The organism is Corallincola platygyrae, from assembly GCF_039544265.1.
GTDB lineage: Bacteria > Pseudomonadota > Gammaproteobacteria > Enterobacterales > Neiellaceae > Corallincola > Corallincola platygyrae.
Genome location: NZ_BAABLI010000008.1, coordinates 171697 through 286011, shown reverse-complemented (window position 1 = coordinate 286011; position 114315 = coordinate 171697). Strand labels below are relative to the sequence as shown.

General features: G+C 50.7%; 116 protein-coding genes, 3 tRNA genes, 1 pseudogene and 1 riboswitch (2 of these 121 cut by a window edge). Of the genes and pseudogenes, 43 read left to right on the top strand and 77 right to left on the bottom strand.

What is annotated here, in order from left to right; genetic code table 11:
• Positions 1-752: the 3' portion of a LysR family transcriptional regulator gene (locus ABEA14_RS06935; RefSeq protein ID WP_345339169.1), read on the top strand. It extends 130 nt beyond the left edge of the window; the window shows 752 of its 882 coding nt (coding positions 131-882); its start codon lies beyond the left edge, outside the window; it ends in the stop codon at positions 750-752.
• 251 nt (positions 753-1003) lie between these two features.
• Complete coding sequence (locus tag ABEA14_RS06930; RefSeq protein WP_345339168.1) at positions 1004-1585, top strand: PEP-CTERM sorting domain-containing protein; 582 nt, start codon at positions 1004-1006, stop codon at positions 1583-1585.
• 58 nt (positions 1586-1643) lie between these two features.
• Here the strand turns inward: ABEA14_RS06930 and ABEA14_RS06925 are convergent, their stop codons facing one another.
• Positions 1644-2705 carry a hypothetical protein gene (locus ABEA14_RS06925; RefSeq protein WP_345339167.1) on the bottom strand — a complete coding sequence of 354 codons (1062 nt, stop codon included), beginning with the start codon at positions 2703-2705 and terminating at the stop codon, positions 1644-1646.
• Positions 2706-2902: 197 nt separating this feature from the next.
• On the opposite strand from ABEA14_RS06925, the gene ABEA14_RS06920 reads away from it, so the two are divergent.
• Positions 2903-4000 (top strand): alkene reductase, encoded by a 1098-nt coding sequence (locus ABEA14_RS06920; RefSeq protein WP_345339166.1) that lies wholly within the window; start codon positions 2903-2905, stop codon positions 3998-4000.
• Positions 4001-4029: 29 nt separating this feature from the next.
• On the opposite strand, the gene ABEA14_RS06915 is transcribed toward ABEA14_RS06920, so the two are convergent.
• From ABEA14_RS06915 to ABEA14_RS06900, 4 genes are all read right to left on the bottom strand, one after another.
• Entirely contained in the window at positions 4030-4707 is a 678-nt protein-coding gene (locus tag ABEA14_RS06915; RefSeq protein WP_345339164.1) for a TIGR02117 family protein, read from the bottom strand.
• Positions 4708-4806: 99 nt separating this feature from the next.
• A complete protein-coding gene (alr, locus tag ABEA14_RS06910; protein WP_345339163.1) occupies positions 4807-5904 on the bottom strand; it encodes an alanine racemase in 1098 nt (365 codons plus the stop codon).
• 6 nt (positions 5905-5910) lie between these two features.
• Positions 5911-7338, bottom strand: coding sequence for a replicative DNA helicase (dnaB, locus tag ABEA14_RS06905; RefSeq protein ID WP_345339162.1), 1428 nt, complete (start codon positions 7336-7338; stop codon positions 5911-5913).
• 472 nt (positions 7339-7810) lie between these two features.
• A complete protein-coding gene (locus ABEA14_RS06900; RefSeq protein ID WP_345339161.1) occupies positions 7811-8539 on the bottom strand; it encodes a PEP-CTERM sorting domain-containing protein in 729 nt (242 codons plus the stop codon).
• Positions 8540-8805: 266 nt separating this feature from the next.
• On the opposite strand from ABEA14_RS06900, the gene ABEA14_RS06895 reads away from it, so the two are divergent.
• On the top strand, positions 8806-11289 hold the full coding sequence (locus ABEA14_RS06895; protein WP_345339160.1) for a S9 family peptidase: 2484 nt from the start codon (positions 8806-8808) through the stop codon (positions 11287-11289).
• 59 nt (positions 11290-11348) lie between these two features.
• On the opposite strand, the gene ABEA14_RS06890 is transcribed toward ABEA14_RS06895, so the two are convergent.
• The 6 genes from ABEA14_RS06890 to ABEA14_RS06865 form a co-directional block, all read right to left on the bottom strand.
• Entirely contained in the window at positions 11349-11531 is a 183-nt protein-coding gene (locus ABEA14_RS06890; protein ID WP_345339159.1) for a DUF6435 family protein, read from the bottom strand.
• Between the two features lie 380 nt (positions 11532-11911).
• The gene (locus ABEA14_RS06885; protein WP_345339158.1) at positions 11912-12334 is read right to left on the bottom strand and encodes a DUF3010 family protein; all 423 of its coding nucleotides are present in this window, start codon (positions 12332-12334) and stop codon (positions 11912-11914) included.
• 94 nt (positions 12335-12428) lie between these two features.
• A complete protein-coding gene (locus ABEA14_RS06880; protein ID WP_345339157.1) occupies positions 12429-12644 on the bottom strand; it encodes a TIGR02450 family Trp-rich protein in 216 nt (71 codons plus the stop codon).
• A gap of 86 nt (positions 12645-12730) precedes the next feature.
• Positions 12731-13558: a transglutaminase domain-containing protein gene (locus ABEA14_RS06875; RefSeq protein ID WP_345339156.1), complete on the bottom strand. Its 828-nt coding sequence runs from the start codon at positions 13556-13558 to the stop codon at positions 12731-12733.
• A 43-nt stretch (positions 13559-13601) separates the two neighbouring features.
• Positions 13602-13829 (bottom strand): DUF350 domain-containing protein, encoded by a 228-nt coding sequence (locus ABEA14_RS06870; RefSeq protein ID WP_345339155.1) that lies wholly within the window; start codon positions 13827-13829, stop codon positions 13602-13604.
• A 60-nt stretch (positions 13830-13889) separates the two neighbouring features.
• A complete protein-coding gene (locus ABEA14_RS06865; protein WP_345339154.1) occupies positions 13890-15161 on the bottom strand; it encodes a DUF945 family protein in 1272 nt (423 codons plus the stop codon).
• A 327-nt stretch (positions 15162-15488) separates the two neighbouring features.
• On the opposite strand from ABEA14_RS06865, the gene ABEA14_RS06860 reads away from it, so the two are divergent.
• From ABEA14_RS06860 to ABEA14_RS06825, 8 genes are all read left to right on the top strand, one after another.
• A complete protein-coding gene (locus ABEA14_RS06860; RefSeq protein ID WP_345339153.1) occupies positions 15489-16631 on the top strand; it encodes an efflux RND transporter periplasmic adaptor subunit in 1143 nt (380 codons plus the stop codon).
• Positions 16632-16643: 12 nt separating this feature from the next.
• On the top strand, positions 16644-19790 hold the full coding sequence (locus tag ABEA14_RS06855; RefSeq protein ID WP_345339152.1) for an efflux RND transporter permease subunit: 3147 nt from the start codon (positions 16644-16646) through the stop codon (positions 19788-19790).
• A 230-nt stretch (positions 19791-20020) separates the two neighbouring features.
• On the top strand, positions 20021-21676 hold the full coding sequence (malF, locus tag ABEA14_RS06850) for a maltose ABC transporter permease MalF (protein ID WP_345339151.1): 1656 nt from the start codon (positions 20021-20023) through the stop codon (positions 21674-21676).
• A 2-nt stretch (positions 21677-21678) separates the two neighbouring features.
• Entirely contained in the window at positions 21679-22569 is an 891-nt protein-coding gene (malG, locus tag ABEA14_RS06845; RefSeq protein ID WP_345339150.1) for a maltose ABC transporter permease MalG, read from the top strand.
• An 18-nt stretch (positions 22570-22587) separates the two neighbouring features.
• The gene (locus ABEA14_RS06840; RefSeq protein ID WP_345339149.1) at positions 22588-22914 is read left to right on the top strand and encodes an antibiotic biosynthesis monooxygenase family protein; all 327 of its coding nucleotides are present in this window, start codon (positions 22588-22590) and stop codon (positions 22912-22914) included.
• Between the two features lie 19 nt (positions 22915-22933).
• Positions 22934-23446, top strand: a complete 513-nt coding sequence (locus tag ABEA14_RS06835; RefSeq protein ID WP_345339148.1) for a hypothetical protein — start codon at positions 22934-22936, stop codon at positions 23444-23446.
• A gap of 14 nt (positions 23447-23460) precedes the next feature.
• Positions 23461-24438: a hypothetical protein gene (locus ABEA14_RS06830; RefSeq protein WP_345339147.1), complete on the top strand. Its 978-nt coding sequence runs from the start codon at positions 23461-23463 to the stop codon at positions 24436-24438.
• 111 nt (positions 24439-24549) lie between these two features.
• Positions 24550-25119 (top strand): hypothetical protein, encoded by a 570-nt coding sequence (locus ABEA14_RS06825; RefSeq protein WP_345339146.1) that lies wholly within the window; start codon positions 24550-24552, stop codon positions 25117-25119.
• A 5-nt stretch (positions 25120-25124) separates the two neighbouring features.
• On the opposite strand, the gene yfaE is transcribed toward ABEA14_RS06825, so the two are convergent.
• The 4 genes from yfaE to ABEA14_RS06805 form a co-directional block, all read right to left on the bottom strand.
• On the bottom strand, positions 25125-25406 hold the full coding sequence (gene yfaE, locus ABEA14_RS06820; protein WP_345339145.1) for a class I ribonucleotide reductase maintenance protein YfaE: 282 nt from the start codon (positions 25404-25406) through the stop codon (positions 25125-25127).
• Positions 25403-26554 carry a class Ia ribonucleoside-diphosphate reductase subunit beta gene (gene nrdB / locus ABEA14_RS06815; RefSeq protein ID WP_345339144.1) on the bottom strand — a complete coding sequence of 384 codons (1152 nt, stop codon included), beginning with the start codon at positions 26552-26554 and terminating at the stop codon, positions 25403-25405. The genes yfaE and nrdB overlap by 4 nt, the downstream gene beginning before the upstream one ends.
• A 113-nt stretch (positions 26555-26667) precedes the next feature.
• Entirely contained in the window at positions 26668-28986 is a 2319-nt protein-coding gene (gene nrdA / locus ABEA14_RS06810; protein ID WP_345339143.1) for a class 1a ribonucleoside-diphosphate reductase subunit alpha, read from the bottom strand.
• Positions 28987-29156: 170 nt separating this feature from the next.
• A riboswitch (cobalamin riboswitch) is annotated at positions 29157-29383 on the bottom strand.
• A 146-nt stretch (positions 29384-29529) separates the two neighbouring features.
• Positions 29530-29889 carry a group I truncated hemoglobin gene (locus ABEA14_RS06805; protein WP_345339142.1) on the bottom strand — a complete coding sequence of 120 codons (360 nt, stop codon included), beginning with the start codon at positions 29887-29889 and terminating at the stop codon, positions 29530-29532.
• Positions 29890-30244: 355 nt separating this feature from the next.
• Here ABEA14_RS06805 and ABEA14_RS06800 point away from each other — a divergent pair, with 355 nt between their 5' ends.
• Complete coding sequence (locus ABEA14_RS06800; RefSeq protein ID WP_345339141.1) at positions 30245-31144, top strand: hypothetical protein; 900 nt, start codon at positions 30245-30247, stop codon at positions 31142-31144.
• Between the two features lie 63 nt (positions 31145-31207).
• Here ABEA14_RS06800 and ABEA14_RS06795 read toward each other — a convergent pair whose 3' ends face one another.
• The 9 genes from ABEA14_RS06795 to ABEA14_RS06755 form a co-directional block, all read right to left on the bottom strand.
• Positions 31208-32092 carry a DUF2167 domain-containing protein gene (locus ABEA14_RS06795; protein ID WP_345339140.1) on the bottom strand — a complete coding sequence of 295 codons (885 nt, stop codon included), beginning with the start codon at positions 32090-32092 and terminating at the stop codon, positions 31208-31210.
• A gap of 155 nt (positions 32093-32247) precedes the next feature.
• Positions 32248-32502, bottom strand: a complete 255-nt coding sequence (locus ABEA14_RS06790; protein ID WP_345339139.1) for a GrxA family glutaredoxin — start codon at positions 32500-32502, stop codon at positions 32248-32250.
• Between the two features lie 39 nt (positions 32503-32541).
• Positions 32542-33624, bottom strand: coding sequence for an AI-2E family transporter (locus ABEA14_RS06785; RefSeq protein WP_345339138.1), 1083 nt, complete (start codon positions 33622-33624; stop codon positions 32542-32544).
• A gap of 189 nt (positions 33625-33813) precedes the next feature.
• Positions 33814-34011 (bottom strand): (2Fe-2S)-binding protein, encoded by a 198-nt coding sequence (locus ABEA14_RS06780; RefSeq protein WP_345339137.1) that lies wholly within the window; start codon positions 34009-34011, stop codon positions 33814-33816.
• A gap of 602 nt (positions 34012-34613) precedes the next feature.
• Positions 34614-35399, bottom strand: coding sequence for a hypothetical protein (locus tag ABEA14_RS06775; protein WP_345339136.1), 786 nt, complete (start codon positions 35397-35399; stop codon positions 34614-34616).
• Positions 35400-35519: 120 nt separating this feature from the next.
• Positions 35520-35954, bottom strand: a complete 435-nt coding sequence (locus tag ABEA14_RS06770) for a hypothetical protein (protein WP_345339135.1) — start codon at positions 35952-35954, stop codon at positions 35520-35522.
• Position 35955: 1 nt separating this feature from the next.
• A complete protein-coding gene (locus ABEA14_RS06765) occupies positions 35956-36453 on the bottom strand; it encodes a YcxB family protein (protein ID WP_345339134.1) in 498 nt (165 codons plus the stop codon).
• Positions 36454-36539: 86 nt separating this feature from the next.
• The gene (locus ABEA14_RS06760; protein WP_345339133.1) at positions 36540-37226 is read right to left on the bottom strand and encodes a DUF4336 domain-containing protein; all 687 of its coding nucleotides are present in this window, start codon (positions 37224-37226) and stop codon (positions 36540-36542) included.
• A 7-nt stretch (positions 37227-37233) separates the two neighbouring features.
• Positions 37234-37524, bottom strand: coding sequence for a nitrogen fixation protein NifW (locus ABEA14_RS06755; protein ID WP_345339132.1), 291 nt, complete (start codon positions 37522-37524; stop codon positions 37234-37236).
• A 264-nt stretch (positions 37525-37788) separates the two neighbouring features.
• Between ABEA14_RS06755 and ABEA14_RS06750 the strand changes: the two genes are divergently transcribed.
• Positions 37789-38349, top strand: a complete 561-nt coding sequence (locus ABEA14_RS06750; protein ID WP_345339131.1) for a hypothetical protein — start codon at positions 37789-37791, stop codon at positions 38347-38349.
• A gap of 86 nt (positions 38350-38435) precedes the next feature.
• Here the strand turns inward: ABEA14_RS06750 and ABEA14_RS06745 are convergent, their stop codons facing one another.
• The 11 genes from ABEA14_RS06745 to ABEA14_RS06695 form a co-directional block, all read right to left on the bottom strand.
• Positions 38436-38645, bottom strand: coding sequence for a hypothetical protein (locus ABEA14_RS06745; protein ID WP_345339130.1), 210 nt, complete (start codon positions 38643-38645; stop codon positions 38436-38438).
• Between the two features lie 664 nt (positions 38646-39309).
• Positions 39310-39651, bottom strand: a complete 342-nt coding sequence (locus ABEA14_RS06740) for a hypothetical protein (RefSeq protein WP_345339129.1) — start codon at positions 39649-39651, stop codon at positions 39310-39312.
• Between the two features lie 55 nt (positions 39652-39706).
• Positions 39707-40108 (bottom strand): hypothetical protein, encoded by a 402-nt coding sequence (locus tag ABEA14_RS06735; RefSeq protein WP_345339128.1) that lies wholly within the window; start codon positions 40106-40108, stop codon positions 39707-39709.
• 139 nt (positions 40109-40247) lie between these two features.
• Complete coding sequence (locus tag ABEA14_RS06730; RefSeq protein ID WP_345339127.1) at positions 40248-40379, bottom strand: hypothetical protein; 132 nt, start codon at positions 40377-40379, stop codon at positions 40248-40250.
• Positions 40376-40561: a hypothetical protein gene (locus ABEA14_RS06725; protein ID WP_345339126.1), complete on the bottom strand. Its 186-nt coding sequence runs from the start codon at positions 40559-40561 to the stop codon at positions 40376-40378. The genes ABEA14_RS06730 and ABEA14_RS06725 overlap by 4 nt, the downstream gene beginning before the upstream one ends.
• The gene (locus ABEA14_RS06720; RefSeq protein WP_345339125.1) at positions 40558-40866 is read right to left on the bottom strand and encodes a BrnT family toxin; all 309 of its coding nucleotides are present in this window, start codon (positions 40864-40866) and stop codon (positions 40558-40560) included. The genes ABEA14_RS06725 and ABEA14_RS06720 overlap by 4 nt, the downstream gene beginning before the upstream one ends.
• A 464-nt stretch (positions 40867-41330) precedes the next feature.
• Entirely contained in the window at positions 41331-42089 is a 759-nt protein-coding gene (locus tag ABEA14_RS06715) for a metallophosphoesterase (protein WP_345339123.1), read from the bottom strand.
• A gap of 148 nt (positions 42090-42237) precedes the next feature.
• Complete coding sequence (locus tag ABEA14_RS06710) at positions 42238-42696, bottom strand: DUF6691 family protein (RefSeq protein ID WP_345339122.1); 459 nt, start codon at positions 42694-42696, stop codon at positions 42238-42240.
• On the bottom strand, positions 42693-43151 hold the full coding sequence (locus tag ABEA14_RS06705) for a YeeE/YedE family protein (protein WP_377776223.1): 459 nt from the start codon (positions 43149-43151) through the stop codon (positions 42693-42695). Before ABEA14_RS06705 ends, ABEA14_RS06710 begins: the two co-directional genes overlap by 4 nt.
• An 8-nt stretch (positions 43152-43159) precedes the next feature.
• Positions 43160-44842: an FAD-dependent oxidoreductase gene (locus ABEA14_RS06700; RefSeq protein WP_345339121.1), complete on the bottom strand. Its 1683-nt coding sequence runs from the start codon at positions 44840-44842 to the stop codon at positions 43160-43162.
• Between the two features lie 75 nt (positions 44843-44917).
• Entirely contained in the window at positions 44918-45205 is a 288-nt protein-coding gene (locus ABEA14_RS06695; protein ID WP_345339120.1) for an ArsR/SmtB family transcription factor, read from the bottom strand.
• A gap of 361 nt (positions 45206-45566) precedes the next feature.
• On the opposite strand from ABEA14_RS06695, the gene ABEA14_RS06690 reads away from it, so the two are divergent.
• Positions 45567-46694, top strand: coding sequence for an AI-2E family transporter (locus tag ABEA14_RS06690; RefSeq protein WP_345339119.1), 1128 nt, complete (start codon positions 45567-45569; stop codon positions 46692-46694).
• 71 nt (positions 46695-46765) lie between these two features.
• Positions 46766-47194: a hypothetical protein gene (locus ABEA14_RS06685; protein WP_345339118.1), complete on the top strand. Its 429-nt coding sequence runs from the start codon at positions 46766-46768 to the stop codon at positions 47192-47194.
• A 24-nt stretch (positions 47195-47218) separates the two neighbouring features.
• On the opposite strand, the gene ABEA14_RS06680 is transcribed toward ABEA14_RS06685, so the two are convergent.
• The 3 genes from ABEA14_RS06680 to ABEA14_RS06670 all read right to left on the bottom strand — a co-directional run bounded on the left by ABEA14_RS06680 (position 47219) and on the right by ABEA14_RS06670 (position 48960).
• Positions 47219-47860: a YitT family protein gene (locus tag ABEA14_RS06680; protein ID WP_345339117.1), complete on the bottom strand. Its 642-nt coding sequence runs from the start codon at positions 47858-47860 to the stop codon at positions 47219-47221.
• Between the two features lie 17 nt (positions 47861-47877).
• Positions 47878-48498 (bottom strand): DUF6198 family protein, encoded by a 621-nt coding sequence (locus ABEA14_RS06675; protein ID WP_345339116.1) that lies wholly within the window; start codon positions 48496-48498, stop codon positions 47878-47880.
• Positions 48499-48762: 264 nt separating this feature from the next.
• On the bottom strand, positions 48763-48960 hold the full coding sequence (locus ABEA14_RS06670) for a hypothetical protein (RefSeq protein WP_345339115.1): 198 nt from the start codon (positions 48958-48960) through the stop codon (positions 48763-48765).
• 716 nt (positions 48961-49676) lie between these two features.
• Here ABEA14_RS06670 and ABEA14_RS06665 point away from each other — a divergent pair.
• From ABEA14_RS06665 to ABEA14_RS06635, 7 genes are all read left to right on the top strand, one after another.
• A complete protein-coding gene (locus tag ABEA14_RS06665; protein WP_345339114.1) occupies positions 49677-51662 on the top strand; it encodes an FAD-dependent oxidoreductase in 1986 nt (661 codons plus the stop codon).
• Positions 51663-51672: 10 nt separating this feature from the next.
• Positions 51673-53079 carry a cytochrome c3 family protein gene (locus ABEA14_RS06660; protein WP_345339113.1) on the top strand — a complete coding sequence of 469 codons (1407 nt, stop codon included), beginning with the start codon at positions 51673-51675 and terminating at the stop codon, positions 53077-53079.
• 26 nt (positions 53080-53105) lie between these two features.
• The gene (locus tag ABEA14_RS06655) at positions 53106-53669 is read left to right on the top strand and encodes a Tll0287-like domain-containing protein (RefSeq protein WP_345339112.1); all 564 of its coding nucleotides are present in this window, start codon (positions 53106-53108) and stop codon (positions 53667-53669) included.
• 18 nt (positions 53670-53687) lie between these two features.
• The gene (locus ABEA14_RS06650; RefSeq protein WP_345339111.1) at positions 53688-54008 is read left to right on the top strand and encodes a c-type cytochrome; all 321 of its coding nucleotides are present in this window, start codon (positions 53688-53690) and stop codon (positions 54006-54008) included.
• A gap of 12 nt (positions 54009-54020) precedes the next feature.
• Complete coding sequence (locus tag ABEA14_RS06645; protein ID WP_345339110.1) at positions 54021-54443, top strand: group I truncated hemoglobin; 423 nt, start codon at positions 54021-54023, stop codon at positions 54441-54443.
• A 107-nt stretch (positions 54444-54550) separates the two neighbouring features.
• Positions 54551-55507 (top strand): 2Fe-2S iron-sulfur cluster-binding protein, encoded by a 957-nt coding sequence (locus ABEA14_RS06640; RefSeq protein ID WP_345339109.1) that lies wholly within the window; start codon positions 54551-54553, stop codon positions 55505-55507.
• Between the two features lie 134 nt (positions 55508-55641).
• Complete coding sequence (locus tag ABEA14_RS06635) at positions 55642-56841, top strand: substrate-binding periplasmic protein (protein ID WP_345339108.1); 1200 nt, start codon at positions 55642-55644, stop codon at positions 56839-56841.
• A gap of 25 nt (positions 56842-56866) precedes the next feature.
• On the opposite strand, the gene ABEA14_RS06630 is transcribed toward ABEA14_RS06635, so the two are convergent.
• From ABEA14_RS06630 to rpsF, 8 genes are all read right to left on the bottom strand, one after another.
• Complete coding sequence (locus ABEA14_RS06630) at positions 56867-57442, bottom strand: hypothetical protein (protein ID WP_345339107.1); 576 nt, start codon at positions 57440-57442, stop codon at positions 56867-56869.
• Between the two features lie 84 nt (positions 57443-57526).
• Positions 57527-58636 carry a phosphotransferase enzyme family protein gene (locus tag ABEA14_RS06625; protein ID WP_345339106.1) on the bottom strand — a complete coding sequence of 370 codons (1110 nt, stop codon included), beginning with the start codon at positions 58634-58636 and terminating at the stop codon, positions 57527-57529.
• Positions 58637-58689: 53 nt separating this feature from the next.
• The gene (locus ABEA14_RS06620) at positions 58690-59070 is read right to left on the bottom strand and encodes a rhodanese-like domain-containing protein (protein WP_345339105.1); all 381 of its coding nucleotides are present in this window, start codon (positions 59068-59070) and stop codon (positions 58690-58692) included.
• Between the two features lie 57 nt (positions 59071-59127).
• Entirely contained in the window at positions 59128-59757 is a 630-nt protein-coding gene (locus tag ABEA14_RS06615) for a glycine-rich domain-containing protein (protein WP_345339104.1), read from the bottom strand.
• A gap of 684 nt (positions 59758-60441) precedes the next feature.
• On the bottom strand, positions 60442-60894 hold the full coding sequence (rplI, locus tag ABEA14_RS06610; protein ID WP_345339103.1) for a 50S ribosomal protein L9: 453 nt from the start codon (positions 60892-60894) through the stop codon (positions 60442-60444).
• 38 nt (positions 60895-60932) lie between these two features.
• Positions 60933-61160, bottom strand: coding sequence for a 30S ribosomal protein S18 (gene rpsR, locus ABEA14_RS06605; protein ID WP_345339102.1), 228 nt, complete (start codon positions 61158-61160; stop codon positions 60933-60935).
• 11 nt (positions 61161-61171) lie between these two features.
• On the bottom strand, positions 61172-61483 hold the full coding sequence (gene priB / locus ABEA14_RS06600; protein WP_345339101.1) for a primosomal replication protein N: 312 nt from the start codon (positions 61481-61483) through the stop codon (positions 61172-61174).
• Positions 61483-61911, bottom strand: coding sequence for a 30S ribosomal protein S6 (gene rpsF / locus ABEA14_RS06595; protein ID WP_345339100.1), 429 nt, complete (start codon positions 61909-61911; stop codon positions 61483-61485). The genes priB and rpsF overlap by 1 nt, the downstream gene beginning before the upstream one ends.
• A 230-nt stretch (positions 61912-62141) precedes the next feature.
• Between rpsF and ABEA14_RS06590 the strand changes: the two genes are divergently transcribed.
• The 3 genes from ABEA14_RS06590 (at position 62142) to ABEA14_RS06580 (ending at position 64242) form a co-directional block, all read left to right on the top strand.
• Positions 62142-63392, top strand: coding sequence for a cation:proton antiporter (locus ABEA14_RS06590; protein ID WP_345339099.1), 1251 nt, complete (start codon positions 62142-62144; stop codon positions 63390-63392).
• An 82-nt stretch (positions 63393-63474) separates the two neighbouring features.
• On the top strand, positions 63475-63813 hold the full coding sequence (locus ABEA14_RS06585) for a DUF4405 domain-containing protein (RefSeq protein WP_345339098.1): 339 nt from the start codon (positions 63475-63477) through the stop codon (positions 63811-63813).
• A gap of 18 nt (positions 63814-63831) precedes the next feature.
• Entirely contained in the window at positions 63832-64242 is a 411-nt protein-coding gene (locus tag ABEA14_RS06580; RefSeq protein WP_345339097.1) for an HIT domain-containing protein, read from the top strand.
• Here ABEA14_RS06580 and rlmB read toward each other — a convergent pair.
• From rlmB to ABEA14_RS06565, 3 genes are all read right to left on the bottom strand, one after another.
• Positions 64239-64979, bottom strand: a complete 741-nt coding sequence (rlmB, locus tag ABEA14_RS06575) for a 23S rRNA (guanosine(2251)-2'-O)-methyltransferase RlmB (RefSeq protein WP_345339096.1) — start codon at positions 64977-64979, stop codon at positions 64239-64241. The two genes, ABEA14_RS06580 and rlmB, sit on opposite strands and share 4 nt — an antisense overlap.
• Before the next feature lie 5 nt (positions 64980-64984).
• The gene (gene rnr, locus ABEA14_RS06570) at positions 64985-67537 is read right to left on the bottom strand and encodes a ribonuclease R (RefSeq protein ID WP_345339095.1); all 2553 of its coding nucleotides are present in this window, start codon (positions 67535-67537) and stop codon (positions 64985-64987) included.
• 95 nt (positions 67538-67632) lie between these two features.
• The gene (locus tag ABEA14_RS06565; RefSeq protein ID WP_345339094.1) at positions 67633-68319 is read right to left on the bottom strand and encodes a tetratricopeptide repeat protein; all 687 of its coding nucleotides are present in this window, start codon (positions 68317-68319) and stop codon (positions 67633-67635) included.
• A gap of 184 nt (positions 68320-68503) precedes the next feature.
• Between ABEA14_RS06565 and ABEA14_RS06560 the strand changes: the two genes are divergently transcribed.
• Positions 68504-68995: a hypothetical protein gene (locus tag ABEA14_RS06560; RefSeq protein ID WP_345339093.1), complete on the top strand. Its 492-nt coding sequence runs from the start codon at positions 68504-68506 to the stop codon at positions 68993-68995.
• 79 nt (positions 68996-69074) lie between these two features.
• Here the strand turns inward: ABEA14_RS06560 and ABEA14_RS06555 are convergent, their stop codons facing one another.
• The 11 genes from ABEA14_RS06555 to ABEA14_RS06505 form a co-directional block, all read right to left on the bottom strand.
• Positions 69075-70370: an adenylosuccinate synthase gene (locus ABEA14_RS06555; RefSeq protein WP_345339092.1), complete on the bottom strand. Its 1296-nt coding sequence runs from the start codon at positions 70368-70370 to the stop codon at positions 69075-69077.
• 66 nt (positions 70371-70436) lie between these two features.
• Positions 70437-70637, bottom strand: a complete 201-nt coding sequence (locus ABEA14_RS06550) for a DUF2065 domain-containing protein (protein ID WP_345339091.1) — start codon at positions 70635-70637, stop codon at positions 70437-70439.
• A gap of 80 nt (positions 70638-70717) precedes the next feature.
• Positions 70718-71596, bottom strand: a complete 879-nt coding sequence (gene hflC, locus ABEA14_RS06545) for a protease modulator HflC (RefSeq protein ID WP_345339090.1) — start codon at positions 71594-71596, stop codon at positions 70718-70720.
• A gap of 2 nt (positions 71597-71598) precedes the next feature.
• Complete coding sequence (gene hflK / locus ABEA14_RS06540) at positions 71599-72762, bottom strand: FtsH protease activity modulator HflK (RefSeq protein WP_345339089.1); 1164 nt, start codon at positions 72760-72762, stop codon at positions 71599-71601.
• A 73-nt stretch (positions 72763-72835) separates the two neighbouring features.
• Entirely contained in the window at positions 72836-74122 is a 1287-nt protein-coding gene (gene hflX, locus ABEA14_RS06535; protein ID WP_345339088.1) for a ribosome rescue GTPase HflX, read from the bottom strand.
• A 30-nt stretch (positions 74123-74152) separates the two neighbouring features.
• Entirely contained in the window at positions 74153-74401 is a 249-nt protein-coding gene (gene hfq / locus ABEA14_RS06530; RefSeq protein WP_345339087.1) for an RNA chaperone Hfq, read from the bottom strand.
• An 87-nt stretch (positions 74402-74488) separates the two neighbouring features.
• The gene (miaA, locus tag ABEA14_RS06525) at positions 74489-75430 is read right to left on the bottom strand and encodes a tRNA (adenosine(37)-N6)-dimethylallyltransferase MiaA (RefSeq protein WP_345339085.1); all 942 of its coding nucleotides are present in this window, start codon (positions 75428-75430) and stop codon (positions 74489-74491) included.
• A gap of 38 nt (positions 75431-75468) precedes the next feature.
• Positions 75469-77358, bottom strand: coding sequence for a DNA mismatch repair endonuclease MutL (gene mutL / locus ABEA14_RS06520; protein ID WP_345339084.1), 1890 nt, complete (start codon positions 77356-77358; stop codon positions 75469-75471).
• A gap of 17 nt (positions 77359-77375) precedes the next feature.
• Entirely contained in the window at positions 77376-78689 is a 1314-nt protein-coding gene (locus tag ABEA14_RS06515; RefSeq protein WP_345339083.1) for an N-acetylmuramoyl-L-alanine amidase, read from the bottom strand.
• Between the two features lie 22 nt (positions 78690-78711).
• Complete coding sequence (gene tsaE, locus ABEA14_RS06510; protein WP_345339082.1) at positions 78712-79185, bottom strand: tRNA (adenosine(37)-N6)-threonylcarbamoyltransferase complex ATPase subunit type 1 TsaE; 474 nt, start codon at positions 79183-79185, stop codon at positions 78712-78714.
• Positions 79186-79187: 2 nt separating this feature from the next.
• Positions 79188-80699: an NAD(P)H-hydrate dehydratase gene (locus tag ABEA14_RS06505; protein WP_345339081.1), complete on the bottom strand. Its 1512-nt coding sequence runs from the start codon at positions 80697-80699 to the stop codon at positions 79188-79190.
• On the opposite strand from ABEA14_RS06505, the gene queG reads away from it, so the two are divergent.
• The 5 genes from queG to ABEA14_RS06480 all read left to right on the top strand — a co-directional run bounded on the left by queG (position 80698) and on the right by ABEA14_RS06480 (position 86145).
• Positions 80698-81849 (top strand): tRNA epoxyqueuosine(34) reductase QueG, encoded by a 1152-nt coding sequence (gene queG / locus ABEA14_RS06500; protein WP_345339080.1) that lies wholly within the window; start codon positions 80698-80700, stop codon positions 81847-81849. The two genes, ABEA14_RS06505 and queG, sit on opposite strands and share 2 nt — an antisense overlap.
• A gap of 161 nt (positions 81850-82010) precedes the next feature.
• Entirely contained in the window at positions 82011-84050 is a 2040-nt protein-coding gene (locus ABEA14_RS06495; RefSeq protein WP_345339079.1) for a PhoX family protein, read from the top strand.
• Positions 84051-84130: 80 nt separating this feature from the next.
• Entirely contained in the window at positions 84131-84319 is a 189-nt protein-coding gene (gene tatA, locus ABEA14_RS06490) for a twin-arginine translocase TatA/TatE family subunit (RefSeq protein ID WP_345339078.1), read from the top strand.
• Positions 84320-84757: 438 nt separating this feature from the next.
• On the top strand, positions 84758-85669 hold the full coding sequence (locus tag ABEA14_RS06485) for an SPFH domain-containing protein (protein ID WP_345339076.1): 912 nt from the start codon (positions 84758-84760) through the stop codon (positions 85667-85669).
• 2 nt (positions 85670-85671) lie between these two features.
• A complete protein-coding gene (locus ABEA14_RS06480; protein ID WP_345339074.1) occupies positions 85672-86145 on the top strand; it encodes an NfeD family protein in 474 nt (157 codons plus the stop codon).
• On the opposite strand, the gene ABEA14_RS06475 is transcribed toward ABEA14_RS06480, so the two are convergent.
• Positions 86138-87277 (bottom strand): hypothetical protein, encoded by a 1140-nt coding sequence (locus tag ABEA14_RS06475; protein ID WP_345339073.1) that lies wholly within the window; start codon positions 87275-87277, stop codon positions 86138-86140. The genes ABEA14_RS06480 and ABEA14_RS06475 overlap by 8 nt on opposite strands.
• Positions 87278-87403: 126 nt before the next feature.
• On the opposite strand from ABEA14_RS06475, the gene ppgK reads away from it, so the two are divergent.
• Complete coding sequence (ppgK, locus tag ABEA14_RS06470) at positions 87404-88174, top strand: polyphosphate--glucose phosphotransferase (RefSeq protein WP_345339072.1); 771 nt, start codon at positions 87404-87406, stop codon at positions 88172-88174.
• Here ppgK and amrA read toward each other — a convergent pair whose 3' ends face one another.
• A complete protein-coding gene (gene amrA, locus ABEA14_RS06465; protein WP_345339071.1) occupies positions 88175-88828 on the bottom strand; it encodes an AmmeMemoRadiSam system protein A in 654 nt (217 codons plus the stop codon).
• Entirely contained in the window at positions 88800-89585 is a 786-nt protein-coding gene (amrB, locus tag ABEA14_RS06460; RefSeq protein ID WP_345339070.1) for an AmmeMemoRadiSam system protein B, read from the bottom strand. The genes amrA and amrB overlap by 29 nt, the downstream gene beginning before the upstream one ends.
• Positions 89586-89646: 61 nt before the next feature.
• Between amrB and amrS the strand changes: the two genes are divergently transcribed.
• Positions 89647-90729, top strand: coding sequence for an AmmeMemoRadiSam system radical SAM enzyme (amrS, locus tag ABEA14_RS06455; protein WP_345339069.1), 1083 nt, complete (start codon positions 89647-89649; stop codon positions 90727-90729).
• On the opposite strand, the gene ABEA14_RS06450 is transcribed toward amrS, so the two are convergent.
• The 9 genes from ABEA14_RS06450 to orn all read right to left on the bottom strand — a co-directional run bounded on the left by ABEA14_RS06450 (position 90722) and on the right by orn (position 95534).
• On the bottom strand, positions 90722-91417 hold the full coding sequence (locus ABEA14_RS06450) for an aspartate/glutamate racemase family protein (RefSeq protein ID WP_345339068.1): 696 nt from the start codon (positions 91415-91417) through the stop codon (positions 90722-90724). The two genes, amrS and ABEA14_RS06450, sit on opposite strands and share 8 nt — an antisense overlap.
• Positions 91418-91437: 20 nt before the next feature.
• Entirely contained in the window at positions 91438-91911 is a 474-nt protein-coding gene (locus tag ABEA14_RS06445; protein WP_345339067.1) for a GNAT family N-acetyltransferase, read from the bottom strand.
• Between the two features lie 34 nt (positions 91912-91945).
• Positions 91946-92401: a hypothetical protein gene (locus ABEA14_RS06440; RefSeq protein ID WP_345339066.1), complete on the bottom strand. Its 456-nt coding sequence runs from the start codon at positions 92399-92401 to the stop codon at positions 91946-91948.
• Positions 92402-92471: 70 nt separating this feature from the next.
• The gene (locus ABEA14_RS06435; RefSeq protein ID WP_345339064.1) at positions 92472-92948 is read right to left on the bottom strand and encodes an Hsp20/alpha crystallin family protein; all 477 of its coding nucleotides are present in this window, start codon (positions 92946-92948) and stop codon (positions 92472-92474) included.
• Positions 92949-93161: 213 nt separating this feature from the next.
• Positions 93162-94436, bottom strand: coding sequence for a glucose-1-phosphate adenylyltransferase (gene glgC, locus ABEA14_RS06430; protein ID WP_345339063.1), 1275 nt, complete (start codon positions 94434-94436; stop codon positions 93162-93164).
• Positions 94437-94615: 179 nt separating this feature from the next.
• Positions 94616-94691, bottom strand: a tRNA-Gly gene (locus ABEA14_RS06425).
• Positions 94692-94723: 32 nt separating this feature from the next.
• A tRNA-Gly gene (locus tag ABEA14_RS06420) sits at positions 94724-94799 on the bottom strand.
• A gap of 30 nt (positions 94800-94829) precedes the next feature.
• Positions 94830-94905 (bottom strand) — tRNA-Gly (locus ABEA14_RS06415).
• Between the two features lie 86 nt (positions 94906-94991).
• Complete coding sequence (gene orn / locus ABEA14_RS06410) at positions 94992-95534, bottom strand: oligoribonuclease (RefSeq protein WP_345339062.1); 543 nt, start codon at positions 95532-95534, stop codon at positions 94992-94994.
• A 109-nt stretch (positions 95535-95643) separates the two neighbouring features.
• Between orn and rsgA the strand changes: the two genes are divergently transcribed.
• The 6 genes and pseudogenes from rsgA (at position 95644) to ABEA14_RS06380 (ending at position 104872) form a co-directional block, all read left to right on the top strand.
• The gene (rsgA, locus tag ABEA14_RS06405; RefSeq protein ID WP_345339061.1) at positions 95644-96696 is read left to right on the top strand and encodes a small ribosomal subunit biogenesis GTPase RsgA; all 1053 of its coding nucleotides are present in this window, start codon (positions 95644-95646) and stop codon (positions 96694-96696) included.
• A gap of 95 nt (positions 96697-96791) precedes the next feature.
• Positions 96792-97652: an archaetidylserine decarboxylase gene (gene asd, locus ABEA14_RS06400; protein ID WP_345339060.1), complete on the top strand. Its 861-nt coding sequence runs from the start codon at positions 96792-96794 to the stop codon at positions 97650-97652.
• A complete protein-coding gene (locus ABEA14_RS06395; RefSeq protein WP_345339059.1) occupies positions 97649-98506 on the top strand; it encodes a DMT family transporter in 858 nt (285 codons plus the stop codon). The genes asd and ABEA14_RS06395 overlap by 4 nt, the downstream gene beginning before the upstream one ends.
• 89 nt (positions 98507-98595) lie before the next feature.
• Positions 98596-101874 carry a mechanosensitive ion channel domain-containing protein gene (locus ABEA14_RS06390; RefSeq protein WP_345339058.1) on the top strand — a complete coding sequence of 1093 codons (3279 nt, stop codon included), beginning with the start codon at positions 98596-98598 and terminating at the stop codon, positions 101872-101874.
• 138 nt (positions 101875-102012) lie between these two features.
• The gene (locus ABEA14_RS06385; RefSeq protein ID WP_345339057.1) at positions 102013-103413 is read left to right on the top strand and encodes an SLC13 family permease; all 1401 of its coding nucleotides are present in this window, start codon (positions 102013-102015) and stop codon (positions 103411-103413) included.
• Positions 103414-103549: 136 nt separating this feature from the next.
• A pseudogene (locus tag ABEA14_RS06380) lies at positions 103550-104872 on the top strand (IS4 family transposase).
• Between the two features lie 55 nt (positions 104873-104927).
• On the opposite strand, the gene ABEA14_RS06375 reads toward ABEA14_RS06380, so the two are convergent.
• From ABEA14_RS06375 to ABEA14_RS06355, 5 genes are all read right to left on the bottom strand, one after another.
• Positions 104928-107855 (bottom strand): hypothetical protein, encoded by a 2928-nt coding sequence (locus ABEA14_RS06375; protein ID WP_345339056.1) that lies wholly within the window; start codon positions 107853-107855, stop codon positions 104928-104930.
• 230 nt (positions 107856-108085) lie between these two features.
• Positions 108086-108706: a hypothetical protein gene (locus ABEA14_RS06370; RefSeq protein WP_345339055.1), complete on the bottom strand. Its 621-nt coding sequence runs from the start codon at positions 108704-108706 to the stop codon at positions 108086-108088.
• Between the two features lie 349 nt (positions 108707-109055).
• A complete protein-coding gene (locus ABEA14_RS06365) occupies positions 109056-109532 on the bottom strand; it encodes a response regulator (protein ID WP_345339054.1) in 477 nt (158 codons plus the stop codon).
• Positions 109519-110892: an ATP-binding protein gene (locus tag ABEA14_RS06360; protein ID WP_345339053.1), complete on the bottom strand. Its 1374-nt coding sequence runs from the start codon at positions 110890-110892 to the stop codon at positions 109519-109521. Before ABEA14_RS06360 ends, ABEA14_RS06365 begins: the two co-directional genes overlap by 14 nt.
• A 9-nt stretch (positions 110893-110901) precedes the next feature.
• Positions 110902-112317: an SLC13 family permease gene (locus tag ABEA14_RS06355; RefSeq protein ID WP_345339052.1), complete on the bottom strand. Its 1416-nt coding sequence runs from the start codon at positions 112315-112317 to the stop codon at positions 110902-110904.
• A gap of 231 nt (positions 112318-112548) precedes the next feature.
• Between ABEA14_RS06355 and ABEA14_RS06350 the strand changes: the two genes are divergently transcribed.
• The 3 genes from ABEA14_RS06350 to ABEA14_RS06340 form a co-directional block, all read left to right on the top strand.
• Positions 112549-113286 carry a glycerophosphodiester phosphodiesterase gene (locus ABEA14_RS06350; protein WP_345339051.1) on the top strand — a complete coding sequence of 246 codons (738 nt, stop codon included), beginning with the start codon at positions 112549-112551 and terminating at the stop codon, positions 113284-113286.
• 136 nt (positions 113287-113422) lie between these two features.
• Complete coding sequence (locus ABEA14_RS06345; RefSeq protein ID WP_345339050.1) at positions 113423-114013, top strand: hypothetical protein; 591 nt, start codon at positions 113423-113425, stop codon at positions 114011-114013.
• A 143-nt stretch (positions 114014-114156) separates the two neighbouring features.
• A protein-coding gene (locus tag ABEA14_RS06340; protein WP_345339049.1) for a hypothetical protein crosses the window boundary here: on the top strand, positions 114157-114315 show its start. 243 nt of this gene lie beyond the right edge of the window; only the first 159 of its 402 coding nucleotides appear in the window; its start codon is at positions 114157-114159; its stop codon lies off the right edge, out of view.

Sequence of the window (114315 nt, the reverse complement as noted above, 5' to 3'; positions counted from 1 at the left end):
AACTAAACACCTCACTGCTTAACCGCACCACCCGCCGCGTAGAGTTAACTGAAGAGGGAAGGCGCTATGTAGATGGCGTCAGAATAGGACTCCAGCAACTACAGCGAGCAGAAGAGGAACTGAATACCGGTGACAAGTTGCCACAGGGACGATTGCGAGTCGATGCAGCCAGTCCATTTGTTCTTCACCAGTTGGTTCCTCTGGTTCAAGCGTTTCATCAGGCTTACCCGGATATCCAGTTAGAACTGACCAGCAACGAAGGTTTTATCGACCTGTTAGAAAATCGGACTGATGTGGCTATTCGTGTGGGTAAACTTTCAGACTCAAGTCTGCACGCTCGACCAATGGGCTACAGCAAGCTTTACATCGTTGCATCGCCTGAGTACCTGGCAAGGAGAGGCTATCCAAGCACAAGTTCCCAATTGGCACAGCACGAGCTTATAGGTTTCATCAGCCCTAAAACCCTGAATCGATGGCCACTGGCTGGCGGCCTGGAAACAGAGCCAACACTAAGCGCCAGCAACGGTGAAACCGTGCGTCAGTTAACCTTGAGTGGCAACGGAATCAGTTGCTTATCGGGCTTTATGGTGAGTGAAGATATTGCACAAGGGCGCCTAGTGGCACTTCTGGAATCGGAACGCAGCAGCGATAAAGAACGAGAATCGATCAATGCCGTTTTCTATCGCTCTTCTGCCGTTTCAAGACGTATAACCGCTTTTTTGGATTTTATTCAGCCAAAACTGGCATTGTAATCCTTCAGCGCAAAAAATAACGGAACAGCCTAAAAACCACATTAAAGCTGAAACAAGTTATTTATTTCAGATAGATAGATGTCAGACTTTTTTACCAAACAAATGGCTTTGCCTTCTAGAGTATTCGTTAATTCATTTAAATACATAAAGTTAACATCAATGGAATGATTTTTGCCTTTAGCTCACCCAGTTCTTTTGAGTAACTTAATGCAAATTTGCCTATCAGGCTTTTTAAACAAGGATGAAACAAAATGAAGAAGTACATTGCTGCTGCGGCATTACTAGCAGTATCCGGTGTGAGCCACGCATCACTGATCGATTTTGAGTCAGGTCTTGATCCAATATTCAACTACACAGAAGTGACTACGGGCTCAGGCAGTCAGAGCGCGACTTCTGGTTACGACGCGATGCAGGTGTTCACTGGTAGCAATGGTTTTGCATTCAATCCTTTCGCAGCGTCACCATCTGATTTTGTTTTGGCCGATGTTAACGGCGTTTTTGACCTCGGCTCATTTGCCATTGCTGGCGCTTGGGGCACTCAAACGTTGATGGTTGAGGGCTTAAATGATGGCCAACTGCTTTACACTGACTATCTGGATGTCAGCACCTCTCCATTTGAGGCTATTTTCAACTGGGTAGGCATCGATCAACTGACAATCTCGGTTGATCCAAATGGTTATGTAGACACGACCCCCAATGCAGGTTCTGGCCAGCACTGGGTACTGGATAACATGATCATCAACGAATACGTGGGCCAAGATGTACCAGCCCCATCAGCTATCTTGCTGATGGTTCTCGCCGGTCTCGGACTGACAGCCGCTCGCCGTCGCTAGTCCGCGGTTGACGAACAAAAAAGGCATCCAAACGGATGCCTTTTTTGTGCGCGGGACGTCAGGTGTTCGACTGCACAGAAATAGTTACCGGGCCATTAATTGCGATACCCACTTTTTGGCCTTCCATAACTGCTTCGGTCTGCATTTTCATATTGCCATTGAAATCTACCTGGCGGTCGATAAAGCGATCGAGAGAACGATACACTCGTCCCTCACCTCCAAAATTCAAAGTTACCTCATTGCCGTCACCATCCAATGTTATTGCAGTCATCTCCAATCGCTGAAGGGTGATTAGTGCACAGGTTTCGCCCTCGTATTCCACCACCTCAAGAAATTTCATGGTGGCACTTCCATCGACACTCAGGTAACTGCCAAACCCCATCAGTTGAGCCAGTTCTGCGCCTTCAAATTGCCAGCTCTCACCAAGAGCTACCATACCATCAGGGTAACTCTCGAAGTCATCGGTATAACCCGTTTTCAGCTCCCGACGTTGCTGCTCGGTTGGCTCTGCACCTAACAATTGCTTTTGCCATTGCCCCTGCTTGTATTGTATCAGCAGGCTATGCCCTTCAAATATGCCGGATTCCGAAGTCACACTCTCTTCTTCACCCAGAATAACTTTAGTATCAACCTGCTCTTTAACAATGGTCAGCTTCAGAACCGTTGGCCGTCCAGCCTCTTCTGACAATATCTCTAATTGAGATGTATCAGTTCCCATAATCTCTGCGCTTCCCTGCAGGTGCTGCCCCTGCAAACTAAGCGTTAGCTGGCCATCATAAAGGTGGAAGTTTGACTGGGTATGAACAATCAACCCTTCTTGGAATTTCTCTGCTCTCAGACGGTGCCCTTCTTCCACTTGCTCACTTTCATCGGCAGGAAGCTCACTTTTTTTCGCAACTTCTTTTTCTGTTGTGTCCGGAGACTTGTCAACGAAGTAGAGACCCAAGCCAAAAACAAGCAGGAGACCACCAATAGCACCTGCCACCGATCGTTTGATTTTGGGGGTTGCCAACTGAGCACCGAGTTGGCCACCAATGCTCAAAAAAAGAAATACGAGTCCCGCCACCACCAGAATGGTAGGCAGCGGGGTCGATGACAAAGAGCTTAGAATCTCTGCCATAGGGCACTCCATTGCGTTAGTAAGTAAGGTTACTAACTGAAGTTAGTAGAGATTTTCCCTTATTCAAACACTCCTGTAGATACGATTATTACGAATTTCACAAAGCTTAATTGCTTTTCACCTTCTTAATCGCAATAGAAACCGCACTACACTATTGGTCATCGAATCGGGCTCACCTAATCCCTTGGAGCATTACCATGTCTAGTTCACTGTTCAGAACTATCCAACTGGGTCAACATACATTGCCAAATCGTATCGTTATGCCGCCCATGACTCGCTCTCGCGCTTCACAACCCGGTGATGTCGCTAATGCGCTAATGGCCGAGTACTACGCGCAACGAGCATCAGCAGGCCTGATCGTCACTGAAGGCACACAAATCTCGGAGCTGGGTAAGGGGTACGCATGGACTCCCGGTATCTATTCGACACAGCAGCTAGAAGGTTGGAAGCTAGTCACCGACGCCGTACACCAAAAAGGCGGCGTAATATTTGCGCAACTCTGGCATGTTGGCAGAGTGACGCATCCTGACAATACAAATGGCCAACAACCTATCTCGTCTTCAGCGATTAAAGCTGAGAATGTGAAAGTTTTTGTCGACAACGGCAGTGACGAACCAGGCTTCGTTGATGTCGTTGAACCGAGAGAAATGAGTGTCGAAGAGATCCGGCAGGTCGTGGAGCAATTTCGTCAGGCGGCTCTGAATGCCGTAGAAGCCGGTTTCGACGGCATCGAACTACATGCCGCCAATGGCTATCTCATTAATCAGTTTATTGATTCAGAATCAAACCAGCGCACCGATCAATACGGCGGCAGTCTGGAGAATCGCCTTCGATTTCTGGATGAAGTTGTTGCGGCCATGGTTGGTGCAATTGGCGCCGATCGTGTGGGTGTGCGATTAGCACCTTTGACCACACTAAATGGCACTGTCGATGCTAACCCTATTGAGACTTATACAGCTGCGGCTGCTTTATTGAACAAACACAAGATTGTCTATCTGCATATCGCGGAAGCAGACTGGGATGACGCGCCAGAGATGGCGAAAAGCTTTAAGCAGGGGCTGCGCGATGCATATCAAGGCGTACTGATTTACGCTGGCAAATACAGCACAGAAAGGGCGCAAGACGCAATAGCATCTGGCCTGGCAGATATGGTTGCCTTTGGCCGCCCGTTTGTCGCCAATCCCGACCTACCTGAACGTATTAAGCAGGGGTACCCCTGGACCGAGCATGACCCCGCGACTTTGTTTGGCGGTGGAGAAAAAGGCTTAACGGATTATCCAGAATACCAAGTGTAATAGTTGAATAGCTCAGCCGAAAGGCTGAGCTAGTTGACCTCTGCACACGGGTAGTTCGCCGCAGCTTCTTTTGCCTGCTCAATCACACTGCTGGAGGTCAGGGTCATAAAAGTACGGAAAGGTACACCGGCTTCATCCAACATCTTGGCGACCCAGGTGTTGCAGGTGTTAGTCATGTAGTAACTGCCCTCTCCCTGATAGAACCAACTTTGCCCATACAACCCTTTCTGGGTTCGCAAAATTTCGCCCTGCGAATCTCTGGCAAAACTACGACTAATCGCCACCATCAACTTATCCAGCGCCTGTTGGGACAGTTTGAGTTCAACCACATCAGATTGAGGAAAGAAGGTCTGTGGCTCTTTAGGCAAAGAAACAACATGCATAACGCTCTCTGTTGGCCAGAAGATGGCGCGCACGGTAATGCCAGAGGTGATCTCGTCGGCCTGATAAAAGCCCTTGTCTCCCCACCCAATTTCGTAGAAAGCGGAAAACGGCAGAGTTTGATGTATCTCCGCCAAGTCCTTGGGAATGGCTGACGCAGGCACCACCAGGCCAGTATGCCAACCGTGGCCTACCACATAGATTTTGGGTAGAGGCTGATTGAGTTCTTCGTCAGTCGGTAAATACTGCCAGCGTGTTGAGCAGCCTACGCAGAAAAAGCTGGCCAGCAACATCAAGCCGGCCACCAAGTTGAAGGTGTTACGCATCCTTTGCTTCGTTTTTATTCTCATGCTTTTGTCAAAAGAGTAAACGAAATCAAATCGAATCGGGGCAACAGAGCGCCAAGACAGAGCTGAAAACCTGAACTAACGAACCTCTGCGGGGTTTTCACTGTCGATATAGTGATACACCACTCGCGTAGTGATATTGCACAGCAGTTCATAACCTATGGTGCCACATAGCATGGCAATCTCATCTACGGTCGGGTTATCCCCCCACAGGATCACCTGGTCGCCCTCTTTGATATCAGCGTCACCAATATCGACCGTGATCATATCCATGGAAACACGTCCCACAATGGGATAGCGCTTGCCGTTTATCATGACGGGTGTACCGCTAGGGGCATGACGGGGGTAGCCGTCACCATAACCCATAGCAACGACCACAAGGCGGGTGTCTTCTGTCGCTTGCCAGGTGGCGCCATAACCGACACTGCCACCAGCTTTTAGGTCACGGACAGCAATAACCCTTGTTTTCAAGGTCATCGCCGGTTTTAAACCCAGCTCGTGAGCATCTTTGTCCGCAAACGGAGAGGCGCCATACAGCATCACTCCGGGGCGAACCCAATCTTTTTGAGCTTCTGGATTTTCGATAATCGCAGCTGAATTGGCCAGTGAGCGCAGGTCTTTCTGCCAGGTTTGGGTGCATTGGTTGAAGAGAGCCAGTTGGGCCTCTGTCTGACCGGTTTCAGGTTCATCGGCAGACGCAAAATGCGTCATCAACACCACGTTTTTTACCGAAGGTGTTTTCTGCAACCGCTGATAGAATTCAGCAGCCTGCTCAGGCGCCACGCCTAGGCGATGCATCCCTGAGTCAATTTTCAGCCATACGGTGACGGGACTATGCAGATGGGCACGCTCCAGAGCTTCCAACTGAGACATCGAATGCACGCCGATTTCGCAACCGTGTGCTGCAGCGACGCCCAGCTCGCCAGGATCAAACACTCCCTCAAGTAGTAGGATGGGGTGTTCAATACCGCCTTTACGCAGTTTCAATGCTTCCTCAAGACGGGCAACAGCAAATGCATCAGCCGTTGACAGTGCCTCGGCCACAGCCAGTGCGCCGTGGCCATAACCATTGGCTTTGATAACAGCAAGCACCTGGCTTTCAGGCGCGTAGTCGCGTACCCGCGCCAAGTTATGGCGCAGGGCAGCTAAATCAATAACAGCGTGAGCAGTGAGCAAAAGTGGTTAATCCTCGGGTTGTGGCCCGGCGAAGTTGTCGAAACGGGAGAACTGTCCCTGGAAAGTCAGTCGCACACGGCCAATTGGGCCGTTACGTTGTTTACCAATAATGATCTCAGCGGTGCCTTTATCCGGACTATCGTCGTGATACACCTCATCTCGGTAAATGAACATAATCAGGTCGGCATCCTGCTCAATCGCTCCCGATTCACGCAAATCCGAGTTTACCGGGCGTTTATCAGCACGTTGTTCCAATGAACGGTTAAGCTGAGACAGAGCAACGACGGGAATGTTCAGTTCTTTAGCCAGCGCTTTCAATGAGCGAGAGATCTCAGCGATCTCAAGCGTCCGGTTTTCACTCATGCCGGGCACCTGCATCAGCTGCAGGTAGTCCACCATGATCATGCTTAGACCACCATGTTCTCGCGCAACTCGTCGAGCGCGGGAGCGTACCTCTGTGGGAGAAAGGCCTGATGAATCATCAATATACATCTTGCCCTGTTCCATCATCATGCCCATGGTGGAGGAGATACGAGCCCAGTCTTCATCCTGCAACTGGCCAGTACGCACGCGGGTCTGGTCGACACGACTGAGTGAGGCCAACATACGCATCATGATCTGCTCAGCAGGCATCTCCAATGAGAAGATGAGCACAGGTTTATCCTGTCTCAACGCTGCATTTTCACACAGGTTCATGGCAAAGGTGGTTTTACCCATTGATGGACGGGCTGCAACAATAATCAGGTCACTGCCCTGCAAACCGCTGGTCATCTTATCCAGATCGGAAAAGCCGGAAGATACACCAGTGATACCGTCCGTTGGATTGCGGAACAGGTCTTCAATTTTGGAAACCGTTTTACCCAAGATGGAGTTCAGGTCCTGAGGCCCTTCATCCCCTTTACTGGCACGACGTTCGGCAATGGCGAAGACTTTTGATTCCGCCATATTGAGCAGCTCAGCACTGTCACGCCCTTCGGTATCAAAACCCGCTTCAGCGATCTCATTAGCCACGCTGATCATCTCGCGAACAACCGCACGCTCACGCACAATTTCAGCATAGGCATTGATATTGGCGGCACTGGGGGTGTTTTTCGCCATCTCACCGAGATAGGCAAAGCCGCCAGCATCATCGAGCTGGTTTTCGTTTTCCAGGGTTTCTGAAACGGTCAACAGGTCAATAGGCTGGCCGCTTTCAATCAGCCGCGCCATCGCTTCAAAAATCAAACGATGTGAGCGTTGATAGAAGTCGTTGTGACCCACACGTTCAGCAACACGGTCCCAGGCTTCGTTATCCAGCATCAAGCCACCCAGCACCGACTGCTCCGCTTCAATAGAGTGCGGTGGTACTTTCAGCGCTTCAACCAACTGGTCTCGGTCGCGCTTAAAGTCTTTCTTAAAGTTACCCTTAAAGGATGAGCTGGGTGTAGACGCCATCTGAACTTAAAACCTGATTAACGAGGGTCGGTTATTATCGCTAATACCGCCCATCGAATAAAGCAGCTAAACCTAAACTAGATCCAATAAATCGATTTTATTTGGAGAGGAGTGTATTCGATACCATGCGCCCGCGTCAGGCATACGACCGCCATGGATGGCGGAAATGGCGAAAATGCAGGAGTAATTTTCGGCCGTACTTCCTGTACACAGCGTGCCCCGCGAAGCGTAGTGGGTATCATCGCTCTAGTGCATTTGCATGCCCCACGAAGTGTATTGGGTACCGTGCACCCGCGTCAGGCATACGACCGCCATGGATGGCGGAAATGCCGAAAATGCAGGAGCAATTTTCGGCCGTACCTCCTGTACATCGTCGCTCCTGTGCATCCATGCACCCGCGACATACCGTACTTCCTGTACATAAAAACGCGCCCACAGGGGGCGCGTTAAATCTAGCCGCTCAGTTTCTCTTTTAGCTTTGGTGACGTCGCCACACCAGCCAACCAAAACCAGCAACCAATAATCCAAACAAGGCTAAAGGTCCTGGCTCAGGCACAATACGAGTCGTCGTAATTTCAAAACCACCAGCAATGCCTTTGAAGCTACGTTCCTCGTCATCACCGGTTCGTTGCATACGCAATCCAAACGCATTGATATCTGTAAGCTCAGCATCTAAGCCAGAAACATCAAACTTAACCAGCATATCGAACAGATCGTCATGTTTGTCCAAAGCGATCAGTGAATCGAATGTACCGTCAGTTAAGGTATCGGTTGGCAAACCATTAAGGTTCGCGTTGGCCTCAAATGCTGATGCATTGGTGTCGTCTTCCTGATCGAAGCTAACCATTACAGGTACCGAGTGATCATACACCATCCAGCGGCCGGCATCCTGCAATGCGCTCTTCCATGTAGCATCGATGTCGAGATCAAAACCAAGGGCTAAAAAGGCACCATCATCATCACCGCTGGTATTGAAATGAAACAGCCAAGTGTCATCCACATCACTGTTATCTGTTATCAACAGGTCCAGAGTTGAAGGCGGAACCGCATCGTCCGTGGTAGTAAATCCAAAATCATCATAATCAAGACAGACTTCGTTTGAAGCAGTCACATACGTATCGCAATCCACTAAAGCAGCAACAGAATGCCCAGACAACAGGATGGCGAATACGGCAGAAAGTGATACAGCTGCTCTCATCATTCTTCTCCGTTATAAATACAAACGCCCATACCTAATTTGAGTGATGCATATCACAAGCCAATTTCACAAAGCTCATATATTCAATGTGTTAACTTCACACTCAAGGAGCCATTGGAAGAAACCGTAAAATAAGCAAACACTAACTTTCAATATAAACCCATCCCCTGACTTCACCAGGTGAGCCAATGCCCGTGCTGAGGTATACTGCCGCAACGGTGATACGCCGACTCCTCCAGAGAAGATAATAAAAACCTTAGGATTCCAGCATGAAAAAGGGCCTTATTTTAGGGTTGAGCCTGGCAATTACTGCCTGCGCATCAACAACACCGGAGTCTGATGCTCAGCTCCAGTACACAGCCCCCAAGAAGATCACTCCTCCCGCTGTCGATACGCTTAAACCAAGTGAAACACTGACATTGGAAAAGATCATGGCTCACCCCGATTGGATGGGTAACGCGCCTTTAGCGCCGTTTTGGAGCGATGATGGCAGTCACCTTTTCTACCAACAAAAGGTTGTCGGCAAAGAACAGTACCAACTGGTTAAACGTGCTGTTGCTGGCAGCGGCAACGGCGATGTAGTCTCCCTTGCAGATGAATACCGATTCGGCAAAGCTGCAGGCGAGTTAAGTCCAGATAACCTTAATGTTGCCTATAGCTGGCAAGGAAACATCTTACTGCGCAGTGTTAAAGACGATACCGTTCGCGTCCTGACACAAACCAGCAACCAGGATGCTTCCCCACTGTGGCTAAGCAACGAGTTATTGGCATTCAAACGCGGTTTTAACTATTTCACCGTGTCTCTCTCCTCAGGTCAGATTCAGCAACTGACCGACTTGCAACTAAGCGAAGCCCCAGAGGCAGTGCCAGAGCCTGAAGACCATATTGCTCGCGAACAGCACAAGCTGATCGCTTATGTCGCACTGAAACAACAAAGAGCGGCAGAAAAAGATGCCGAGAAACAGGCTCGTTTGGCCGATGATCCCACTATGGCGGTAGCGCCCGTTTATTTGGGCGAAGGCAAAGAGGTGATAGAAACCAGCCTGTCTCCAGCCGGCGACCGACTTATCATCGTGTTGCGTGAAAAACAGGAGCGCCCAGATGGCGACATCATGCCGAATTACATCGGTCAGGATGGACGCATCGAAAGTGTCAGCGTTCGCCAACGCGTACATGACCAAAAAGCCCCTGAAGTCAGCTTCTGGAGCCTGGGTCTGGCTAACAACGAATTACAGCAGATCGATACCAGCTTCCTGCCGGGCTTGGGCGATGATGTCCTAGCCAGGGTCCGCGCTGAAAACGCCAAAATCTATGGTGACGAATACCAGCCACCGGAAGAGGACAAAGGTAGAAACCTGCTTCTAATCGATGATTGGTACTGGTCTCAGTCCGCCATTCAGTGGAACAAAGATGGCACACGTGTCGCCCTGATGGTAGCGACATGGGATAACAAAGACCGCTGGCTGGCTGAACTCGATTGGCAAAACCAGCGCTTAAACAGTCTGCACCACCTGCGTGACGAAGCCTGGATCAACTACAAGTTCAACAGCTACGGTTGGCTGAACCGATCAGACGATATCTACTTCCTGTCTGAGCAAAGTGGTTACTCCCACCTGTATCTGATGACGCCGGGCAAACGCGCCAAAGCACTGACAAAGGGTGAGTATGAAGTCGACCAGCTAACGCTGACTCAAGACGACCAGTTCATCTATTTCCAGGCCAATGCTAAACACCCGGGGATCTACGAGATCTACCGCGTAGATTTGGCCAGCGGCAAGATCGATGAACTGACGGACCTGAACGGTATGACGGAGTACGTACTGAGTCCGGCCGAAGACAAGCTGCTACTCAGTCACTCAAAGTTAGATCAGCATACAGAGCTGTACCTGCAAGAGGTCAAAGGCGGCGCTAAAGCCACGCGTCTGACCCACACCGTCAGCAAGGCCTTCAGCGACTACCCCTGGGTGTTACCAGAAGTGGTGGCGGTGCCTTCCAGCCACACCGAACATCCAATCTATGCCAGAGTCTACTACCCGGCAGACTTTGATAAGAGCCGAGCTGATAAGTACCCGGCCGTTATCTTTAACCACGGCGCAGGTTACCTGCAGAATAGTCACCTGGGCTGGTCAGGTTACTTCCGCGAGTTTATGTTCCACAGCCTGCTGACCCAGCAAGGGTACGTGGTCATGGATATGGACTATCGTGCGTCCAAGGGCTACGGCCGAGACTGGCGTACAGCCATTTACCGCGATATGGGTCGCCCTGAGACTGAAGATCTGGCGGATGGTGTTAGCTGGATGGGTGAAAATGCCAATGTCGATACTCAGCGTGTTGGTACCTATGGCGGTAGCTACGGTGGCTTCATGACCTTTATGGCGCTGTTTACGCAGCCAGACCTGTTCCAGTGCGGCTCGGCGCTTCGTCCCGTGACGGATTGGGCTCATTACAACTACGGCTATACCAGCAATATCCTCAATACCCCGCAGGTTGATCCTCTGGCTTACGAGCGTAGCAGTCCCATCTACCACGCAGAAGGTTTGAACAAGCCGCTGCTGATCAATGCGCCGATGCTGGATGACAACGTGTTCTTCCAGGACGTCGTGCGTTTAGTGCAGCGTTTGATTGAGCTTGAAAAGCAGGACTTTGAAACCGCGATCTTCCCGGTTGAGCCACACGGCTTCCGTCAGCCATCCAGCTGGCTTGATGAATATCGTCGCATTCACAAACTCTTTGGTGAGTGCCTGGCGAAATAACCGTGTAAAAAACTAAAAGCCACTCGTCTGAGTGGCTTTTTTTACTTCTGGGCACAGGACTATTTACTCTGCTGTGTTCGCTGTAACTCTCTAATTTCGCCCCACAACGCCTCAGCGTCGGCACTTATCATTGAATAGCTGCGAATATCGCCCCGCCGTTGCGCCAACATGGCTTGCTCCAACATCGCGTTATATCGCTTTTTCATTCTTTTCACGGGATCTGGACGCAGAAACTGAAACATAAGCAGACCTCTTCAGTTGGTGATTTAACTGACTGGTTTTACGTCAATCACCCACGAAAAGATCGTGAAGATAGTAAAAATGGCTGCGGTTACACAGAGGGGGTCCAGATTGGTTTTGTCCTGAACACAGCGTGCCCCGCGAAGCGCAGTGGGTACCATGTATCCGCGGCATACGACCGCCAAGGATGGCGGAAATGTCGGAAATGCAGGAGCAATTTTTCGACCGTTCGTCCTGAACATCGCCGCACCTATACATTTGCATGCCCCACGAAGTGTTTTGGGTACCATGTATCCGCGGCATACCGTTCGTCCTGAACATAAAAAACCAAGCCGGTTCGGCTTGGTTTCAGTTGAAACAAACAGAGGTAAAACTAATTCAGCTACTTGCTTAAGAATGCATACGCCGCAGTAAATGCCTGCTCCTGAAACTGTTTCAGGCCAGTTGCTTTAAACTCAACAGGCATCGGATTGCGTTTTACTGTCTCTTTAATTTCGGTCGCTGAAATAAGATCGACATTCAACTCTTTGATAAGCTGAATGGCTGATTCCAGTTTGAAACTAACAGCGCCACCGGCAAACTTGCCCTTGGTCATGCGCTCTTTGATAACAACCTGCTCAACCTTGTAGTCTTCCATCAGCTTGGCAAAGTCAAACTGGAACTTGCGCATCTCTTCTGTGGTTGTCGACTTGGAGATAGCAATACGTGATGTGCGGCAATCTGGGATCTCAAACAGCCCCTGTTCCAGTGACAACAAGCAAATAATCGCTTCACTGCCTTTTAGTTCAACACCACATACCTTCATCACTTTTCCTCACACATAACCACGGCCGACTGCCAATGGCGCATAGTGTAAGTGAAATCGAGAAACACCGCAGAAATCTTTTTGTTTCTACCGTTTACTCCCAGCCCGATTTCCAACGGCGATTATCGTATAGTTCCTGCCACTCCACCGTTCGCTCTTGATGAGAGCCGACCGCCTCCATAGTGCAGGACTCGATAGCCCCCTCTTCGTCCATCGATATGTCAGTGACCACATAGTGTTTGTGCGAGCCTGTGCCCCCGACATTGGTCCACTTGCTCATGCGAAGTTTGTTGGGATTGAAAGTGTTCATTATTTGGCCCTCGCTTCAATCACATTTTAGTCCGGACACGGACTGACGATTAGAGATTTAGAACGAGATAGATGAGCGGATGGATCTTAACTACTGGCAGGTTTAAACACAGAACGCTTCTGCCAATGTGAACCTTGGTAATCACGGGTTTGTTTGCTGCCCTGATTCAGCCAAAGTGAATGGCGATTGAACATGATTTCAGGGGCATAGTGCTTCGCCAGACTGGCTTTGGGGTAATGGCGCCACGCGGCATATCTTCGCTTATCTGTTGCTTCCAGGAGAAACGCCTCGCCATCTTTAAATGCCACCACCCAGGCATGCCCTTCATTTCTGTAGTTGCCCATAACAACACGGGCATCAATGCCGCTGGCAATCAGCCAGTCAGCCAACAGCAGCGCATGGTCCTCACAGTCTCCACGGGTGTAAAGATAAGCTTGAGCCGAGTTCTGCCATAGGTCACCTTTCTGATATTGCTCGCTGTCCAGTTGGTACTGTTTACGGGTCGCAACCGTGTAAAGGGGCACCCAAAGCTTGTCGGTTTGGAACGGTGAATACCCCACCAGGTAACTGTTTACGAAATGGTGCTGATTATCTAAGCCTTGAGCGGTCGCGGTGCTATAACCATCGGGCTCAAATCGCCATAGGTAGGTGGTGTCTGTCTGACTCTGTTGTGACCGAATGAAGGCCACAATATCCTGTTCAAACACATTTTTGCCATTGCTGAGCACATGCACTGAACCTCTCTGATTTGCAGAATCAAGCATTCGCACAGGGATACGATTGGCCGCGTCTTCCATTTGCGCAGACAGCGCATTTGCCATCACACGCTCCAAACTGGGAGGACGATCTTTCTGCATGCCTACGTAAACAAGACAAGCAAACAGGAGCAGGTAAATGATCCAACTGGCTTTCATTACGATCTATTTCTAGCTGCTGATTCTGGCCGCTGAAAAATGCCTATTTAAGGCCAAAAGAGATAATCAAGGCGACAAACAGCAGGATAGTTGACGCAAAGATGGCAACAGCGACATTACCCTCTTTCAACTCCTGTTCGATGTCGATGTTTTTCAAAAGCTTGTTATCGATAAACCGCAATGCCAATACACCGACCAACAGCGCCACCAAGGTATAAATCAGGTTAACTGCAAGGTTGAACAGCGTCGCAGTTAGAAATTCTCCGCCCATAACTCTCTCTTACTTGATCAACAATTTCGGGAGAGGGGCAATCCCTCTCCCATATATAACTTACATCCCCAAAGGCATACCGTTGGCGGTCAGACCTTCAGCTGCCAACGCTAATTTGGATTTAATAAGACCATCTTCCACTTTGACATAGCCAGCATCTGCCAGCGCCTGATAAGGAGGTGCGCCAGCATCGGCAGCCATATCAGCCAGTGACTGACTCAAAGACAGGTCCAATTCGCCAACCAGGCTTTGCATCAGCGCCATCGGATTGTGCTGCAATGCTTCAAAGTCTGAGGGCTGGATCACCAGACTCCCCTTAGCACTCACTTCACCGCTGCCGGCCCCCATCGGGCCCATCACAGAAAGATCATTGATACGCGTATCCAGGGCCACGTCAAATCCTTGATTAAACAAAGCAGAGAAGGCTTGAGTCGCTTCGTCATCCGTCATCATCTGGCCTTGGTTAATGGTCTGAAGCGCCTTCATCGCCTGCCATGAAAGATTGTCTAATGTCACTTCGAATTTGGCATCAAGCATGCTGATGTTCTGTTGGCCATCAGAGAAATCAAAGGAAGCGACAGCAAACTCATTCTCCAGCAAGGCGTTCTCTCCCTGCTTCTCGTTGCGACTGGTGAACTTCAGATCCACCAGATTGAATTTGGTTTGGCTGTCAGGATCGTGAAACGTTACCGACGCCACCTTGTAGAAGCCATCCGTCATCAAAAATACACCGTCGTTCTCTTCGCCAACTCCTCCAGCTGTCATCTCATCCATAACGAATGTGCCTTCGCCATCGCCAAACTCCATGCCCTGCCATGTAAACTCAAACATCTCTGCATACCCCGAAACGGTTGCGTCGACAGAAAGCGATAGCGGTTTGATGTGTGCGACGGAGCTGTCTTCAGGATCTTTGCTTTCAATAGAAAACGCTTCCATCAGCATTTCCAGAGACGCGTTGCCGAATAGCTGATTTGCATGCCAGCTGATTTCAAGAGGTAACTCGGTGAAGGTGGTCTCTTCACGCAATTGAGAGAACATATCCCCCTGCTGCACCAACTCAACTTCACCCGAGGCCCCCCAGGGTAACAAGGTCACCTGTTCTGTGAATTCAAGCGATACTTCGCCATTCAGGGTGACCATAAACTTATGGGAGCGTTCAAAGAAGGAGCTACTGGTTTGTTCCATTTCAACCTCCATAACAGGAGATTGATTTAGTTTGGCGATGCTCATGGGGTAGATATTGTCGAGCATCTGTCCTGACGCATAGGTACCAGCAGCACACAGACCAATAACGCCGACCAGGCCGACGCCGATAACAACTGACTTATTCATATATGTATCCCTACGTAACAACATAACTTACTTGCAACCAGAAAGGCGCTCTAACAATGAAGTTAAAAAGGCGCATTCAGTCGCACATCAAGCAAATAGGAAGGAAAGGGGCTTCAGAACCTTGAAGCCGGGTGATGTCGCAATGACTTCCTTATCGCCGCTTTATTAGACAACAGCAAATTACTTAATCCAAGTTATCTGATCACATTTCATCCACTATTAATCAACCTGTTAGCTTGTCACTCATAGTTATTTACAATTTGTTAACTTTGATTTGCAACTCAGCAGTTACTATAAGTTGAGCCTAATAGATAGCAGATTTCAGTTATGAGCAAAAAATGGATGAAATGGGCACTGCCCGTCGCAGTGCTGGCCGTCGGAGCTGGCGGCATGAAATTGATTAAAGCCACCGAAAAAGCACCTGAAGAAGTGAAGGTGGTAGATACACGCCCAACTGTACGGGTATCTACGCTGCAATCAGTTGACTACCAGGTCACTATCGCCAGCTATGGTGAAGTTAAGCCATTGCAAAGCACCATGCTGGCAGCCCAGGTATCGGGTGAGGTCACGCAGTGGAACCCTAGCTTCACCGCTGGGGGACTGGTAAAAGAGGGTGATATCCTGTTTACCATCGAAAAGGACAATTACGAAGCGGCATTGATTCAGGCTCAAGCTGAACTTCGTCGTGCCCACGCCCTCCTGATCGAAGAGGAAGCGAAGGCCAAAGTAGCCGAAGCAGAAGCGCGCAGAATGAAAGATCGTACAGTCTCAGATCTTTACCTGCGTAAACCTCAGGTGATGAGTGCCAAAGCAGATGTACAATCTGCCGAAGCTGGGCTCAAGCTGGCTCAACGGGATCTGAACAACTGCGAAGTCCGCGCGCCTTATGACGCGCTGGTGATCTCCCGGGATCTGGGTGTGGGCCAGTTTGTGAATGTTGGCGATACGGTTGCTGAACTAAGCAGTATCGAAGCGGCTGAGGTTATTTTCCCTGTGCCTGGTTTTGATAACGCATTTCTACCTGATGCCATCGAGGGCAGCACCGCAACCATTGCTACCAAAGGCCTACACGGCATTGAGCGTCAGGCGGAGATCGTTCGAGATCTCGGCGTGGTTGATAATGCCACCCGCATGACCCACCTGGTGGCTCGTATTGAAGACCCCTACAGCCTCAATGGCAACCAACCAAAGTTGAAATTTGGTAGCTACGTAGGTGTTACCTTTAAAGGCAAAACCCTCACCAACGTATATCAGGTACCACAGGACCTTGTCAGTAACCGCACGCTGTGGTTAATGGATGAAGACAATAAACTCTTCCCTCGCCGGGTCGAAGTACTGCGTGAAGAAGGTGAGTATTTCTTTATCAGTGATGGCCTGAGCGCTGGTGAGCAGCTGGTTCTGACACTGCCTGAGTATCCGCAAAAAGGGATGGAGGTTAAGCTTGAAGCTGCCGCCGTCGCTCAACGATAGCGGGAGGCTCTTATGTCAGAGATAGACTCGAAGAAAGGCCTGATCGCCTATTTCGCCAACAACTCAGTGGCTGCCAACCTGATGATGTTTTTCATCCTTATCATGGGTGTGATCAGCTACTTTACGATTCAGCGCCAGATGTTTCCCAACATCGAACGCAACTACATTCGCGCGGAAGCAACCTACCGAGGTGCCTCTCCTCAGGAAATTGAAGAGAGCATTCTGATCAAGATTGATGAAGCGCTGAAAGATGTTACCGAGATTAAGCGCAGCATCTCTCGCGCGCACAGAAACTCCGGCTCTGTCACGCTGGAGATCAATCCAGATGCTCACCTGCCCGAAGTGCTGGACAAAGTAAAACTGCGCATTGACGGTATCGCTTCATTTCCTGCCGAAATGGAACCCATTACGGTTTACCAGCAGGAGTTCCGCCAGGAAGTAATTGAGATGTCATTGGTCGGTGACTACCCGCTGACCGAGCTGAAACCCGTTGCCAGAGAGGTTAAGAACGAGCTGCTCCAGCTGGGTAACGTATCCTTGGTCTATTTTGGCGCGCCGGAAGATGAAATCGCGATAGAGATCCCGCCTGAGGCACTGCGCCGTTATGACCTGACCATGGAAGATGTCAGTGCTGCTATCAGCCGCTATTCAGCCAATATCTCTGCAGGCCAGCTACGCACAGATTCCGGCATTGTATCGGTGCGTATCGAAAACCAGTTTTACAGCGGCGAAGAGTTCCGCAATATCCCAATTAAGATCGGTGCCAATGGCGCCAAGGTGCTTCTAAAAGACATTGCTACCATCCAGGATGACTTTACCGAGGGTGAGCACTATTTCCGCTACTCAGGTGAAAATGCCATCTACATGTCGGTCAGCGCCACCAAAGATCAAAGCATTATTCCTGTCGCGGACTCAGTAAAACGTTATATCGAAGAGCGCAACAAGACGTTACCCACAGGTATGCAGATTAAGGTATTGGTGGACTTCACCTATTACCTCAACGGCCGCCTCGACATGATGCTGAAGAACCTGCTTCAGGGTTCTATTCTGGTCGCTCTGATGCTTACCATCTTCCTGCGTTTCCGACTGGCGTTTTGGGTGATGCTGGGACTGCCGCTCTGCTTCCTTGGTGCCATCATGATGATGCCGGTATTTGGGGTAAGCATTAATATTCTGTCGCTGTTTGCTTTCATCATGGTACTCGGGATCGTGGTCGATGACGCCATCGTCATTGGCGAAAGCGCATACACAGAAATTGAACGAAGTGGAGGGGGCGTTGACAGTGTCGTTAGAGGGGCTAAACGGGTGGCAACACCAGCAACCTTTGGCGTACTCACAACCATTGCCGTGTTTGCCCCATTTGTGATGTCATCCGGGCCAGAGGGCACCTTCTTCTACATTATCGCCGTGGTGGTGATCCTGTGTCTGGTGTTCAGTTTGATCGAATCTAAGCTGATCCTGCCTGCTCACCTGGCACACACTAACTTCTCCCCGGTGAAAAAAGGCAGCTGGCGTGATCGTTTCAACACGCGTTTCTTTGGCTTCGTAAATGGGCCATACAAACAGTTTGTTACCCTGTGTACCGAATGGCGCTGGACCGTCTTTTTCGGCTTTGTCGCCCTGCTGGTAATCAGCTTTGGCCTGGTGCAAGCCAACCACGTACGTTTTGTTCCCAGCCCTAAAGTCCCACACGATTTCCCCAGTGTCTCAATCGAGATGAACGAAACCGTGTCGGACCAGCAAACCATTGATGCGATCCAGACCATCGAAGCTGTGATTATGCAGATCGAGGCGGACACGATAGCAGAGCATGGCCAAGGCATGATCCGTGACGTCCTGGCATTCAACGAAGAGAGAGATGAAGGCCGCATTCTAGCGCCTCTGGTAGATGAAGAACTGCGTCCTTACGACACCTTCGAACTGGCCCGTCGCTGGCGCGAAGCAATCCCGCCTATTGCGGGTATGAAATCGTTCACGGTTCAAGATGATGTTAATGGTGGTCGTGACGATGGCGAATTCGGTTACCTGCTGTTTGGTGCTGATCTTGAAACGCTTAACGCCGCTGGTCGTCAGTTTATTTCCATGCTGCAACAGCAGGAAGGACTGTTTGATATCAGCTCGACCATCGACCCAGCCAGTAAGGAAGTGCAGCTTCGCCTGAGCCCGGTTGCCTATGACCTCGGATTAGACCTGATGTCTATCGCCCGTCAGGTGGGTGCAGGCTTCTATGGCGGCGAGGCTCAGCGTGTATTGCGTGATGGTGAAGAGGTGCGCGTGATGGTGCGTTACCCCAAACTAACCCGAGAGAAGTTTGCTGAGCTTAAATATGCTGTGATCACTACGCCAAGTGGCGAAGAGGTGATGCTGGGCGATGTGGTTTATCTGGATGAAAAACCGGGTATCAGCTACATCCGTCGTGAAGGTGGTTTCCGTAGCGTCTACGTATGGGGCAACATCGATGAAGAGAAGATCGAGCCAAATGCAGTCGTCGAAATCATCGAAGAAACCATGCTGCCTCAGATGAAAGAGCAGTTCCCAAGCATTAAAACCGAGCTTGGCGGCTCCGTCGAAGAGCAGCAAGCCCAACAGAACGAACAGATGATGTTCTTTATTGCGGGCATGCTGATCGTCTATGTGCTTCTGGCCGTGCCGCTGAAGAGCTACGCTCAGCCAATTATTATCATGTCGGTGATCCCATTCAGTCTGACTGGCGCCATCTGGGGCCACTTCTGGTTTGGTATCGATATGAGCCTTATGTCGACCTTTGGTTTGATTGCTGCCGCCGGTGTTGTGATTAACGACAGTCTTGTAATGACGGACTACGTCAACCAGGCAAGACGTGCAGGCATGAGTGTTAAACAAGCGGTAATTGAGGCGGGATGTGCGCGCTTCCGCGCCATTACACTAACTTCCATCACTACCTTTGCTGGCGTTGTGCCCATTATGTTCGAAACCAGCCTACAGGCACGTTTCGTGATTCCAATGGCTGTCGCGCTGGGCTTTGCGGTGATATTTGCCACTATCATCACCCTGCTGTTGGTACCCTGCATGTACCTGATGCTGCAGGATATCGGCAATCTCTTCCGCAAACTGTTTGGACTGTATCGCCGTTCTCCAAAACAAGATGACGCATCGAATACCGTGGTAACAGAGCCCTAGCTTGTAACACCACGCCCCTGATAAAACGGCGCCCTGAGTTAGCTCAGAGCGCCGTTTTGTTTTTTCCTCTCATCGACTCTACTCACATATTTTCCTTAACAAACATCACATTTTTGAGCTGAAACAAGCGGTTGCTCAAATATTTCTGGCAGCGTATGTTTTAGCAACAAATTAATAACAATAAGCCTGAGCAGGCTGAAATGGCCGCTCAAATGTCACTAAGGAAAGCTATGACAATATCAACCTCTATGACCCTGTCTTCCCCTCACTCATCCTCTAACTCATTATCTTTCAAACGATTTCTTGTACTTCTTCTCGCTGGCGGCATTCTGCTGTCTGTCGCCTACGCCCTGGTACATCTCTATGCAATGGGCGAATACGCCATCGCCATCGTCACACTGATACTTGGTCTATCCAGCGCCTATCTGCTCTATGACCAAGCCGCTACCGGTTGGCGTTTTATCTATCCCGCCATGGTGTTGGTATTCCTGCTGATGCTGTTCCCCATCGTCTATTCCGTCACTATCGCCTTTACCAACTACAGCAGTAAAAACCTGCTCACTTATGAACGCACGGTGAGCTACCTGCTGGAGCAAACATACGCTGAAAAAGCGGAACGGTTGCGGTTTAGCCTTCACGCCGTGGGTGAGCAGCACCAACTGTTTCTCAAAGACAAACATGGTAATCAGTTTGCTACGGCGCCATTTAACCTGCCCGATAAGCCAAAAGATGACGAATTGGCGCAGTTGATGGAGTTACCACTCCAGGCCACGAGCGAATCGCCACCAAACGAAGCGTTAAAAATGCGCGATGTAATCAAGGTGCGCAGTGCATTAAAACAACTGCGATTAACCCGCGAGGGCGAAGCGCCACTCTCCATGCTGGGCATGCGAGAATTCTTGCCGCTGTTACCCCAGTATGAAGTCGCTTCAGACACAAACTTACCTCTACCAGACAGATCCACTGACCTGTTACTGGACAAACAATCGAACCGTTATCTTCAGGCAAATTACGACACAGGGTTCTTTGCCTATCTGGATGAAAAGGGTGACTTTACCGATGACATAGTGACACCGGGCTTCGTTACCCAAGTCGGTTTTGCCAATTTTTTGGACGTGTTTGGTATGGCAGAAGAGCGCTGGGCACTGTTGAAAATTACCTTATGGACCATTAGCTTCGCATTCCTCACGGTATTGATGCAGTTCAGTTTGGGCATGCTGCTGGCATCGATACTGAACTGGCACCGGATTAAAGGGCAAAGAATTCTTCGGACTTTGCTGATTGTGCCTTTTGCCGTCCCCGGCTTTATTTCAATCATGATTTTTCGCGCCATGTTCAATACCGACTTTGGCGAGGTCAACGCGCTGCTAGAGTACCTGTTTGGCGTTAAATTAGATTGGTACTACAACCCCTGGCTGGCAAAACTGCAGGTACTGCTGGTTAACCTTTGGTTGGGCTTCCCCTACTTTATGCTGCTGTGTATGGGCATGTTGAAATCAATACCCGAAGATCTTTATGAAGCGGCCAATATGGATGGTGCGGGCACCTGGTACAAACTGCGCTATATCACCCTGCCCATGATCATTAAACCGATAGTGCCTTTGCTGATCCTCTCCTTCACTTTTAATTTCAATAACTTCAATGTGATCTTCTTGCTAACCGCTGGCGGACCAATGATGGAGAATGTCAGCGCGCAAATTGGCGATACTCAACTTCTGATCCATTACATCTACGGCTTGGTCAAAGGCCATACCCTCGGCTACGAAGCCTACGGACTGGGCAGTGCATTGTCGGCCTACCTATTCCTGTTTATCGCCAGTATCAGCCTATGGCAGTTCTGGCTGACTCGGGAAAAAACAAAATCACGTGAAGCAGTGGAGGTGTAGTTATGGCCATGGTTGAAGGTAAAAAAAGTAATATCAAAGTCTGGCTGGCCTACCTGTTTCTGGCAGTGTTTATTACCGGTCTGATCTATCCCTTGCTGGCGATGGTCTCGGTCTCTCTCCGTCCTGGCAACCTGCTGAATGGGCCACTGATCCCAGAGACCATCAGCTTTGAACATTGGCGACTGGTATTTGGCATCGCCCAGACCGAACAAGAGCAAGCTGTGTTCGATAAATTCCCGGTACTGCTTTGGACCTGGAACTCGGTAAAAATTGCCTTGGCTACATCTACCATTACCTTGCTGTTTGCCTCTATGGCCGCTTACGCCTTTGCCCGAATTAAGTTTTTTGGCAGTAAGTGGTTACTAATGGCATTGCTGATTATTGGCCTGTTTCCCGCGTTTTCCGGCATGGTGGCGATACGGATTATGGTAGAAAAGCTGGGCTACTATGTGCCCGCATTAGGCTTTGATACCCACGGCGCTCTGATCCTGCTTTATGTGGGCAGCGTGCTTGGTGAAGTCTGGCTGATTAAGGGTTACATCGAGTCGCTGGATCCAGCACTAGAGGAAGCTGCCACTATGGATGGTGCCAACCGTTGGCAAATCCTTCGCTATATCATTATTCCTCTAAGTGTCCCCATTTTGGTGGTGAATTTTGTACTGAGCTTTGCTGGTGCTTTCGGCGAGTTCATCTTAGCCAGTTTGATGTTAACTACAGAGAGCAAGTACACGCTGGCGCTGGGGATGCAGTCCTTCCTCTATCAACCCTACGGCCAAATGTGGGGCGACTTTGCCGCCACAGCAATATTTGCCGCGCTGCCGATCACAACCGTGTTCTTAATTGGCCAGAAATGGCTGATTTCAGGCCTGACTTCAGGCAGTGTAAAAGGCTAACTAAAGCAGGGAGCAGTTATGTTTGTTGTGATGTACGAGTTTGTGGTGAAGCCGGGTTGCGAGGAGCAGTTTCTCGATGCCTGGCCTCAGGTGACACAGGGGATTTACTTGCTGAAAGGGAGCTTGGGTTCTCGTTTGCACCGTAACAAAAACGGTGAGCTGATCGCCTATGCCCAATGGCCAGATCGCGCTACTTTTGAGGAAGCACAGGTGGTCGAGATGACACCTGAGTACGAAGCTCAACGCGAAAAAATGCGAGATGCGCTGAATATCGAAGCCACGCGAACGCTTTATGAGATGGAAGTCGAAACTGACTATCTGCAACGCAGACCATTTGCGGTTTAACAACCCAGCTCATAGATCTATGTTTGGACTCTTTAGCAAAGCGGAACAACGCGTATTTCTTGGTCAAATACGCGTATTTCCTCGCGATTCGATAAAACCTGCTATCGATGAATGGGGCTGCATGCACAGCATCGATCTGGCCGCAGATACCCGAGATAGATTTGCTGAAATCATCTCACTACCTGAGCTAACTGAATTCAGGGATATCACCAAGCATGATCTGGCAATCGATTTTGCCATCCCCCACTTGCAGGGGGGAACGCTATGCGCCCTAGACTTGGGCATAGGAGCCATGCCCCTCATGTGGCGTCCAAAAGTGACGGTTCATGCGCGCCTTTACCACCCGATCAGCAATAAAACTCGATACATCGCCAAGGCAAAAGAAAAAATGCCGTGGCCACATTACTGGTCAAAGGTGATACACCTGAATTCACTGTTTCATCTCACACCAAACTTCTCAATTGAAGACCTTGAACCACTGCTATGCCGCGCAATCCTGCGGCTTCTAGTCGACATACAAAGAAAAACCTGACACGGATTAAATACATGCTGGTTCCAAAATACTGGGCGGAGGCTAAGTCTGCCCATCGCATCAATGGTAAGTCATTCACACTGAAACGGTTCGGATGGTCCGACACGGGTGAAACCGATGCTCAGAGACATGCAGCACAGCGGCTCAAAGAGGCGGAAGCAGAGCTGTTTGAAGAAGGCACCGTTCGACGTGTTGACCATAAAGTCTCCTATAACGGTGCCGAAGGGCTACCTATTCGCGAGGAGCAACTGGCAATACATGGCGACGTGGTGGTTAGTCGAAATGCCTATGGCGCACGATGCTTAAACACGCCTAACGTCTTGTTCGCCGATATTGATGTAAAAACCGGTGTGAGTCTCAGTGAACAAAAAGCAGCGTTTTTCCTACTTGCAGCACTGGCAGCCACTGCCTTGGTGCTGCACTGGTCTTGGTGGCTTTTGCTGGCTGTTGTCATTGCGGTCATCAGCATGACCACCACCGTCGCCGAATGGATTCATCTCATCATGGCCAAATCCAAGCCTGATCCGTTTGACCTTGCTCGACAGAAAATAGAACAAGTCGCAGTGGCCAATCCCAACCTTCACCTGAGGCTCTATCAGACGCCAATGGGCTATCGGGTACTGGTGATGAACCAGCTGTTTGCTCCTGCCAGTGAGGAAGCCAAAACCTTAATGGCAGCACTTGGTACAGATGATATCTATATGTTGATGTGTAAAAACCAGCACTGCTTTCGCGCCAGATTGACCGCGAAGCCTTGGCGTATAGGTGTCGACCGATTAAGACCAGTACCTGGTGTTTGGCCAGTTAACCCATCACGTTTGGATGAACGCAAACAATGGGTAAGCGAGTATGAAGCGAAAGCGAAGCACTTTGCAGCCTGTCACTATATTGCGCAGTTTGGGCCCACTGAAATAATCGCGGAAGCCAAGAGAGTGATGGAGCTGCATGACAAAGAATGCCGAGCTGAAAACACTGCGCTCCCTCTAGCCTAAGAACAACTAGTACTCCGGTAGGGCATTTCACTTTTGGTTGATTCCAAGCAAAATAAAATAGACGTAACTATCTGATAATAGTCTCTTTAATTGATTATATTTGGATTCGCAATGAAGGCGACTTATCTCTGGGCAGCGAAGCTCATAAGCACAGTGTTAGGCCTTATGCCCTTGGCATCTTCCGCATTTCAATACTCTCCTGAGACCCAACAGATAGTTTCTAACTACGAAAGTGCACAGCGACAATATTGCGGCGGTGTCGAGCCAAATCAGTTTAATGAGATGGCTGCTGAAATGGGGCTGGAAACCGATAGCAAAGCCTTTTTTGGTCGCTACAACCAATGTGTTGAGCACATCTACCCGCTTCTTAAATCACTCGTTGAGCAGGCGGAGGTTGCACTGGCTTGCTCTGAAGCGCAGGGGGAATTCCAATTGGCTTACCGCAGTGAATTGCCAGAAATGCGCAGCCATTTGAGCCAGGTAATGCCAAACCACAGATTACTGGTAAGCCTCACCGACCACATGAAGGAACCACATCAGATCAACGTGGCTGACGAAGCAGAAGCAGCCCACTGGAGCAAAGTGAACGATGCATTCTTTGCATCCAATATTCCGTTGTTTCACGTAACAACTTGGATTGGCTACATCTACTTCGAACAAGATTGTGGCTACTCAGGTTAATCAAGCTAAGTCAGCTCAATCACCACATCTGTTTTTGCCACACAACAACAGGGCAGTACTTCGTCTGGATTGACCCAAGCGATGGGGGGCGACTGGTAAGTCACCTCCCCCGATAACTTCTTGCAACGGCAGCGACCGCAATACCCTTCCCGGCATTGGTAAGCCACCTCAACCCCTTCGGCTTCCATCTGCTGCAACAGCGTCGGTGCGTACTTGCTTGTGCTATCCGCTGCCGCTTCCGCCAGAAACAACGTATCGATTTTCAGTGCGGTGCTGGATTCGCTCATAGCTCAAATCCCGCCAGCGCATTGGTATCAACATCACTGTCGATAGCACCCACCAAATAAGAGCTGATCTCCGCTTCTTGCGGTGCCACCTGTACGTTATCACTCACTAACCAGCTATCCATCCATGGCAGCGGATTCTGTCTGTTAGGGAAGCAGGGCGAGAGACCAACGGCCTGCAAGCGTTCATTGGTAATAAACTCAACATACTGACCCAGAATATCGGCATTCAAACCAATCATGGAGCCGTCTTTAAACAGGTATTCGGCCCACTCTTTTTCCTGCTCCGCGGCCTGTTTAAATATCTCGATTACCTGCGGTTGCAGCTCTTTGGCGATCTCGGCCATCTCCGGATCATCCTGACCACTGGCCAGCAAGTTGAGCATGTGCTGAGTACCGGTCAGATGCAGCGCTTCATCGCGGGCGATCAGCTTGATGATCTTGGCGTTGCCCTCCATGGTGGCGCGTTCGGCAAAAGCAAAGCTGCAGGCAAAGCTGACATAGAAGCGGATTGCTTCCAGTACATTGACAGACACTAGGGTGAGATAAAGCTTACGTTTGAGATCGGACAGGGTCACTTCCGTCTCTGCGGATTGCTCGGATAGGTTCTGAGCTGGTAGCTGATAGCTCCCCTCGCCTCCAGCAGCATACAGCTGACCATAAAGGATCAGATCGTCGTAATGCTGCGATACAGCTTCGGCACGCGCGACGATTTGCGGGTTATTGATGATGTCGTCAAATACTACGCCCGGCTCCGGCAAAATATTGCGGATGATATGGGTGTAAGAACGGGAATGAATGGTTTCGCTGAATGCCCAGGTCTCGATCCAGGTTTCCACTTCAGGCAATGACACCAAAGGCAAAAACGCCATATTGGGGGAACGTCCCTGCACACTGTCCAGCAAGGTCTGGTACTTCAGGTTGCTCAGGAAGATATGCTGCTCATGAGCCGGCAGTTCAGCAAAGTCTTTACGGTCAGAGGAGAGGTCCACCTCTTCCGGACGCCAGAAGAAAGAGAGCTGCTTTTCTATCAGCTGTTCGAATACTGGATATTTCTGGCGATCATAGCGAGACACGTTGACGTTCTCACCGAAAAACATCGACTGCTTAAAGGTCTCAAATTTGTTTTGGTTAAAGCTTTTATAAGCCATGACAGGTTATCCAATACTGTTTTTATCGTTGTTCATTTAAAGCCCCCTCTCCCCTCTCTCTAAAAGCTAGGGGAGAGGGCTGGGATGAGGGGGTTTATTTCTTTTAATCACATCTAAATCTTGCAGGCGCCGCCTTCACAGCCGTCATCTTCCGCTTCCACGACCGTGGTCTCCGGTGTGCCCACCGGCAGCTCGTTATTCAGATGTTTGTCGGTCGCACCATCACGGGTGTTGTGGTAGTAGAGGGTTTTCAGACCGCACTTGTAGGCACTCAGCAGATCCTGCAGCAGTAGCTGCATTGGTACCTTACCTTCGCCAAATCTGGCCGGGTCATAGTTGGTATTGGCCGAGATCGCCTGATCAACAAACTTCTGCATCACGCCCACCAGTTGCAGGTAGCCGGTGTTATTGGGGATCTGCCACAGCAACTCATATTGCTCGCGGTACTTGGTCAGATCCGGTACCACCTGCTTCAAGATCCCGTCTTTTGATGCCTTTACGCTGACAAAGCCCCGGGGTGGCTCGATACCGTTGGTGGCATTACTGATCTGAGATGAGGTTTCCGACGGCATCAATGCGGTTAGTGTCGAGTTACGCAGGCCCCAACGGCCGATATCAGCACGCAGTCCTTCCCAATCACACTGCAAAGGTTCATTGCAGTAGCTATCAACATCCGACTTGTAATGGTCGATGGGCAACTCGCCTTTGGCATAGGTTGTGTCGGCAAAGGCGCTACATGCGCCCTGCTCCTGCGCTAGCTGATTGGACGCCTTGAGCAGGTGATACTGGATCGCTTCAAACGCTCGGTGCGTCAGGCCAAGAGCGCTGCCATCTGAATATTTGGCGCCATTTTTGGCGAGGTAATAGGCGTAGTTAATGACACCGACACCCAAAGTACGGCGGCTCAGCGAGCCGATTCGAGCCGCAGGAACCGGATAGTTCTGGTAAGTCAGCAAACTATCCAGTGCACGTACCAGCAGGTCGGCCAAGGGGCCTAGCTCATCCAGTGATTCAAGCGCGCCCAAGTTGAAGGCTGCAAGTGTACACAGCGCGATCTCACCGTTTTCGTCATTGATATCCTGCAGTGGCGTGGTTGGCAGAGCGATCTCAAGGCAAAGGTTTGATTGGCGGATAGGCGCCTTGGCCGGGTCAAATGGACTGTGGGTATTACAGTGGTCAACGTTCTGGATATAGATACGACCGGTAGATGCGCGTTCCTGCATCAGACGCGAGAACAGCTCAACCGCTTTTATCTTCTTACTGCGGATCGCAGGGTCCTGCTCATACTGGGTATATAAACGCTCAAACTCATCCTGATCGGCGAAGAAGGCGTCATATAGACCGGGCACATCTGATGGGCTAAACAGAGAAATGTCGCCATTCTGCAGCAGACGCTGGTACATCAAACGGTTTAGCTGCACCCCGTAATCCAGATGACGGACACGGTTCTCTTCTACGCCCCGGTTGTTCTTCAGCACCAGTAGCTCTTCCGCTTCCAGGTGCCATAGCGGATAGAACAGGGTCGCAGCACCGCCGCGCACACCGCCCTGAGAACAGCACTTCACTGCGGTTTGGAAGTGTTTGAAGAAAGGAATACAGCCGGTGTGGTTGGCTTCGCCGCCACGAATTGGCGAGCCCAATGCACGAATACGACCACCGTTAATACCGATGCCCGCACGTTGACTGACGTAACGCACAATCGCCGATGTCGTCGCGTTAATGGAATCCAGTGAGTCACCGCACTCAATCAATACACAGGAGCTGAATTGGCGAGTCGGGGTGCGTACACCCGCCATAATTGGCGTCGGCAAAGAGACCTTAAAGGTTGATGCCGCCTCATAGAAGCGACGCACATAATCCAGGCGAATCGCTTTGTCGTAATTGGCGAACAGGCAAGCACCGATCAACAGATAGAGGAACTGTGGGCTCTCGTAGAACTCGCCCTTCACCCGGTCCTGCACCAGATACTTGCCTTCCAGCTGTTTCACCGCAGCATAGGCAAAGGTCAGATCTCGCTGATGGTCGATAAAGCTGTCCATCAAGGTGAACTCTTCCATGCTGTAATCCTGCAGCAGCTGGGCGTCATAACGCTGCAGGTCAACCAAACGACCGACATGCTGGTACAGCGATGGCGGCGCATACTGACCATAGGCCTTTTTGCGTAGGTGGAAGATAGCCAGGCGAGCAGCCAAGTATTGATAGTCAGGGGTTTCTTCAGAGATAAGATCCGCTGCCGACTTAATCAGGGTTTCGTGGATCTCCGTGGTGGTAATGCCATCATGAAACTGCAGGTGGGCTTTCAGCTCGACCTGACTCACAGATACCGTATCCAGACCTTCGGCGGCCCAAGTCAGTACTTTGTGGATCTTATCGAGATCTAATGGCTCATGGCGGCCACTTCGTTTCGCTACAGAGATATTCTTGCTGTTCACCTTGTCGAGCTCCTTTAACGACAAGGCAGGGGGAAGGTATGACGCCAGCCATGCAAATGATCGGGCGCCAACGTTTGTGTCTGGGCCAGGTACCGAGCATGGTCGAGCCACACACCGGATCACCCCGCCCGATGTTTGGTTATTCAGAAGTTGAGTGCTGATAAAAAGACTGCGAAGCACTCTTCACGGCAGGTCTCCTGGCTCTTGCGTCGTTGCCTTTGTTCGCCTTCCCAGAGGGGACTCCAGTGGCTAAAGAACATGGCTCTGCAATTACAGTTGCGGGGGCAGCTGTGGCTTAGTTTGGGTGGCTGTTTTCCACCTTACGCACCACATTCCCTATTAATCCGCGGTCTCTTTGTAGAAAGAGTCCTAAGGAACCGTTCGGCACATATAGTGGTTTAAGAATTGATTTAGGTCAACATATTGTGTCTGACAAATGAGAGAACGGTGATTTGTTGCACAAAGGTCGGGCAAAAAATCGGCGGTGATGTGTGGATCTGCAGCCACACAACCACCGCCGAATATTGTCAGAACAAGCAGAAATCACTGGTGCACTATCATGCCCTTCATGCTGTAAAGCACAAACAGCACCTCTTCCTGAGCGCGCTGGCCTACCTCGTTTTTCTGCAGTGCCGCTAAAGCATCATCCAAAACCGCAACAAACTCTTCGACGTCAATGTTCATTCCGGTGTGGGCGGTTTCCATATCTTGGCCCTCATATACCTGAGGGCCACCGGTACCTGTGATAAAAAATGCGGCGGCGCTGGCTTTCAACGCGGGAATATCGACGTTGGCGAATCGTTTGGAGATTCGGGGGTTAGTACAGTGGTTATCTACTACATCGCTGGCGATCCGGGTGATGCCTTCGGTACCACCCAATCTTTCATAGAGTGAAGTCGTCATCAAAGACTCCTTACTTTTCGTGCGTGTATTGAACGGTACTAGAAAGTTATAGCACTCCTTGGCAATTCTGCCCCGCCCAAGACATGCCGCCGAGTAGACACAAAAAGCATTAGCCAATACGAGTTCATGACGATAGCAATCTAGCCCTAAAACCGAAACCTAAAACCGAAGCCAAAAACCGCAACCCAAACTTTTAAGTCTGGCGCACTTCCATGCTTCATCCAGCCCCACCCTGCTTAACCGTAACCAAGCTTGCGCCCAATCAAACAACGCGCCAGTAAGCATCAGTTCCGACCGAAATCCACTCTCCAGTGGCTAGGCTCAGGATTGGACCCCTTTCTCAAGGCAGATGGATATGGCCATTTTCAAACGATCCTTCCGACTGATACACGGTATTTCAAAACTGATGATGGTGTTTATGCCGCTGGTGATATTGGCATGTGTGGCCATGGCTATATTTCATATTCACCAAGGGGCCAAACACTACGGCGCCATCGTCAAAAAGGACTCGGCACTGGTCGGCAGTGCCTATCACCAGATCGAAGACAACATTAAGCAACTTTCAGGTATCCAAGAGCTTAAGAAAGTCGAAGAACAATGGGTTTTAATCTACGACCGAGTGAAGTTGGAAGTAGAGAAAGACAAACAGATAATTGACGACACGTTCAAAGCCGAATGGGCAAAGATTAAAGCAGATGCAGCCAAGATTAACTCTGCGCTGGATGAAGTAAAACGCGAAACAGATCAGCTGGTGCATACGGCTCACCAGGTCTCCCATGCCCTGTTTGGCTTATTCGGTTTTCTAAAACCTCTGCTGAATGCGATAGCCAACAATGCATTGAGCGTCTTGGTTAATTCAATAAATCAGTCAGTTGGCGAAGTCGCCCTACTCAGCGGTGAGGTTGCGAAAATGATTGAAGATGGGGTTCAGGCCATAGAAGTTGAGCAGTTAGAAGAGCTGACAGATCGCCTGTTAGCCCTAAATACCAGCATCAAAGCCGACCTGGAGCTGCTTAACCTGTCACTGGACGAGCTGCGGGACCTGAAAGAAAAGTTGGCAGAGCAGAACCAACATCTACTGGATGAAAACGGTCTCCCCATTGGCTACCAGTTTGTTATCTATGGCCTGATCGCGTTCTTCCTGTCTCTGTTCTACTTTGCCTATCTCTATCTGCGTCACTGGTTCCTGGACCCGCTGGTTGAAGCAGTACAAATCATCAAGCTGGCTTTTGAACCTATTCCCGAAACAGAGTAAACCAGAGACAAAAAAGCCGCATGCAGTATCACTGGATGCGGCTTTTGCTGAGGCTTTAGCGAACTAGTCTTTCTTGCCGGTAATCGCGCGGAACAAACCACCAATCGCAACAATAATCAGCCACCAGAACTTCTTCAGCAGCAGGAGTCCCGCCGCCAGCAGTCCGGTTTTAGAGGCCACCTTACCGGCCACCAACGCACCAAGGCCGTAGGCTGCGACGTTATCTACCGAAGAATCAAAGTCCTGATAGCGATGGCCTTCCACGAAATTCACCATGGTCAGTACACTTTCCAGATTACTGTTGATCTCGTCCAGTTGCTCCATACCCGCCACAAAGTTCATCTCCAGTACGCCTTTGCGCCCCAGACTGCGAATACTGTAATTCAGGGTATGGTCAGGATGATGGTCAAATTCCAGCTCTTTCGCCCAGTAGAGCTGATGGCGAGACTGGTCATAGTAAGGACGTGCCGCCCAACCAATCAGATCGATAGAGCCATAACCCGCCGCTTCACGCTCTTTACTCTCTTCACGGGTATCACTCTGCATATCTTCGAGCAGTTCGTCGTAATCGATATTGAATGCGTCTTCGTCAGATACGTAACCATCTTCCGCGTAGCTGATCACTACGCCCCAGGAGTCAGTATCAAACGGTGTCGTTTCTGCTGGGAACAACATCCCCAACGCCCCGGTGCCCGGCGGGTTACCCCAGATATCTACCAGTACTTTTTCTGAGTCCTGTGGATCCAGATAGTAGAAGTTCTCAGGTACAGACAATCGAGCCATACTGCCCGGCAGCAGGATCTCGCCGGTCTGGCGGTCCATCGATTGCCAAAGCTCGATGCTTTGGGCCAGATAAGCCATCTCCTGTTCTGAAAGATCAGGTTCTTCGGCCCAGGTCAGCAGCGGGATAAAACAGATAATGCAGGTAAGCGCACGCAATAATCTCATCACAATTCCTTTTAAACATCTGTGAGTATCGGTGCGACAGAGAAGTGAAAACGATGAGCATCGCGCACTTCCATGGCGCAGACGGGACAATCTACGCCAAGGATGTGCTAATAAACCTGATTTTGATTAATAAATCGGCAGGTTAGGGAGAGCGGCTACATAAGATGCTCTTTGGCATACGCATCAAACTCGGTGAAGCCACCGATATGTTCCTGGTCGAGGAAGATCTGAGGCACGGTTTCTACCGGCTTACCCACGGTTTTTTCCAGATCCGCTTTACTGATCCCCTCTTCGTGGATATCGATATAGCGGAATTTGAAATCGTCGCGCTCTTCAGTGAGCTTCTCTGCCAGCTCTTTAGCTCTGACACAGAAAGGGCAACCGGAACGACCAAAGATAACCACAAACATATTCACCTCTTTAACAAAAAGTTAGGACCAATGGACAGCTTAACGATTGTCCTGATCAGTCAAAAAGCGGGAGAACTCTTTTTCATACAGGTGGAACAGCACCAGTGTGATGGAGAATATTAACGGGCCGTACAGCAAACCGATCAACCCAAATACCTGCAAACCACCCAGCAGTGAGAAAAACACCACCACAGTGCTCATCGACGCGCCCTGCATAAACAGCGGACGCAGGAAGTTATCGATGGAGCCCACCACCACAACACCCCATATCAACATGAAGATAGCCCATCCAGTATCACCTGTAACGAACAGGTAGATGGCCGCAGGTAGCCAGATAAGGGCGGTACCGACAAACGGGATCAAGGAAGCAAAGGCCATCATGGTGCCCCAGAACAACCCCGGGAACCCAGCCAGCGCCAAACCAATGCCGCCCACAAAACCCTGAGTCACCGCAGTCAAAAACGACCCCAACAGCGCACTTTTACTGACATCGACCACCTCTTTCAGCAGCGCATCTTCCTGACTGCGAGACAGAGGCAGCGCGTGGCGGAAAAAGCTGATCAGCTTTTCATGGTCGCGCAGTACAAAAAACAGCACAAACAGCATCAGGGTAAAGTTGAGCAGGAAGTTGGTAATGCTGCCCAGCATAGAAGTGGAGATGCCTACAAACTGTTTACCCACACCGCTGGCGGCAGCCAGTACCTGGGCCTTAATCGATTCTGGCTCCAATACATCATGGGGTAATACCTGCCCCAGGAAGTTTTTGACCTTCTGCACCCAAGGCGAAGCCACCAACTGGTGAACATTTTCCCCGGTGGCCCACTCGCGCACCGTACCCGAGTAACTGATCCCCTGCTTTAAGATCGCCACCATCACCAATATCGCCGGGATCAATAACACCAGAGAAAGCAATAGACAGCTGATCACCGCAGCCAGGTTCTTTCTGCCTTTGAGTTTATCCACCAACCAATCATGCACAGGCACCGTCAGCAGGCCAATTAACAAGGCTAGAAGAATGGGCTGAATATAGGGGGCTATCAGGTAGTAACTGGCATAGATGGCAATGCCAAGAAAGATCAGCAGGACAATCCGGTTCGAGCGGCCTTCAAATACACTGTTCACAGCAACTTCCCTGTGGGATCAGGAGGATAGAGTCACTATAAACGGCGATTATGACAGTCACAACATCGATACGATGGGAGTGAGAGCTGACGCCTTAGGCCACGGCTATCAAGAATAGTGAAGTAGCGAGAAAGAAAGGGTGTAAGGAGTAAGGTGTAAGGGAGACCGAAAAACAAAAAGCGTTGGCGATTAAGCCGCACTCACGTAAAGAGCCTCCGCCTGATCATCCAGTGCCACCTGAATCACCTGTTTTGCTTTGCAGGCGCAGTTACCACATTGGGTCGCAACGCCAAGGGAACGTTTCACATCAGCCAGACGCTCAGCACCGTCAGCAACGGCTTGCTTAAGCTGGGTATCGGTAATGCCATGGCAGATGCAAACAAACATTTAGGTTCTCCTGTAAACGCAGGAGCAAATGTAATTTAAATGCGAATCGTTATCAATGCTATTTTCTTAATCTAGATCAATTATTGGTTATAAGCCATGCAATTGCCCTGATTAACGGCCCTGATTAATCCCCCTGATTCCGCCTCTCATTCAGAGTCACTTCATCACCCAAATTAACGTCGCATCTAACTCGCTGAATCTATTTACTGAAACAGAATTTTCCCTGAGTTACCCACAGATTCTGTGGATTAAATTTGCTGTTAATAAAAATCAATTTATAGCTATTTATCAATCAGTAAGGATTAATTTAAAAATAATCCATTGACAACTTTTGTGCTCAAAGCTAGCTGCCTGTCAGCAACTTTTCGCTAAAAATCTGGCACAAAAAATGCGCTCGAAACAGCCTCTAAAGCTTCATTGAATTCAAGAGAAATCTATGTGCAAAACTCTCTGCACACTTCTCCGCAAACCTCTCTGCACACTTCTCAACAAAACGACCCGCATAAACACCCATCACACATCTGTTTGATTTGCCTCGAAAGCCTGATTTTTGATGCCCAAGACAGCGCCGCTCGCCAACAAAACACCATCTATGATGCCAATTAATAGCCTCTTTCCGCTTTTCGTTGCTTAAGAAACTGCTCCAGTGAACGCTCCTGACAACGTATGGTGCCCCCCATGATGCCCGAAAGAATCGCAGCCCCCTTGTTCACCGAATCATCACAAGCGACTTCGACTACCGGCATCTCCTCTTCCTCTTCAGGCGCAAAGGTTTCCAGCGGTGTCGCTTCCGGGTGCAGTACCGAAAGCGAAGAGGACTCACGCTCTCGCTGTACAGGCCCTTCAATAGCCTCCAACTGCTTTCTCAGTCGACCTCGGCTCGAGTACCTGTCTACCAGCGACTCCCTCGCGGCTCTTGGCGGCCGAACAAATGGCGAGTCCGGATCTTCACGCTCAGGGGGTGGAGGCTCGGGCGGTAGCAAAGGATCTGCTGTTACTTCCTCGTCAAGCTGGGGTGTAATTTCCTCGTCAAGCTCGACCAATCCCTCTGCCGGAGGTTCATCAATAGCTGTCTCAAGTTCATTTTCATCAGGAATACCCAACTGAGCGGGCCGAACTACTGGCTTAGTTTGAGGCGCTGTTTCAGGTTGGGGTTCATGTTTAGGGTAACGTTTAGGTTCTGGGGCAGGTTCGGGAATCGGCTCAGACACAACGACTGGCTCTGGCTCTGACTTTTTCGGCGCATGATAAACAAACACATCAATCGATGGCGCTGGCGGTGCGGGTTTAAACTCAGGCACCGAGAGTCGACTGAACAGAAACAATAGCAGACCGTGGATCAATACCGACCAGAAGATAGCCTTACTACTTAACCTCCATGCCATCATTCTGAATGCGTTCCACGTTGCTATCTGATTATCAATTCAGAGTTTTTGGCCCTTTTATTAACAAAAAGTTCACTTCTTGGTTCTGCAGGCGTTTGGGAGGTAAGTGACTGAAGGAAGTAGCTAGGTACTCGGAGAGATAGGAAATCCCTTTGGCTGGGGTGGGAGCTTATCAACTGGGAGTCTGGCTTTCTTGCCTGCCCAATAAAGTTCGCCACTGACCTCAAACTGCAGAGGTATATCACACTGCTTTTGAATTAGGCCTTCGCAATATACGTCTGAAGCATGGGTGGGATAAGGCTCATCAAACACAAACTCATATATTCCGATGCGGCCTTTAGATTCAATGCTGAATCGGTGTTGCTCCGACGGCTTGTCCCCCATCAATACCACCTTACTCATTGTTTGGGCATCGATCTGCTGGCAGAGCCTTTCCTGCATATTTAAGTTACAAATCTCTATACGCTCGTCGCTGTTATTGAAGAGCGCTATTTCGACAAGGAAGGAGCATCCTTGCAGGAACAACAAACTAACGGAAAGAACGCACAGTCGAATCATCTTATTTGGCTTCCTGCGACAACTCTCCCGCTTTGGCTTTCACATAAGCCATCGCCTCATCTGACAGGCAACGGTCCGAGATATAGGTTTTGCCTCTGGCCAGATGCAGCAGCCAGCCCTGATCGGTTTTCTCAATCTGAGTGATATCGCTCCACAAGATCTGGCTTTCAACATACACAGATTTACTGCGCACCCCTTCCTCATCAATAGTCAGTGCCAGCTCGTTGTTTGCCGCTTTGCTAATCATCTGGCGGGCAAGCCACCAAGCTTTATGAAAACGTACACTCAGCGCTTCAACACCAGCCAAAGCAACCACAAACCAAGCCAGATAAGGCGAAACCTGGGTAAAGTAGAGCAGGCCTAGCCCAACCACTGCCATCACCACCGATTTACTGTACTTGCGGTAGGAATCATCTACCATCACCGACGCATCATACGTCTCACTGAAGTGGCTTTTATCCAGGGTGTACTTGGTTGAGTAACTAAATGCTGTGTTCATAAAAGAAAGAGGCCGGAAACAAAGTGATAGAGTAGCAATTGCCTGTTTGCGGGGAAAGAAAACATCAAAACGGCCGTTAGGTTGGCTTACTTGATCCAATCAAACGACTTTTCTAAGAACTCTGCGGCGCCGCTTTCGATAATTTCACCATGAGACATAACGATCATTTCAGGTTGCCATCCCTTAATATCTGACAAGTGCCGTCTCGCTTTGGCTTTGCCAAACATAAAACTTAACCGCCAATCCAGGGGCGTTTTTCCGTGGGGCGCCAACACCCCGGCCATCCTGGCAAAAAGTCGTTGCCAATAGCTAAAATTCTCACCGGAAAAGTTTTCAATCAGGTCGGTAACAATCAATACCCGCGAGGCATGATGAAAAAACACACTTTCTTCCATTAGGGGCGAGCCAGTAAACAGCACATGTGCGAGTTCATTCGACCAAGGCCAGTCGCGAGTTTCATTGAGTGCGTAATCAAAAGCCAAATCACGGCGCTTTTTAATAAGCTCCGGGGTAGCGTAAGAGATAGCATCTGAGTAGTGCGCCAGCCACTCAGCAAGAAAGAGGTGGTGCAAATGGTTAGGTGCCACCAGATACTTTACCGGGCCAAGTTGGTCGATCTGCTGACAGATTGAGTCACTAAACCTGATCGGGCTATGCACCCACAACTCACCCGTGGTCAGACGTACAACCGTCATACGGGTGGTAAAAGGTAATTTAAGAAACGGCACCGCCTCGCCATCAAAGATCCATAGATTTTCAGCTAGCTGCTTCATGGGCCCCTCACCTCCGTTCACACGAAGTGCAACCACGGCAGGCTTTGCGGGAATCACTGGGGAGGCGTTTGCGCTGCAAGTTACAGTAGGCGCGTTTCAGTGCGCGTCGATAAGAAAACCAGTCTTCTGGCTGTTGGGTGAAGATATTGCCGTTAAACCGCTTAAGCAGGGCCTGGCCATACTCATCAACAAAGCTCTGCTCAAACCCGATCTCAAAAAACGTTAACAGTGCTTCGATGCTGTCGATCTCTTTAAGCTGATCCTTTATCGAATTGGCAGTCAAATTCGGGTTTGGCATTGCGGTTTATCGTTGCGCCTTGAGAACAATAACCGCAGTGTAGCCGCACTGATGTTCAGCAGATTTGATGTGTGCCAGTTTTACCAGTTCTGACATAAATCACTCACAACATTCCCAGATTTGTCGCTTTGCCAACAAAACCTTTTGTTTTCTTAAAAACATAACCACATGTTTATTAATAACATTTATAGAAGTCGGAATGTTTTATTGATGGAGCGATTCTTGCCATCTAGTAGCAGCTAAGTTCAATTCTGGGAGTAGACAATGTTATTAGATAAATATGAAGAGCAGGCTTTACTGTTTAACACCAACTTTTTAGCCACCAGCAGCCAACCTGAACTACAGGCTTACCGGGGTGAGCTGGTGATTGTGGAAGGGGAAGTGGCAGATGCCTCTGGCCGTAAAAAGCCGCCTGTGACCGTGTTACGTGATGCGATCTTACTGGCCGATGATGGCAAACAGAAGCTGATGGTCGGTGGCCTGGATTCCGTAGACCAGATCTCAGCCCTGCTCGACCGCTATCAGGGTGATGTGGCAGAAGATGCCATTGTGATTCTGATGGCCCCCAATGCACATACCGAAGCCAGCTTTGAATACCAGGGTATCAGCGGCTATCTGCTGCCTTGGGACGCCATGGTATGGAGCCAGTTCACCGATGAGCTGGGCCTGGAAAAAAGTGACTTTAAGGGCAAATCAGCCGCTGACAAAGTGCTGACCGCCTACCGCGAAGCGGCTAGCTATTCACCCAAGTTCCCTGCGATACCGATGGACGAGATCCTGGCCAACGCCACCTCTGCCAAACGTGAAACTCACGGCGCTATTTAAAGCTTAACGAGACGTGAAGAAAGCGGTTAAGGAGAGGCTCTTGGAATAATAGAGCCCTCTCCTATCGCCTTATAAAACTGGATGAATTAATCCTTCCACTGTGCTTTTCGATATGACTTCCAATTTCGCAGCGACATATTGCTGCGGTAAAGGTCGTCCCAAGCGCAGGGTAAGTACTTCGGGCGCCTACGCCCCCTGACTTTTACTGGAATATCCAGTTCATTGACGGCTGAAGCAAAAAACTGCTTCATTTCATTTTGAGTATGAGGATGACGATAGTAGTTCGAATAACCCATACTGACCTCCATTAGCTATGAATTGCTAATGGAAACCAAATCCTCTTGTTTGAAGTACGCGTCTGAAATTCATACTTTTTCCTAAAGTGTTTTCAACAAACTACTGTAGCTAATTGTACCGTTCAAAACTCCGGCTCTTATCAATAAGAATTGCAAAGCACTGAATGCATTCATCAATAATCACACCACTGATGATTAATATAATGCCTATTACGACAGCGGTCATTCAGCCCTATGCTCAGGCAACCTAATGAGCGTTTCGGTAATAGGCTATACAAGCTCAGCCATCATGCATATCAAGGCTGCCAGAATCGCCAAGCCTGTGAATTCAACGAATATAGCCTTAAGCCAACCACAATCCTCCAGCTCACTCCACTTTTCTCTGGGAAACACACCAAATGTGATTGTTCGATAGAAGGCCCAACCGATAGACCAACCGACATACGAAACCAATAGTTCCCAAGCAAGGAAGTGAAGAAACCTTAAGAACCCGTATAAGAGCCTTAGTATTGGTCGAAAAATATCTCCTACCAATTCATCCATGATGCTTACCTCGATGTTGCTAACTGCCACAAAAAACCGGGGAAGTCCGCAGCTCTCTGTCTCGGATCTGTAATTCACGATGAGCATAAAAAACTAGCTTACGGGCAACAAGTTCAGGTCTCTAATCATTGCTGCTAACCAAGGGCAAATAATCACTTGGCATCCCAGTTTTCGAGTCTATTTTGTACAAAGCTGTGTCCAAATCTATGCGGGCACTGCTCTTGGTGGGGTAGATGTACCAATCATTTTCTTTTTTTACGGCTCTCACATCCCTCTCGCCACCCAACGCGTGCATGGTAGATACAAACTGGCCGTAGAATAACGCAATACATTTAGCTTCATGCACTGTTTGCACCTGCTTGCCTACACATGCAGGCGCCTCTTTGCCCATGATGGTTTCAGCGAGAGACGGCATTGAGCAGAGCATAGAAAGCAACGCCGCAATAAGTCGCGAACTAAGCATACCGGCACACCTTTCAGTTTTTACAGAAGTTAAAGTGAACAAGTTGGTGAGCCTGCTATCCGCCCTTAACAACCAACTTTCCGTAGGTTAGCTTTTCAAGCTTTTTGGCGACTCTGGCAGACACTATGATTTCCTTAAACAGGTGCTCCGTGTAAACATCATGGGAAACAATCCGTACCTGATAGCCGATAAAGCACTTCTTTTTGGATAACTCCAACTCATGAATATCCAGTGCCAATCCAATGTTTGGGAAGAAACTGAGAATCCAGAGCTTCTCGCTACCGACAACAAATGCGACCGTGTAATTTTCCCAATCGATCTGCGCCATCCCCAGAAACTTTGTGCCCGAAACATCACTCATCGCGTCCTTTCTTGGCAGAGTTCTTGCGCGAAGATAACCAGCTATCAGCATCATCAGGCCAGCTGCAATCCCCATCAAGGGTACTAAGTATTTCACTCACTCTCCCTGTTCAGATAGAAGGGTTCGACAGAACCCACCCCGCCAGAGGCCAACGCCCACAGCAGGGGCTGCTGAACGTCAGCGAAGAAACCACCGCGCAGATTCGGCGGTCCCGCTGACTGTATTTGTTAGTGCACTATTCCTTCGGTGAATCAGGTTTTGCCTTCTCTTTATTTTGCTCCGCTATGAGTTTCGAAAGCTGCGAGCGCCCCTTCATTTTTTTGATTTCTTCGAGTGATACTCTTGTTTTCCCTGCTTGTTTATTCATGGTCTCTTCCTTGTGAGTTCAAACTCTGCCAGCTCTTCATCTGTCAGTTCGTATAGATCGGGATCTGACGCAATCTGTCTAGCGATATCTTCATCCGAGGTTTCCTCGAACTTCTTGGCGTTTGATAGCCCTTTAAGTTTCCGTATCTGAGCCAAAGACATTCGTGTCGTTTTTTCAATCATTTAGCTAGTCCTCCGGCAAATGTTCGAGATTCATACTGCATCATTTCTTTTTTGTTGGCTCGACGCACTGAGATAATTCGATTTACCGGCTTACCTCTTTCGTACAGTCGAATCGTATACACAACGAAGAGGATACCGACAGGCCCCTTACCTATCGTTTGGTATCGGGGCTCGCCATAGTCCTTTCGTGAATCTTCTCTTTGCTGTCGCAGTGGGTCATCCCATATAAGAGCAGCATCGATGAAATCAATCCCTCGTTCAAAGAGCGTTTTTTGTCGCTTATTGTCGTCCCACTCAAATTCCATTTCGTTCTCCTTGTGGTGTTGGTTATATGATTACTCCATTATTTGCACTAACAATATTGGTCAGGAGTTCGCGCTAGTTGAGAAGCTCGTGGACCTGCGTGTTTTATGCGTTGCGGGAAATAAAATAGAAGGTCAAAACTTACTATTGCGCTTCCCTACGCATTTTGATTCCACGCCCTATCCCGGGACAGGCTATTCTGACTTGAGCTGCCCTTGAAGCTTTCACGCTTGCCCGACATCAATCTCGCATGCTGCGGCAATACTGATGCTTCAATCATTACCATAGTTCGACAAAGTCAGCTAATGCATTTAGCTATAGCTGTACCAGTGATGAGAATACGACGGTTTTCTAATTAATAATTAGGCCGCCTACCTACACAAAACAGATAATTATTTAGAGAAGATCTTTTCGCCTATTTCTGACAAAAAGAAAAACAGGCCTTCCATTGAGTAAATACCCAGCCCTAAATCTCAACAATCATCCCGGCATCAAACGCGGGATTTAGCTCACCATCGGGCTGCCATCTAGCATTGCTAAGGATCTGGGTTTTGGCGTGCTGGTAATTGGCGGTGATGCCGGTATGGCCATGCACCCAGAGTTTGGGCTTATGGGATCGGATCTCCTCTGAAAGGTCGGAGGCCATGGCAGGTGCCAACAGGTGTGACTGCATGGAAGGCGGCAGTGCGGAGGGCAGCGGACCGTGGTGGGAAAGAACGATGGGTTTTAGCTTCTCTTTGCGGGCGTCTTTAATCGATTTGCAGATGAATTTCAGGGATTTGATGTAGGTTTTAATCAGGTCGTCCGGGGTGATGGGCAGATGGCTTTTCGGCCTGTCTTTCTGGATCGTTCGAAATTCTTCGCAGTTGGCGGCAGCCAATGTCGCAGAACTTACCTGTGTGCCCAGCAGGCGATAGTCGGTCCATAACGTGGCGCCGATAAACCGGAACTGGTCGAAGGTTTTGGCTTTTTCATTCAGGATCTTAACGTTGGAGCCTTTGCACAGTTCTTTCAGCGAGGGAGGCACCCGCTCTAACTTAAGCCCAAAGTACTCGCTGACTCCCAGGATATAGAGCACGGGTTGGCTAAAGTGGCGCAGTGCCCAGCGCACACCGGCATCACCGCGGTCGATATTGCCTGCGAGGATCACCAGATCCGCATCCACCTCCGGTGGCTGCCACGTTTGTCGCCAAAGCTGAAGATCAGAATAGATAGCTAATCTCAAAAGCCGCCCGCCTTAACAGCACCCATTTTCAGCTACCTCCTTTGTCAGGAGGACGATTTGCTTCGCTAAAATGAGTAGGCGGCTTTTGCTGATTTCGCAACGTTTAAAGCAAAAAACTGTTTATGAAAATCTAAATGCAGCAATACCGCTAACGCTGAGACAACCTTACCATCGCCAATCCAGCCAGCATAGCGATCAGAAACAGCGCCAGACTGCCACTTGCCATGCCGATAGATGCCAGTGCAGGGCCGGGACAGAGGCCAACCATGCCCCACCCTATGCCAAACAGCAGCGCACCTATCACCAGCGGCGCATCGATACGGGTCTTAGTAGGCAGATGCCAGGTCATCGGTTTTTCCGCACTGATAACTGACGCCGTGGCGGATTTTTCACGTTCGGCCCGCCCGGCCAGTTGTGGTTTCACCCACATCAGGTAGCCAGGCAGATAGATCGCCAATGCACCCATCATTACCAGCATAAGCGACGGGTCCCAATTGCCCGCCAGATCGAGAAAACCAAGCACTTTGGCCGGGTCCATCATCTGGGAGATGGCCAGCCCCAGACCAAACAGCAACCCGGCAATCAACGAGCTTAACCAGGGTCTCATGGCGCACCTCCCAACAGGTGACGCACCACAAACAGGGTGATGATTGCGGAGGCCATAAACAGCAGCGTGGCGACCACTGACCGCACCGACAACCGGCCAATACCGCAGATACCGTGGCCGGAGGTGCAGCCCGAACCTATGCCTGTGCCCAGCCCCACCAATAAGCCAGCTGCCAGCAACCAGCCGACTGAATAGCTTTGCAGGGTTGGTGAAATCGCTGGCGCAAAATCAAACTGGAACCAGAGCAGTGGGCCGATGATCAGGCCCAGCAGAAACATCAGTCGCCAGCTGAGTTCACCCGCAGCTCGCTGCCAAAGCTGCGACAGCACACCACCGACAATGCCACTGATACCAGCAATGCGGCCCTGACATAGCAGCAGGGTAAGTGCGCCCGCACCGATCAGCATGCCACCGACGACAGACTCCACCGGCGTGAAGTTAGCCATATCTATCATTCGGACCCCTACTCGCCTTCAGTGACGATAGGCTGTGGCTGACGACAGCCTTTCCACATCTGCCAGCTTTTAAATCCGCCGGTCAGGTTTTTGGCTTTAAACCCTGAGTTCACCAACATGCGGTAGGCCACGTGACCACGAAGGCCCACCTGACAGGTCACCCAATACTCGGTCTCTTTATCCAATTCACCCAAACGGTCACGTAACTCATCAACCGAAATATTGATAGCACCGTCAAACTGACCGACTCGCTCTAACTCGGCGGGGGTACGCACATCCAGTAGTTGTTGATGGCTTTGAATAGAAGTTAATTGTTCCGGGTAGAGCAGGTCTGCCTCGCCGCGAATCTCATTGGCAGCGACAAAACCCGCCAGATTCACCGGATCTTTGGCTGAGCCATAGGGCGGTGCATAACACAGTTCCAGCTCTTCAAGGTCAAACACCGTCATACCGGCACGCTGGGCTACGGCCAGCACATCGATACGTTTGTCGACCCCTTTCGCGCCCACCGCCTGAGCGCCATAGATCTTGCCGCTATCAGGGCAGAACAGCAGCTTCAGGCTGATTTGGGCAGCACCCGGAAAGTAAGATGCGTGGTCCATTGGGTGTACATAGACTTTGCGGAACTTGATATCCGCCTGTGTCAGCTGTTTTTCGTTCATGCCGGTAGATGCCACCGTCAGACCAAATACACGGCAAACCGCTGTGCCCTGGGTTTTACCAAAATGGCGCTGTTTACCTACGGCGTTGTCGGCAGCAATACGGCCCTGGCGATTGGCAGGCCCCGCCAGCGGGATCAGCTTGGCCTTATCGGTGACCCATTCAACAATCTCCACCGCGTCACCCACAGCAAGAATATCCGGGTCATTGGTACGCATCTGGCTGTCGACCTGAATACCGCCGCGCTCTGCGACCGCCAGTCCGGCGGATTTCGCCAGCGCGGTTTCAGGACGAACACCGATCGCCAATACCACCAACCCCGTGTCGAGTTTGGCACCGTCAGACAGGGTCAGTGTCAACTTATCCTGCTGAGGTTCAATTTCGGTTAAACCGGCATTCAGACGCAGGTCTACGCCGTGGTCTTCCAACTCTTTGTGCAACGGTGTTGCCATTTCCGGATCGACCGGTGCCATCACCTGACTGGACAGCTCTACCAGCGACACGTCCAAACCGCGCTGGCGCATCGCTTCGGCGGCTTCCAAACCAATAAAGCCGCCGCCAACAACAGTGGCGTGGGTGGGCTGTTGCTGTTCCAGCTCGCGCAGAATGCGGTCCATATCTGGAATATTACGCAGGGTCTGAATACGGCTGTCATCGATATTGGCAATGGAAGGCACAAAAGGCGCGGCCCCCGGGCTGAGGATCAGGGTGTCATAACTCAGGGTATCGGTGGCATCGGTTTGAGTATCACGCACCTGCAGCTGTTTCGTCTCGCGATCGATAGCCACCGCCTCGGTATGCAGGCGGACATCAACATTAAAACGGCGCTTGAAGCTTTCAGGTGTCTGCAGCAGGAGGGCATCCCGGGATTGGATATCTCCGCCTATGTGGTAAGGCAGACCGCAGTTAGCAAATGAGATATAGGGGCCGCGGTCGATCATGATGATCTCGGCGTCTTCTGACATGCGGCGGGCTCTGGCGGCGGCTGATGCACCACCAGCAACGCCACCCACGATGACGATACGTGTCATAACTGTTCCTCTGCAAAGGGTTGCCGAGCGCTAAGCCTACGAAAGAAAGCCTATGAGAGAGCGTGAGTTATGGGCCTAGTCAGACTCGGGACAAAAAATCTCATGCAGTGCGCCAATCAGCTGAGCCACTGATGGGTTTGCAATGCGATAAACCACAGATTGACCGGAACGACGCGAGGCGACCAAGCCAGCATGGCGCAACTGGGCCAAATGCTGTGAAAACGCAGGGGCTGACATTTCGCTACCTTCCTGCAGTTCGGCTACGGTGTGCTCTTTCTCAACCAAGCGGCAAAGGATCAGTAAGCGCTGTGGATGCGCCAACTGCTTTAGAAAGTCCGCCGCTTGTTGGGCGTTCTCCGTCATCTGTTCGAGCTCTTTCATGTCGTTATTTAAACATCTTTTGAATTTAGATTAAACACTTTCGATATTACTTAATTGCTTACCTGTGAATTTATCTATCTGATATGGGCCAATCAGGCACAAACAATCAAGTTAACCGGAAAGCGATTAAACATACTTGATAAGCCCCAAATGATTAAGCATTTCTCGCTATGATTTCCTGGAAATGTCGTGAATTTTTCACGCCATGGTGGTTAATCGCGCGTTAGGCGGCACAATGACACTAAAAAACTACCTAAGTGACTGAAACTGATTACACTCTTTACAAGTCTCAGAGGTTGTAAAAACCGATACCTGTTTCATTTCAAAGCTAAGGGAACTCATTATGTCTCACCCAGATACGGCTGCAGACCGTCAGTTTATAAAACGCGCGCTAGAGGCAGCGATCCGTATTGCCGCCATCGCCTTTATCGTGACCTGGTGTTACGACATCCTGAAACCATTCGTTGCCCCGGTACTGTGGGCTGCCATTATCGCCGTTGCAGTCAAACCGATCAGTGACTGGCTGGAAACCAAGTTTGGTTTCAGTCGCAAGTGGGCGGCAACCACTGTGACATTGGCGTTGCTTGCCGCGCTCATAGTGCCCACCACCGTGGTCACCGAAAAGCTGTCAGCCAATGTACAAACAGTGACAGCCAAAATTGAATCAGGTGAATTTGACCTACCCAACCCGGAAGACAAGGTTAAAGATTGGCCGCTGGTGGGCGAAAAAGTCCACGCTGTCTGGGATGAAGCCGCTAACAATCTGGAAGGCTTTCTGAAAAAACATGAGACTCAGGTAAAAGAGTGGGGCCGTGTTGTATTCAGTAAGGTTGCAGGCATTGGTATTGCAACCCTTGTGATGATCTTCTCTATTATCATCGCTGGTGTGTTCCTGGCCGGGGCTGATGGCTCCGCGAATTTTGTCACCAAACTATCAACCCGGTTGGCTGGCGAAAACGGCGCTAAGTTCGCTGGGCTTGCCAGTGTCACTGTCCGCAACGTCACCCGCGGTATTCTCGGTGTCGCCATTCTCCAGGCTTTGCTGGCGGGCATCGGTTTCTACGTGATTGACCTTCCTGCTGCGCCACTGCTGGCAGGTTTGGTACTGGTTATGAGCATTATCCAGATCAATCCACTGCTGTTGATGGTACCGCTGGCTATCTACGTGTTCTCGTTTGCCTCGCCAGTGGTTGCGGTGATCTACATGATCTGGAGTATTGCGGTCGGCCTGATGGATAACGTACTCAAGCCACTGATTATGGGCCAGGGCTCACAAGTGCCGATGATGGTGATCTTCCTGGGTGCTGTCGGTGGCTTCGTAACCATGGGCTTTATCGGTTTGTTCGTTGGTGCCGTGGTGATGGTGGTCGGTTATGAACTGTTTACTGCCTGGTTAAACGATGACCCAACGGCCATTGCAGATAAAGCAGATGAAGGCTCAGCTGGCAAAGAGGTGCCCGCAGAGTCGTAAGCTAGATAGAAGGAGCAGTTGACTGCTGCTCCTTCAAATCAACACCCGCTTCACGAAAGGTACCCGGAAACATGAAGATACATGGCGATTGGAAGATGACTCTGATTTCGGAGAGAGTCATTCTGGTCGTGACATATGCCCCATGGAACAAAGAAGCTGCCGAGGCGTTTGCTGAGGATTTTCGCCGTCTAGCCATTACCATTTCGGACCCGCAGTGGGCCGTAATTGTAAAAATGGGAAACGAGCAGTTAATGATTCCAGATGCCGAGCCGGTGATCGCTGAGCTGAATGGCTGGGCAATCGCTCATGGCTGTGTCTGTGAAGCCGAAGTTATCCATCACTCCTTGCACGCGCAGGTCGTTGAAAACACCCGCACAGCAAAAACCACAGACAACTACCAGCAAGCGTCATTCGATAACGACGCCGATGCTGTCGCGTTTATCTCTGACAGCCCAGTGGAGTTTTCAGCAGAACAAGCATTGGAGTGGCTAGCGGAGTAACCGCCGGCCGCACAGAATTCAGTGTTACTTGGCTGCCTGCTGCGTCAGCGGGGCCTTCTTATGATAACGCCCCAATACTGAGCTCAGTACCACGAAACTCAGCGCTGAAAATGCCACCTGAACCAATGGGAACATCGCCAGACCTGCAGCCACCACAATCAGGTCCATCGCCAGAATTACTTTACCCGCATGAATACCGGTACGTTTTTCCAGATACAGGGCAAGAATATTCACACCACCTAGTGAGGTACCGTGACGAAACAGCACAATCAAGCCGATTCCAATCAGGCCACCGCCCACCAGCGCACCTAAGATAGGCGGGATTTGCTCGAACCGGATCAGGTAAATCATCAGGTCACTGGCCCCAGACACCAGGGTAATACAGATAAGACTGCGCCAGGCAAAGGCCCAGCCCAGCTGCTTAATCGCCAACGCAAAAAACGGCAGGTTGATGATAAAGAACCAGAAACCGAACGACACAGACAGCAGTTCGTTGGTCACGATAGACAGACCTGCGGTACCACTGACCAGCAGCCCGGCGGCAGAAAGAAAGCAGATCCCCAGAGAAACCAGAAAACACCCTTCCAGGCGGGCAAACCATTCATGGCTGAACTGCTTCAGCGTTGTCATGTTAGAAAATCGCTGCCAAAAGCCAACTTGTTGCATGGTACTCATTGCTTAACTTAACCCTCAGCCTGAACGGCAGACGAAATAGCGGTTGGCGCAGGTTTGCTTTGTTTGGGGTGGTAGCGGCCAATAACCGATGCCAGCACCACAAACGCCAACAGAGAATTCAAAACGGTGATCCAATCAAAGATAAGGAACGAAATCACACCAATGGAGATGTCCCAGGCCAAAATCACTTTGGCGGAATGCCAACCCAGCTTCTGCTCCAGATAGAGTGCTAAGATGTTTACGCCGCCAATGGAGCCACGCTGTTTAAACAGCACCACCAGGCCAAAACCAATTAACAGGCCAGCCAGCAAAGCAGCCAGCGCCTGCGGCATCAAAACCTCGGCCAGCAGCGGCGTGATCAGGTCAACCAATACTGACACCACAGCACTGCACGCCAGGCTGATCAGGGCGAACTCACGGCGTAAGCGCATAAATGCGAGTACAAAAAACGGCAGGTTAGCCAGCAGTAACCAGGTACCCATGGTCAGCGGCGCAAAATGATGGGCAATAAACGCCAGGCCGGGGCTACCGCCAACAATCAGTTGTGCTTTACCCAGCAGGATGACACCCATAGCAACCAAAAAACACCCTTCGAGCAGGGCATACCAACGCAGCGCGTGAAGCTTCATCGCGACTCCAATATCAGGTGATAACTCACAGGTAGTACAGAAACAGGGGCGCTTTTATGATGGTTTTTGGTAGTGCCCGAAATGCGGAGGGGATTATATCTGAGCCCTTAGTATATGGATGCCACTGACGCAAAGTTGAGTTTCGATGACAGGGTGGCAATCTGTTAAGACAAGCGTTACGTTAAGTTTACAGCTTGTTTCGTATCCTGCCGGAGTCTTTGAACCTAGTTGAGTTTTAAGTGTGCCGAAGGCCGCCTACCATTTTCAGTCTACATTTACAGCACACTTGTTAAGGCCTTGCTCGCCCAAGGCCCTAACAACCCAAGGCGCCCCCACCAAGCGCTGTTCACTTCCCTTAGCCAACTCTGCTGGCGGCACCAGGCCGCTAATGTGCATCCATGCACACGCGGCATACCGTACTTCCTGTACATAACAGCACTTCCCTGTACTGACTTTGTTCACTCGGCATCCTTGCCTCGTGACCTTGCATAGCTGTCACGCTCAGCGCGCTTGAAGGGGAGTTAATCCGTAGTTGGCTACGGGACAGTTCCCCCCTTCTATGTGCCCGTAGCGAACCCAAGAATCGGCGTGAAGATGGGCAAGGATGCCCATCTTAGGCTCGTTAAACAGGGACGTTTATCGAGCCGTTAGCTGAGGCGCTGGTGAGAGCGAAGGATAAGCACATAGCTGGGGCGCGCGAGGGTTGTCAGGGAGTGAAGGCGTATTCACTCCCTGACTTGGGCGCAAATGATCGAAACCAAAACATCATTCCTAACTTCAAGCGACCAATATTATGGAGTGCAAGGTAATACTTCTGTTCGAATCGGCCCCCTAACTACAAAGCAAATAATTCGAGCAAAGCAGCTGAATTCATACGCATAACCCACTAACAAAATAACCCGCTGAAACAACCAGATAAGAAACCCAAAATCGATACGTTCCTCACCTGAGCATACCCCCTTAGTAGTACCCATTTTTTGCACAACTTTGATCCTTTCAGAGAATTTTCGAGTCTCCTTTTGGTGAAAACCACACAAATTCAAAATATACACCACAGATACACCTTTCATCTTAAACCCCATGTTTAACAAGGTGTTAACAATTCGTTTTTGATCTGGCACAAAACTTGGAACGCGGGAAGGACGGATACCCAAACTGGATCAAGGCAGAGCGCAGCGATGACATCAGCGGTACGCTTGGATACCTCAGCCGACACGGCAACTTCGACCCAGCCCATCATTGTTGTGGGTACAGGTCCTGTGGGGATCCGTATGGCCCAGGAGCTGCGCCAACGTATGCCAACCCAACCGCTGTTGCTGTTTGGTGGTGAGCCCTGGCAGCCCTATGACCGCATCAAGTTATCATCGCTACTGGCCGGTGAGCTGGCGCTGGACCAGATAGCCCTTGAACGTTTCCGTCGCCAGGGCAATGACCAGCTGCTGACTCAACACCTGAACTGCCCAATTCTCGAGATCGACCGCGACAAAAAGCAAGTCAAAGATATCAACGGCGACTGGCACGGCTATGAAAAACTGGTGCTGGCGGTGGGCTCTCATCCTCATATCCCTAAGATCCCGGGCACCGACCTGAAAGGGGTATTCACCTTCCGTAACCTGAATGATGCTCAGGCGCTGATGGCTCGCACCACCCGTGCCCGCCACGTCGTGGTAATAGGTGGCGGTTTGCTGGGTCTGGAAGCCGCGCGTGCGATGCAGTGGGGTAACACCCGCGTTACCGTGGTACAGCAGGGTGAAACCCTGATGAACCGCCAATTGGACCCGGTTGGTGGAGAAACACTGCAACAGTCGATTGAAGCTTCCGGTATTGAGGTGCTGACGGGCAATGGTGTTCGAGAGATCACCGGCGAAGATGAGGTTAATGGGTTAACGCTTCGGGATGGCAGCCAATTGGATTGCGATACTGTCGTTATCGCTGCTGGCATCACACCAAACCGCGAACTGGCGCTCGCAGCCGAACTTGCCGTTGGCCATGGCATACGGGTTAACGATCAGCTGCAGACTAACGATGAAGATATCTATGCCGTGGGTGAATGCGCTGAACATGGCGGTGTCACCTATGGACTTGTAGCGCCGGGTTATGAACAGGCCGCCGTCGCAGCCGAACACATCAACAGCCAACGAGGCCAGTATAAAGGCTCGCTGACAATGACCGCACTTAAGGTGGTCGGCGAAGAGGTCTTCAGTATCGGCGAAGTCACGCAGCTGCCGAAACGTATCGCCCAGCAGGAGTTGGTTTATCAGGAAGAAGGTTGTTATCGCAAACTGGTGATCCACCGTGGTCGCCTGGTGGGTGCGATCAGTGTGGGCCCCTGGAGTGAAGTTCGCAGAGTACAGGAACATGTTCGCCAGAAGCGTCCTATCAGCCTGTGGCAACGTTGGCGTTTTGAGAAGCAAGGTCAGATATGGCCTGCCGATGATGACCTGAGTATCCAGGCCTGGCCTGCCGAGGCAGTGGTCTGTAACTGTATGAGCATTACCAAAGGCCGGCTGGTTGATTGTGCCGCTCAAGGCTGTGACAGCATGCAGAAGCTGTCAGATGCGACGGGTGCAGGTACCGTGTGTGGATCCTGTAAACCACTGTTGCAGGAAGTCGCAGGTGGAAATCAGCCAATGCCCGCGGTCACCTGGGCAAAATCACTAACCGCTTTAAGCCTGTTGGCGGTAGCACTGGTCGCCATGATGTTTGTGGTCGCACAGCCCGTCAGTGACTCTATCAATGACTTCTGGTGGCTTGAGCAGATCTGGCGAGATGCCACCTGGAAGCAGGTCTCAGGCTACACCATTCTCGGCTTATCGGTATTCGCCGCAATCCTCAGTCTGCGCAAGCGAATAAAGAAGTTCACCCTGCTCAAATTTGATCACTGGCGCCTGCTGCACACGGTACTGGGTACGCTGATCGTGATGACACTTCTTGCCCATACCGGCATGAGCCTGGGCACGCAACTGAATCAGTGGTTGATGGTGAGCTTTCTAACACTGCTGGCAGTCGGTGGTGGCGCCGCTATTCATAGCGCAATCAGCCATAAGTTATCCGTCAGCAGCAGTCGCCGCTGGCAGAAGATCTGGCTGTGGGGACATATCCTGGCATTTTGGCCTTTGCCCATCCTGCTGACTTTCCACGTGTTATCGGTTTACTACTTCTAGGGGCGCAGGGATGGCAGTTAAGAAGCTCGCCTGGAGCAGTTGGATAGCAATGACGATAGCGGCGGCAGCCTATCTGGGTTACGTCATGTTTGCCAGTGCCGATAAATCATTTCTATTGATTGGTGATGCCACCCATGGTCACTACCAAATTGAGTTAGCGTGCAGCACCTGCCACGGCGATGGCTTTGGTGGCCAGGAAGTGATCCAGAACGCCTGCACCAACTGCCATGCCGAAGAGTTGGAGATGGCAAACGACTCTCACCCGGCGGCCAAATTTACCGATCCGCGTAACGCGAATCGCTTGGAAAAGCTGGATGCGCGTTACTGCGTCACCTGCCATGTTGAACACCAACTGGAACGTACTGGCGAGATGGGCGTGACCCTGCCCGGCGACTTCTGTTACGAGTGCCATCAGGATATCGGCGAGAAGCGCGAAACTCACAAGGGGATGGGTTTTGAAACCTGTGCCAGTGCTGGCTGCCACAACTACCACGACAACAAAGCGCTGTATGAGGATTTCCTGGTCAAACACGCCGGTGGTGAATGGCTGAAGCCAGAAGGTAGATTGCCGCTGCTCAGTGGTCAGGCGAAGCTGGATGCATTGGCAGCTCTAGCCCCAGCCCAGGTTGACGGTGATGAAAACTTGTTGAGTGAAGCAGCGCAACTGGCGGCCAACCTATCAGGGGTAGCGCCGACAATCGCCCCCCCTGCTCCGGTGTTTCCTGAATCATTACAAGTTGAAGGTCAGCTGATTGCGGATTGGCACGGAAGCGCCCATGGCGAGGGACAGGTCAACTGCGAAGGTTGCCACCAGGGCACAGAGGCCCCCTGGATAGAAAAGCCCAGCATTGAGCAGTGTGCCAGTTGCCACAACGAACAAGCGACATCATTTACAGAAGGTCGCCACGGTATGCGTCTGTCGAAAAAGCTGGGGCAGGAACTGACACCGATGCAGCCGGCAATGGCACGCCAACCCATGCACCCAGAGGCTGGGCATTTGGAGCTGACCTGTAATAGCTGTCATGCCCCCCATAAGTTCGACATTAAGCAGGCCGCGGTTGAATCCTGCCTGGGCTGTCACGCCGACGAACACAGTCTGGCCTATCAAGGCTCGCCCCACCACGACGCATTTTTAAGTGAACAACAGGGCCTGACCGGCGCCGGTAGCGGTGTGACCTGTGCCAGCTGTCATATGCCACGTACCGAATTCGGCGATCAAGTGATCGTCAACCATAACCAAAATGACAATTTAAGACCGAATGAAAAGATGCTCCGTTCAGTCTGTCTGGACTGCCATAGTTTGAGTTTCTCAATCGATGCGTTGGCAGATCCACAGCTGATTAAAACCAATTTCAATGGTCAACCTTCTGCCCATATCGAGAGTATCGATATGGCGGTAGGGCGACTTGAAAAATAAAAGCCAAACCATCGGGAGAGAAGCAAATGACTACCAAACTGATAGCTACCACAGCCGTCGCCTCCACCCTGCTGCTTGCAGGGTGTGGTGGGGAAGAATCTGCAGGCATCAGCCCACAGAAGTTTACCGATGCGCTGCATCTGGTAATGGATTCAGACCGCGCGGTATACACCAAAAAAGTGGTGGGTCGCCTGACCAAACAAGAGAAAGTGATCAAAGCCTCTGAACACTTTATGGATGACAAAGCGCTGCCACTACCCGCGCAGATGTTCCGCTTTGGCTCTGAACGAGTGGCCACTAAAACCAACGAGTTCAGCTACTCATTGCAGTCTCTTTGGCCGATTAACAGCCAGAACGCGCCGGTAACCGAGATGGAAAAGAAAGGTCTGCAGTTCATCATGGATAACCCAGGCCAGAACTTTTACGGCGAAGAAGAATTGGGCGGCGTGACTTATTTCACCGCCGTTTACCCGGACGTTGCTGTCGCACCAGTCTGTGCTAGCTGCCACAACGAACACAAAGACTCGCCACGTACCGACTTTAAAGTGGGTGACGTCATGGGTGGTGTGGTTATCCGCGTACCAATCTAGCCAATTAAGGAACTGAAAATGCGAACAGCCAGATATCTTGTCTGGCTGCCAGCCCTGCTGGTTATGGGCTGTCAGCCATCGGGTCCGGAGCCGGGCCAGCAGGTATGGGAGCAAACCTGCGCAGTATGTCACCAGAACGGCATTGCAGGTGCGCCGCCCATAGGTAACCAAGCCGCTTGGGCACCGCGCATCGCCAAGGGCGTCGATACCCTGGTGGGTCATGCGTTAAACGGTTTTGAGGGTGAAGAAGGCACCATGCCTGCCCGTGGGGGTAACACCTCACTGACCGACGCCCAAGTGACCGACGCCGTGAAGTATATGATTAGTCAATCTCAATAGAGGGACAGAACAATGGGAATTTTTTCTAGCCTATTTGGCAAAAAGGAGCCGAAAGTGGAAGCTGAAACCGAAGTAAAACTAAGCCTGTATGAACGTCTTGGCGGTGAAGCCGCGGTAGATGCTGCTGTCGATATTTTCTATCGTAAGGTGCTGATGGATGACCGTATCAGCGAGTATTTTGATGGTATCGATATGGACGCCCAGGCCAAGAAGCAGAAAGCATTTCTGACCATGGTGTTTGGTGGTCCAAACAAATACACAGGGAAAGATATGCGCACTGCACACGCTGGTATGAAAGGTCTGAGTGACATTCACGTGGATGCCGTGGTTGAAAACCTGGGCGCCACACTGAAAGAGCTGGGGGTGCCAGATTCAGATATCGCAGAAGTCGCCGCAATCGCTGAAAGCGTGCGTGACGATGTACTGAATCGATAGTACGGCAGTATCCTGGGTTTTCCCTTCTCGCTGTTTGAGAAGGGTGCCCAACGCAAGCAACAACAGTGTAACCAGAACAAAAAACAACCGATACGGCTAGGTGAACGATGGCAAAAGTCAGTTTTAAGGATGCTACTCTGGAGGTTAATCCAGACCAAACGCTGCTTGAGGCGCTGCTGGAAGCAGATCATCAGATCCCCAATAGTTGCCGTAGTGGTTTATGCCAAAGCTGCCTTGTGCAGTGCACCCATGGCCATATCCCGCAACCGGCACAGAAAGGTTTATCTGCCGCAGAAGTGGAAACCGGCCATCTGCTGGCCTGCCAGTGTTATCCCAGTAGCGATATGACCGTGGCTCTGCCAAACAGTGACTCGGCGACTACAGCCGCTAAAGTCGTTGAGAAAACCGAACTACCCGGTGATGTGATACGCCTGCGCCTGGAAGCGCCGCTCTCTTACAAACCGGGACAATACGTCAATCTTTGGCGCGACGAATCAGTGATCCGTAGTTATTCATTGGCCAGTGTGCCCGCGCTTAAAGAGCCGCTGGAGTTTCATATTCGCGTGCAGCCCCAGGGTCGATTCAGCGGCTGGCTGAAACAGGATTTGGCGGTAGGCGATCAGCTCCGGCTGCAAGGTCCGATGGGCCTCTGTTTTTATACCCCTGGCGATCCAAACCAACCCATGTTGTTGGCTGGCATAGGTACTGGACTAGCCCCTCTATGGGGGATTGTTCGCGACGCCCTGCAGCAGGGGCATACCGGCCCTATTCATCTCTATACGGGGGCTCGCAATGCCGACAGCCTCTACCTGCACGACGAGATCGCGGAGCTGGCCACCCAATACGACAACCTGCACTACCATGTCAGCCTTTTAGAGGCCTCGATCCCGGCCGATGCCAAAGCGATTGATCAGTTGATTGAAAGCGAGCATCAGGCGTTAAATGGTTATCGGGTGTTTCTGTGTGGCTCACCAGAGCGCGTTAAGAAGTTGCGGAAGCTGTGTTTTCTGAAAGGTGCCAGTATGCAGGCGATCCAGTGTGACCTGTTCCAGCCTGCGGCCTGATTTGCATCTATTCGTTACCACAACACCGTTCTGAACCTAGTTTTGCAGGAATCTTTATACCTCTGTTCTACACTTGAGGTATGAAGATTTTTTCTCTATTTCAGCCTGTTAGCTATGGTTTTGGCATCTTATTGATGACACTAACCTGCGGACTCGCTCAGGCCAATACACAAATAGAGCTTCAAACCTATCACGCTTTCCCTGCCAGCAATGAACAACAACACTCTACCAACGGGACATCTACCTCGGCAGTAAGATGTATCTTCGAACACCTTCAAATGAAGCCAGTAATCCATGTGGTTACGTGGCGACACGCGCTGGCGGCACTTACTCGAGGACAAACCCCGGGTATATTTGCTTTGGAGCCCAACGAAAAACTGGCCCAAATAGGCACGCCTAGCTTCCCCATCCTGTTACAAAAGTGGATGTGGTTTCATACTGTTCCGCTTTCTGAACTGCCGAATAAGGCCAGGGTAGCTGTGCTCGCAGACAGCAACGAACAGCGTTGGTTAGAGCAACAGAGCTTTCCCCTAACCCTTGAGGTGCAAGCGGACTCTTTGTCCCAGATGATTAACCTGGTACAGGCTGGGCGTGTTGATGCCTTTCTCGCCGATTATGCGCAAACCGTGCAGCACCTGAAGCAGACGTTCACGCCCACAGGTAAGCTTTCTCATAGCTTCGCCCGCTATGCGCCCATGCATCTCTATTTTTCCAATCATTACCTGGAGAGATATCCGGAACTACTGGGTCAGTTCAACTCCAAGATTGAGCACTGTATTGGCGATGGATTCCAGCTATCTGAGTTTGAACAAACCATTCTTGCCGATAAGTTTTCTGATCTATTCACCACGCTGACTCAAGACCCCCACCTTCTATCAGCGGTGAAAAATAGCGAGCAGGAGCTGCATATTGGCCACCTGGATGTAGCGACACTGGACCAGATGTGGCTGCAGTCAGAAAATGAAGATCTTGCCCTGCGCATTATCAACAGCAAAAGCTCTCAGCGACTCAGGTCCTTAACCAGTTTGTCTGATGAGTTAATCACCGAAGCAATTGTCTCTAATCAACGTGGATTAGGGGTAGGAATCACTCGACTGACAACCGACTTTTGGCAGGGAGACGAAGCCAAGTTTATAAACCCATCGAATGCTCCAGAGCAGCTTCACTTAAGTGACATAGACTACGACAGCTCGACAAGAAGCTTCTTGGTTCATGCCAGCAAAGCGATGTTAGATCCTGAAAGTGGGGAGTTCATAGGCAGCATTACACTGGGCATCAATATCAGTGCACTGCTTGAAAAGCAGGCCGTATTTCTATTTCCTGCTTATCAGTGACTCAGAGTTTTCATCGAGCAAACACTTAGGCGTCGATTAAGCCACACTGGCCAACGATATGGTCCATCAGACGTTTTATATGAATCACTTTAGTGACTGTGTTTTTGTCATCTTCCAGACCAGCGTTCAGCATCACCACATACGCAGTTCCGTTGTTCAGACTCGACCATAAAGACACCAGGCTCACGTGTTCATCAAACGTTGCACGCCATATCGAGGTTTTTCCGCTTAACGTGGACACGTTTCGTTCGTAAGACTCAAGCAGTGTCACATCGTGGAACATCTCATCCTGCCAGATCAATCCGTAGGAATGATGTACGGTTTCCAGTTGCTTTGATGGCGTATCTGTCGACTGGAGATTGGATAGCAGCGGCGACCCATGATGCGAGCGAATGGTGCCAATGGTGATATTCAGGTGAAGGCCATCCTGGGCCACGGTAAAAGAATACTTGGGGTCACCTTCAAATAGCTGCAGATCAATATGTGCGGACTTCTGTTTGAGTCCATCCTGATCGCACGAAAAGATATGATGTGCCTGCGCCTGAAAAGCGGCAATAAAGATGAGTATCAAGAATATGAATTGCAATCTTCCCTGTGCCATCCTGCCCTCCCTGTACTAACCCCATAACTAATCTCACACTAAGTTACGGCGCTCAACTGTTATGTCATCTCAAAATATTCAAGATCAAGAAGTTGCCTGATCTTCTGTTTTAAGCACTCCAGACAACATCTGGTCTACCGCGGTCTTTAACCTTTCCGAATGCGCTTCAATCTTTCTGAGCTGCTGACTTATCACAGTTACGTGATCAGCTCGCTCCTCTTCAGAGCTGTTAGGGTCAAAAAACTGCATATTGTTAAGAATAAGCAGCTTAGGCATCAATGGCAGAAAGCTCAACTCCGTATCACTCAGCTCCGCACACTGTCGGTAGAATTCGATACACTCTCGAATTGCAGCATTGATTATCGGTTGTATCTCGTCGGGATCTGGCTGGAACTGCCTGTCACGAACGCGCTCAGCTCCCCATTTCAGAGGAAAATAAACGTCATCAAGCATACTGCGAGTACACCACCAAAGATCGAACAGCCGCAAGTCCCGACGAATAAAGTCGAAGTCACAGCACCCCACCATCTGTTCATCCTTGTAGAAGACGTTAAAACAGTGGAAGTCACCGTGGATCATCTGCACCTGGCAACCACGCGCCAGCCCTTCTGCGACGTGAGGCCTAACAGATTCGATTAAGTGGCGTAACTTGGGGATCAACTGCAGCATACCTGCATTCGGCTCGCTATCCGATTGCTCAGTAAGCTCAGCTTGCAAGTCATCCAGCCAAGCGGACTGACGCTCAAACTCGAAGCTTTTAATGCGGTCACTGTCGTGCTGTGTAGAGAAACTGGCTGCAGCTTGGTGAAAACGTCCCAAGCCACGCATTGTCTCCCGGACGATCCAAGGCTCAAGCGTGTCATTCCAATGGGGGGTGTAGCCGTCAAACGCTTTGCTTAACAGGAACTGAAAGCCATTGTAGTAAACGACTTTGTCGCCATTTTTAGCCGAAACCAGCTCAGGACAAGGCATCCCGTTCTCTTGCAGGTGCTCACTGAACGCGATCTCCAAAGCGATACGCGAGGGACTATCGTTCTTCAGGCAGTTTTTCAGGTACAGCTTTCCCTCTTCAGTATCGAAACTGAAGATCTCATTTGCCATCGAACAGAAGCTTATTGTGATATCTCCCAACGGAGAAATACCGTACTTCTCAAAGATGTAATGCAGGCGACCTTGAACGGGCTCGTACGGCATCAGACTTTCCAAACACAACGGCTGACAGGCAGCCAACTACTGGAGCCAGTATGTTACTTGGTTTGCAACGGTAGATCCGCTGCTTTCCAACCTATCAGGTCGCCTTCAAGGTGTTTCAGCTGTGTGAAACCTTTCTCCATCAACAGCGCTTCTGCGATCCCTGCGCGACGTCCGCTGCGGCAATACACCACAATCAGCTCATTCTGCGCACCATCCAACTCGCTCCAACGCTTATCCAATTCATCGTGGGAAATATTGATGGCACCAGGAATATGCTCGGCCAGATACTCTGGCTCACTGCGAACATCCAGAACGATAAGGTCAGGATTCGCTTTCTGCAGTTCCAGGAATGATTGCTGGCTAATCAGAGGCGTATCGACCGCCATAGCCAGGCTGGACCAAAGTAAGGTGATACATAAAAATAACTGCTTCATTTCTCTTTCCAATAGTTAACGAATTCGACGATACAACTGCATGCCACCTAGATTGACCTAGTCGCCACCACCACAGCTGCCGCAACTACTACCGCAGCTACTGCCTCCACAGCGACCGCTTCTGCCCCGCGAAAATGCCCAACGCAACACTTTGTAAACGATGAAGATTATCACGCCCCAGAAGATAAAATTATCTATCTTATCTTTGGTCTGTTCACTGCACGCAGCCAACAATCCTGCCGATACAACAAAAGGCACAATATAGTTACGTAGCTGTATTGCACGGGGATTGCTCTTTAGCCAGATATTAGCCGGGGGCGCCTGTTGAAAATGTTCCTGGTAGAGGTCGAGGGTGCGCTCAAAATTTTGCTGATCACGCTTGGCTGCATAAGCATTTTGAGAAGAAGGGTTGTGATGAATATCCCGGCCTAGCGTGTCTCGACAAAGGTCTTGCCAATAGGACTGGGTAAAGGTGAGATGCAGATGCCAGACAGCATCAATAACCTTGGAGGGCACTTGACGCTCACCACTGGCACAAATCAGGTACAGGAAGCGTTTGTATTCGGTAAACGCCTGTTCTGCAAACCTTCGTCGCCACCCATACTCCTGGCACAACTTGTCGAAAAAAAGCGTTTCATCACCGCCAATCGACACCACAAAGTTATCCAGCGCGTGTTTAAGTTCCATCCCAACACCCCATTCCTTTTTCAATCAAGGGTATTCAACCATGCGAGGTATATGGGATTCAACTTTGGTGAATGGGGTTGAGGTGTTGCTATTGAATTCCCCTTCTATGTGCCCGCAGTGAAGGCAAGTGTCAGCGTGAAGGTGGGCAAGGATGCCCACCTTAGGCTCGTTAAACAAGGATGTTTATCGAGCCGTTAGCTGACACGAAGCTGGGAACGAAGGAATAGCACATAGTCGGGGCGCACTCCCTGCCGGTAAAGAGTGGTTGTTAGGGAGCGAAGGCGCATTCGCTCCCTAACTTGGGCGCGAAATTAGGAGCAGATTTAGACAATATGAAGCTTAGCGCCCGAAACCGCTCAAAGAGCCTAAATACTTCTGTCATCCTGGCTCCTAGCCAGAAGCATATTGAAGAAGGCGTCCTGACATCGCCGCTCCTGCACATTAGCATGCCCCACGAAGTGTCTTGGGTACCATGTGCCCGCGGCATACGACCGCCATGGACGGCGGAAATGTCGAAAACGCATGGAGCAGTTTTCGACCGTACATCCTGACATCGCCGCTCCTGCACATTTGCATGCCCCACGAAGTGCTTTGGGTACCATGTGCCCGCGGCATACCGTACATCCTGTACATAAAAAAACACCGCCATAAGGCGGTGTTTTTCTTAGCAACTATCGACAGCGATTAAGCTTCAGCAACAACGCTCAGCTTAACAGTCGCAGTAACGTCGGTGTGAACCTGAACGTCGATGTCGTATTCGCCAGTGTTGCGGATAGTACCCAGTGGCAGGCGAACTTCGCTCTTAACCACTTCAACACCTGCAGCTGTGATCGCGTCAGCGATATCACGAGTACCGATAGAGCCGAACAGCTTACCTTCGTCACCAGCTTTAGAAGCGATAACCACTTCTTCCAGTGCACCCAGTTTTTCTGCACGAGCTTCAGCAGCCGCCAGAGCACCAGCCAATTTGGCTTCAAGCTCAGCACGACGCTCTTCGAATACAGCTACGTTAGCTTTAGTTGCAGGAACTGCCTTACCCTGTGGGATCAGGTAGTTACGTGCGTAGCCAGCCTTAACGGTTACTTGGTCGCCCAAGCCACCCAGGTTAGCAATCTTATCGAGAAGAATAATTTCCATTACCTTTCCTCTTCAAATGGTCCGAGTTAGGCCCGGCCTTACTTGTGCGTGTCGCTGTAAGGCAGCAGAGCCAGGTAACGTGCGCGTTTGATAGCGCGTGCCAGCTGACGCTGGTACTTTGCGCTAGTGCCGGTAATACGGCTAGGCACGATTTTACCACTCTCAGTGATGTAGCCCTTGAGAGTTTGGATGTCTTTGTAATCAATTTCAGTGACGCCATCTGCGCTGAAACGGCAGAATTTACGGCGACGGAAATAACGAGCCATGGCACGATCTCCTAAGCAATCATTTCAATCTGTTGGGCGTGTAAAACCAGTTTTCCTACTCCGTTTGGAGTGCGGTGATGACTTAAAAAGCCAATCACTCTGGCGGTACTGCCCTTAGTTAAATTCAAAGTCTGGGGCTGAATTTCTCGTCCACTGGCCACTACGCTTAAGTAGCACCAAGCTCGACGACCCATTCCGGCTTCCATTTGCTGCGACTGATGTTCCAAACCGAATTCACAGTGGGGAATGCCAGTCGGGCTGCTGGTTGTCGATGGTGCGGTTGCGACGGTTCCCGTCAGCACCAGTCGATTATCAGCATCCATTACTCAGCTTTTGGAGCCTCTTCCGCAGGTGCTTCAGCCGCAGGAGCAGGTGCAGCAGCTTCTTCACGACGATCGTCACGACGATCATCACGGCGCGCTGGACGCTCTTCTTTGGCTTTGGCCATTGGTGACTGCTCAGTAACAGCGCCTTTGACCTTCATGATCATGTTACGCAGCACAGCGTCGTTGAAGCGGAAAGCTGTTTCCAGCTCGTCAACACTTTCAGCAGTCGCTTCTACGTTCATCAGTACGTAGTGTGCTTTGTGCAGCTTCTCAATTGGGTAAGCCAGTTGACGACGGCCCCAATCTTCCAAGCGGTGGATTTGACCGCCTGCAGCAGTGATCACGCCAGTGTAACGCTCGATCATGCCAGGTACTTGCTCGCTCTGGTCCGGGTGAACCATGAAAACGATTTCGTAATGACGCATTAAAACGCTCCTTACGGGTTAACAGCCTCTTGAGCCTCGGCTCAGCCACACCGATATAGAGGCAAGGAACTTATAAAATGGCTGATTTCAGGGGGGCGCATAGTACAGAAATTCATCGCTACGCTCAAGGACTATCTTTAAAGAGGTTTGAATAGTTTTTTCTTTTGCTGCGGTCTGTCTATTCACTTACCCGCTGCCTTCACTGTTGGCCGGCGACAAAGGAGCAATCGATGGCGATAGAACAATTAGTAGTAGCATTCATCCTGTTGCTGTCAGCCTGCCTGTTGAGCGCTCCTGTTGCTCGCTGGACCCACCTACCCCATACCGCCCTGCTGGTACTGATTGGCTTTGCTGGTTCAGAACTGGTGTTGCTGGCTGGCTATGACACCGGGCTGAGAGCCGACAATTTTCAGGATCTGGTGCTGTTTGTCTTTCTGCCAATATTGATATTTGAAGCCGCCTTTGCCATCGACGCAAAGCAGTTAATCAAACACTTAGTGCCTATCCTGAGTCTGGCAATTATTGGTGTGCTACTCACGACCATAGTGATCGGCACGGCGCTTTATTATGCCATTGGCCACCCAACCGGATTCCCCTGGCATTCTGCATTGATTGCCGGCGTCCTGCTTGCGGCCACGGATCCCGTTGCTGTGGTCTCGCAACTCAAGTCACTGGGCGCACCTGCGCGCCTGGGGATCATGCTGGAAGGCGAGAGCCTATTTAACGATGCCACCGCCATTGTGCTGTTCTCAGTGTTTGTCATGCTTGCCACCAGCAGCAATGAATCACTGAGCTTTGGCAGCGCCCTTTATGAATTTGGGCGCGTATTTATTGGTGGGTGCATTGTCGGAGGGCTTTTGGGGTTGGTAGGCGCCTGGCTATTTCAACGCCTGAAGCAGTTTGCCACTCGTGCCCAACTCACTCTTCTACTTGCTTATGCCAGCTTTGCTTTAGCTGAGATGCTGTTTCACGTTTCCGGGGTTATGGCAGTGCTGCTCTGTGGTCTGCTGGTAGGCAACTTAAGTAATTTAGGCAACCAAACAAAAACGGTTAGCCAGGTTGAAGAGTATAAACAGCTACATCAGCTATGGGACCTTTGTGGACAACTGGCCAATGGCTTGCTGTTTCTATTAATGGGCGTGACCATCACCCTCAACATGTTCAGCGAGCGATACCTGGCCATACTCATTGGCATATGCGCCATTATCATTGCTCGAGCGATCAGTATTCCTACCAGCCTGGGGCTTGCCAGGGTTATGAGAGGTCCTGTCATCCCCTTTACTGAACAGAAGGTGATGCACTGGGGCGGGCTGCGTGGCGCTATCACACTGGTGCTTGCACTCTCGCTGCCCACAGATATCGAAGGCTGGTGGACGATTCAGTCGATAGGCTATGGCGTGGTGCTGTTTACCCTACTTATTCAGGCCCCCAGCATGCCTTGGATATTGCGGCGGCTTGGGCTCAGTCAAAACAAGCATTAGCTGCTTTACAACTCTTAACGAACGACCTCAGACAAACACCTCATTATAAACCATAGAAGATCGATGGTTTTGGAGGTATCAGATGAACCTGAATTGTTGGCGCCCCTATACCGCTGTCACCATGATGATGGCCCTGCTGATTGTGTCGGCAACCGGCCTGTTACTGTTTTTAGCCCCTCACGGTCCTGAGGGACGTGGCTGGATGTTATGGGGATTAAGCAAACACACCTATAAAGACATTCATCTTTATCTGGGCTTCCTGGCGTTTGCCCTGATGTTGTTTCACGGCTACCTCAACCTTAAACCTTTAAGTCATTACATGGGCAATAAAACAGGTGCCGGACGGTCATGGTACAAACATCCACTCTTGTGGGGGATAGCGATTGTCATCATACTGGCTGGGCTAGCAGTACTACTCTAACGTTTAAGAGGCTCTCCTGTGGCAGCATTTCGATTAGATCAATCTCTGGCAGAAGACTCAATATTTGTTGTCGACTTACCCCTTTGCCAGGTGCGGCTGGAGAATGATTTCCGTTTCCCCTGGCTGATCCTTATCCCACGTATGAACGAGCTGGTTGAAGTCACCGATCTGCCCGTAGAACGTCAGCATCAACTTATCGACGAGAGTCGTCAGGTGTCTGAAGCATTAAAGGCGGTCACAGACTGTAAGAAAATCAATGTGGCTAATCTGGGCAATGTTGTCAGCCAACTGCACTGGCATGTGGTGGCGAGGTTTGAAAGTGATGCAGCCTGGCCCGGCCCCGTTTGGGGAAGTGGAGAAGCCCGCCCCTGGCCGCAAGGGGAAAGAGACAGGCTGATATCAGAGCTGCTTAATCAATTAGTGAATTAAAGCTGTCGCTGTCTGACCACTTCATACAGACAGATCCCGGTCGCCACAGACACATTAAGACTACTGACACTGCCAGCCATTGGCAGTTTTACCAGCTCATCACAGTGCTCACGCGTTAAACGGCGCAGCCCCTTACCTTCGGCCCCCATGGCGATAGCAATTGGGCCATTGAGTTTGGTCTGATAAAGATTCTGGTCTGTTTCGCCAGCGGTACCAATAATCCAGACTCCCGCTTCCTGCAACTGACGCATAGCCCGAGCCAAATTTGTCACAGCAACCAGCGGCACTGACTCAGCAGCACCACAGGCAACTTTACGTACCGTCGCGTTAAGGGTGGCCGACTTATCCTTGGGCACAACGACCGCATCAACACCAGCGGCATCGGCGCAGCGCAAACAGGCACCCAGGTTATGTGGGTCGGTTACACCGTCCAGTATCAACAGGAAAGGCTGGTCAGAAGATTCCAGAATGCGGTCAAGATCGTGTTCATTCAGCATTGGTGCTGGTTTTATACGAGCCACGACCCCTTGGTGGGTCGCACCGCGAGTCTTATCGTCCAGGGCTTTACGGGACATCTGCTGAACAGACACGCCGTTTTTGCGCCCCAAATTCACTATCTCGGTAAGCTTCTCGTCCAGCCGCCCTTTCAGTAGATACAGTTCAATAAACTGCTCTGGAGACTTCTTCAATGCCGCAGTCACGGCGTGAATACCAAAAATTAGATCAGACTGACTCACCGGATTTACCCTTTTTTACTGGCCTTCTTGGCTCGGGACTTAGTGCTGGCTTTTTTCTTAGCAGGCTTTTTACCTGCCGCCTTGCCAGATCCCAGCGCCGCTGCCGCAGAACGCTGTGACGCACTCATGGCAGACTTCTTCTTGCCACGGCCACCGCCCTTACCTTTTTTCGCGCCGGGCACTATACCCATTTTCATCTTGTCGCGCTCGCTTACCTGTTTGCCGGAAGACTTCCCTTTGGCTCCGGCTTTCGCTTTACCTTTCCCTTTACCACGATCTTTGCCCCTGTCTTTACCACTGAAAGAACCACCTCGGCCCTTTCGGGCAGAACCACTACGACGCCCCTGGGCGTCATCACCGGCCAGCTCAAAATCGATCTTGCGATCTTCGATATTGACGCCGACAACTCGCACACATACCGAATCACCCAGGCGATAACGCTTGCGGCTGTTTTCGCCAATTAACTGGTGATGTACCTGGTCAAATTGATAGTAGTCGTTGTGCAGAGTCGATACGTGAACCAGGCCATCGATCATCAAATCGTCCAGACGGACAAAGAAACCGAAACTGTTGACTGACGAGATCACACCGAACAGCTCGTCGCCGACATGGTCCTGCATGTATTCACACTTGAGGAACGCATCAACATCACGGGTGGCATCGTCAGCACGGCGCTCGGTCATTGAGCATTGCGGGCCAAAGATATCCATCTCATCAAGTTGATAATGGTAACCGCCCGTCGGTGTCCAGCGCTGTTTCTGGTCGCCATGCTGTTCTTTGGCTACCAGATACTTGAGTGCGCGATGCAGCAATAGATCCGGGTAACGACGAATAGGCGAGGTAAAGTGACTATAGGCCGGTAGCGCTAGACCGAAGTGGCCTTCATTGTCCGCATCGTATATCGCCTGCTGCATAGAGCGCAGCAACATGGTCTGGATCAGCTCCTGATCCGGACGACCTTCGATCTGTTCAACCAGTTCACCAAAGTCAGCCGGTGTAGGGGAGTCATCCCCTCCCAGGCTCAGGCCCAACTCACCGATAAAGCGGCGAAAGTTCTGTAGCTTCTCCTGTCCGGGAGACTGGTGTACGCGAAACAGGGCGGGTTCTTTATGCTTAGTGACAAAACGTGCCGACGCGACGTTTGCCAGGATCATGCACTCTTCGATGATCTTATGGGCATCGTTGCGCTCCACCGGCACAACCTGATCAATCTTACGTTCAGCGTTGAAAATAAAGCGCGTTTCCAGGGTTTCGAACTCAATTGCACCGCGCTGATGACGCGCCTGCTTCAGAGCACTGTACAAACGATGCAGCTCTTCAAGGTGAGGTACCTGGGCCGCATATTTTTCCCGAAGCTTCTCATCGCCATCCAAAATTGCAGCAACCTTGGTGTAAGTGAATCGCGCATGAGAATTCATGACGGCTTCGTAGAACTTATAACCTGAGAGATTACCGCGGGCACTGACGGTCATCTCACACACCATGCACAAGCGGTCTACCTGCGGGTTCAATGAGCAGAGGCCATTGGACAGCTCCTCTGGCAGCATGGGGATCACCTGATTGGGGAAGTAGACCGAGTTACCTCGGTTCTGGGCTTCCTGATCCAAGGCCGAATCTGGTCGAACGTAATAGCTGACATCCGCGATCGCAACCCATAGGCGCCAGCCACCTGAGCGTTTCTTCTCGCAGTAAACGGCATCGTCAAAATCGCGTGCATCTTCGCCATCAATGGTGACCAGTGGCAATTCGCGCAGATCAATCCGATTCTCTTTGGCTTCTTCGGGAACTTCATCCCCCCATTTGCGCATCTGCTTTTTGACCGCTTTGGGCCATTGGTGGGGAATATCGTAGTTACGCAGCGCGACTTCAATCTCCATGCCAGGCGCCATATGCTCGCCCAGCACTTCGGTGACTTCCCCCATGGCGTTGAATCTAGGGGTTGGGCGAGATGTGATTTTACAAACCACAATCTGGCCGTGGCGCGCACCAAGCTTATGCTCTGGTGGGATCAGGATATCTTGGCTGAGGCGGGTATCATCTGGCACGACAAAGCCCATGCCAGACTCAACAAAATAACGGCCGACAATTTCCGGGTTACGCTCTTCCACGACGCGAACGACGCGGCCTTCCTTTCGCCCTTTGCGATCAACACCGATTTCCTGAACCAGAACGGTATCACCGTGCAGAACACCAAACATCTGTTTGTCATTCAGAAACAGGTCGCCACTTTTACCCGTAGCCGTTTCCGGGCGAACAAAGCCGAACCCATCCCGGTGAGCGATGACAGTACCCTTTATCAGGTTCAACCGCTCTGGCAGCGCATATTTTTTACTGCGGTTGAATACCAGTTGCCCATCTCGCTCCATGGCGCGCAGGCGACGTTTTAACGCCACCAGCTGCTCTTCATCGGTCAAGCCAAGTTGTGCGTTCACTTCGTCATAGGAGAGTGGTGCTGGGCTTGCTTCGAAGAGAGAGAGGAGATAGGTACGACTGGGGATAGGATTTTCATATTTGGCTTGTTCTGAAGCCAGTTCCGGATCCTGATGGGGTTTGTCCACTGAGATAGCCTGATTAAGTAAGCTTTTGTAGAAGTATACCGGATCTGCCGGGAAAGCAGAGTGGGAGATCCAAATTTAGTCAGCTAATCCCTTGATCAGCCGTTGATTTGCGCGCGTTTGATTTCAGCAATAACGTGAGGTGGCATCTGTTCGGCAAGCTGAGCAAGCAGTTCCTGCGCCCGCTGATGGGTCTTTTTATCGGCGATCACGGCTTCACTGAGCCAACGATACGCGTCGGCGTAGTCATAGGGGCTGCCTTCACCTTTGGCAAAGATCTCAGCTAGCTCCAATTGCGCTTTCAGGTTACCCAAAGAAGCCGCTTCACGAAGATAAACAACGGCACGCGCGAAGTTCTTTTGTACCAATATGCCGCGATAGTAGTAGCGACCTAACTGCTCCAATGCGGCCGGCAAGCCTTGATTAGCTGCTTGCTCAATAAAGTGCATGCCAAGCTCCGCATCGCGCTCGTAGCAAACACCCCAAGCCAGCATATCGCCGTACAGGAACTGGTATACCGGCGTTTCCATCTTCTTGGCGCGAGCTTCAATATCCGCTACCAGCTGACAATCATCGGCTTTGACACGGGCCAGGTGCTCATTGCGAATAATCAGTCGCCCCAGCTCCTCTTGGCTGTAGAGCTGAATAGCACGCAATGGCGGCGCCGTTTCTATTTCTGGTTCACCAGCAAATACCGGCGATTTATCTGCTTCCGGTTCTGGCTCAGTCGCCCAAGCATGACAGCAAAGCAATAGAGCAGATGAAAGTGTGAGGAATTTTTTCATTGATAAAATCATGGCTACGACCCTAAGCGCTTATACCATTATCGACCAATTTGGCACTGCCTTTAGCCTAAAGCATACCAACAACTAGAGGCAGCCATAGATTAACGATCAATTCTTGTGCAAAAACAGTTTCATGCATAAGATCTTTCTTATATCTTCTCACGCAAATTCATGGAGTGAATCGATGCGTTTTTTCATTTTTGCCTTAACTCTGCTTTTCTCCTCCGTTGCGTGGAGCCAGACTCAGCTGCATCAGCTTTCCCCAGCCATAGGCCATTGGATCACTCCAGATGGCAGCGCCCGCCAACATTTCTATTGGGGTGTAGGTGAACGCATCGTCCATGGCTACATGGAGATTAAAGTGGGCGATAGCTGGGAAAAGGTTGCTGAAGGCAGCTATCACTGGGATCCCGTTGCTAAAACCATTCGCGCCACTTTTGTTGGCATAAAAATGGGGATCGCGCTGTTCTACGGTAAGGGCGGTGAAGAAGGTGGAAATCTGGTGTTCTATAACCGCACTCAATCAGAAAAAGGCGAATGGATGGATAGCGTTGAGACCTGGACCTTTGGCAATCCGGATTCATTCGAATATGTCATCGAAAGAGTAGAAGCAGGCACCAGAAAGCCCTGGTATCGTGGTCAATGGCTACGGGACAAGAGCAAAACAAACGAATAGTTTGAAGCCCTGATATTTTCCCTCCCCAAAAACAGAAAAAGCCGCTAATCAGCGGCTTTTTTAATGCGGGATGCTCACATTACGCGAACGGATGACGCAGAATCATAGTCTCGTTACGATCTGGACCCGTTGAGATAATATCTACAGGAACTTCCAGAATCTCTTCGATACGTTTGATGTAAGCCACAGCCTCTGCAGGCAGCTTGTCGACGTCTGTCACACCAAAGGTATTGTCATCCCAACCAGGCATGGTTTCGTAGATAGGCTCCACGTTTTCATAACCATCAGCAGCCATAGGCGGTACATCTACGATGCTGCCGTCAGCCAGTTTGTAGCCGGTACAGATGTTCAGCTCTTTCAGGCCATCAAGTACATCCAGCTTGGTCATACACAAGCCAGTGATTGAGTTGATTTGTACTGCACGGCGCATTACAACCGCGTCAAACCAACCACAACGACGCTGACGACCGGTAGTCGCGCCAAACTCGTGACCCTTAGTGCCCAAGTGGTTACCCACTTCACATCCAAGTTCCGTTGGGAATGGACCAGCACCAACACGGGTGGTGTACGCTTTCACGATACCCAGCACATAATCCAGGTGACATGGGCCAAAACCCGCACCTGTTGCAACACCACCAACAGTGGTATTAGAAGAGGTTACATAGGGGTATGTGCCGTGATCGATGTCCAGCAGCGTGCCCTGGGCACCTTCGAACATGATTGACTCACCGTTTTTACGTGCTTTATCCAGCACGTCAGTGACATCAACTGTCATCGCTTTCAGCGTGTCAGCAATAGCCAGGCAATCCGCCAAGACCGTATCGTAATCAACCGCTTCTGACTCATAGTAATTCGTCAGCATGAAGTTGTGATATGCCATCACTTCCTTCAGTTTGACCGCAAAGTCATCTGCATTGAACAGGTCACCAACACGCAGGCCACGACGAGATACTTTGTCTTCGTAAGCAGGACCAATACCACGACCTGTAGTACCAATCGCTTTCTTACCACGCGCTTTTTCGCGCGCCTGATCCAGTGCCACGTGATACGGCAGGATCAAAGGACAAGCTTCAGAGATGAACAGACGCTCACGCGCTGGCACACCGCGCTCTTCAAGCATCTTCAATTCTTTGAACAGGGCATCTGGCGCAAGAACAACGCCATTACCAATTATGCATTTTACGTTGTCACGCAAAATACCCGATGGGATCAGGTGAAGGACGGTTTTTTCGCCGTCGATAACCAGTGTATGACCAGCATTGTGTCCGCCTTGATAGCGCACAACATAGCTCGCCTGATCTGTCAGTAGGTCTACGACCTTACCTTTACCTTCGTCACCCCATTGGGTGCCAAGCACTACAACGTTTTTACCCATTTCTCAGTTCGCCACAGATTAATGGTTGCGAGGAAAGGCGGGATTTTAGCAGATCTGGAAGAGAGATCACCCCTTTTGCCGAAGGATTAACCATAACAGCAGCAAACCTGCTGAAACCATTACTAATCCTATCTGACGCAGAAGCTCTGGGCGCTGAGCTGACATCATACGTAACATTCTGCTCCAGCGGTTTGGAAACATCAGAGGACCGACCCCTTCAACTACTAGTAAAAGAGCGAATCCAATCAATAAACCGGTCGTCAACATCTACTGCAACTCCCTGCCTACCATGACTTAAAGATGAGACTTTAACAAAAAGGGGCCAACCGGCCCCTTTAAACAATTACTTAATTCACTTCCGCCTGTTTCATATAGCGGAAGAACTCACTGTCAGGTTGAATGACAAGTACATCCCCCTGATTCGCGAAGCTCTCTCTATATGCACGCAACGAGCGCAAGAAGGCGAAGAACTCAGGGTCCTTGTTATAAGCGTCAGCGAACACCTTAGCGGCACTCGCATCCCCTTCACCGCGCAGGGTACGAGACTTACGTTCCGCATCAGCGAGCATCACGGTCACTCTGCGGTCCACTTCCGCCATAATAATTTCGGCGCGCTCACGACCTTTAGAGCGGTGCTCACGTGCAACCACTTCACGCTCAGTGCGCATACGGTTGAAGATCGCGTCTCGGATCTCCTCGGGCAGGTTGATGGTTTTCACCCTCACATCTACCACTTCGATACCCAGGTCTTTGGCACTTTCAGCACCTTCACGTAGTGCTTCAGCCATCAGGTCATCACGCTCACCTGATACAATTTCCTGAATGGTGCGGGTACCGAACTCGGTACGAAGGCCGTTGGTAATCTTCAGATCCAGTAGACCTTCTGCGCGGAAGCGGTCACCACCGGTTGCCAGGTAGTACTTGGCAAAATCATTGATGCGCCACTTGGCATAAGAGTCAACCAACAGGTCTTTCTTTTCTCTGGTGATGAAGCGATTCGCTTGACCACTGAGCGTCTGCAAACGCGCATCAAGGATGGTCACGGAATCAATCATCGGTACTTTAAATTGAATGCCCGGCTCATAGACAACGGCCATACCGTCTGGCCCACGCAATACCTTGTTAAATCGTGCGACGATACCTCGTTCGCCCTCTTTAACAATGAAGACCGAAGAGTAAAGCGCAACCGCCAGAGCTGCGATAACAAATAGTACTAATCTTTGCATGATTAATTTCTCCCCTGGCGATAACGGTCATCACGGCTTGTTCTGCCACCACTGCTTGCAGGGTAATCAGTGCCTCCAGAAGACGAGTTAATAGTCATGGGCGCCTGTCCTGAACCACTCGATGGATTAGCCTTGCGCTGTTTCATCATTTGATCCAGCGGCAGGTACATCATGTTGTTGCCACCCTCAACATCCACCAGCACTTTGCTGGTATTGCTAAGCACAGACTGCATCATCTCGATGTATAAACGACTACGAGTTACTTCAGGCGCAGCCTGGTACTGAGGTAGCAGCTTCTCGAACTGAGCGACTTCACCCTGAGCTTCAAGGATCACTTTCTCTTTATAACCCTGGGCTTCTTCCAGCATACGCTCTACACGACCGCGGGCCTGAGGCTCTTTTTCACGGGCGTAAGCACGGCCTTGGTTGATGATGCGCTCTTCATCTTCTCGAGCGGCTACGGCATCATCAAATGCATCGCGAACCTGCTCTGGTGGACGTGCATTCTGGAAGTTGACGTCACGGATGGTAATGCCGATACCATAATTGTCGATAATACTTTCCAGCTCTTTCCAGGTATCCTGGCGAACCTGTTCACGCCCCTCACTCAACACATCGTCCATGCGAGCATGGCCAACAACGTAGCGCAGCGCACTGTCTGTTGCCTGTTTCAGGGTATCGTAGGGATCTGGCACGGTGAACAGGAAGGCGCGGGGATCAACCACTCGGAACTGCACTTCCATCTCAACACGCACCACATTCTCATCTCGTGTCAGCATGTTGCCGCGAGACGGCATCGACTGGGTCGTGCTGACATCCACCGGAATATATTCATCAACAAAGACCGGGCGCCAATGCAGACCTGGCGAAACCTCTTCCAGATATTCGCCAAAGCGCAGCACGACACCACGCTCTGCTTCGCGGATGGTATAGAAGCCGCTAAGGGCCCAAACAATCAACAGTACCACTAGGATCAGACCAATAGCGCCTGTCGAGAAGCCGCCGCCACTGAGTCCGCTGCCACCACTTCCACCGCCGAAGATACCTCCGAGGCGTCGGGAAACATTCTTAATTGCTTCATCTAGATCAGGTGGTCCCTGGTCGCGACCGCCTTTTCCCCAAGGGTCCTTATCACGACCCCCATTTCCTGGCTCATTCCACGCCATTTATGCTACTCCAGTTCTTTGGATGCGTTTGTTATCTGTTTTGTCTGCACAACGAATTCGCCTGCAACCCATCTTAATGACAGATGCAGGACTCAATTGGTTCCGGAGAATGCTTCACTAACCGCTGCCAATCTGCAGCTGGCATGCGCACCGTCAATAACCAACCACCTTCGTCGGTGAATTCTTCCGACTGCACACTGTTCATGCTGTAAAACACACCACGAACCCGCCCAAACTTAGGCGGCAAGCGCAACTGATGCTCGACGATAGTGCCCGACAAGCGCTCCGTCAACGCTTCAAACAGCAATTCTATGCCTAAATCCTGCTGCGCTGAAAGCCACACAGACTCAGGTTTTCCCTCGTCGTCCCGCTCAATGCGTGGTGCCATATCTTCAACAAGATCAATCTTGTTATACACCATGAGTACGGGGACTTCACCCGCATCGATCTCATTGAGCACTTCATTTACCTGAAAGGTGTTGTCATCCCGCCTTTCATCTGCCACATCAACCACATGTAACAAAAGCTGTGCTTCCTGTGTTTCCTGCAGTGTGGCTTTAAACGCCGCAACAAGATCATGGGGTAGGTGACGGATAAATCCAACCGTGTCAGCAAGAATAGTTGGGCCAACATCATCAATATCTAGTTTGCGTAGCGTTGGGTCCAGGGTCGCAAACAGCTGATCGGCGGCATAGACACCGGCATCCGTGATCCGGTTGAACAGTGTCGATTTACCTGCGTTGGTATATCCAACCAAAGACACCGTCGGTATCTCTACGCGTCGGCGAGCCCGGCGCCCTTGCTCTCGCTGCTTGGAAACTTTATCCAGTCGCTTGAGAATATGGTTTATGCGGCCCCGCAGCAGGCGGCGGTCGGTTTCCAGCTGAGTCTCACCCGGACCTCGCAGACCGATACCACCTTTCTGACGCTCAAGGTGTGTCCATCCACGCACTAGGCGAGTCGACAGGTGACGCAGCTGAGCCAGCTCCACCTGCAGTTTACCTTCGTGAGTACGTGCACGCTGAGCAAAGATATCCAGGATCAGGCCAGTACGGTCGAGAACACGACACTTACAGATATGCTCCAGATTGCGCTCTTGCGAGGGAGAAAGTGCGTGATTGAAGATAATCAGATTGGCAGATGTCGCCTGCACTAAGGCAGCGATCTCTTCTGCTTTACCCGCACCGATAAAATATTTGGGATTAGGTGAAGGGCGGCGGGTTGTGACGACATCTAACGCCTCAACTCCCGCCGATTGAACCAACATTTTGAGTTCAGCTAAATCTTCCCTTTCACCCTCATCACTAAAATCGACATGAACCAGGATCGCCTGTTCACCAACATCATAACGGTCAAACAAGCGTTACGGCCCCCTGAGGATTAAACATTACTATTCGCCGTTCTCCGGTTTGCCAGGTGCATGGCTGGCATGAGAAATGGGACGTGCTGGCACAACAGTAGAGATAGCGTGCTTATAAACCATCTGGCTCACTGTGTTTTTCAGCAGAATGACAAATTGGTCAAATGACTCTACCTGTCCCTGTAATTTAATTCCGTTAACCAGATAAATAGAGACTGGCACACGTTCCTTACGCAAAGCGTTCAAAAATGGGTCTTGCAATGATTGCCCCTTAGCCATCGCCTTATCCTTATTGTTTTATATTGCTAGTTATTATGAGTAGAGTTTTCCCTAAACAAGACAGTAGTATAAACAAGACAGACCTGTCTAGCGAATGGCGGAAAGGATGATTTCCAAGTTATTTTCATCACCACTTTCCAGCCAGCGAACACCCGGCCAGCTCCTTAGCCAGGTTAACTGTCGTTTTGCCAATTGGCGTGTCGCTACAACACCACGATATACCATTTCATCGAAGTCGTAACGTCCTTCCAGATATTCCCATACCTGGCGATAACCGACGCAGCGGATTGAGGGTAGGTCTATGTGCAAATCTCCGCGCCCATAGAGCTGCTTCACCTCATCCACGAAGCCCTGTTCCACCATCTGTTTAAAACGCAGCTCAATCCGTTGATGGAGTAATTTTCGGTCATTTGGCGCAATAGCGAATTGCACTACATCAAATGGAAGTGGCTCCGCTGACTGCTCAGCTATCCATTCAGACAAGGATTTGCCGCTGACGCGATACACTTCTATCGCTCGCGAGAGCCGCTGAGGATCATTCGGATGGATCCGTTCTGCAGATTCAGGGTCGACCTTTTTGAGTTCATCATGCAGCGCCTGCCAACCTTTATCCGCAGCTTCAGCCTCTATCTGCTGACGAATTTCAGGGGAGGCTTCCGGCAACGCTGATAACCCTTCCAACAACGTTTTGTAATAGAGCATGGTGCCACCAACCAGCAAAGGGGTTTTGCCCTTGGCTACTGCTTTATTCATCGCTGCCAGCGCGTCTTTGCGAAAACGCGCCGCTGAATAGGCTTCTGATGGATCGATTAGGTCTATCAACTGGTGAGGGGTTTTAGCCAGTTCCTCAGCCGTGGGTTTGGCGGTACCAATGTCCATCCCTTTATAAACCAGTGCAGAATCGACACTGATCACCTCGCAGGGGATCGCCTGATAAAGCGACATCGCCAGGTCGGTTTTACCTGACGCGGTCGGCCCCATTAAAAAAATGGCCTTTGGTCGGGTTGCCGTCTGCGGATTCGTATTCATTTCGCTGTTCAATATGTATTTATTTTAAGGTGTGAAGCTTAGCCCTTGGCCAGTAGTTTTATCGACTGGCTTAAATCAACTTGTACCCGGTCAGTGAGGTACTGTGAGATATCCCCTTGTGCCAAGGGTAGGCAGAGCTTGCGAAGTTCGTTCAAGTCGCCAACATTGGTGCATTGCTGTAATCCATTTGCCATCGCGGTCTCCACAGCTGATGACTCTGCAGCAGAGAGATGGTCAAGGATCACCGGCAGTAACTGGGTCCAGGGACAATCCCGAAAACGTGCCGGTATCTGCCTCAAAATCAGCTTGTGCCCTTTCACCGCAACTTTGATTCCTAACTTATCCAATCCAGCTTCATGACTTTGTACCGCTTGTAACTGCAGATCAGACAACACCAGGCTGACGGGGAGTAACAAGGGCTGAGACACGACTTCTGCTTCTAACATCTGATCTATTGCCGCTTGATGGGCGGTTTGCAAAAGCCTTGAGGCATTAGACAACCACAACTGTTCACCTTCCTGCAGTAACAGATAGTGCGGTTTTACCAAGGTGAGCCAACGGCTATCGCTCTCATTTGATGAGTCTGAGCCTTCATGGTTTTGCGGTGTTGGTTCTATCTGTGACGAAACATCTCGCTGTTCCGCAGGCACATGCATCAACTCCGCATAGGCAGCTGCGGCAGCGCTATCAACGGCCGGCTTACCGTAATGAGAGCCTCTGCCAGCACTGGCACCATAACTTGAGGAGTAGCCACCAGTTCCAGTAGCGGGTTGCGATTCGCTTGCTCGCAGCGGCGCGGGCTCATAGCTGTTTTGGTATGACGCTGCTACCGCGACCGAGTGACCTTCTGCGGACGAAACGCCAGGCACAGTTGAGTTTGCCAAACCTGTATCAGGAATGGCCTCAGATGGCTGTTCTAATTCAGGTTGCATTGACGTTGCCAATGCCTGATGCAGCACCTGGTAAATATAGTCATGGACCAGTCGGCTTTGGTGAAACCTGACTTCATGCTTGGCGGGATGCACATTCACATCAACCTGTCGGGGATCGATATCAAAATAGAGCAGGAACACCGGGTGCAAATCGCTACCCAGCCGCTCATCGTATGCCTGACGGATCGCATGATTGATCAGTTTGTCGCGCATCACTCGGCCATTCACATAGCAATACTGGTAATCATTGGTGATGCGACACGAATCCGGGCGAGCGATCCAACCGCGCAGGTGCATATCGTGATGTACAGATTCAACTTCAATAGCGCCCTCAAGAAAAGAAGGGCCAAACACGGTTTGCAATCGTTTGCTTATTGCAGCTTCAGAATCACCGCTGCGAAACTGCCTGACAGGTTTACCGTTGTGAGTCAGCGTGATCGCGACATCTTTACGGGCCAAAGCGATTCGCTTAACCACTTCATCTATGTGTGTGAACTCGGTTTTTTCGGTCCGTAAGAATCGACGCCTCGCAGGGGTATTGAAGAACAGGTCTGCCACTTCAACGGTTGTTCCCTGCGGATGACTGGCAGGTGACAACTGCACTTCCATCTCACGCCCTTCTGCCTTGGCGCACCAGGCTTCCGTCTGGTCTGCGGTACGAGAAGTAAAACTCAGTCGAGCGACCGAGCTGATACTGGCCAACGCCTCACCGCGAAATCCCATGCTGGTGATAGCTTCGAGGTCATCCAGCGTGGATACTTTAGAGGTCGCGTGACGACTCAGTGCCAGCGTAAGTTCCTCTTTGGCTACACCTGTGCCGTTGTCACGGATCTTAATCAGCTGATGGCCACCCTTGGCGATATCAATCTGGATCCGCGTTGCACCTGCATCAAGGCTGTTTTCCAGCAGCTCTTTAACGACAGAAGCTGGACGTTCAACCACCTCACCTGCAGCTATTTGGTTGGCTAGGCGAGGCGGAAGTATCTGTATGGGCATTAAGCTTGGCCTTGCGGTTAGGTGCTCGGAATAGTCAGGACTTGCCCAATACGCAACATGTCACTTTTCAGTTTGTTGGTCTTTTTCAACTGAGTCACCGACGTGTTGTAACGCTGAGCCAATACAGAGAGGGATTCACCGCTTTTCACCGTGTGCGTACGCGGATTAAGCGCAGCAAACAGAGTACCTTCTGGCGGTGTGTTTCTGAAGTAGCGGTGTACACCATTAAAAATGGCCTGGGCCAATTTCTGTTGATGAGACTTGGTGTTTAGCAACTTCTCTTCTTGTGGGTTAGAGATAAAACCGGTCTCAATCAACAGCGATGGAATATCGGGTGATTTCAATACTGCCAGACTGGCCGAAACCGGCTCTTTTTTGTGCAGTTTGGTCACCTTACCCATGTAGTGAAGAATATCTTTGCTCACCTCAAATCCGGTCGCACGACTGTTGTCCATCGACATATCGAGCAGGGTTTGAGTCAGGTATTTTTCACTCTTGGTATCGGTCAGTACTTCGCCCGCACCTCCGAGCAACTCGGAGTGCTTTTCGGTTTTCTCCAACCAACGACCGATTTCTGTTTTTGCGCGGCGATTGGATAGATACCATACCGATGCCCCTCTCGGTCCCGGCGAGGTAAAAGCGTCAGCATGGATAGATAACAACAAATCTGCCCCATGCTGGCGGGCTAAGTCAGAGCGACGGTTCAGCCCGACATAATAATCGCCAGTTCGCACCATCAAAGCCTTCATGCCTTTCTCTGCATCTATCAATTTGGCAAGGCGTCGACTGATCTCCAGTGTCACCTTCTTCTCATAGATACCGCGGCCACCAATAGACCCGGGGTCCTCACCACCGTGACCAGCATCGATTGCAATTACAATCTCGCGCTTTTGATCTGCGCGATTATTGGTGATCACCACCGGCTTTTTCTTCTGGTCGTATAGGTCGACAACCACTCGGTCGCCGTAAGGTTCGGTAGGCTTAAGCGCAAACACCTTGGGTTTCAGTGCTCGCTTGAGATCCAGAACAATCCGTAATGTGCCTTTCTTCGGTGCCTTGCTGGTGCGCACCTTCTTGATCAGGTCGCTGTTATCAGCAACACCGGACAGGTCAACTTGTTTACTACTGGATTTGAAATCGAATACCAAACGATCAGGATTCTTAAGCGCAAAATAGCTGTATTCAGCGGGTTTGGAGAGGTCAAACACAACGCGGGTATTATCTGGAGACGGCCAGACACGAACGCCGTGCAGCTCGGCGGCCGATGCCAATGGAGTTAAGGTCCAAAGCATTACCAGCAATGAGCCCAATCCGAAAAGCCTACCCCACATCCTCATACCACTCACACTAATCTCAAACTAACTGCGTTAAAATTGTCTGTCCGCGCGATGTACGCGCTTCGACCACAAGCTGTCGGCCATGGCCGTCATAACTCAACTCAATAATAAGGTCTGCGGCTGGCAAAAAGCCTTCTCCGCGCTGTGGCCACTCTATTAGACAAACATTATTGTCTGCAAAGTAATCACGAACCCCCATGAATTCAAGTTCTTCAGGGTCTGCAAGGCGATAAAGGTCGAAGTGGAACACACTTTGGCCACTCAACTCGTAACTTTCCACCAGGGTATAGGTTGGACTCTTCACATTACCGCCGTGTCCCATCGCCTGCACAATGCCACGGCTCAGGGTGGTTTTTCCTGCTCCCAGGTCGCCCAGTAGATAAATGACGGCACCGGACTTAAGAGCATCAGCCAAGCGAGCACCGAAAGCGACGGTGGCGTCGCTGTCTGTTAACGAAAAAGTTTGAGAAGAGGGGCTTTCGTTGTTCATGTTTATGGATTTACCAAGGTACGAATATGGGGTAACAAATCAGTGGCACAGGTTCCCCGCTCTCCCATGGTAGTAGCCATGTCGGCCGCATCACCATGAATACAGACCGCCAGTGCTGCTGCATCTGAAACGGTGAGTCCCTGTGCTATCAGGCCGCCGATTATACCGCAAAGAATGTCTCCCATCCCACCACTTGCCATACCCGGGTTACCTACCGTGGCCACCAGCGTATTTACACCATCGCAGATCAGGGTGCCCGGCCCCTTGAGAACAATTACTCCGCCCAGTTTTTCCTGTAGTGCTGATACAGCTGCATAACGATCTTGTTCTACCTCTGCGATATCACAACCTAACAGGCGTGCGGCTTCGCCGGGATGGGGTGTCAGCACCCAATTGTCCCGTCTGGGTATCTCTTCCAGATTGGCCAATAAATTGAGAGCGTCGGCATCAACTACCAGCGGCTGCGGTAGTTTGAGGGTGGCCGCCAGGTGATTCTGTCCCCACGTTCTTCGGCCTAAGCCAGGGCCAATCACAACCACATCAGCCCAGTTCAACCGGTTCTCGACCAGCTCATCCGCGTCGGAAGACTCCAAACACATCACTTCGGGCTGCTGAGCAAGCATCACCGTCATGTGGCCTGGATGGGTAATGGAAGCGATTAGTCCGGCACCAGAGCGCAACGCGGATCTGGCCGATAACACCAGCGCGCCAGCGTAGCCCTGATCGCCACCTACCAGCGTCACACGACCGTAATCTCCTTTATGAGACACACGGGCACGTGGCCTTAACAAGCGGGTGTAGTTTTGTCGGCGGGTCAAACCTATGCGACTGGAGACTAGTGGTGTGAATGCACTGCCAACCCCGAGATCATTGAACTGCACATCGCCAACAAAATCGGCAGCAGCCCCGGTATATAGCCCAAGTTTGCGTCCGACAAATGTGACCGTGGTGTCGGCTTGTATAGCGTAGGACTCAACAAATCCGGTGTCAGCGTTCAGGCCTGAGGGCAGGTCTATCGCCAACACAGGTACTCCTGAGCGGTTGACGGTGGTGATGACATCGTCAAACGGCGGTCTTAGAGGGCCTTTCGCTCCGGTACCTAACATGGCATCGACCACGACATCGGCCTGCTCCAGCAGATGGGCATCCCAGCCGACCACTTCGCCACCCGCCGCCATATAAGCGGCTTTCGCTTGTCCCGCCTGTCCCATGTGCTGTTCCGACTGACCGATCTGACAGAGCGTAACCTTTAGCCCTTCAGCCAGCGCGTGGCGAGCCAATACAAAACCATCGCCACCGTTGTTACCTCGACCACAGAGCACCAGAATATGTTTGGCCAGTGGCCAGCGGCTCTGCATAGCTAAGAATGCGCAGGCCCCAGCCCTTTGCATCAGGTCCCACAGCGACAGTCCAACAGATTGTGCGGCCTCGCCCTCGTAGGCTTTGACATCGGCTGCGCGATAAAGCGGATATGTTAAACTCTTGAATTGGCTCTTCGAATCGTCCTTGCTCATGTCTTTCAATCAATCTCTCGATCTGTCATCACTTGCTCAAGATATCAAGCGCTGGGGGCGAGAGCTAGGCTTTCAGCAGGTCGGTATAACGGATCTTGATCTCAGCGCGGAAGTGGATGCGTTGAAAGCCTGGCTGGATAAGGGCTACCAAGGCGAAATGCACTACATGAGCGCCCATGGCGACATGCGTCTGCACCCGGAACAGCTTCACCCCGGTAGCCTGAGAGCCATCAGCGTACGTATGGACTATCTGCCTGAACACGCTCAGTTTGCCAGCACGCTGGAAAACCCTGAACAGGCATATATCAGCCGTTACGCACTGGGGCGTGACTATCACAAGCTGATGCGTAACCGACTCAAACAGCTGGCGCAGAAGATCGCAACCAAGGTAGAGGATCTTAACGCAAGGCCCTTCGTTGATTCCGCACCGATACTTGAGCGACCACTGGCACAAAAAGCAGGCTTAGGCTGGATCGGCAAACACTCGCTGCTACTGGATGAACAGGCTGGCAGTTGGTTTTTCCTCGGCGAGATCTTAATTGGCTTACCTCTGCCCACAGATACCCCACAGCAAGATGCGCCCGGCTGCGGCAATTGCACGGCCTGCATCACCATCTGTCCAACCCAAGCCATCGTTGAACCCTATGTGGTAGATGCCCGGCGCTGCATCAGTTACCTGACCATTGAGCACCCGGGAGTCATCGACGAAAACCTTAGACCGCTGATGGGCAACCGAATTTACGGTTGTGATGACTGCCAGCTGATTTGCCCCTGGAATCGTTATGCACAATTGACTCAGGAAGCCGATTTTTCGCCAAGGGAACAACTACACCCGCAATCACTACTGGATCTGTTTGCATGGGACGAGACCACTTTCCTCAACCAAACCCAAGGTAGTCCGATACGCCGAATTGGCCACGAGCGCTGGCTGCGTAATATAGCCATTGCTCTCGGAAATGCACCCTACTCAGAAGCGACGCTATCAGCACTACAAGAGAAGCATGCATCGATACAAAGCGAGATGGTATCTGAGCATTTAGTTTGGGCTATCGCGCAGCAGCAAGAGAAAAAAAGCCAGAATCCGTCAGAAAATAGAAAGACCAAGCGCTTAATCAATAGCGTCAAAAAAGCCCTGCCCAGAGACGCGTAGCAGCGAATAGTAGGACCACTACCACCCACAAGGCACACTTGTGATTTTGTTGTTTTGATTTAGCGCAATATTTCTTAAAGAAAAATGTAACACCTAGTAGGTAGCTTATTCCGCACCCGTTCGCATTTTAACCATTCAAGAACAGAGTCGCGGAGATAACGATGAGTAAGGAAATTTTCAATCCGACCCGCTTTAACAAAAGTAATAATCCAGATTTTGAACAAGTGCTTGAAGCCCACCTTTCACGTCGTACCTTGCTCAAGGGCGGCTTGGGTTTAAGTGCGATGGCCGTGTTGGGCTCTTTTGGCTTGGCTGGCTGCGGTGGCAGCTCCAGCTCAGGATCGCCAACGGCCTCAAGCGCTCAACTCGGTTTCAACTCTATCGCAGGCTCCAAAATCGATGCGGTAAGCGTACCAGAGGGCTATACAGCTCAAGTGCTGGCCCCCTGGGGACAACCCATCACGGCAAGTGGCTCAGCGTGGAAAGATGACGGCACCAACAACGCTGAAGACCAGGACAATGCCATGGGCATGCATCATGACGGTTTGCACTTCTTCCCACTGAACGATGAAGGCACTGATGGCCTGCTTTGCGTGAACCACGAATATATCGACCAAAATGCTCTGCATCCGACGGGAAGCGATGCTGATGAAAATGGCATCCGCAGCAGCGTTGATCAGGTTCGTAAAGAGATTAACGCTCATGGTGTTGCTGTTGTTCGTATCCAACTGCAGGCCAATGGCGAATGGATGGTGGTTGATGATGACCCGCTCAATCGTCGTTACACCGGCGCCACAACCATGGATATTTCAGGCCCATTGGCTTATTCAAGTAAGCTTGAAACACCGTTCTCTCCTGACGGCAGTCAAGCCCGCGGCACCTTGAACAACTGTGGCAATGGCTACACCCCCTGGGGCACCTACCTGACCTGCGAAGAGAACTGGCCCGGTTACTTCATCAACACCGGAGAAACCACGGCGGAGCAGGAGCGTATCGGTATCGATACCTCCGGCACCACCCGTTATGGCTGGGAAACGGTGGCAGGCAGCCCTGAAGAGCGCGTAGATGAGTTTGCACGTTTTAATGTCACACCAACGGGTGCCAACGCGTCGGAGGACTACCGCAACGAAGCCAACGGCCACGGCTACATCGTTGAAATAGACCCCTACACAGCTAACTCTCGCGCAGTTAAGCGCACCGCGTTGGGCCGCTTCCGCCACGAAGGTTGTACCTTTGGTAAGCTTGAGGCAGGCCAACCAATCACCTTCTACTCAGGCCACGACTCACGCTTCGAGTACATGTATAAATTCGTTTCTGAAGCGCTGTGGGATCCGGCAGACGCTGACGCAACTGACCGCATGGCCATGGGCGATAAGTACATGGATGCAGGTACGCTTTACGTCGCCCGATTTGATGCCGGCGGCACAGGTGCCTGGTTACCACTGACTCTGGATGGCGCAACCCAGGATGGCGGGGTGCTGGCTGACCATTTTGATAGCCTTGAAGATATCATTCTCAACACCGCTGGCGCTGCCGATCTGGCAGGCGCAACACCGATGGATCGTCCAGAATGGTGTGCGGTAGACCCATTCACTGGCTCGGTTTACCTGACGCTTACCAACAACACCCGTCGTGACGAGTCCACAGGTACCAACGCAGCTAACCCGCGCTTAAACAATAAGTTTGGCCATGTAATTCGTTGGGATGAGGGTGAAACCGCTTCGGAATTCAGCTGGGACATCTTTGTATTTGGCTCTGATGCGGCAGGTGATGCCGAAACCAATCTCTCCGGCCTGGATGAGTTTAACCAATTTGCCAGCCCGGACGGCCTTGCGTTCGATAAACGCGGCATCATGTGGATCCAGACCGACAATGGTGCAGATGAAGTAGAGGAGTACACCAACGACCAGATGCTGGCGGTGGTACCTTCAATGCTGACTGATGCCGACGGCAATGCAGAAACCATCAACGCTGCTAATCAGGGCGAATTGCGCCGTTTCTTCGTCGGTCCGAATGGCTGCGAAGTCACTGGTTTCAGCATGAGTCCTGACTACACCACCATCTTCCTATCGATTCAGCACCCGGGTAATTGGCCATACAGCACAGATGCAGCAGAGGAAACGCCTGCCAACATGTCTGTGCGTCCAAGAGCCTCTGTGGTTGCCATTCGTAAAACTGACGGCGGAGAGATCGGCGTATAAATCTACCCGACTCTGATCAACGGGCAGGTCGAATGGCCTGCCCGTTTAGTATTCAACCCTATAAAGTATAAGGAAATAACATGGCTGGAATTAGTGCCTGGCAATTGGGGATCATTGCCGTGATTGTATTGCTGATGTTCGGAACCAAACGCCTGAGAAGCTTGGGTGGCGACTTGGGCTCTTCCATCAAAGGATTCAAGCAAGCGATGTCCGAGGAACAACCGCAACAGCTGCCTGCCAGCAAGCCTGAACAGATAGATTCAAAGTAACTTGGCGACATTGGGGCCGAGCAGGCCCCAAGCAAACGCTTATGCCTATAGCAATCACACGTCATAACGCAAAAAGTCGTTACCATTTTTCTGCTTGAGTTCAATCTAATTGACCTGAACCGTCGATATACTCGTATCTAGGTATATAGGGTCTGTTGACCTTTAGTGTATGGATTTTGTTCGAATGAAACACGTTTTGAGTAAGAAGAGAACTACGTAACTTAGAGATCTAAGTAAGTAGTGAGTGACGCAGCTCAGAACGTGTTTCAACGAACCCTTCGGGCAGCATTTGTTGGCGATTTATGCTTCGTTATCGGCTATTTATTGAGGGCCACTCAACTTCACAGCCTCTGCCTCGCCTAAATCACCAACATATTGCTGCAAAAACAAACAGCAAAGGTCAACAGACCCTCGTTAGTAACAAGGAATCAGTTAGTTATGGATGCAAGCTTCTTACCCTATATCATCGTCGCCTTGGCGATCGTGGTGCTTTATGCCGGCGTCGTCACTGTACGTCAGGGCTTCAACTACACCATTGAACGTTTTGGGAAATACACCCGCACATTAGCGCCCGGTTTCCACTTTGTTGTGCCCTTTATCGACAAAGTCGGCCAACGTATCAACATGATGGAGCAGGTGTTGGACATCCCCAGCCAGGAAGTGATCAGTGCCGATAACGCCATGGTGCGGATCGATGCGCTTTGCTTCTTTATGCCCGTTAATGCGGCCAAAGCAAGCTACGAAGTCAACGACCTGGAACATGCATTACGCCAGCTCACCATGACCAATATCCGTACCGTATTGGGTTCAATGGAAATTGACCGTATGCTGTCTGAGCGCGACGAGATTAACAGTCGCTTGCTGAGTGTGGTGGATGCCGCTGCTGAACCTTGGGGCCTGAAAGTTAACCGTATCGAGATTAAAGATATTAACCCGCCCCAGGACCTGGTGGACGCGATGGCCAACCAGATGAAGGCTGAGCGTGAAAAACGCGCCAACATCTTGGAAGCAGAAGGTCATCGTCAGGCTGCCATTCTTAAAGCCGAAGGTGAAAAACAGTCACAGATTCTGGAAGCAGAAGGTCGTCGTGAAGCCGCATTCCGAGACGCCGAGGCCCGTGAGCGTGAAGCAGAAGCCGAAGCGAAAGCAACCAAAGACGTGTCTGAAGCGATCGCTGCTGGCGACAAAAACGCGCTTAACTACTTCGTTGCCCAGAGTTATGTGGCTGCCATCGAAAAACTGGCGTCAGCAGAGAATCAAAAAGTCTTGGTGCTGCCCACCGAAACCACAGGCATGTTGGGTGCCTTGGACGGTGTGAAAGAGCTGCTTAAAGGCGCCAAAGGAAGTTAACTATGCCTGTTTTTGAATTTCTGCAAACCATGGGGCCCGAAGCTTGGGCCATCATAGGTGTGGCGCTGATCATTATTGAGGTATTCGCACCAAGCAGCTTCTTGCTTTGGCCTGGGCTCGCGGCATTAACCACATCCGTTGTGATGCTGCTGACACCTATGGCATGGCAGGAGCAGTTCATTCTGTTTGCTGTGCTTTCAATCATCATCACCTTGGTGGGACGACGTTTTTACAACCCAGTCAAAATCGACAGTGACCAACCCAACCTGAATATTGTGAGCAGTCGCTATATAGGTCATATCTACCCTTTGGCGGAAGACAGCCACGGTAGTCGCGGCCGGGTTAAAATTGGTGATTCACTCTGGCTGGCAGATATTGAGGGTGGCAAGCCATTGCGCGCTGGAACGCCAGTGCAGGTCGTTGGTCAGGAAGATACTGTGCTTAAAGTAAAAGAGGCAACAGAGGCCTCTAACTAACCCTGTGGATTAACGACTTCAGCAGCGCTGCGGAATCCTCCGGGCGCTGCTGACATATCCACATTCCCATCCTTTCAAAGCCGCCCATCGCCTGAGTAATGGGGAAGAACTCCACATAAAGATCATTACCAGGACCAATATGCCAGGCATAGTTAAATGCAGGGACACAATTGAGCGCGGGCATGGCTCCTCGCAGCAATTTCACACCTAACTGGATACCGGCAGTCATGGCGCGCAACTGGCCTTGGTCGAGTTCGTGAAGATAACCGGTTCCTCCTCGCTTCAGGTGCAGCATCATATGCAGGGGACGGCGCATAAAATAGGGCACCATTAACTGCGCCTCACCCAAGTCGGCTACCGTCAATACACCAGGGTTTTCGGAAAGCAGAAAATTGGTAAAGGTTCGATTGTGGCGGCGCTGGAAGCTCCAATCATGGAAGCTACGTTGCGGCATAATATTGCAAAAACTGATCTGCTGATGACCATGGCTGAGAGATGCCCCCGCGGGCGCACCAAAGTTCTTAATCACAGAGACATGGCCAAACTTATTCTCCTGCATATCGCAGGGTGGCATATAGCCTTCCGAGGTATGCAGCAGTTTGTCTTCGAGCAGAGCAAGCCTTTGTACTGTGATCTCTAAGTCAGACAGCGGCATATTATGCCAATCCAGTTCGTGGATGGAACTGGTCCACTGCAGCAGATGCATGCCGTAGGTAGAACGGCCGTTTCTCTCAGGATCTGGATAAAGCGGCCGATCCAGCAACTCTTCACTGAGATGCTGACAGGGATAGAGAATCGGATACAGATTTTGCGAGATAAATGTGAAACCCTCAGATAGTGGCGCATGATCTACCACTCGGGTTTCCACACCATCACATATCGGGCAGTCGTCGCCATCGTCCTCAGGAACCGTACGTACCTCTTCAATATCATGATGACGAAATGCTCGAGAAGCATTGTAGATCACCATGTTGCCGTCTCTTGGGTCGAGCTGACACAGCTGTTGTGGCACATGGCTGGCGATCTGCGGATCATCTGCCAACCAGGCCCTTAGCGTCTCAGAGTCAGACTCAGCCAACGGACGATCCGGCATCAATGCTCTAATCGATTCAATATCCAATTGTTTACGCATATGTTTTGGGGGCTTGATAACAGTTCCACTCATTCAATTTTTAGTACACTTTGCGAACTTCGCTGAGTAAAGTGACAATAATTAAATCTGCGACATCGTTTTGCGACTTTTTTGGGAGAGTTATTGATGCAGGTGCTAGGTATAGATATTGGTGGTTCGGGAATCAAAGGGGCCATTGTTGACTTAACCACTGGCGAACTGGCCAGCGAACGCCATCGTATTCCTACCCCTCAGCCAGCGACACCGGCACAGGTTGCAGAAACGGTGGCCGAACTGGTCGCTCATTTTGATTGGAAAGGCCCCGTGGGTTGCGGCTTTCCTGCTGCGATCCAACATGGCATTGCCCGAACTGCAGCGAATATTGATAAGAGTTTCATCGGTACTGATGTCGCTTCGCTTTTCAGCGATAAAACCGGATGCCCCTGTTATGTTCTGAATGATGCGGATGCCGCAGGCTTAACAGAGATGCGTTTCGGCGCGGGTAAAAATGCCGAAGGCGTTGTGCTACTGGTAACCATTGGAACAGGCTTAGGCACCTGTCTGTTTAGCGATGGGCAGCTACTACCCAATACCGAACTCGGTCATATCTTTCTTGAAAATGGCATGGAAGGTGAGCATTACGCCTCGTCCGCGGTGCGTGAACGCGAAGAGTTGAGCTGGGGCAAATGGGGTAAACGATTCAATGTTTATCTGCAACAGATGGAAGCTCTGTTCTGGCCGGACATCATCTTGCTGGGCGGTGGCGCCAGTAAAAAGTTCGAAAAATACAAAGACAAAATTGATGTTGAAGCAGTGGTAACGCCAGCAGCTTCTCTTAACCAGGCAGGCATTATTGGTGGGGCACTGTTCGCTGCAGAACAACATCATGGCCCAGACCTTACCGACCACCCAGCCTGACTATTCCTCTAACACCAAGTCTTTTAGCGAAAACGACAGCGCCTCTTGATAGGGGCGCTGATAATGCACCACCTGAAACAAACTAACCGTAATTGACTCTGACAAGTTATCCCCCTGCCAACAATCTCCTGGCCATCCTCCCTTGTGTAGCAGCGCAGTAAGAAATGCTTTGGCATCCGGTAACTGCTGCCACACTTGCGGCAAAAACAACGACCTTCGTCCTTCTCCCTCTAACAGAACGCCATCAACATGGGGCGTCAGCCGTTGCAGCAATTGCGGGTATTCACTCTTCTCCAGAGGCGCTGGTGGAGACAGCACAGAGACCTCCAGTAGTAAATCGTCACATTCTTGTTGCTGCAGGGACGAAAAACGTGGATCTCTGAAAGCTGCGTCATACGCGTGGGAAACAACATCCAACCATAACGGCTGAAATGGAGATACCGAGCCAATACAGCCTCGAAGCGCGAGTTCAGTCCCTTTCTGCTGATGCAGGGTGACAAAACTAGCGCCTTGTGCCGCCAGTGCCTCAGGTAAATGCGAAGCGGCGGGCGCCCATCGATGCTGATGTATCAGCCCATATTCAATACTTCTTGCAGCCAACCCCAACAGGATCTGCTGCTCTTCTTCACTGTGGGTATACGGCAAAGCTGGCATAACCTACGACTCGTGACTTATCTCCTGCGGTATCGCCGGAATTACAATAATCCAACAATTTCACCTTGGCGGGCTCGGTTTTCAGTAGCTGCATCAGACCATTGATAACTCGGCAACCGCAGGCATCTTCCCCTAGCAGTTCAACATCCTGCAGGCAGATCCGATCGATGGTATCCCGATCATGCCGAACCGCCTGGCTGTAGGGTTCGAAATGGCTCAAGTCACTGCTCACTACAATCAGGCATCCTGGCTCCAGCCAGAAAGGCAGAAGCAGCTCAGCTAATGCCGCCGGACCGATCTCACCGACAACGAGTGGCACGATTTGGAACTGATCCAGGCAGGTTTGCAGGAAGGGTAGCTGCACTTCCAGCGCGTGTTCGAGACGATGAGCCTCATCCAAAGGGTGAACCCAGGCGGATGCCGAGAGTACCGCGACAACATCACGGTCAACCAGCACCTGCCCCAAGGGCGTTGAAAATGCTTCCCAACTTGGTACCGCGATACCTGCCAGCGGTACACAGTGGTTGGGCCCCAAAACCACGACACGATGGATCTGACTGGCCCCATCTTTTAGCTGTGCATAGGCAGACGCTGCAATTTCACCGGAGAATTGGTACCCGGCATGGGGCACAATAATCGCCTTAGGCAACCTGTCTTCGGCAGGCACCCGCATCAACCAGCGGGCAATCTCTGCTGCCAACTGGTCGCCATCGGCAGGATAAAAACGTCCTGCCTGAGCCGCTTCCCTCACCGTCATGAGCACCTCAGCCCAAGCTACACTTATAACTATCAGTATATGCCCAACCCGTGCACTGTTCATGGATATTGAAGCGCTCGATTTTCACCCAACAAAATACTGGCAATATCAACCTGATGGCCGAGTACAGTGCACCCTGTGCCCTAAACTATGCACGTTGCGAGATGGTAAACGTGGTGCCTGCTATGTCCGTATGGCCCATAACGGCGAGATAGTTCTCACCAGTTACGGGCGCTCCAGTGGATTTTGCATCGACCCGATTGAAAAAAAACCGTTGAATCACTTCCTTCCCGGGACACCTGTCCTGAGTTTTGGTACTGCGGGCTGCAACCTCGGTTGCAAGTTTTGTCAAAACTGGGATATCAGCAAATCCCGGCAGATGGATACGCTGGCAGATGAAGCCAGTCCTGAACAGATAGTGAATGCGGCAAAAGCACACCACTGCCGCAGCATCGCCTTTACCTACAATGATCCCGTGATATTTCTGGAATACGCCACAGATGTCGCAGCCTTGTGTCAGGAGCAAGATATTCATGCCGTGGCTGTCTCCGCGGGTTACATCAACCCAGCACCAAGAGAAGAGTTCTATCGGCACATCAGTGCAGTGAACATAGACCTCAAAGCGTTTACTGAGCGCTTCTACCGTAAGCTTTGCGCCGGACACCTGGCCAATGTATTGGATACGCTCAACTACCTGATCCATGAGACTCAGGTTTGGGTTGAAATAACTAACCTGATCATTCCAGAAGAAAATGACGACACTAAAGAGATCGCGTCGATGTGTCGCTGGATCATGGATAATCTGGGCCCTGATGTACCGCTGCACTTCAGCGCCTTTCACCCCGACTTCAAACTGCTTGATCGGCCAAGAACCCCTATAGACACATTGGTAACAGCAAGGAATATTGCGAAATCAGAAGGCATTAACCACGTCTATTTGGGTAATGTGCATCACCCAGAATCAGATGCGACTTATTGCAGTGAGTGTGGTGAGCTTTTGATTGAAAGAGACTGGTATCAGTTAGGTGCATTCCGACTAACAGCAGAAGGGAATTGCCCCCATTGCGGGACTCAACTGCCAGGGGTTTATGAACCGGATCCCGGCGACTTCGGAGCTCGCCGGATCCCGGTGCGAATCAGATAGTCAGCATCCAGTCTGCGGCATAATGAACATGCAGCTGCGTTGCATCCAGCAATGGCACATGGTGGGTCTGTTCACGCATCAGCATCGCCAACTCTGTACAGCCAAGAATGACTGCCTGGGCCCCTTCCTGCTCCAGCGCATCAATCGTTAACAGCAGCTCCGCTTCGGATGCGTCCCGGATCTCACCGTGGCAAAGTTCCTCGAAAACAATGTTGTGGATAAGCTTTTGTTCCCGCTCCTTTGGCAAAATGACATCTATGCCATGAACCTCTTCGAGCCGCTCGCGATAGAAGCTCTCTTCCATGGTAAAACGGGTACCCAGCAAGCCAATTTTACTGATCCCCATCTGCTTGGCTTTAACAGCAGTGATATCAATAATATTTAGGACCGGGATTGAAATCTGGTTTTCGATTTGAGGAGCGACTTTGTGGATCGAGTTGCTGCACAGCAACAAAGCATCTGCGCCAGCGCGCTGAAGATTGGTTGCCGCACAAACCAACTTCTGAGCAACTTCAGACCAAGCGCCTTGTTCCTGCATGGCGGCAATTTCCCGAAAATTGAAGCTATACATCAGAACTTTGGCCGAGTTGAGGCCACCCAAACGGGCATACACCTCTTCGTTCAACAGCTGGTAATATATCGCTGTTGATTCCCAACTCATGCCACCAATCAGTCCAATAGTCTTCACTCAATCGCCTCCATCGCGTTTCAATTCAGTCGCTTGCCGTACCAGGTATCGCAACTGCCATGTCCTGTGCATCCCAAAGGCTCTGCCAGTTGCTGGAAACCCCGGTGCAGATAAAGCCGATTCGCAGCGCTCATCGACGCCAACGTTTCAAGGTAGCAATACTGATATCGGTGTTTAGCCCAATCCAACAAGCGGTCGATAATTTGACCGCCAAAGCCTCTGCCCCGGGCGTCAGGCAACAGATACATTTTTTGCAGTTCGCAGCGGGCACCGCCATCACCTTCCAAGGGGCCGATGCCAGCCCCTCCGAGCAGTTTTCCGTCTTCGATAGCTACCAGATAGCAATGGCCGGGTGCCGAGTAGCTTTCAAACATGCAATCCAGACTAGGATCCTGCCAGGCAAAACCTGGTTTGTTGGCACCAAATTCTATCAGTACCCGTCGGATAACATCAGCCAATGCTGAGTTGTCCTCAGCCCGAACTTCTCGAATCATTCAGCGGTGTCTCGTATCAACTCTCCAACAGACATTAAATATCATCCATACGTGCAACGCCATGGATCATTCGTCGCTGTCTTTCCTGTTCGTGAGCCAGCAAGTTAATTAGCAATTCCTGAGTTTCTACTGACGCTGCATTGGGGACCTGTTGTGAAAGCAACCCCATCAGTTCATTGTCCAGTTTCAGCGCCTCCCCCAGAAGATCATGCTCATCGATATCAGGGGCAAAAGTCCAACCGTCTATTCGCTCCATCAAGTCACTTTCAGAAGTGTTATCGAACCAGGTATCCAGCGCTGCTGGCGTGGCCAGTTCAATATACTCTTTCAGCGCTCTGCGCTGTTCCTGCTCTCGGGTCACCAAAAACTCTAACAGCAGGCGGCTGCGCGGATTTTCCAGCCTGTTTACCCAGCTCTGATACAACTTAGACAAAGCCAACCTGGCATCAGCAACAAATAGTAAGAGTTCACGTGCTTGTTTGAATCGCATCGTTTCCTCCTCGGCCTACAAACATCAGGGCCTACGAAAAGGGCCCGCCGCGCGAGCCCTTTCAATGGGTTTAATCGACAAAATTAATGCCGATATCCTGTTGTTGGTCTCTGGCCTCCGCCGTCTTCGGCAGCACCACTTTCAATACACCTTTGCGGTACTCGGCACAGATCCCTTCTCTGTTTACGGCTGCATGAATCGGTATCCGCCGTTCAAACTGTCCGTAGAAGCGCTCCTGAAGATGGTAACCTTTGGGGTCCTTCTCACCCTCCTTCTCAAGCTTCTTCTGTCCCTTCAGAATCAACTGGTCGCCATCAAACTGCAGTTGGAAATCCTTTTCATTCATGTCCGGTAGCTCGGCAGTGACCTCTATCTGGTCTTTATTCTCAACGACATCGACGGCAGGGCTATGCCAATCTGCCAATCCATGTTGAGCCAACCCTAATCCGGCTCCCGAAAACTCGTCAAACAAACGATTAATACGTTTCTGCAGTGCATCTACAGGCATGCTCTTGTCCCCAAACAGAGATGGAAAAAGCGTTTTCATATCGCCTCCTCATCACCATTCAGTGAGCTTCTACCCACACAGCTGAGACCTTACCAGGCAACTTATCCTTGGGGCCTCACTATTACTATAGAACTGGGGTTGCACCTTGATAGTGCGAACTGACGCGGGGATGATCCTGATCAAGCGAATGTGCAACTGTCGTTACTTGAGACGACAACTGCACGCAAAGGTCAAGCGATTGAGCGCTGGCTCTCAAGTGTCATGGGCCTGACGCCATGCTCGAATCATTTCGGGCACCACCACGACTATGCCATTTTTACTAACATAGAAAAACATCGCGTCCGCTTCGTTATTCTCACCAATGACCATGCCATCAGGCAGCTCACACCGTTCAGCAATTACTGCGCGGCGAATTCGGCAGTGTTTGCCGACCTTGACCATGGGCATTAACACCGCATCCTCAACATAGGACCCATTGTCGATGCTGACGTTATAGGAGAGCAAGGCTCGCCTGACCACCGCACCGGAGATGATACAACCCGCGGAGATCATGCTGTTCACCGCCATGCCACGACAATCATCATCGTCAAACACGAACTTGGCGGCGGGTAGCTGCTCCTGATAGGTCCAGATCGGCCAACGCTCATCATATAGATTAAGTTCGGGATCGACACTGACCAAGTCCATACTGGCCTGATAGTACTCGTCGATGTTCCCTACATCTTTCCAGTAGGGTTGAACCGAGTCTGCGCCATGGTCATAGCAGTAGGCATAAGCGTTATGGTGAGCAACGCACTTGGGAATAATGTCCATACCGAAGTCATGACTGGAGTTAGGATTAGTGCCGTCCTCGGTGAGAATTTTCTCCAGGTAAGACATCTCAATCACGTAGATGCCCATACTCGCCAACGCCATATCATCTCGCCCTGGCATGGGCGTGGGGTGTTCAGGTTTTTCTACGAACTCGGTTACTCGAAGCTCTTCATCAATGGCCATCACACCAAATTGCTGTCCACGTTCAATAGGCACAGGAATACAACCAATGGTGATATCTGCGCCAGTCTCCACGTGCTGAGACAGCATCAGGGTGTAATCCATTTTGTAAACATGGTCGCCACCCAGAATAAGTACACGCTCGGGGCGCTGATTTCTCAGAAAATCTAGATTTTGATAAACAGCATCCGCGGTACCGCGATACCAGCTGGTACCTATCTGTTGCTGTGCGGGGATGATGCTGACGAACTCGCCAAATTCACCACGAAAGTGACCCCAGGCGCGCTGTAGGTGAAAAATCAGTTCAGACGCTTTGTACTGGGTTAACACGCCGATACGACGAATCCCTGAGTTAACGCAGTTGGAAAGCGCAAAATCGATAATTCGGTATTTACCGCCAAATGGCGTCGCAGGCTTGGCTCTGGCTCTGGTCAGGTGCATGAGTCGCTCGCCTCGGCCACCCGCAAGAATCATAGCGACGGTAGATCGCGTTAATGCATTGATGTAGTTCCCGGGATTTCGGGATGAGGGCATTCCTTTTTTCACCAGGCGGATCCCACGACTTGGAGTTGATTCACACCCACAATCTAGTCGCTGAGCGCCTGACAATCGACAAAAAAGATCAAAAAAATAGAAGTTGTCGCGCGATTGGCGATTTAACAATCAAATTGCACAGTTTTGTGGGGGTTTTATGCGCTTACGAAGAGAGAAATTGGAGCGGCACACGAGGTTCGAACTCGTGACCTCAACCTTGGCAAGGTTGCGCTCTACCAGCTGAGCTAGTGCCGCTTAAAAGAGGTCGATATGAGTATCCGGGAGATTGGAGCGGCACACGAGGTTCGAACTCGTGACCTCAACCTTGGCAAGGTTGCGCTCTACCAGCTGAGCTAGTGCCGCATATCCGGGAGGTACTACATCGTGTTGAATTGGAGCGGCACACGAGGTTCGAACTCGTGACCTCAACCTTGGCAAGGTTGCGCTCTACCAGCTGAGCTAGTGCCGCTTATCAACAATACCTGAAGGGGGTTTCCCAAAAGGCGAGGCGCATTTTACAAAAATAAGAACGCAATGCAACCCCGCAATGGCATTTTACTTAAAGAAATGCTCGCGATAATACTTAAGCTCAGCGATTGACTCGCGGATATCATCCAGCGCTAAGTGCGTGCCTTTCTTGCTGAATCCGGCCAATAGCTCAGGTCGCCAGCGGCGGCAAAGCTCTTTTACCGTACTGACGTCCAGGTTGCGGTAGTGGAAGTAGTCTTCCAGCTCAGGCATGTAGGCATTGAGGAATCGGCGGTCCTGGCCAATGGAATTACCACAAATGGGCGACTTGCCTGCAGGCACCCACTGCTTCAAAAACGCCAAGGTTTGCTCAATCGCATCCTGTTCGGTCACAGAGCTTTGTCGCACACGCTTAACCAAGCCGCTCGCAGTATGTGTCGTGGTGCACCACTCATCCATCGCTTCAAGCGCAGACTCTGGCTGGCTGATCGCTAACACCGGGCCTTCAGCCAGAATGTTCAGCTCTTTGTCAGTGACAATAGTTGCCATCTCGATAATCACATCCGTGCGCGGCTCCAACCCGGTCATCTCCAGATCGATCCAAATCAGATTTTCTTCACTGACAGCCATTCATTTCCCCTGCAGACACCACTCAACGAGATGATGCAACTATCCTGACACTAAATGCAGTATCATACTGATAATTTAGCAAACTCCCAAACCAGTCACTGGAGCCTGTGTGGCAAAAAAGAAAAAACTGACCAAAGGCCAGATCCGTCGAGTTCGAGCCAACCAGAGAAAACGGCTCGATAAAGCCGAAAAGGCATTAGATCAGGCACTGCCAGAGGACGATCAACTGGATCCCCCTCAAAATGGCACCATCGTCAGTCGATTCGGCCAGCACTGCGATGTTGAAGACAGTGAAGGCAAGGTGCGTCGTTGCAACAGTCGGCGCACCATCGAAAGCCTGGTAACCGGCGACAAGGTGATCTGGCGTCCCTACAAACAAGCCGATGAAAACAGCGGCCTCGGTGGTGTGGTTGAAGTGGTGCAGCCTCGCAGCAGTGAGCTTTGTCGCCCGGACTTCTATGATGGCCTGAAGCCGGTCGCAGCAAACATCGACCAAATTTTTATTGTCAGCTCGGTGCTACCTGCATTTTCCAGCCAGATTATTGATCGCTACCTGGTGGCATCAGAAAACATCGAGATTGAACCGGTTATCGTACTCAACAAAACCGACCTGCTCGACGATGCCAGCCGGGCGGAGATTGCCCCCTACTTAGAAACCTACCGAAACCTGGGCTACCGCGTGCTGGAAGCAAGTAGCCTGAATGCGGAGGGGTTAGAGCCCGTTCGCGAAGCGCTGGTAGGCAGAGTGAGCGTGTTTGTCGGTCAATCAGGTGTAGGTAAGTCCTCACTGATTAATGCCTTACTGCCAAATGCAGAAGAGCTGACCGGCGAAGTGTCAACGGTATCAGGCCTTGGCCAACACACGACTACAGCGGCGAAGTTGCTGCACTTAGATGGTGGCGGTGATCTCATCGACTCTCCCGGCGTCCGAGAATTCGCCCTTTGGCACCTGGAAACAGACAGAGTCACCTGGTGTTTTCGTGAGTTCCGAGAATTGATGGGAGATTGTCGATTCCGTGATTGCAAGCATGGGGATGATCCAGGCTGCGCCATTCGCGAAGCGGTTGAAGCCGGCAAAATAAGCCAGCAACGCTATGACAACTATCATCATATTCTGACCACTATGGATACTGACAAACCAAAGCGCCAACGTCCTCTGTGATGACAATCGTTTGGAATTCATGACAGCTCAGGGCGGATCGACTAAAATGCCGCCACTCCGCGCCGTAGAGCGCTCAGTTGTATAGCGAGAACATCGTGTTAGATAAACTAAAAGTCACCCTACAGTACTGTTTTCCTCAACATGGCCTTTCCCGCCTGGTGGGTAAATTCGCCGCCGCAGAAGCGGGTAAAGTGACCACAGCATTCATTCGTTGGTTTATCAAAAAGTACCAGGTCAACATGGCGGAAGCTGCTGAGCCAGCGCCAGAAGCTTACAAGAGCTTTAACCAGTTCTTTACTCGCCCACTCAAAGGTGACGCACGTCCACTGTGCGAAGACGAGAGCAAGCTGGTACACCCAGTTGATGGTACCGTTAGCCAACTGGGCCCGATTGAAGAGGGCAGAATTTTCCAGGCCAAAGGCTTCCACTACACGGCTAACACCCTGTTGGGAGGTGACGCAGACACCGCGAAGCCTTTTGAAGATGGTGACTTTGCGACTATCTATCTGGCGCCTCGGGATTACCACCGCATCCATATGCCGTTAGATGGTGTGTTGAAAGAGATGATCTACGTACCGGGCAAACTGTTCTCGGTAAATCCTCTAACGGCTGAAAACGTCCCCGAGCTGTTTGCGCGCAATGAACGTGTTGTCGCCATTTTTGATACAGAGCTCGGCCCTATGGCGATGGTATTGGTAGGTGCAACCATTGTTGCCAGCATCGAAACCGTCTGGGCTGGCACGGTAACACCGCCGACAGGAAAAGAAGTATTCCGCTGGACTTATCCTGCTGAGGGTGCTGAATCTGTTCACCTCAAGCGTGGTGAAGAGATGGGCCGATTTAAATTGGGGTCAACCGTGGTCATGCTGTTTGGCAAAGACGCCATCGAGTTTAACGGCGAACTGGAGAACGGTTTTGTCACCCGCATGGGTGAAGCCATGGCCTCCCGTCGATGACAGACAGCGGTCGCAGCCTCCTCTATCTTCATGGCTCGGTACTGCTGTTTGGCGGTACCGCGCTGTTCTCCAAGCTTATCCAGTTACCCGCACTGGAGATCACCGTCTACCGGTGTGCTATCGCAGCGATTTTTCTCGCCAGCATGCTGGCTTTAACAGGGAAAAAAATCCGGCTTTCAAATGCGAAAGATTATGTTATCGCATTGATTTTAGGGGTTATTGTTGGCTTTCACTGGGTGACCTATTTCCAGGCAATGCAGCTGGCCGGCGTTGCTATCGGCATCATCGCCCTGTTTAGTTTTCCTGTGATGACCGTGGTATTGGAACCCCTATTCAATAAGCACCTACCTAAAGGTGCAGACCTACTGGCAGCAGTGATCGTGATGGGGGGCATCGTGCTAATGATCCCTAGCGCGTCATTGGGTAATGATGTGACCCTTGGCATTCTTACCGGACTGTTTTCCGCATTGCTCTACACCCTGCGCAATATCTTCCACAAACGACTATTCAGCCGTTACAGCGGGCCACAGGCGATGTGTTATCAAACCATTGTCGCCGCCGTGGTATTGAGTGTATTTATCGAGATACCACCGCTGCAGGTCGATAGTCACAACTGGATGTTGCTGGCGCTATTGGGCATAGTTTTCACGGCTGTACCCCATGCAATGGTGGCAGAGAGCCTGAGAAAAATCCCTGCAAAAACAGTAGGTTTAGTTTCCTGCCTGCAACCCTTATATGGTACGCTCGCTGCTATCTGGATTTTGCAGGAGTATCCCTCTCTCACCACCATCATAGGCGGCAGCCTGGTGATTGCAGCGGCTATCTGGGAGACCTGGCAGGCACAAAAAGCCTGACAATAATCACCATCCCTCAAACGCCCGACTTGCAAGAGAGTGAGCTCGACACCTAGGCTTATTGCATAACAACAAGGATTTTTCCGTTTATGCGCGCTCTCTTTATTTTTCTCAGCCTGCTGTTCGCCAGCTTTGTCTCTGTGGCAGAAGATCAAAAAACTGAGCTGCCCACTGCCGATGTATTCGAAGAGAAGCTGGCCTCATTAGATGAAACAGCCTCACCTGAACTCGCCAAACTGTATCGCGACGCTCTGGCAGAGCTGCGACAGAAAGAGGACGCCAAGGCCAATCAGGTCCGGTATCAGGATGCGATAGATAACTATCGGGAATTGAGTAATACCCGGGCTGCGGAAATCGAAGCGTTAGCTGCTCAAGACAAGACCGAGATCCCCGAGGACCATGGCGAACTGGAGCTGCTGATATCGCAAAAGGATGCTGAACTGGTACAGGAGCAAAGTCAGCTCACTTCGCTGGACCAAAGAATCAACCGCATCAACCAACGTATTCCTGTTATCCCCCAGGAAATTGAAGAACTAAAGGCGCTCAGAAATACCCTGCGTCAACAACTCAATAAACCTGCCACAGGTGGCGATGCCAACCGGGTAAAAGCCGAAGCAGCCCAGTGGCTGACGCTGGCTAAAATAAGCCGGATCAGCGCCCAGGTTCAGGCTCTGGAGCTTGAACAGCTCAGTAGTAATAATCGCCTTGAGCTGCACCGGCTGGAGAGAGAGTTAGTCACAGGTAAACTGAAATTGCTCAACCAGTCGCTGAAAGAGTGGCGCGAGGAGCTGAGTCAAAGACGCCGGGCTGATACCGCAGAACTTGTTGAAGCCGCGAAAAAGGGCGCAGAGGGTGAGGAAGTTCAAGACCCTCTGCTTGCCGAAGAAGTTAAAGAGAATGAAGAGTGGGCCACACACCTCACAAACCTGACAGAACTGATCGAACAGACCGTCAGCAAACGCACGCAAGCAACCGGTGTCGCCAATGAACTGGCACAGGAAAAGTCACTGTTACAAGAGCAACTGGGCTTGTCAGAGATGGGCGAAGCACTCGGCGAAAGGCTGCTTAGCCAGTACGAAACGTTAAACCTGATTAAACCCGACCCGACACTGGATGACAGGATCGCCAAGGCGCGTCTGTGGCGGTTTAAGTATCGTGAACAGGCAGACGAGCTGTCGGACCGAGATGATTATGTCCGGGAGATATTGGCCCAGAACAACACCCTTCTCACACCCGCCAAACGCGAACGATTGAATGCCCTGCTGGATACTCGCGTACAGTTGGTTAACCAACTCAACACGCTGCAAGAGAAATACATACTTGAACTGGCCAAATATCAGGCGGAAGAGAAACAGCGGCTGGCAAATACCGAAGCACTACGAGCTCTGATCAGCCAACATTTGCTCTGGGTGGCCAATGCCAGACCGATTGATCTTAAGTGGCCGATAGACGCGATAAAAAGCGCCTGGCGCTTTGCAGAGCATGGGGTGTGGATAGATCTAAAACTGGCCGCACAGAAATCACCTGGCCGCCTTAGTCTGTTTGTCGCGCTCTGCCTGTTTACCCTGCTGCTACACAACACCAAACGCCGTTATCTTCAAACAGAGATCAGCGAGTTAGCTAAGCCTGTTGGCCGGGTTACTCAGGATGATATTTCCTATACTCTCAAAGCGTTAATGTGGAGCTTTCTGGCAGCGGCCATATATATGCTGCCATTACTGGGCTTAGCCTGGCTATATGACGTACCTGCTTGGGAACACCCTCACGCCGCAGCATTAGGAGATGCGGCGATATCGATCTCCCGAATCCTGTTGGTGCTACTATTTATCCACCATCTTTGTCGCCCTGACGGCGTGCTTTGCAGCCATTTTGGCCGCAATGAAAAGGTCACGTCAGATACAGCCAAAGTACTGTATCGATTTGGCCTCATCTATATCCCGCTGTCTGCTTTCACCATGTTCAGCAATCACTTCAACGATCCGCTGATCAGCGCAGGCCTTGGCCGTCTGCTGTTTATGGTGATGTGTATCATGCTGGTGGTCATGCTTAATCGCGTCACCAATGCTTACCTGCATCACGCGCAATTCAGTCCACGACAAAAGGCCTGGTTTACCCTGTTCCGATGGGCCTTGATGGCAACCCCTGTTCTTGCCTTAGGCGCCAGTCTGGGCGGTTACTACTATTCAGGCCGCGTGTTACTGAATCTGGTAGCTGATTCTCTGATCCTGGGCGGCGGCTTCTGGCTGGTTTATCTGGTGGCTTATCGCCTGATGGCGATCCAGGAAAGACGCCTGGCCTATGAACGCGCCAAAGCCAAACGTGCCGAACTGATCGCACAGCGAGAAAAAGAGAAAACCCAGGAAGAAACCAGCGATGAAGCCAGTATAGAACTGGACGAGTATGAAATTGATGTCGACTTGTTGAAAGCGCAGTCTTTAAGATTGGTGAGGGTAAGTTTACTGCTCGGCTTTATGTTTGCACTGATGGCAGTCTGGAGCGATGTCCTGTCAGCACTCACATGGATGGACGATATTGTGATGTGGCAGACCCAGAGTGCAGGTGTGACGGTCGATATTACCCTTAAGAAAATGCTGGCCGGGGCCCTGACCCTGACGATGACATTCCTCATCGCCCGCAACCTGCCCAGCCTTATCGAACTTGCGGTCCTGCAGAGACTGACATTAGAGCCCGGTGTTGGTTTCGCAATCTCAACCTTAACCCGTTATGGCACCACGCTTATTGGCCTGTTATGGGGCTTCAGCATTATTGGTTTCGAATGGTCCAAGCTACAGTGGTTAGTGGCCGCATTGGGTGTTGGTTTAGGCTTTGGTTTACAAGAGATCTTCGCCAACATGGTCTCAGGTCTGATTATTCTGTTTGAGCGCCCGATCCGCCCTGGCGACACCGTCACCATCGATGGCCTCAGTGGCACCGTCAGCAAGATCCATATTCGTGCAACGACTATCGTCGACTGGGACCGAAAAGAGATCGTTATCCCAAACAAAACCTTTATCACCCAGCAATTTATCAACTGGTCACTGAGTGATGGCATTACGCGGGTCGTACTCAAAGTGGGCGTCGCGTATGGCTCTGACGTCGACCTTGTTGAAGATACCCTGAGAGAAGCCACCACCGAATGTGCGCAGGTATTGGATAACCCAGAGCCCAGTGTGTTTTTCCTCGGCTTCGGCAACAGCACGCTGGACTTTGAAGTGCGCGTGTTTACCAATGACTTAGGTCATCGCCTGCCGGTAACGCACCGCCTGCATCAGATCATCAACCGCAAATTCAATGAGCGTGGTATCTCCATTGCCTTCCCACAATTGGATGTGCATATGTTTCGAGGCAAGCCGCAACAATCCAGCTGATTGACGCCGATCAAAGGGCAGGCAAGTTTCCTTGCCTCCCTTAAATCTCGGCTGAAAATGACGATCTTTCCTACAGTTATGCTCGGCACATCTGGGTAATCTAGCCCAGTCCAACTTACCCGATAACGGATACGGATCATGATCGAATGGAAGAAGATGCTGGTTTGTTTAGTCTGCTTTGGCGCGGTATTGCTGATGCCCGCAGACTGGATCCCGCTCGCTGGCATTAATATCGTTCAGCAAAGGCTGCTTGCCATCTTTGTATTGGCGGCGTTGCTCTGGGTTTTGGAGCCTATCCCCGTCTTTGCGACATCACTACTGATTATTACTCTGCTATTAACCCTGATATCCAATCAAGGGTTGGCACCTGCCATCTCCGCCATCGAACAGCAGGATCCCTCACTACTGCTGCATTACAAATCGATATTTGCTGCCTTCAGTTCGCCCATTATCATTCTGTTTTTGGGCGGTTTTGCCCTGGCGGTGGCAGCCACCAAATATGAGTTAGACATCAACCTGGCACGGGTGCTACTCAAGCCGTTTGGCACGCAGCCAAGAAACGTGATGCTGGGGCTGATGCTGATTACGGCAATCTTCTCCATGTTTATGTCCAACACTGCCACCACCGTGATGATGCTGGCGATCCTGGCGCCTGTACTACAAGGTTTGCCTGATGAAGACCCGGGCATCAGAGGCCTGGTACTTGCCGTACCTGTGGCGGCTAATATCGGTGGTATTGGTACGCCGATCGGTACGCCACCCAATGCCATCGCGCTACAATATCTGGTTGGCGAAAACGCTGTCAGCTTCGGCACCTGGATGGCCTTTGCTATCCCGTTTGTTGTGGTATTGCTGACGTTTGGTTGGGTGCTGTTGCAGAAGCTTTTTCCTGCCAAAACGGACAAAGTGCAGGTCAATATCAATAGTAAGTTCCGCCGTAGTCCACAGGCATGGATTGTCTATGTAACCTTCGCCGCCACTATTCTGCTTTGGTTGACCACCAAGCTACATGGCATGAATGCTTATGTTGTCGCGATATTGCCACTCACTGTATTCACCATGACCCGCATTATTACCAAAGAAGATCTGCGCAAGTTTAACTGGGACGTGATCTGGCTGGTGGCAGGTGGTATTGCCATCGGTGCAGCTTTGGAAAATACGGGATTAGCGTCAGCGCTGGCTCACGGCGTCGACTACTCGGTAATGACGGTGTTCTGGATCATCGTCACCCTCTCTATCCTCTGTTGGATGATGGCCAACTTTATGTCCAATACCGCCACGGCTAACCTATTGATGCCTATCGCAGCGGCCATGGCCACCACACTGAGCAGTTCAGGCCAGCTGGAAGATACGCGGGTGCTGCTGGTGATCGTTGCCATGTCAGCCTCTATGGGCATGGTGCTGCCAGTCAGCACACCGCCTAACGCGCTGGCCTATGCCTCGGGCAAAATCACTACGGGTGATATGGCCAAGGTGGGGATTATAATCAGTAGCACCGGCATTTTAATTCTGCTCGGTGTGGCCAAACTAATTAGTTAATCGAAGAATCTATTGCCAGAGTAGAAACAACGTAAAAAAACCGCCATTAAAGGTAATGCCGATCAGTTAAGGATCCATTGACCGATCCTTACAGGGTGCGAAAATCCGGATTCTTTCTAAAATTCCGGATTTTTTTATGTTTCTTTGTCAGGCTCTCAACCGTCTCAACTCATTCTCTGCCGAACAGCTTTCCGATGTGCTGTCTCCGGAGCTGCTCGAAGAGTGCCTGAAGGAGAGCGGTGCAGTTACCCTCCGCAAAAGAAGACTTCCGCTGGAGATGATGGTGTGGACTGTTGTTGGTGCTGCGCTGTTCCGCCATATGCCAATGAGTCAGGTCGTCAACCAACTGGACATTCTGTTGCCAGGAAAGAAGCCTTTCGTAGCGCCCAGTGCCGTTACACAGGGCCGTCAGCGGCTCGGCGAAAAAGCTGTTCAGAAGGTATTTGAGCAGACCCAGGCGTTGTGGCATGAACATACTCCGGATCCGCACTGGTGCGGGCTGACATTGCTCGGTGTGGATGGCGTTGTCTGACGTACACCGGATACCCCCGAGAACGACAATGCCTTTGCCCGAACCAAAAACGGCACAACTGAATCGGATTACCCACAGGTTCGCATGGTGTGCCAGATGGAACTGACCAGCCATTTACTGACTGCTTCAGCGTTTGACAGTGTTGCTGAGAATGAAATGACCCTTGCGGTAAGGCTTGTTGATAAAACACCGGATCACTCTCTGACGCTGTTCGACAGGGGCTTTTACTCACTTGGTCTGCTACACAAGTGGCAACAGGCCGGTGAAGAGCGGCACTGGATGGTGCCCCTGAAAAAGGGCTCGGTATATGAGGTGACACGCCGGATCAGCAAAGGCAATGAACTAGTGACACTCAAAACCTCACCGCAGGCCAGAAAAAAGTGGCCGGGACTGCCGGAGCGCTTGAGCGCGCGGCTGTTAAGCAAAAATGTGAACGGCAAAATGGTTCAGATACTGACTTCAATGATCGACCCCAAACGCTTCCCAGCCGCGGATATTGTTGATCTGTATGGCCATAGATGGGAGATAGAGCTGGGCTACCGGGAGATGAAGCAGTTTATGCTACAGAATAAGCTGACGTTGCGGAGTAAGCGGCCGGATATGGTTCGGCAGGAGCTGTGGGGAGTGCTGCTGGCGTACAATCTTCTGCGGTTCCAGATGGCTCGGATGGCTTACTCCCTCAAGGGGGTAGAACCGAATCAAATCAGCTTCAGCCAGTCGATGCCGTTTATCGTAAAAGAACTGATGCTGATGCCCGCGGTCTCGCCAGGGCGGATCCCCGAGGTTATCAACGCGCTGACAGAGATGGCACAGGCCTTTGTATTACCTGTAAGACGTGAGCGGAGCTACCCCAGAGCCGTAAAGAAAAGGCCTCAGCGATATGCTCAGCGACCGGCCAGAAAAAGAAATGCCAGTCAGCTTAACTGACTGGCATTACCCCTTGGGGCGGCTTTTTTATCGGTGAACCTCTGTTAGCTCAGCGCTAATAGAGTGGTAATGCCACGTAGTGGCCAATCGCGAACAGGCCGTCCGGTGTCACTGGCACTGGGTGGTCGAAGCCGTGAGTGCCAAAGAAGCTGGAAATGGCTTCGATATCGTACCTATTACTAACCATATTTCCATCACTGTCTATATCAATGCGAATAATGTACTCATCATTGGTTTCGCTATCGCGGGCTCGGTCAAAAGCAAAAATCTTACCTTCGCTGTAAGCCATTGCTGTGTAGTACAAGCTATCTTCCACTACCAAGAACAGTACTTCTTCGTTTGTGAGGGTGTCGAATATCGTAAGCTCACCGTCAAACCCCCTTCTGAAGTATCGATAGGCTTTTTGGTTGATATCGTCCCAATAGTCCACATCCAAATCTGCCTTTGGAGATAACGACAGCTTTGGTGATGTTAAGTCGGCTAAGTAGGTATTGACGCACCTTGAATTGTAACCGCCGGAACATTTAGTTTGAGAACTATTTGAATAAAGCTCATCCAACTTGTAGGAATCAAGCAAGTTTTCAGCGATTGGCACCGCGACACCATCGAGCGTAAAGACACGATTCTCATCGCCAATGTTATCGGTCTGTAAGAGATTCAGCCCAGCAATTCGGATCGCTTGGACTTCGGTGCGAGTGCTCTGATACTCGGAATCGTCGTTAATCAACCCTCTCAAATAAACCGGAGCTGCGCTCAACTGAGTCAGATCCAGTAATGCGACATCACGGTTGTTAACATCCGCTAAGCCCCTAGACAATACTAAATGGCTACCATTGGCCGTGATACTGGCTTTATAGAAGGTTTCATCCAGCGGGATAGACTGAACCCACTGACCCGTATAGATATGGTACACATCAACTTTTTTAAGGTGCTCAGTATCGTTGCCGTCGGAGATGTATTCATTGAGGTAATAGATATATGGCCTCAGCGGGTCATACACCAAGTCGTTGTATTGGTCTCGATCTGATAGTGCCAAGGGCACTGTAACATCAGCACTGTCGACCCAAACACTCAGAGGCACTTGATATGTCTGGTTTTGGTAACTCTCACCAGACGTAATAGTAACTGTAGCCAAGTGGAGTGTATCCAATGCCAGCTCGGTCGTATCCACAGACACTTCAAGTATGGCCGGGTCTTGTATTGAAGGGGTAAGCGTGACCCAGTCTTGATCTGCAGAAGCCTGCCAATCAGTCACCTGTGAATTCCAGCTGTCTAGCAGATGTAACGATTTACTCGTAACTCCATGAGAAGGGAACTTGGCAAACGCCAGTGTGGCTTCTGCACTGTACAAGATAGGAGCATTGAGATTGATCGGTATCACTAACTGCTGGGTAAAGGTGTGGCCAAAGCGCTCAAGTGACGCCTCCAGTTGTACCTCGGTCGTACCAGTAGGAACTTCATTTGGGTGAAGTGTCACTCTGAATCTGAAGTAGTCATAAATATCGTATGCATTGTCTTCAGCTTCGATAGTGAGGAAGTCCGACTGACTCTCTAAAGAGAGGGTATATGGATTAATTTGATCGTTTCGGATATCTGTCATCAGATACATGCGATAAAACAAGCTTTCAGCGCTATCGAATGCATCGACCTTGAACTCTTCGACTTGAAGAATGCCTGGACCTTCGATTGTAAAGTCGTATACAACTTCATACGCCTCGTTAATATCGAGGTCAGTTAAGGTAATGATGGCTTGATAGTCACCGGGCTGCATTAAGGCAACAACATCTGGCTTGGGATGGATATGTACTTTATTAAAATGAGTTAACAAATTAGTCTCAATCTCAAGCCACGACTGATCACTGGTAACCGAAAACTCAACCTGATCGCCATTGTACAGCTCGATGGATTTTGAGGCACTTTGCGTACTACCTAACTGCCATGTCGCCTCAATATGGGAGGTGCCGGGACGAAGGTCATGCCTACGACTGCTATTTAATGGAAGATCATCGTCAACATCCAAAACACCATCGTTGTCATCATCTGGATCGGTGTTGTTGCCAATGCTATCACCGTCAGTGTCCAGGCTTTCATGCGGATTCAATGCAAAGGCATCTTCAGCATCATTGACTCCGTCACCGTCATCATCAAGGTCTTGGTTATTACCTACACCATCACCATCGGTATCAAATTTTTCTCCGCTATCGTTGGGGAAAGCATCGAAATGATCTGCCAGTCCATCAGCATCGCTATCGGCTGCGTCGGCATTTCGAAGCTCAAAGCTAACTCCGCTTTCGGTACGTTTAACAATGCCAACGTCGGGAGCAAACCAATACTCTACCTCTAGTGGTAGGGAAATCTCATAACCATCAAGCGTGGTGTACATATCTAGCGTCAGCTTGATATGCTTGGCCATGAAGTTGCCAGCTGGCGTAGTCAAGTACTCTTCACCGGCGTAATCTAAAACGCCTCGATAGAAAAAGCTCTGAGAGCCATAGCTAGGTTGAATATCAACCAGGCCATATCCGCTGACACTTTGACTATAACCGCTACTAAATGCTGATCGACGCAATAGTTCAATCGGATCATTAAACGTATAGTCTGCCGTGTAAACTTGGTTCTGCTGCTCTATTCGAGGGCTGTAAAAACCTTTCAATGCCAGCTCAGTCTCTGTACTGACAAAATACTCACGCCCACCCGTGGTGTAGGTAAGTGGGTAGACAGCCTCGCCATCCTTATCTATCTGGGAGCCAAACGAAGCACTTATGCCTTGAGAGTATACGAATGTGGGCTGCTCAGTCACAGGAAGCAGAGAGTTTCCCTCTGGCTGAGTAGGTTCCGGGTCTGGTGTTGGCGTAGGATCTGGCGTCGGAGCAGGATCAGGCGTTGGCGCTGGATCGCTGCCGCCACCTCCACCACCGCCGCCACAAGCGGTTAGCCAAAGTGTTGAGAGTAGAGTACAAACTAAGAGTTTTGACCGTGTCATCTTTACTTCCTTGATGATCAATATTTCGTCAGTGATTCTGCAGACATGCTTATTTATTGTTTTGATACAAATCGGTTAAACGATTGTTAAGTCACTACTGCTTGGGATATTCGAAAGCATAAAAACACTCGAATACTTTTCACCCTGCACGGACCGAATACGATTGAGTCTGATAAAAATAAAAAAGGCCCCAACTCGAAACTAGCAGGGGCCTGAATTTGAGATTGAATTTATAAAGTTTTTCTGCGAGCAACCACAAAGCCAAGCACTGACAGGGCTAACAGCCAGGTTGCAGGCGCATTTACATCTGCAGCGGCGTAATTGAATGTGAAATCATCCATCAGCCACCAGGTGTTGTCAGCTGAGTTAACGATCTCAAGTCGATCAATGCCAGCAAAACCAGCTTGAAGCCAATCATACTGAGTAGAAGAGAGATCCATATAAACCGAACCAACCAATCCACCATCGGCATAACCGTTCAAAGTAACCGAACGTGAGGAGCCAGGATTGAAGGTGTCATCCTGCACCCATGAAGTGAAATACGCTCCTTCAAAATCAATCTGCTGATTAAAGTTGATGTTACGAGTGACACCAAACGCGTTATAGGCCGCGAACTCGCCAGATGTCGAGCCATAGCTATTACCAAGCGTTGATTGAAAGCCGTAGTCAGGATGATTGTTGGACAAAACACTAAAGTGCTGAACACCCCAGTCAAAAGATGCATAGTCTTCTGGCAACCAGCCCGCGCCCCAGTCGGCCAAGCCTTCAAAATCCAGAACAATGTTTGCAGAAGCAGGAGCAGAAAGCCCCAATAAACTTGCGAGGAGTACAGCAGCGATATTGTACTTCATGGTCGAATATCCCTTTCCTAATAGAATGGTTAATTATTTGTTAAAGCTTTCGCTACTTTACTGTTTTGATGATTAAAATTCAATCACATAAAGAGGCAAACATTGTCGAATTCGGCTTACTTAAGAAATCTTTTACTCAAAAAATCTTTTCAAGATACCTATTGAGAGCAGACCAGCAAGAATGCACTCATCAACTACTGTTGACGGATTACCACTAGCAATTAGGAGCGATAAAATCGCGAGACAAGGTCGGCAAATGAATAAGCCAGCTAGAATTGAGGAGCTACAGGGCTGCCAATCAAATTAGTTTTGTTGGCAGCTCAGGCGATAATGGGCAATCTGCTGGCAGCTAGCCTTTCAACTTCTTATACAAAGTCTGCTGGTCCATCGCTTCCAGCTTCTCTTCGTAATCCAGACCCTGATCCAATATAAACTCAGTCAACAGACGACGGCAGGTATCAATCAACTCTTCCACTTGCCAGGGCTTTTCAAAGTAATGATCGATGCGTGCCGCATTGATGGCATTGATGGTGTCTTTATGGGTCGCCTGCCCAGTCAGCAACACCTTGCGGGTATGGACAAAACGACCATCTTCAGAGATCTCGCCCAGAAGCGCGACGCCACTGGTACCCGGCATCACGTGATCAGAGATAACCAGGCCAACCAGTTCGCCACGCGCTTCGAGTTCGTCCATCAGATCCAGGCACTCATCCGCAGATTCCGCTTCCTCGATATTAAAATGGGTCGCCAGCGCTCCCAGGTCTTTGATCACCGCGTCCAGCACTTCGGGTTGGTCATCAACGCAGACGATATTAATGGTTTCCATGCTTGCCCCCTATCGGTAGCTTCACCTTAAACGTGGTTTTGCCCGGTTTGCTACGCAGGACAACTTCGCCCTGATAGCTCTCAACCAAGCGTTGCACAATAGCCAGTCCCAGACCTAACCCGAACGACAGGCCGCTCTTTTTAGTGGTGAAGTCTGGCTGGAAGATTTTTTCTTTTAACTCCTCAGGAACCCCTGGGCCGTTGTCACTGACACTGACCTCAAGATGGTATTTATAGAGCTTGGTTTTAACCGTCACCGTCGCATTGACAGTGCCAGCCATCACCAGTGCATCACTGGCATTTTTCAGTAAGTTGACCCAGATCTGCACCAGCTCAGTAATGTTGCCGAATATGCTCGGCAATGGCTGCAGATCCAGCTCGACATTGACTGCTCGCAGGTCCGATTTCACCAAGGCAATCGCTTCATTTATCGACTCAATCACATCGGTTTCTGGGCCACGTTCAAAGTCGCCACGGCCAAGTACTTTCACCGACTTTACGATATTCGCAGCATGTTGCGCGGCAAACTCCATATCGTGAACATCTCGGCCAAGTTCAAAGTAGCGCGCCATATTATCCAGCTGAGACAGCACACCTGGCCCCAGAGACTTAGCGTCTTCGATGGTAGGAGCGATACGCGCCAACTGCTTCGCCGCGAGTCGAGAAATACTAAATGCCCGTTGATAGTCTCTCACTCGTTTCCGCATCTCGGCACTGGTGCCATGCTCGCCGCTCTGACGCCCCTTGCGGAAGAAGCGCGCTTCCACTGGCAAATGGGTTTGCAATAGCTCATCAAATGAACTTGAAAGGTATTCTGTCTTTCTGGTGATCACACCGATGGCATTGTTCATTTCGTGGGCCAGGCCGGCTGCCAACTGACCCAGTGTCGACATCTTCTCGGCTCGATAAAGATTCGCCTGCGCTTCCTCTTTTTCTGCCGCTCGCCGAGTTGCCCGCAGTGTGCGCTCTGCCAGTTCACTCACCATCAACGGCATAAACTGTTCGACAAACGAGCCATGAACGTCAGGATCGACTGCTTTGATGTCGCGATCGATATAAGTCAGTAACGAGTCTTTATCAGCTACAATCCGTGTGGAACTGATGTAGTCTCCGGAAAAAAAGCTATGCACACCGACAAAGGCGCCCGGGCCTTCAGAAAAAACTTGGATCAGTTCATCATGATCTTCATGGGTATGCTCGCGATAACCAATAACCCGTCCTTCCAACAACAGGTAAAGACGCTCATTGACCTCACCCTGATCAACCAGCATCTCACCTTTTTTCAGACGCAGACGACGACTCTCATCTGAGAAATACGCTTTCTTTAGTCGCTCTGTTTTGGCTTGAATATCACTACTCATAAAGTGCCCTTACAAGTAGCCGATCTGGAGCAGTAAAAACACCATGGCATAGGTCAGCATCAGACCCACCACACCTATGATCACACCCACTTTGGCCATATCGCTGGTTTGCATATAACCGGTAGCGTGTGCCAATGCATTTGGCGGGGTACTGATGGGTAATGACATACCCAGCGACGCTGCAAAGGTGACACAAAGAATAATCGCCTGCGTGCCACCCAATGGAACCAAAGAGTCCATAGACACCGCCAATGCCACCACGATAGGCATCAGTAAGTTAGCTGTGGCCGTATGAGACATGAAGTTGGCCATCAGCAAACACAAGCCGCTGGCGGCAAGAATCACAACATAGGGTGAGAACTGGTCAAACGGGATTGCTGCAACCATGTTTCTGGCCAGTCCGCTCTTGTCCATTGCCAGGCCGAGGGCAAAACCACCTGCAACCAGCCAGAGCACATCCCAACTGATCTTCTTCAGGTCCTCTTTGGTGATCACCTTGGTGACACTGAAAACTGCCACCGGGATCATCGCAACCACATAGGAGTTCATACCGTGGGCACTGCCAAACAACCAAAGCAGGATGGTTGCTGCAAAAGTGACATACACCAAAATCGCCTTAGGCGAGCGCTGGAACTTACCGCGGATGTTAAGCGCCATGGATTGCTGCGTTGCCGGGAACATTTTCACCAGCAGCCCCCATGCAAAGATCAACATCACGACAACAAAAGGCACCGCAAAGGCCATCCAACTGCCAAAGCTAATAGCGTCCTCTCCCACCAAATACTTCAGCGCGATAGCATTGGGGGGGGTACCAATAGGAGTCCCAATACCACCAATATTGGCCGCAACTGGAATCGACAACGCAAAAGCGATACGACCTCGGTCTTCAGCCTTAAACAGCCCCAGTACGGGCGCCAGAATGGAGAGCATCATCGCCGTCGTGGCGGTGTTGGACATAAACATTGAGAAAATAGCGGTAATACCCATCAGCCCAAGCATAACCATGGCAGGCCTCTCACCGAACGGCTTGAGCAGCACCCTGGCAAGGTTCACGTCCAGGCGGTATTTGGTCGCGGCCATCGCCAGAAAAAATCCGCCCAAAAACAACATGATGATGGGAGAGGCCATGGTCGCCATAATGGCTTTGTAGCTAACCAACTCACCGAAATGTTCGCTGCCTGCGTCAGACCGCAGGAAGATCAGCCCCTTATCTGAGACGAGTAAGAGCTCAACCACGATTACCAGTACAGAGGTCGCATAGATAGGGAATGGCTCCAGCACCCAACAAAGCGCGGCAAGCAGGAAGATGGCAATCACTCGCTGCTCAATCACTGTCATTCCGTCGATGGGGAATGCGGTCAGTGGCAACATCAGAACAATTAATGGGATCCCTAAGCAGATCCCAAGCTTAATAAACGCTTTCATGGGTAGTGAGTGTCCAGCCAAGAAACCTGGCAATAATACAATGACAAAGGTTAGAGGTTAGTCTGAAAGTCATTGATCTTTCTAGCTATGAACCCGGTCAAAAAGCAGACATTCTTCTGGTTTCACACTCAGCCATGTGATCTAGATCTCACTATCTGACCTCGCGGAAATCATCGGAATGTCATACAACTGTGACATTGCTGATGACAAATCTGTCTTTGAGACGCATTTATGTTGGTGATTGCCCATCGGGGAGCCAGTGGTTACGCCCCAGAAAACAGCCTGACAGCTATCGCCAAAGCGATAGAGATGCAGGTCGATGCCATTGAAATAGACCTGCATTGCATAGAGGGTGAACTGCTGGTGATTCATGATCGCTGGCTGCACCGAACTACACGCGCATCGGGCCAGTTAAGGGACTATTCGTTAGAGGCATTGCGACAAATTGATGCAGGCGATGGTCATCCTATTCCAACCCTGTGGGAGGTACTTAGCCTGATCGATGGTCAAACCGATTTGAACCTCGAGCTTAAATGCGAAAATGCCTTGCTGCCCACGTTAAAAACGCTGGACCGTGCCGTTACCGAGCAGAATTTCACGCCGGGCCAGTTTCTAATCAGCTCGTTTAACCATCATCTGTTAAATGAGTCGGTCACCATCCAACCTAAGTACGCAACAGGCGCTCTGACTGCCAGTTGCCCTATCGACTACGCAACCTTTGCCCAGACATTGGGCTGTTATGCCATTCACCTGGATATCGACTTTGTGAATCAGGCATTTGTTAAGGATGCACACCAACGTGGACTAAAAGTGTTTGTGTACACAGTCGATGAACCCGCGGATATTGCATTCCTGGAAGAGTTAGGCGTCGATGGCATTTTCAGCAACTATCCAGACAGAGCGCTCCATTCAGTCAAACAGTCAGGTGATGGATTGCAAAGAATGCGAAAATCTTTGGTTGTCGTATAAGTTGCCCCTGCTCAGAAGTTTGTCTATCAATGCCAGGTCACCTGGCAAATAAATGGGTGAAATGTGCGACTTGACGCAAAACTGAATGCAGATGAAGATAATTTCTCGCTACACCAACCTATAATCGGAAATAAGGATGAAGACCCCATTCACTTGCGCCATCGCCGTCATCAGTTTGTTCTTTGCTGCTTCGGCAGCATCAACCCCTACCCCACAAGAAGCGGAAGCTTTAGCAAACAAGATGGAGCAAAGTTTGGCAAAGTTAGAACGTTTGCAACCACGGCTCGATACCATCAACGACTACACTAGGACGATTAATGAAACCCTCGATCAAGTAACAGAGCAAAATGACAGGGCGTCAATCGGCGACGAAATGATTCAGGCAGCACTCAGCAGCGATACGGCGGCAGAAGCTATAGGGAAAGTCGTCGAGTTTAGAAAGTCCCAAAAATCACAACTCAACAGTTCAATTGATGGCTTATATCACAGTCTGAATGACTTGCTTCCCGAACTGAGAGCCATGAGTGACGAACAAAGCTGCCACTCTCAACTCGCTGATATCACGTCGGAAATAAGCAACAGTATGCCGCTCTGGTCAGAATGGATAGCGCTGGATGTTGGGGTGGTGAAAGAGCGCGGAGAGGCTTACGCTCGCTCTGTTGGCTTTGTTGGGCTTCATCTTCTGGCCGGCAAAGCTCAAGTGATCGCGCTTAATTGTACCATGTAGCATTATTGGCTAAACGAATAATGGCAGAAACAGTTTGAGAGTTACCTTCTATGTATCCGTACGTAAAATGTTTTTTGTTCTGCCTCTTATTCACATGTGCTGGCTCAGCCACCGCGAAGGTTTATCGCTGCGAAGTAGACGGCGTGCAGAAATTCTCGCAAACACCTTGTGGCAAAGATGGTGGCGAGGAGATAAAAGTGCAAGCCCAACCGCTTGGTTCAGATGGGAGCAGCGATGAAGCCACCGATTACAAAGCAGAACTGGATAAACTTCATGCCAGTAGCGACCGCAGAAAGTACCAG

Excerpts from the sequence above, each read along its gene's own strand:
- ABEA14_RS06930 (WP_345339168.1), top strand. The coding sequence starts at position 1,004 with ATGAAGAAGTACATTGCTGCTGCGGCATTACTAGCAGTATCCGGTGTG.
- ABEA14_RS06925 (WP_345339167.1), bottom strand. The coding sequence starts at position 2,705 with ATGGCAGAGATTCTAAGCTCTTTGTCATCGACCCCGCTGCCTACCATT.
- ABEA14_RS06920 (WP_345339166.1), top strand. The coding sequence starts at position 2,903 with ATGTCTAGTTCACTGTTCAGAACTATCCAACTGGGTCAACATACATTG.
- ABEA14_RS06915 (WP_345339164.1), bottom strand. The coding sequence starts at position 4,707 with ATGCGTAACACCTTCAACTTGGTGGCCGGCTTGATGTTGCTGGCCAGC.
- dnaB (WP_345339162.1), bottom strand. The coding sequence starts at position 7,338 with ATGGCGTCTACACCCAGCTCATCCTTTAAGGGTAACTTTAAGAAAGAC.
- ABEA14_RS06900 (WP_345339161.1), bottom strand. The coding sequence starts at position 8,539 with ATGATGAGAGCAGCTGTATCACTTTCTGCCGTATTCGCCATCCTGTTG.
- ABEA14_RS06895 (WP_345339160.1), top strand. The coding sequence starts at position 8,806 with ATGAAAAAGGGCCTTATTTTAGGGTTGAGCCTGGCAATTACTGCCTGC.
- ABEA14_RS06890 (WP_345339159.1), bottom strand. The coding sequence starts at position 11,531 with ATGTTTCAGTTTCTGCGTCCAGATCCCGTGAAAAGAATGAAAAAGCGA.
- ABEA14_RS06885 (WP_345339158.1), bottom strand. The coding sequence starts at position 12,334 with ATGAAGGTATGTGGTGTTGAACTAAAAGGCAGTGAAGCGATTATTTGC.
- ABEA14_RS06880 (WP_345339157.1), bottom strand. The coding sequence starts at position 12,644 with ATGAACACTTTCAATCCCAACAAACTTCGCATGAGCAAGTGGACCAAT.
- ABEA14_RS06875 (WP_345339156.1), bottom strand. The coding sequence starts at position 13,558 with ATGAAAGCCAGTTGGATCATTTACCTGCTCCTGTTTGCTTGTCTTGTT.
- ABEA14_RS06870 (WP_345339155.1), bottom strand. The coding sequence starts at position 13,829 with ATGGGCGGAGAATTTCTAACTGCGACGCTGTTCAACCTTGCAGTTAAC.
- ABEA14_RS06865 (WP_345339154.1), bottom strand. The coding sequence starts at position 15,161 with ATGAATAAGTCAGTTGTTATCGGCGTCGGCCTGGTCGGCGTTATTGGT.
- ABEA14_RS06860 (WP_345339153.1), top strand. The coding sequence starts at position 15,489 with ATGAGCAAAAAATGGATGAAATGGGCACTGCCCGTCGCAGTGCTGGCC.
- ABEA14_RS06855 (WP_345339152.1), top strand. The coding sequence starts at position 16,644 with ATGTCAGAGATAGACTCGAAGAAAGGCCTGATCGCCTATTTCGCCAAC.
- malF (WP_345339151.1), top strand. The coding sequence starts at position 20,021 with ATGACAATATCAACCTCTATGACCCTGTCTTCCCCTCACTCATCCTCT.
- malG (WP_345339150.1), top strand. The coding sequence starts at position 21,679 with ATGGCCATGGTTGAAGGTAAAAAAAGTAATATCAAAGTCTGGCTGGCC.
- ABEA14_RS06840 (WP_345339149.1), top strand. The coding sequence starts at position 22,588 with ATGTTTGTTGTGATGTACGAGTTTGTGGTGAAGCCGGGTTGCGAGGAG.
- ABEA14_RS06835 (WP_345339148.1), top strand. The coding sequence starts at position 22,934 with ATGTTTGGACTCTTTAGCAAAGCGGAACAACGCGTATTTCTTGGTCAA.
- ABEA14_RS06830 (WP_345339147.1), top strand. The coding sequence starts at position 23,461 with ATGCTGGTTCCAAAATACTGGGCGGAGGCTAAGTCTGCCCATCGCATC.
- ABEA14_RS06825 (WP_345339146.1), top strand. The coding sequence starts at position 24,550 with ATGAAGGCGACTTATCTCTGGGCAGCGAAGCTCATAAGCACAGTGTTA.
- yfaE (WP_345339145.1), bottom strand. The coding sequence starts at position 25,406 with ATGAGCGAATCCAGCACCGCACTGAAAATCGATACGTTGTTTCTGGCG.
- nrdB (WP_345339144.1), bottom strand. The coding sequence starts at position 26,554 with ATGGCTTATAAAAGCTTTAACCAAAACAAATTTGAGACCTTTAAGCAG.
- ABEA14_RS06805 (WP_345339142.1), bottom strand. The coding sequence starts at position 29,889 with ATGACGACTTCACTCTATGAAAGATTGGGTGGTACCGAAGGCATCACC.
- ABEA14_RS06800 (WP_345339141.1), top strand. The coding sequence starts at position 30,245 with ATGGCCATTTTCAAACGATCCTTCCGACTGATACACGGTATTTCAAAA.
- ABEA14_RS06795 (WP_345339140.1), bottom strand. The coding sequence starts at position 32,092 with ATGAGATTATTGCGTGCGCTTACCTGCATTATCTGTTTTATCCCGCTG.
- ABEA14_RS06790 (WP_345339139.1), bottom strand. The coding sequence starts at position 32,502 with ATGTTTGTGGTTATCTTTGGTCGTTCCGGTTGCCCTTTCTGTGTCAGA.
- ABEA14_RS06780 (WP_345339137.1), bottom strand. The coding sequence starts at position 34,011 with ATGTTTGTTTGCATCTGCCATGGCATTACCGATACCCAGCTTAAGCAA.
- ABEA14_RS06775 (WP_345339136.1), bottom strand. The coding sequence starts at position 35,399 with ATGATGGCATGGAGGTTAAGTAGTAAGGCTATCTTCTGGTCGGTATTG.
- ABEA14_RS06770 (WP_345339135.1), bottom strand. The coding sequence starts at position 35,954 with ATGATTCGACTGTGCGTTCTTTCCGTTAGTTTGTTGTTCCTGCAAGGA.
- ABEA14_RS06765 (WP_345339134.1), bottom strand. The coding sequence starts at position 36,453 with ATGAACACAGCATTTAGTTACTCAACCAAGTACACCCTGGATAAAAGC.
- ABEA14_RS06760 (WP_345339133.1), bottom strand. The coding sequence starts at position 37,226 with ATGAAGCAGCTAGCTGAAAATCTATGGATCTTTGATGGCGAGGCGGTG.
- ABEA14_RS06755 (WP_345339132.1), bottom strand. The coding sequence starts at position 37,524 with ATGCCAAACCCGAATTTGACTGCCAATTCGATAAAGGATCAGCTTAAA.
- ABEA14_RS06750 (WP_345339131.1), top strand. The coding sequence starts at position 37,789 with ATGTTATTAGATAAATATGAAGAGCAGGCTTTACTGTTTAACACCAAC.
- ABEA14_RS06745 (WP_345339130.1), bottom strand. The coding sequence starts at position 38,645 with ATGGGTTATTCGAACTACTATCGTCATCCTCATACTCAAAATGAAATG.
- ABEA14_RS06740 (WP_345339129.1), bottom strand. The coding sequence starts at position 39,651 with ATGCTTAGTTCGCGACTTATTGCGGCGTTGCTTTCTATGCTCTGCTCA.
- ABEA14_RS06730 (WP_345339127.1), bottom strand. The coding sequence starts at position 40,379 with ATGAATAAACAAGCAGGGAAAACAAGAGTATCACTCGAAGAAATCAAA.
- ABEA14_RS06725 (WP_345339126.1), bottom strand. The coding sequence starts at position 40,561 with ATGATTGAAAAAACGACACGAATGTCTTTGGCTCAGATACGGAAACTT.
- ABEA14_RS06720 (WP_345339125.1), bottom strand. The coding sequence starts at position 40,866 with ATGGAATTTGAGTGGGACGACAATAAGCGACAAAAAACGCTCTTTGAA.
- ABEA14_RS06710 (WP_345339122.1), bottom strand. The coding sequence starts at position 42,696 with ATGAGACCCTGGTTAAGCTCGTTGATTGCCGGGTTGCTGTTTGGTCTG.
- ABEA14_RS06705 (WP_377776223.1), bottom strand. The coding sequence starts at position 43,151 with ATGATAGATATGGCTAACTTCACGCCGGTGGAGTCTGTCGTCGGTGGC.
- ABEA14_RS06700 (WP_345339121.1), bottom strand. The coding sequence starts at position 44,842 with ATGACACGTATCGTCATCGTGGGTGGCGTTGCTGGTGGTGCATCAGCC.
- ABEA14_RS06695 (WP_345339120.1), bottom strand. The coding sequence starts at position 45,205 with ATGACGGAGAACGCCCAACAAGCGGCGGACTTTCTAAAGCAGTTGGCG.
- ABEA14_RS06690 (WP_345339119.1), top strand. The coding sequence starts at position 45,567 with ATGTCTCACCCAGATACGGCTGCAGACCGTCAGTTTATAAAACGCGCG.
- ABEA14_RS06685 (WP_345339118.1), top strand. The coding sequence starts at position 46,766 with ATGAAGATACATGGCGATTGGAAGATGACTCTGATTTCGGAGAGAGTC.
- ABEA14_RS06680 (WP_345339117.1), bottom strand. The coding sequence starts at position 47,860 with ATGCAACAAGTTGGCTTTTGGCAGCGATTTTCTAACATGACAACGCTG.
- ABEA14_RS06675 (WP_345339116.1), bottom strand. The coding sequence starts at position 48,498 with ATGAAGCTTCACGCGCTGCGTTGGTATGCCCTGCTCGAAGGGTGTTTT.
- ABEA14_RS06665 (WP_345339114.1), top strand. The coding sequence starts at position 49,677 with ATGACATCAGCGGTACGCTTGGATACCTCAGCCGACACGGCAACTTCG.
- ABEA14_RS06660 (WP_345339113.1), top strand. The coding sequence starts at position 51,673 with ATGGCAGTTAAGAAGCTCGCCTGGAGCAGTTGGATAGCAATGACGATA.
- ABEA14_RS06655 (WP_345339112.1), top strand. The coding sequence starts at position 53,106 with ATGACTACCAAACTGATAGCTACCACAGCCGTCGCCTCCACCCTGCTG.
- ABEA14_RS06650 (WP_345339111.1), top strand. The coding sequence starts at position 53,688 with ATGCGAACAGCCAGATATCTTGTCTGGCTGCCAGCCCTGCTGGTTATG.
- ABEA14_RS06645 (WP_345339110.1), top strand. The coding sequence starts at position 54,021 with ATGGGAATTTTTTCTAGCCTATTTGGCAAAAAGGAGCCGAAAGTGGAA.
- ABEA14_RS06640 (WP_345339109.1), top strand. The coding sequence starts at position 54,551 with ATGGCAAAAGTCAGTTTTAAGGATGCTACTCTGGAGGTTAATCCAGAC.
- ABEA14_RS06635 (WP_345339108.1), top strand. The coding sequence starts at position 55,642 with ATGACACTAACCTGCGGACTCGCTCAGGCCAATACACAAATAGAGCTT.
- ABEA14_RS06630 (WP_345339107.1), bottom strand. The coding sequence starts at position 57,442 with ATGGCACAGGGAAGATTGCAATTCATATTCTTGATACTCATCTTTATT.
- ABEA14_RS06625 (WP_345339106.1), bottom strand. The coding sequence starts at position 58,636 with ATGCCGTACGAGCCCGTTCAAGGTCGCCTGCATTACATCTTTGAGAAG.
- ABEA14_RS06620 (WP_345339105.1), bottom strand. The coding sequence starts at position 59,070 with ATGAAGCAGTTATTTTTATGTATCACCTTACTTTGGTCCAGCCTGGCT.
- ABEA14_RS06615 (WP_345339104.1), bottom strand. The coding sequence starts at position 59,757 with ATGGAACTTAAACACGCGCTGGATAACTTTGTGGTGTCGATTGGCGGT.
- rplI (WP_345339103.1), bottom strand. The coding sequence starts at position 60,894 with ATGGAAATTATTCTTCTCGATAAGATTGCTAACCTGGGTGGCTTGGGC.
- rpsR (WP_345339102.1), bottom strand. The coding sequence starts at position 61,160 with ATGGCTCGTTATTTCCGTCGCCGTAAATTCTGCCGTTTCAGCGCAGAT.
- priB (WP_345339101.1), bottom strand. The coding sequence starts at position 61,483 with ATGGATGCTGATAATCGACTGGTGCTGACGGGAACCGTCGCAACCGCA.
- rpsF (WP_345339100.1), bottom strand. The coding sequence starts at position 61,911 with ATGCGTCATTACGAAATCGTTTTCATGGTTCACCCGGACCAGAGCGAG.
- ABEA14_RS06590 (WP_345339099.1), top strand. The coding sequence starts at position 62,142 with ATGGCGATAGAACAATTAGTAGTAGCATTCATCCTGTTGCTGTCAGCC.
- ABEA14_RS06585 (WP_345339098.1), top strand. The coding sequence starts at position 63,475 with ATGAACCTGAATTGTTGGCGCCCCTATACCGCTGTCACCATGATGATG.
- ABEA14_RS06565 (WP_345339094.1), bottom strand. The coding sequence starts at position 68,319 with ATGAAAAAATTCCTCACACTTTCATCTGCTCTATTGCTTTGCTGTCAT.
- ABEA14_RS06560 (WP_345339093.1), top strand. The coding sequence starts at position 68,504 with ATGCGTTTTTTCATTTTTGCCTTAACTCTGCTTTTCTCCTCCGTTGCG.
- ABEA14_RS06555 (WP_345339092.1), bottom strand. The coding sequence starts at position 70,370 with ATGGGTAAAAACGTTGTAGTGCTTGGCACCCAATGGGGTGACGAAGGT.
- ABEA14_RS06550 (WP_345339091.1), bottom strand. The coding sequence starts at position 70,637 with ATGTTGACGACCGGTTTATTGATTGGATTCGCTCTTTTACTAGTAGTT.
- hflC (WP_345339090.1), bottom strand. The coding sequence starts at position 71,596 with ATGCAAAGATTAGTACTATTTGTTATCGCAGCTCTGGCGGTTGCGCTT.
- hflK (WP_345339089.1), bottom strand. The coding sequence starts at position 72,762 with ATGGCGTGGAATGAGCCAGGAAATGGGGGTCGTGATAAGGACCCTTGG.
- hfq (WP_345339087.1), bottom strand. The coding sequence starts at position 74,401 with ATGGCTAAGGGGCAATCATTGCAAGACCCATTTTTGAACGCTTTGCGT.
- miaA (WP_345339085.1), bottom strand. The coding sequence starts at position 75,430 with ATGAATACGAATCCGCAGACGGCAACCCGACCAAAGGCCATTTTTTTA.
- mutL (WP_345339084.1), bottom strand. The coding sequence starts at position 77,358 with ATGCCCATACAGATACTTCCGCCTCGCCTAGCCAACCAAATAGCTGCA.
- ABEA14_RS06515 (WP_345339083.1), bottom strand. The coding sequence starts at position 78,689 with ATGTGGGGTAGGCTTTTCGGATTGGGCTCATTGCTGGTAATGCTTTGG.
- tsaE (WP_345339082.1), bottom strand. The coding sequence starts at position 79,185 with ATGAACAACGAAAGCCCCTCTTCTCAAACTTTTTCGTTAACAGACAGC.
- queG (WP_345339080.1), top strand. The coding sequence starts at position 80,698 with ATGTCTTTCAATCAATCTCTCGATCTGTCATCACTTGCTCAAGATATC.
- ABEA14_RS06505 (WP_345339081.1), bottom strand. The coding sequence starts at position 80,699 with ATGAGCAAGGACGATTCGAAGAGCCAATTCAAGAGTTTAACATATCCG.
- ABEA14_RS06495 (WP_345339079.1), top strand. The coding sequence starts at position 82,011 with ATGAGTAAGGAAATTTTCAATCCGACCCGCTTTAACAAAAGTAATAAT.
- tatA (WP_345339078.1), top strand. The coding sequence starts at position 84,131 with ATGGCTGGAATTAGTGCCTGGCAATTGGGGATCATTGCCGTGATTGTA.
- ABEA14_RS06485 (WP_345339076.1), top strand. The coding sequence starts at position 84,758 with ATGGATGCAAGCTTCTTACCCTATATCATCGTCGCCTTGGCGATCGTG.
- ABEA14_RS06480 (WP_345339074.1), top strand. The coding sequence starts at position 85,672 with ATGCCTGTTTTTGAATTTCTGCAAACCATGGGGCCCGAAGCTTGGGCC.
- ABEA14_RS06475 (WP_345339073.1), bottom strand. The coding sequence starts at position 87,277 with ATGCGTAAACAATTGGATATTGAATCGATTAGAGCATTGATGCCGGAT.
- ppgK (WP_345339072.1), top strand. The coding sequence starts at position 87,404 with ATGCAGGTGCTAGGTATAGATATTGGTGGTTCGGGAATCAAAGGGGCC.
- amrA (WP_345339071.1), bottom strand. The coding sequence starts at position 88,828 with ATGCCAGCTTTGCCGTATACCCACAGTGAAGAAGAGCAGCAGATCCTG.
- amrB (WP_345339070.1), bottom strand. The coding sequence starts at position 89,585 with ATGACGGTGAGGGAAGCGGCTCAGGCAGGACGTTTTTATCCTGCCGAT.
- amrS (WP_345339069.1), top strand. The coding sequence starts at position 89,647 with ATGGATATTGAAGCGCTCGATTTTCACCCAACAAAATACTGGCAATAT.
- ABEA14_RS06445 (WP_345339067.1), bottom strand. The coding sequence starts at position 91,911 with ATGATTCGAGAAGTTCGGGCTGAGGACAACTCAGCATTGGCTGATGTT.
- ABEA14_RS06440 (WP_345339066.1), bottom strand. The coding sequence starts at position 92,401 with ATGCGATTCAAACAAGCACGTGAACTCTTACTATTTGTTGCTGATGCC.
- ABEA14_RS06435 (WP_345339064.1), bottom strand. The coding sequence starts at position 92,948 with ATGAAAACGCTTTTTCCATCTCTGTTTGGGGACAAGAGCATGCCTGTA.
- glgC (WP_345339063.1), bottom strand. The coding sequence starts at position 94,436 with ATGCCCTCATCCCGAAATCCCGGGAACTACATCAATGCATTAACGCGA.
- orn (WP_345339062.1), bottom strand. The coding sequence starts at position 95,534 with ATGGCTGTCAGTGAAGAAAATCTGATTTGGATCGATCTGGAGATGACC.
- ABEA14_RS06395 (WP_345339059.1), top strand. The coding sequence starts at position 97,649 with ATGACAGACAGCGGTCGCAGCCTCCTCTATCTTCATGGCTCGGTACTG.
- ABEA14_RS06390 (WP_345339058.1), top strand. The coding sequence starts at position 98,596 with ATGCGCGCTCTCTTTATTTTTCTCAGCCTGCTGTTCGCCAGCTTTGTC.
- ABEA14_RS06385 (WP_345339057.1), top strand. The coding sequence starts at position 102,013 with ATGATCGAATGGAAGAAGATGCTGGTTTGTTTAGTCTGCTTTGGCGCG.
- ABEA14_RS06375 (WP_345339056.1), bottom strand. The coding sequence starts at position 107,855 with ATGACACGGTCAAAACTCTTAGTTTGTACTCTACTCTCAACACTTTGG.
- ABEA14_RS06370 (WP_345339055.1), bottom strand. The coding sequence starts at position 108,706 with ATGAAGTACAATATCGCTGCTGTACTCCTCGCAAGTTTATTGGGGCTT.
- ABEA14_RS06365 (WP_345339054.1), bottom strand. The coding sequence starts at position 109,532 with ATGGAAACCATTAATATCGTCTGCGTTGATGACCAACCCGAAGTGCTG.
- ABEA14_RS06360 (WP_345339053.1), bottom strand. The coding sequence starts at position 110,892 with ATGAGTAGTGATATTCAAGCCAAAACAGAGCGACTAAAGAAAGCGTAT.
- ABEA14_RS06355 (WP_345339052.1), bottom strand. The coding sequence starts at position 112,317 with ATGAAAGCGTTTATTAAGCTTGGGATCTGCTTAGGGATCCCATTAATT.
- ABEA14_RS06350 (WP_345339051.1), top strand. The coding sequence starts at position 112,549 with ATGTTGGTGATTGCCCATCGGGGAGCCAGTGGTTACGCCCCAGAAAAC.
- ABEA14_RS06345 (WP_345339050.1), top strand. The coding sequence starts at position 113,423 with ATGAAGACCCCATTCACTTGCGCCATCGCCGTCATCAGTTTGTTCTTT.